Genomic DNA, 112615 nt, shown 5'->3' on the forward strand with positions numbered 1-112615 from the left:
GCCGGGCCCAAGTGCCGGCATTCCGGGCCTGATGATCCGGCTGGCGCGGGGCGGCTGCAATACGTTGGCGGAATGGGGCATTCGAACCTCCGGCGAGCATCGGCCGCCTAATCTGCATATTCTTATATATCCAAATTTTGGGATGGAACACAAAGAGAGACTTGACCCTCATGAAAAAAAATTCACTATGAGAAATAAGTGACGCGACCGCTTGAGACTGGGATCGATCAGGAGATGCTGTAAAAGCGCCCTGCCGAACAAAAGCGCCGCCACGATCCAACAAAAATACAAGGGAACGCGCATACCGCGCGACGCAAAAACTGGTCGAGGAGACTGCTATGGTAGCTTTCGTTGAAACCGAAGGGTCCGAAGCCGCGTCAAGCGGCGGGCTGATCCGATCCCTGGATTGGAAGGGCGCCTTCTGGGTTGCCGCCGGCGTCCCGCCGCTTGTGCTGTTCTCGATCGGCGGCATTGCCGGCACAACCGGAAAGCTGGCCTTTGTCGTCTGGATCATCTCCATGGTGATGGGCTTCCTGCAATCCTTCACCTACGCCGAAATCGCCGGCATGTTCGCCAACAAGTCCGGCGGCGCATCCGTTTATGGCGCCACCGCCTGGCTGCGTTATTCGAAGTTCATCGCGCCGCTATCCGTCTGGTGCAACTGGTTTGCCTGGTCGCCGGTGCTGTCGCTCGGCTGCGCCATTGCTGCGGGCTACATCCTCAATGCGCTCTTCCCGATCCCTGGCGCCGATTCGCAACTTGTCGTCTCCTGGATCGCCGCCCATGCCGGCAGTATCACGGCCGATAGCCCGAGAGTTGCCGAATGGCTGGCGACCAATACCGGTAAGACCCAGGCAGACGCGATTACCGCGCTGATGTCCGCCGATGGCATCGCTGCCTATACGCCATGGATCAGAAGCTGGTCGCTGGTGACTTTCAACATTCCGTTCCTCGCCAAGGCCAGCCTCAACGCCACCTTTGTCATCGGCGGCATTCTGATGCTGATCATCTTCGCCATCCAGCACCGCGGAATTCTTGGCACTGCCAGCGTTCAGAAGTGGCTGGCCATCATCGTTCTCCTCCCGCTGCTGATCATCGGCCTCTACCCGATCTTCAGCGGTCAGATCGACACGCTCAACGTCACCGGCCTGCTGCCGCCCACGGCTGCCTATTCCGGCGTCGATGGCACCTGGAGCAATGGCGGCTGGACACTGTTCCTTGGCGGTCTCTATATCGCCGCTTGGTCGACCTACGGCTTCGAGACCGCCGTCTGCTACACGCGCGAACTGAAAAACCCGAAGACAGATACGTTCAAGGCGATCTTCTACTCCGGCCTGCTCTGCTGCCTGTTCTTTTTCCTCATTCCATTCACCTTCCAGGCCGTACTTGGCCAGACCGGCATGCTGGCACCGGGGATTGTCGATGGAACGGGCGTCGGCGAGGCGCTTGGTGGGCTTGTGCATGGCGGCAAGATCGTCACGCAGTTACTGGTTATCCTGATGATCATGGCGCTCTTCCTGGCCATCATGACAGCAATGGCCGGCTCCTCGCGCACGCTCTATCAAGGCTCGAAGGACGGCTGGCTGCCGAAGTATCTCGATCACGTCAACGAGCACGGGGCACCAACACGCGCCATGTGGACGGATTTTGCCTTCAACCTGTTCCTGCTGGCGATCGCCTCTGACACGGCCGGGTACTTCTTCGTACTGGCGGTATCCAACGTCGGTTACATCATCTTCAATTTTCTCAATCTCAATGCCGGCTGGATCCACCGCATGGATAGCGGCCATATCGAGCGCCCCTGGAAGGCGCCGACATGGCTGATTGGCCTCAACACGATACTGGCGTTCGTCAACGCATTGTTTCTTGGTGCCGGCGCCAAGGTCTGGGGATATTCCAATGCGCTCTGGGTCGGCTTCATCTTTGCAGCCCTGATCCTGCCGGTCTTTGCCTACCGCCATTTCGTCAGGGACGGCGGAAAATTTCCGGAAGGCGCGATGGAGGACCTCGGTCTTGTTGGCCAGGACCTCGGTGTGAAGAAGGCCGGTATCCTGCCATATGTGGCGCTGGCGGCAGGGCTTGCGGTTGTCCTCGCAGCAAATGTTATCTTCCAGCTTCCGGCCTGAGCTTTGCAGACGATACGCGGCCTATGCCGCGTGTCTGAACTATCCGCATGCCTCACGCTGAGGTGAGACGTCCGCCCAGTTTCTCAAGGCCAGCACTAAAATGAACATACCTAAGGCTGTGATAACCCGGGTCGAGGATCGGCCAAGAGAGGAATGGGACGATCCCGTGCGCGGCAGCGTCGCCTTCTACACACTGCTCAGCAGCGACATCACCCCCCACCGACAGCATGTGCGCCGGCGTCGCCGAAATCGCGCCGGGCGGCGGTTCGAGGCAACTGCATCGCCACGCCGAACCGGAGATCTACTATATGCTCGAAGGCACTGGCGTCATGAGCATCGACGGGACCGAGACGGTCGTCGCTGCGGGTGATGTGATCTTTATTCCCGGCAATGCGGAGCACGGATTGCGGAATGAGACGGATGCGCCGGTCAGACTATTTTATGTATTCCCGACTGGACGTTTCGGTGACGTCGTCTATCGCTTTCCGGATTGATTGCCCGTCAGTAGTCGACGAAAATATCTGCATCCTTGGCTGCAGCAATGAAGGCTTCGCGTGACGCGCTGGTCGGCTTATCGTTGTCGAGCACTGCAAGACAGATGTTGATAGCCATGCGATGGGTATCTCCCTGTGGGCCTGGCCAGCAGGAATAGAGGCAGTCTACGGCATCGAGCGCGCTTCCAACGTGCCTGAATTCACCAGCTTTAGGAGCCTCGACGGTCACCATGACGTCCCAGATTTTCATATCCATACAACACAACGAATGAGTGATCGAAATGGTTGCATACAATTATTAATAGAATTAGAGAGTATGAAAATTCAACACAGGTAATATGCGCTCCTCGCGGGCATCAGGGACTCGAGGATCCGAACAGGTCACGCCAGGCTGGCTGTGCGCCGTCGAAGGGCAGGGCAGTTGCTTGATGGACGCCACGTGCAATAGCGCGTGCCATCACCGTCGTCGAGAGTTGGCAGAGTTCGAGAAAGTCGATCATGCCGTCCATCGGCCGGGCGCCGGTCGATGCTGCAAAGACTGTGTCGCCGTCGAATGGCAGATGGGCCGGCAACAGGGCACGAGCCAGTCCGTCCTGTGCCATGATCGACAACCGGTGTGCCTCCGCCTTGGTGACGATGGCATCCGTGATGACGACGCCGATGGTGGTTGCTGTGATATTGACCCCCTTCAACCGCGTCGTCCGGTCTGCCGTGGAAATGGCGGGAGGCATGCCAAGACCTCCGAATTCGTTGTTCTCCTCGAACGGCGCGGCCCAGAAATGCGGACCGTCTCCGATGGTAGGCGTGCCCAGCGCATTGACTGCGACCAGCGCGGCAATTCGGTGTCCGCTGCTTGTGACCGCGCTCGCCGAGCCAAGGCCTCCCTTGACCGTTGCCGTCGTCGCTCCCGTGCCGGCTCCAACGCTGCCGAGCGGGAATTCACCCTTGGCCGCTGCGAGGAACGCCTGATAGCCCATGTCCCGATAGGGGGAATGCAGGCCCCAGTCCTTGTCTCCTCCGTTCAGCAGATCCATCAGGATCGCCTGCGGCACGATCGGCACGCGGGTGGTGCCGACCTGCAATCCGCGTCCAATCTCGCGCAGCCCCGCCTGTACGCCGCCCGCCGCATCCAGCCCGAATGCCGAGCCTCCTGACAGCACGAGCGCATCCACTGCGCCCACCGACATTGACGGATCGAGCAGCGCCGTATCCCGTCCGCCGGGCGCGCCGCCCATCACCGTGCCGGAAGCTACGGCCGGTGCATCGAAGACGATGACGGTGACACCGGACCCGAGCTTGAGGTCGGTGCAGTGGCCGACGGAAACACCCTCTATGTCAGTCAGCAGATTGCGGGAAACGGTCACGGGAATATCCTGTCGCTATGGTCGGATGGCGATAGGATCGCAAGGCATTGGAAAAGACAAGACCGGCACGGCTTCCGCTGAACCGGTCTTGCTTGGCAGGTTTTGGGCGACGATGCCGGCTCTGGCCCGCAGCGGAGCCTATACGTGGATGGGCTTTGCAGGGCTGCGTGCCAAGAGGTCGCGAATGGCGAGCCTGACTTCGTCAGCGCTGCCGAAGCGGCGCTCATCCAGATCATGGACATGGTATTTCACGGCAATGAACCGCAATTGGTCGTCGTCAGGAACGACGATACCGACAGGCACGCCTGCATACTCGATAACTTGCTTCTTCATGCGATACTCCCACCGCGCTGTGCACGGTTATGGAAAAATGACGATGTTGTTCCGAAAGGGACGAACGTCACATTCGACAGCGCGGGCCGGAGCGGAAGCCCGAGCAGTCTTGGTCCAGCACAAGCTCCCAAGGCGGGCATGCGATAAGTGTGTCTTTTCTCATGTCACTTCCCTTGCGTTGGCGTTGCACTTTGGAGGTCCCCGCGATATCCGGGGCGCCGGAAGATGGAACCAAGTTTGTCTACTCAGTTAGTAGATTATAGCCTGGTTTCCACCGCAAACATATTCTTGTCGATGTCAAAAATTTGCCTGTCGTCGAAATATCGTTCCAGCTATCGAGCATATCTGCGAAAGATAATTCGTTCTTCCGTAGATGCCTGATGCCGGGATTCGCGTCTTCTCCGACGACCCAGAGATAGGAATTTGGGATCAGCCGGACAATCCCCCAACGGTTGAAAATCAGATTGGTCGCCAAATGACCCTAATGGTTAACGGCCAAACCCAGCTTCTCCGAAGCCTCGATGAGCGACTTTTCCAGGGCTTGCAGGAAAAACTCGGCGCTCTCCCTGCTGATGCAAAGTGGCGGCTTGATCTTCAACACGTTGAGGTGATCGCCGGTCGGCTGCACGATGACGCCGAGTTCCAGCAGCCTATCGCAGAGCGCCGCCGTCTCCATGGTTGCAGGCGCGAGCGAATCACGGTCGGTGATCAGTTCCAGGCCGAGATAGAGCCCCATGCCATGTACCGCGCCGATCAGGGGAAAGCGCTCCATCATCGACACCATCCGGGCCTTCAGATGTTCACCGACAACTCGAGCATTGTTCTGCAGCGCCTCGTCCTTCAGGATGTCGAGCACGGTCATGCCGACGACCGAGCTCACCGGACTTCCACCTGTCGATGAGAAGAAATAGCCTTGCCGTTCCAGCGCATCGGCAATCGGCCTGCTGGTGATGACGGCACCGAGAGGGTGGCCGTTGCCCATGCCCTTGGCGATCGTAATGATATCGGGGACCACGCCCTGCTGCTCGAACCCCCAGAAAAAATCCCCGAGCCGGCCATAGCCGATCTGCACCTCGTCGGCGATGCAGAGGCCACCGGCGTCGCGCACGAGCGCATAGATCTGGCTGAGGTAGCCGTCGGGCAGCACGATTCCGCCGGCATTGCCGCAGAGTGATTCTGCAATCACGCCAGCCAGGCCCTCGCCACTTTCACGGACGGCATCGATCAATGGCCTCGTTGCTTCGACATAGGCGTTGCCTGCGTCGGGTCCGCGAAACTGCCCACGAAAGCTGTTCGGCGCCGGTGCTGCATGCACCCAGTCTGGCCGCGTTGTCAGGGCTTGCGGGTTGTCGGCAAGCGAAGTCGAGACCGCGTCGCTGGCGACCGACCAGCCATGATAGCCCTCCTTAAGGCAGAGCATGTTGCGGGCGCCGGTATAGGCCCAGGCAAGCCGCAGGGCGAGGTCGTTCGCCTCTGAACCGCTGTTGACCAGGAACACGCAGTCGAGGCCCCTCGGCGCAAGTGCGGCCAGTCGCTCCGAAAAATCCGCGATTCCCGCATAGTGAAAACGCGAGTTGGTATTGAGCAGCGACCACTGCCGGCCAATCGCCGCGTTGAGGCGTGGATGGGCATGGCCGAGGATCGTGACGTTGTTGATCATGTCGAGATAGGTACGGCCTTCGACGTCGAAGAGATATTCGCGCCAGCCTCGCTCGATCTGCGGCGGGTTTGCGTAATAGTGCTTCTGCGAGGCCGCCAGATGGGTCATCCGGCGGGCCAGCCGTTCGCCGCTGCTTGCCTTGGGGGCGTCAACCGCGGGGCCAAGCAACGCCGACGGTGACGGGCAAAGCGCCGACCAGGCCGGGGCCGCATGGCGGGCACACAGCAGCGGCGGCACCAGCGCGGGACTGCGGCAAAGCTGCACCCGCAACCCGCCGACCGCGCCCTCTTCTCCGGCTATCGATCCGAGAGCGTGGCCGGCAGCAATCTCGGCACCGTCTTCCAGGCTGCAGGCGATGCCGTCGAGGTGCAGGCAGACATCCAGTCCTACCAGCACCAGATGCTGGGCGTCGTTGATGATGCTGCCGGCAAAGGGTGCGTTGACGATGGTGCCGGCGGGCAGGCAGACGTCGCAGTGCAGGGCAAAATTCTTTGGCGGCTGCAGGGCAAGCGGTTCTGTTAGCGACAGGCGGAACTCTCCGTACCGCGTCGCTGCCAATCCGGTTTCGCGGGCTGCTTTCGCCAGCAGTCGCCAATCGATATCAGGCTCCAGCCAGTTGCCATCGTCCAGCAGCGGGCTCGTTGTCGACAGGTCGAGTGAAAGAATATCCGCAGTGTCGATGCCTTCAAGCAGCGGCATCCACGCCGAGGTGTCGATCGGCGCCGGACCGATGCCGACCGCCCTCAGAATGGCAGCGTCCATGAAATCGGCATTGGTGGACGTCGCGACCTCGAAGATCTCGCGCTCGAGGATGATGTTGTCACGGACATAACTATTGTCGGGATCGATCGCCAGCTGCTGCTCGCTGCTCGCCACCAGGATCACGGCGCGCGCGACGATCAGCGGCCACAGAGCCTGTAACTCGACCCCGCTCAGCGGCATCACGGCATGGTAGGCCGCAATCGCCGGCAGGATAAACAGCGGATCGCCATCCGCATGATGCAGAAGCGAGGCGCATGTCACGGCGAGGTCGCCGACCACCCAGCCCTTGATGATGTCGCCGAAGTCGATCACCCCATCGGGAATGAGATTGCCATGACCATCCGGCCGCGCCACGACATTGTCGCCGGTGACGTCGTGGTGCACCGGCTGCACGCGCAGATGCGCCGCCAGCGGCTGGATACGCTTGACTGCCGTCACCATTGCCTTGGCGATGCGGTCGCGGGCCTCGTGATTTGTGATCGCAGACAGCAAATGCACCGCCACCGGGCCGGCCCGGCGCAGATCCCACTGCAGGGTACGGTCGAGCCCGTGATGGTCGAAACCGGAAAGCGACTTTGCCAATCCGGCGCAAAGGGACCCGAGAGCCGCCACCGTCTCTGTCGGCAGATGCTTGCTGCGCGTCAGGCCCTGGCCTTCGACATAGCTCAGGAGCCGGATCTGGAGGTCCTGGTCGTTGATACCCAAAGCGACGATCTCGGCACCGTCGATTGTCGGGATGATCTCCGGAACGCGCGGTGCCCCGTCCATCGCGCGAAGATAGCGAAGCGCGGCATTCTGTGCTTCGAGCTCGACGGTGGCATAGTCCGCGTGGCAAATTTTCAGCACATAGCGCGCCTCGCCGGTATCGAGCCGGAAGTTCCGGTCCTGCTGGCTGCCGAGTTCGATGAACTCGCCCGAGAGACCATAATGGGTCGCGGCAATTTCGGCAGCGTCTGCCGCCGTGACTTCGGGCCTCGGCAATTGCATGCGGTTGACGAGCGCTTGGTCGGTCATGACACCCCCCGGATCACTTACTGCAAGAAGCAGATACGGCAAATCCTGGCAGCCACAAGACAAAGATGCAATCCGGCGGGGCGCAAACGTAGCGAATGTCGATTTTGCTCGCCGTTATGTCCGGCTAACCCATGCGCTCCGAGGCATAGCTGCCGGGGCTCGCCGGGAAGACGACTGTTCTGTTGCCGTTGATGAAGGTCCGGTGATGGATATGGGCGTGGATGGCGCGGGCGAGCACCTGGCTCTCGACGTCGCGACCAATGGAGACATAGTCCTCGGCGCTCTGCGCGTGGGTAACCCGTGCGGTATCCTGCTCGATGATCGGGCCTTCGTCGAGATCGGCGGTAACATAATGCGCCGTTGCGCCGATCAGCTTGACGCCGCGCTCATAGGCTTGCTTGTAGGGATTGGCCCCTTTGAAGCTCGGCAGGAAGGAGTGGTGGATATTGATGATCCGCCCCGACATCTTGCGGCACATGTCATCCGACAGGATCTGCATATAGCGGGCAAGCACGATCAGCTCCGTGCCGGTCTGTTCGGCTACGTCCATGATCTCCGCTTCGGCCTTCACCTTGTTTTCCTTGGTCACCTTGATGTGGTGAAAGGGAATGTCATGGTTGACGACGACCTTCTGGTATTCGAAATGATTGGATACGACGCCAACGATGTCGATCGGCAGCGCGCCGATCTTCCAGCGATAGAGCAGGTCGTTGAGACAATGGCCGAAGCGCGACACCATCAGCAGTACTTTCATGCGCTTCGTCGCATCGTGGATTTCGGCATCCATCTTGAAGGTCTCGGCTATAGGCTTAAATCCCTCGACCAGCGCCTCCTGCGCGATGCCTTCCTCAGACATGAAGCTGACGCGCATGAAGAACTTGCCGGTATCGAGGTCGTCGAATTGCGACGAATCGACGATGTTGCAACCCTGGACGGCCAGATAGGTTGAAATGGCAGCAACGATCCCGCGCGTTGATTGGCAGGATACCGTCAGCACGTAGCTCTTCATGTCTGTTCCCTCATTCGCAGGTTTTGGACCTGCATAAATCAAAGCATGGGCGCCGGATAGCCGGATGCGCAGCGCAATCCGCAAAGCCAGGGCCTATTGGCGCGTAGATCGCCTTGCAGGCCCGCAGCCCATTCGCTTGCAGATTACGGCAGGCAAGCGAAAATCCCGTTCCCATTGCGTCGTCGGAACGCGTATCCCCGCCGTTGGCAGGGAAGTGCTTGCGCGGGATTTCGAAATGCCGCCGTCCTAGATGTCCAGCGTCGTATCGCGCTCCCACTGCGTGAAGTGCGAGGCATAGCTATTCCATTCCTGGTGCTTGAGCTTGACAAAGGCGGCGGAGAATTCGAGGCCCATCGCCTGCTTCAGTCCCTCGTCCTTGTCGTACTCGCGCAAGGCATCGAGAAGGTTCAGCGGCAGGCGCGGCGCGTCCTTCACGAGATGGCCTTCCGCATACATGTCGATGTCGTAATGCCGGCCGGGATCGGCATTGGTGTTCAGCCCATCGAGGCCGGCAGCGATGATTACCGCCTGCAGCAGGTACGGATTGACCGCGCCATCGGGCAGCCGCAGCTCGAAGCGGCCCGGCCCGGGTACGCGCACCATGTGGGTGCGGTTGTTGCCGGTCCATGTCACCGTGTTCGGCGACCAGGTGGCGCCGGAGGTCGTACGCGGCGCATTGATGCGCTTGTAGGAATTCACGGTCGGATTGGTGATCGCCGCCAGCGCCGAGGCATGCTTCATGATACCGCCGAGAAACTGGCGGCCCTCGGACGATAGCCCGAAATCCATGATCTTGTCGGCAAAGACGTTGGTCTTTCCGTCGGTATCCCAGACCGAGATGTGGCAATGGCAGCCGTTGCCGGTCAGGCCCTTGAAGGGCTTGGGCATGAACGTAGCGCGCAGCCCGTGCTTTTCAGCAACGGACTTGACCATGAACTTGAAGAAGGAATGCTTGTCGGCGGTGATAAGCGCGTCGTCGAACTCCCAGTTCATCTCGAACTGGCCGTTGGCATCCTCGTGGTCGTTCTGGTACGGGCCCCAGCCGAGCTCCAGCATGTAGTCGCAGATCTCGGTGATGACGTCATAGCGGCGCATGACCGCCTGCTGGTCGTAGCACGGCTTGTCGGCGGTGTCGTATTTATCGGAGATCTGTTCGCCGTCCCCGGTGATAAGGAAGAACTCGGCCTCGACACCCGTCTTGACGCGCTTGCCGAGCGCCTCGGCCTCGGCAATCAGCTTCTTCAGCACGTTGCGCGGCGCCTGCTCGACCAGCTTGCCCTCCATCACACAATCGGCTGCAACCCAGGCAACATCCTTCTTCCACGGCAGCTGGATGGCTGATGCGGCATCGGGCACTGCAAACAGATCCGGATGCGCCGGGGTCATGTCGAGCCAGGTGGCAAAGCCAGCGAAACCGGCACCATCGGCCTGCATGCCTGCAATCGCCTGGCTTGGTACGAGCTTTGCCCGCTGGCCGCCGAACAGGTCGGTGTAGCTGATCATGAAGTATTTGACGCCGCGTTCCTTCGCCCAAGTCTCGAGATTGATCGTCATCGTTCAGTTCCCCATTTGGTTTTTGCTGCGGCCTTTCCGGCCTGTCAGTCTACGGGTTCGCAGGACACCTCCGTGCGCACCGAATTCGCGATAAAGCATTCGTCATGGGCCAGGTGATGCAGTTCGGCAGCCGCCTTCGCGTTCGGACCATTGCCCTCCCAGACAATGCGCGGACGCAGCACGACTTTGGCGACCCACATGCGACCGCTCTCATTCTTTGCCATCACGCCTTCGGCGACATCTTCGTAGCGGTCGACCACGAAGCCGCGCTTGGCCACAAGGTAGAGAAACGTCAGCATATGGCAGGAAGAAAGGCTGGCAATAAAGGCTTCCTCCGGATCGATGCCGGATGGATCAGAGTAGCGCGGTACCACGTGCGGCGAGGATGAGGCGCGAACGCTGATACCGCCGTCGAACGACCAGGAATGTCCGCGACCATAGCGATTGTCGGTGAACGGCTCTGCCGCCCCCCGCTCCCACAAAATGGTCGCAGTATAGACGGCCATGTCAGAAGCCGCCCTTGCCGGGGATCCAGGAGGTACCGGCAAGCGGCACCTGCGCCATGGCTGACGCCTCGATCGTCAGCGCGCAAAGATCTTCCGGCTCCAGATTGTGCACATGGTTCTTGCCGCAGGCTCTGGCGATCGTCTGCGCCTCCAGCGTCATCACCTTCAGATAATTGGCAAGCCGGCGTCCGGCAGCAACCGGGTCGACGCGCTTCATCAGTTCCGGATCCTGGGTGGTGATCCCCGCCGGGTCCTTGCCTTCGTGCCAATCGTCATAGGCTTCGGCGGTCGTGCCGAGCGCTGCATATTCTGCTGCCCAGCGCGGATCGTTTTCGCCAATGGCAACCAGCGCTGCAGTACCGATCGACACGGCATCGGCGCCGAGCGCCAGAGCCTTGGCAACATCGGCGCCGTTGCGGATACCACCTGAAATGATCAGTTGCACCTTGCGATGCATGCGGAGATCCTGGAGCGCCTGTACTGCGGGGCGGATGCAGGCGAGCGTTGGCATACCGACATTCTCGATGAACACTTCCTGCGTCGCCGCCGTGCCGCCCTGCATGCCGTCGAGGACCACGACATCGGCGCCCGCTTTCACCGCAAGTGCCGTGTCATAGTAGGGACGGGCGCCGCCGACCTTCACATAGATCGGCTTTTCCCAGTTGGTGATTTCGCGCAACTCCATGATCTTGATCTCAAGATCGTCGGGCCCGGTCCAATCGGGGTGGCGCGAGGCAGAGCGCTGGTCGATGCCCTTCGGAAGGGTGCGCATGTCCGCGACCCGGTCCGATATCTTCTGGCCAAGCAGCATGCCGCCGCCACCGGGCTTGGCACCCTGGCCGATGACGATCTCGATAGCGTCGGCGCGGCGCAGGTCCTTGGGGTTCATGCCGTAGCGCGATGGCAGGTACTGGTAGACGAGGATCTGCGAATGGCCACGCTCCTCCTCCGTCATGCCGCCGTCGCCCGTGGTGGTCGAAGTACCGGCGATCGTCGCGCCACGTCCGAGCGCCTCCTTGGCCGGACCGGAGAGCGATCCGAAGCTCATGCCGGCAATGGTGATCGGGATCTTCAGTTCGATCGGCCTCTTGGCGAAGCGGCTGCCAAGCACGACATTGGTCTCGCACTTTTCACGGTAGCCTTCCAGCGGATAGCGCGAGATCGAAGCGCCGAGAAACAGGAGGTCGTCGAAATGCGGCAGCTTGCGCTTGGCGCCGCCGCCTCTGATATCATAGATGCCGGTTGCCGCAGCCCGGCGGATTTCCGACATCGTATATTCGTCGAAGGTTGCCGAGGAACGTGGCGTGGTCGGCGGGTTCTGGTAGCTCATGGCAGACCTCGATTGATCGCATTGTTTTTTTGTCGCAGCGGAAAGTCCCCGCTGACTGCCTTGGTCTGACGCTCAATAGGCGTCCGCATTGTCGACATTGAAAGTATAGAGCTTGCGCGCCGAGCCGTAGCGGTTGAATTCCTCCGGCTTGACGTCCGTGATGCCGGCCTTTTCGAGCAGTTCGGCCAGCAACCTCAGGTGTTCTGGCTTCATCTCCTTGGCGATGCAGTCCGCGCCCAGGCTTTTCACCGTACCGCGCACGAAAATCTTCGCTTCGTAGAGCGAGTCGCCCAAGGCATCGCCGGCATCGCCGAGCACCACCAGGTTACCCGCCTGCGCCATGAAGGCCGACATATGGCCGATGCTGCCGCGCACGACGATATCGACGCCCTTCATCGAGATGCCGCAGCGCGACGAGGCGTTACCCTCGATGACCAGCATGCCGCCGCAGGCCGTCGCGCCGGCATATTGCGAAGCGTCGCCTTTGACGACAATCGTCCCGGACATCATGTTTTCGCCGACACCGGGGCCGGCCGATCCGTGGATGGTGATGGTTGCGTCTTCGTTCATGCCGCCGCAATAATAGCCGACATTGCCCTGCACATCGATGGCAACCGGCGCATGCACGCCGCAAGCGACGGCATGGCTGCCGCGCGGGTTGATCACCTCGAAATGCAGATCGTTGGATCCCGGCGCAATGTCATGCAGGGCCTGATTGAGATCGCGGAGCGGCGTGATCGCCAGATCGAAGGTGGGCATGTTCTGTCCTGCAATTGGTAACTTGGAAGGGGATAGAAGCATCCGGCGTAGAGCCAGTTTAGTGCTCCCAGAAATAAACGGTCGCCGGCTCCGGCTCCCAGACACGCGCAGCCTCGATACCGGGCAGGCTAACCAGCGCGCGGTATTCCGAACCGAAGGCGACATACTGCTCGGTCTCGGCCATGACTGCAGGCTTGCAGGCGATGGCATCGCGCAGCACGCCGAAACCGGACTTGGTGCCGACGACAAATGTGAAGAAACCGTCGAGATCGTCGACAGCACCTTCCAGTGCTGCTCCGAGATTCTTGCCCTTGGCCATTTCAGCCGTCAGATAGGCGGCCGCGACTTCGGAATCGTTCTCTGTCTCGAAGCGCATGCCCTGATGCTTCAGCGAGCGGCGCAGGTTGTTGTGGTTGGAGAGCGAGCCGTTGTGCACCAGGCACTGATCCGAGCCTGTGGAAAACGGATGGGCGCCGAGCGTGGTGACCGCAGACTCCGTCGCCATGCGTGTGTGGCCGATGCCGTGCGTGCCGGACATGTCGGCGACGCCGAAGCGCGCCACGACATCGCGCGGCAGGCCGGTTTCCTTATAAATCTCGATCGAATCGCCGCTGCTCATGACGCGGATATCCGGGCGAATTTCGCCTAGCGCCGAGCGGGCATCATCCAGCTTGTCTTTCGGGAGCGTAATGACGGCATGGCTGCTTTTGATCTCGACCGCAATCGTCTGTCCCAGCGCCTCTTCCAGCTCTGCCTGAAGTCCGGCAAAATCCTTCGCAGGCGTCGCGGATTGCACGGTGATCTTGGCGTCGCGCCCTTGAGAGCCCCCATAGATCGCGATACCAGCCGAATCCGGCCCACGGTCGGTCATCGTCACCAGCATCGTGGACAGCATCGCGCCCAATTGGGGTTCCAGGCTTTTGTCCTTGAGGAACAGGCCGACAATGCCGCACATGATGAAATCCTCCGAATGATCGTTGCGAAAGAGGCCTAGCAAGAATCTTGGAGCACTTCAACTAGGAAGAAAATAAATTTCCCTTAAAGAAAGATTGTCTGATCGTGTCAATTTGTTTTACGGGCAGTTTTCGGAGGTCCGCCATAAGCCTGCCGATAGCAGCGAGAAAAATGTCCGGGGTTGGAGAAGCCGCAGGCAAAGGCGATTTCGGAGATGGATAGGCTGCTTTGCTGCAGCAGCTTTCGCGCATGGGCCAGCCTTATTCGGCGGTATTCTGCCAGGAATGTCGAGTTTAGCCTGGTTGCAAACAGCCGGTCGAGATGGCGTGGTGTGATCCGTGCGAAGATTGCCATCGCCTTGCGATCGAGCGGCTGCTCTATCGTCGTCTCCATCTTCTCGATCACCGCAAGCAGGATGGGATGGTGCGTGCCATGGCGCTCGGCCTCGGAAGCCCGCTGCGGCTCGGCGGCCGAACTCACATGCCGGTGCAGGTACCAGTCGCTGACCCGGCGGGCAAAATCCGCGCCCATGCGGGCCGCAATGATCGCGTGCAGCATGTCCAGTGGCGCAACGCCACCGCCGCAGGTGAGCCGCTTGCCGTCGATGATGTAGCGCGCCTGCAGCGGCGTCATGCCGGGAAAATCCTCGATCAGCGCCGGGGCATGTTCCCAATGGATAGTGAAGCGCTCGCCGGAGAGAAGGCCGGCTGCGGCCAGCAGGTATGGCCCGCCTGAGATGCCGCCGATGCGTACCCCGTCGCGATCGAGGGCCCGGAGCGCGCTATAGACGCCCGGCCAGTTCCATTCGTCCGGATGGCCGCCGGCAACCACGAAGACCGTGTGCAGCCGCTCACCGCGACCCGGCAAAGGTTCCGCGGGAACCTGCACGCCATTCGAGGCGACTGCGAATACACCTTGCGGTGAGAACACGCGAAAGCGATAGATTTCCCGACCGGCAAGGAGATTGGCCGCCCTCAGCGGCTCCACCGCCGAGGCGTAGCACATCAGCGCGAAGCCTGGGATCAGGATGAAGCCAATTTCCTGCACATTGCTGTTTTCGCTATCGCGCATCACGTTTGCCCCAAGCCGGTAGCCCATGGCGATGCGGAGTGGAAGCGCGGTCCCTGAAAGACAAGTCGTGGCCCTGCAGACCATCGCCGGTCTTTGCTCTCGCTTATTTTACGGTCGCGCTGCATGCTTTCGCCATACGCTGGTTCTTGGCCGCAGTTGCCAGCAGCGCCATCTGCGGCCGGTCCGGTGTCTTGCGCGGTTGCACGTTGAGCGGCTCGCTCTCCGGCCACCAGTCGCCCGCCGCCCAGTAGCTCCAGCCGAGCCAGACATCGCTGTTCTTGCCGAGGATGTCGAGCATACTCTGAAGCCCGTCGAGGCAGGGCTGATTGCCGGCGGCGCCGAACTCGCCCAGAAATCCCCGCTTGTGGTTCTGCCGCAGCCAGTTGGTGACGTCCGCAATACCGGTGCGTGCCTTGTCGGTGCCTTCGCAGAGAGCATGGGTTCCCGACCAGTCGGCATCGAGGTACTGGTGAAATTCATAGGCGTAGAAATCGAGCGGGTCTGTTACGCCAAGCATGATCTCGGCGTTCGAGCCGCCGCCGAGCCTGACCTCGCTCCATGAGTGGGCGCCGGTCCAGATCGTCCCGGGAACGAGGATGAGATTACGGGCACCGATCGCGCGGATCCTGCCGATCGCGGTATTCGCCGCTTTAAGCCAATCCGGTGCCTTGATATCGTTCGGCTCGTTCATCAGGCCGAAGACTGTGCTTGGCTGGTTGGCGAAGGCGCCGGCAAGCCGCGACCAGAAATCACCGAATGCATCGTCGGTGACCGGATCCTGCGAAATCGTCACCTTGTCGTAACGGGCGTAATTGTGCGGGTCGAGAACAACCGTCATGCCGTTTTTGTGGATCCGGTCGACGGCTGCCTTCAGGCGGGAAAGTTCTTCGTCATCGAGTTTCTCGTTCAGCTCGGGCTGCAGCCGCTCCCAGAGGAAGGGCAGGCGGACGACATTCATGCCCTTGCCGGCAAAGTAATGCACGGTTGCTTCCGTAGGGTAGATGTAGTCCGTACCTGCGACGCCATCGCGATCACCGTACTCAGCGCCCGAAAGATTGATCCCGCGATAGCAAAGCCCCGCTGCCTCGCCGCTGCCGGCGAAGGTCACGAGCCCTATGAGGGTCGTCGAAAGCATCGCAAACCTGCGCGCCATGCCAGCGATCGAGATTTTCATATCAGTCGCCCACGGGTTAGCGGTCTCGCCGCGTCTATACTCTCTGCATACAGACAGGTTCACGGCAGGTCCAGAGATAGGCAGCCGCAGATCTGCCACCCGTTTAAGGACTTGGGATTATCCCTTTCAAAACAATAATCGCGCCAGAGGTTTTCCTTTTGCCGCGAGTGGTGAATTTGCGCTATAGCGTTGCGAAAGACGCAGCGCGGCTGTCGCGCGCAATTGCCTTTTGCTGTCGGAAGCAGCAAGACATACTTGGTGTGCTGGAGACGGGCGAATACGCCCGAAAGAAATGCAATTGCGGACTGGGATGACCGGCGCCTGAGGAAATTGTTGATGGTACCTGCCGATCGGCTCGTTATGCCCTTTTTGGCTTTGCCGCGCGTGACAAAGCGCGCCTTTGCCCTCCTGGTCGATTCCAGCCTCTGTGTCCTCACGGTGTGGTTTGCCTATTGCCTGCGGCTCGACGGGTGGGTGATCCTCGAGGGTGTCGAATGGGTACCCGCCTTCGTTTCGCTCCTGCTCGCGATCCCGATCTTCATCGTGCTGGGGCTTTACCGCGCGATCTTCCGCTATGCCGGGCTCTCGGCGTTCATGACCGTGGTCAAGGCGGTGGCGATATACGGCCTGGCCTTCATGACGATCTTCACCGCGATCAGCATTCCAGGCGTGCCGCGCACCGTCGGCATATTGCAGCCGTTGCTGCTTCTGATCGCCGTCGGGCTGTCGCGCATGTGGACACGCTACTGGCTCGGCAACGCTTACCAGCGGCTTCTGAACCGCAATTCGCTGGCAAAAGTGTTGATCTATGGCGCTGGTGCTTCTGGAAGGCAGCTCGCCGCAGCTCTGTCTAATAGCTCTGAGTTGAATGTCGTAGGCTTTCTTGACGACGACAGGCACCTGCATGGCAGTATCATGGCCGGGCTGCCGATCTACGATCCCGCCGACCTGCCGGCACTCGTTGCTACCGGCGAAACACGCGACGTATTGCTGGCGCTGCCGAATGCCACAAGGCAACGCCGCAACGAAATCCTGGAGGCGATTCGCAAGGCCCGCGTCACCGTCCGCACCATGCCCGACCTGACCGCCTTGGCGCAGGGACGTGTGGCCGTGTCCGACTTGCGTGAACTCGATATCGAGGACCTACTTGGCCGCGATGTCATTGCGCCCGACCAGGCTTTGCTCGACCGCAACATCCGAGGAAAGGTCGTCATGGTGACCGGTGCCGGAGGCTCGATCGGCAGCGAGTTGTGCCGCCAGATCGTCAAGAACCGCCCCTCGAGCCTGCTGCTGGTGGAGCAGAACGAATTCGGCCTCTATCTTATCCTGGGCGAACTCGAGAAGGCGGCGCTGGCGATCCAGGATGCCGAGATCCGCATCATCCCTTTTCTTGCCTCCGTTCGCGACGGACCGCGTCTGGAGCAGATCATGACGGCATGGAAGCCGAGCACCGTCTACCACGCTGCCGCCTACAAGCACGTGCCGCTCGTCGAGTATAACCCCGCCGAAGGTATCAAGAACAACGTCACCGGGACCGTCGCCGCAGCCACGGCAGCGCAAAAGGCGGGCGTCGAGAATTTCGTCCTCATCAGCACGGACAAGGCGGTTCGCCCGACCAATATCATGGGCGCGAGCAAGCGACTTGCGGAGATGGTGCTGCAGGCCCTCGACGCCGATCGCGTCACCAGCGGCACGACCACGAGTTTTTCGATGGTCCGCTTCGGCAACGTGCTGGGCTCATCAGGTTCCGTTGTGCCGCTGTTTCGCCAGCAGATCCGTGACGGTGGCCCGGTTACGCTCACCCATCCGGAGATCACCCGCTATTTCATGACAATCCCGGAAGCCTCGCAGCTGGTCATCCAGGCCGGCGCCATGGCATCGGGCGGGGATGTCTTTCTGCTCGACATGGGAGAGCCGGTTCGCATCGTCGATCTCGCCCGCCGTATGGTTGAGCTATCCGGCTTCAGTGTTCTGGACGACGATAATCCCGAGGGCGATATCGAGTTGCGGATTACCGGCCTGCGTCCCGGCGAAAAACTCTTCGAGGAACTGCTGATCGGCGATAACCCGCAGCCGACGCCGCATCCGCGCATCATGCGGGCTCGCGAGGATTTTCTCAGGTGGCCGGAATTGTCCGAGCGCCTGGCGGCGCTGGAGAAGGCTTTGGATGAAAATGACATTCCGCTCGCCCAGAGCATCCTGAAGATGCTGGTCTCCGGCTATGCCCCGAATGGAAATGTGGTGGACCTGGTGTTTCGCGAACGCGAGGGAGAGGCCGCCGCTTAGACCGGCTCGCGGTCTTTTGTGTTTGAGCGCCTGAAAGCTTCTAGCGGCTGATCCGCTGGCATCCCCATGTCGCATAGAACCACCGTCGCAGTTGGTCGTGAGCACGGAACCAGTGGGTTGTCATGCGCAGCATGAAGTGTCGCTTGGCAGCCCTGTAATGCGACCTCTTGCCGATCGTCGTATCTCTTCGATGCGGACTGAATGTTACGAGATTGTCTTCTGTCGAAAACGTCTGGACACCAGTCGACCAGCCGCGTTCGAGAGCGACATCGTAGGGCAACAGAACCGTATTCAACCTCTTTACCAACTTCAACGCCGCTTCGCGCGTGACGATGTAGCATGCAGCCGAGCCCTGGGGACCGTGCAGGCAGCGGCCGACGACATCGCCGAGGGTGGTCATAGCGACGGGTCTGAAACCGACCTTTCGGTGATTTGCGAGCTTGATGACGCTGCCCTCGGTGCCAGGCACGGCCGCCACGGCCGCCATGGCCCGCGGGATAAGTGCCGCGTTGAGGTCGACATCATCCTCTATGATGATGGCCATCGCGTCGCCACTGGCAACGAAGGTTTCAAGAGCCACCAGGTGGCTTCGATAACAGCCGTATTCGCCGGCGAGGATCGTGCGGCCGTTGTGATAACTGAAGGAGCGGGGATGAAAGCCGACCCGCTCCTCCGCGAGCACAGATTGGCCGTCTACGGCTGCGACCCGAACGAGGTTCAGGCCGTGCTGGACAGCCTGGGTGCGGAGGCGATCCCAGCGCTCGATGCAGCGATCCAGATTGATAACGTAAATGAGGAGCGGAGACGCGGGGACTGCCCTGTTAATTCCGCGACAGGCATCCTTTCGCTCGACCCGTTCAAGCATTCACTCAACTCCCGACAGATCAGCACGACTTAAACGTCATAAAACCGGAAAAGATTGGACAGATGCAGTACAGCGATCGCAACTTTGTTCCCGCTCTAACTAATGCCATGTCGTCCGAGCGAGTTCAAGCGCGTCCGGGATCGCCATTTGTGACAGGCTGTTACGTTGGGACATCGGTTTCAGCAAGATGTGATGAGGCCACGCTGCCTTTTGCAAGCCGCTCAGGCTTTCCCTCGGTTCCTGTAATGACTATATGCGGATAGCACGGGGTGTTGCGTAATGCTCCGCCCAGCAGAAGGGTTGGCGTTCATGTGGATAATGAGAGTTGCTCTGGTCGGAGCCACGCTGCTTGCCCTGACACCCTACAACGGCTTTGCCGAAGGTGAGGGCAAACTCACATGGAATAAGCCGATCTATCCCTACAAGGATTTGCCAGGCGTCACGGCACCACAGGCATTTCAGGAAAAGTTTAAGTGCTGGACGCGCTTGGCCGACCTCGATTTCGGCTATCGCAGCTTCTACCGCGACTACCCGCGCCTGGTCTACGTTTGCGACCAGAACGGCGTCATTTCCGAAAGCACCCGCCCACCCAACTACAGTTACTGGCAATACAACAACCGTAATCGCTGACCCGTCCGACACCGCGTTTTCGCACAGCGTAACGACAGCAAAAGACACCCCCGAAGGGGCGTCCGCTAACAATATTATGAAAGCTAAGCTGTTGATCTGGCAGAGATCAAAAATGGAATGGTGCCCAGAAGAGGACTCGAACCTCCACACCCTTTCGGGTACCAGCACCTGAAGCTGGCGCGTCTACCAATTCCGCCATCTGGGCGACGGTCAGGCATGTAAGGGGGTCGTCCGCTACTGTCAACAGCGTTTTTGAAGTTTTGATGTCATTCCCCCAAAAAGCGACTTATTGCGCTGTTCGGGCAAAGGCGCGGACCAGATCAAGTCCTTGGACCAAAAGCGACTTTGCCTCGCTTTCGCTGGCCGCCTCGACATAGCAGCGCATTTCCGGGGCGTTGCCCGAGGGACGGAAATGGATCATCCGGCCGTCCTCCAGCATGACTTGCAAGCCGTCTATGTCGCTCGTTAAGGCTACCGATCCAACAGGTGCCAGAAACGCAGCCAGATTGCTTTCCGAGGCGCGCAGATGCGCCATCAGCGCGCCGCTGGTCTCGAGTGCAAAATTCTCCAGCCGGTCGGCTGCGGCAAAGGGCAGGCTGTAGCCGGCGGCGACCTTAGACAGGGTCTTCTTCGAAGCCGCTGCCGCATGGAGCGTCGCAAGGATCGGCAGAAAACTATCGCGCGTCGGCAGGGGCTGGATGGACGTGCCGTTGACGGTAAAGGCGCTTGCCGTCAACGTGCCGCCATTGGCCTCGAAACCCATGACGCCCGGCCGTCCGTCCGCAAGCGCGGCGTTCATGCCAGCGATCACATAGGGCGAGCCGACGCGGGTGCGGGTGACGCTGTAGCGGCCGGCGGTCTCGATGCCGGAATTGGAGGTGACAGGCGTAACGAGCACGCCGGCACCGAGGAAATTGGCGGCGATGAGACCGAGGAGGTCGCCGCGCAGCGGCTCGCCGTGTTCGTCCGAGACCAGTGGTCTGTCGCCGTCGCCATCGGCGGAGACGATGGCATCGAGCCGGTGTTCGTTCGTCCATCCGCGGAGCAGTTCGACGGTCTGGGCAGAAACGGCTTCGGTATCGACCGGGATGAAGCTGTCGGAGCGACCGAGCGGCACGACGCGGGCGCCGTAATGAGCTAGGACTTGCCCCAGCAGGTCGCGGGCGACCGTGCTGTGCTCGTACACGCCGACGGTCAGGCCCACAAGGCTGCCTGCTGGCAGGAGTGCGGCGTTGCGGCTCAAGAACTGTGCCTCAGCCTGCTCGCCGCGCTTCTCCGCGCTGGCAGGCGAGGCGTCGATGGCGCTGTCGCCGATGGTGGCCGCTTCCGTTGTAATGGCTTCTTCGTCCTGCTTGTCGATTTCGCCATCCGGGCGGTAGAATTTGATGCCGTTGCGATCGGCCGGAATATGAGAGCCGGTCACCATCAGGCTGGCGGCTCCGAGTTCCAGGCCATAGAGCGCCAGCGCTGGCGTGGCGATGGCGCCGCAATCGATCGGTACGAGGCCGGCGCGCCCCAGCGCCCCGATGCAGGTCGCAGCAACTGATGGGCTCGACTCGCGGAAATCGCGACCGACGAGAACGGGGTCGCCAGGTTTGGCATGGCCGCTCTTCAGGAGATGACGGGCAAACGCCGTTGAATAGAGAGCCGAGGCGCGGCCTTCGAGATCGACAGAAAGGCCGCGAAGGCCGCTCGTTCCAAATTTCAGACTGCTCACGCGATAACTCCCGACATTGATAAGGCTTTATGGCGCAGGACCGAAGATCGATCAACCGACGCAAACGGTCGGACGCACCAGGTTTGGCCCTGCGCACTTGGGCAGGACATGATGGTGACCTATATAGCCTACCATATGACGCGCGAAAGAAAGCGGCACGGGAAATGATGAAATTTACCGCAAGGAGCCCCGGCGCTCCATGGGGAGGTGGTGCCGCATGGTTTCGCAACCTCGTTCTGTTGGCTGTTGTAGTCATGGCTTCGCTGACTGCACTGTCAGCTCAAGCCTTGCCTCTCACAGCCGTCGCCAAGATAGAGCCTCCGGCAGCTTTGATCGAGATCTCGACGGTGTGCGATACGCGCGGTTGCTTCACATTTGGGCCGCGCCAGAGCTATCAGCGGCCAAACTATCGTCCGCTCGGCCAGACGGGACCCCGATATTATAGTCCCGGCGCACGGCCGCCTCGCTTTATCTTCCGACCCCAGCCCCCGAGGCTACCGGCGCAGGTCCGCGTGCCTGCCGCCGATCCGAGCTTTCACCGCCAAAGCTGCATGAACCGTTACCGCTCCTACGACCCGTTGACCGACAGCTACAAGGCGCCGGGCGGCAGGCCGGTGCGCTGCGTTCTGCCGGAGCGCCGCTGATCGCTTCAGCTCTCGCTGCGCTCCCGGTCGGTGTGGCCGAGATCGCGCTCGGGTTCGATGATGTCGCGGACCCGCTGCTTTAATTCCTTCGGGCCCGGAAAACCACCGTCGCGCTTGCGTTCCCAGATCAGCTCACCGTCCACCCGGATCTCGAAATTGCCGCCGGTGCCGGGCAGGAGGGCCACCTCGCCGAGACTGTCGCCAAATGTTTGGAGCAGTTCCTGCGCCATCCACGCGGCGCGCAGCAGCCAGTTGCACTGGGTGCAGTAGAGGATGCTGATGCGGGGTTTTGCGGTCATGTCGGCTTTTCCTGTGCGACCCGCAGTCTAGGGCTGACGGTTGCGCACAGAAATCCACTGTATGCACCATCGTTTGCCGATGCTGCGCATCATGATGGTGTGTTAACGTACTTTTTCGCGGTTAAGCGAAGACGCTCGCTATGGTCATAAATCTGATCCAGACTATCGATTATGATCCGCTCTTCGTTTTCGCCGTCGAATAACCCGATGTATTTTACTGCGCGATTGAACCACAGGCGCGCGAGCGGCTTACGATTGTTATTGTCCACCAAGACGCCACAATAGGTCTTTTGATCACGCATAATCACTCGTTTTGGAGCGATTGTGTCGCGAACAATTGCTTTCACTATCATATAGCCCTCGCGCTCCTCGTCCGTCGTAACAACTTCCGGATCTTCAGCTATTGGCTCATCGATCTTTTCAATGACCTCCTGCGTGTCAGCCAACGCGTTCGAAAGGCGACTCTTAACAGTATCCATGATCACTTCACGAAACGCAGCCCGCACGACAACGGTCAGCATTTCTCGAACTGCGGCCGTCCTGGTACCTTCGTAGAAGCCTGCAGATATCAGTTTTACAAACTCCTCAGATGGATCTTCGATAAGCTTGGAGATGACCTGCTTCGCGCCGGATGTGTATTTAAGCCGTTCGGCAGTCGCTAGAATAGCGTTTACATCAAACCCACCTTTCTCAAACTTTCGCAGTTCGGAAATGATGCCGGCGTTAAAATCAGTGACATCGAATATAAAGAACGGACGCATATCGAGCTTATTTACCGCGTCCAAATCGGTGTAAAAGTTGAAAGTACGTCCGTTCGTGAGAATGGCGAACTTTGCATTTGTGACACTGAAGTACCGATACAGTTGATCGAGATGCTTCTTTTCCAAAGCCACCGAGATCGGTTTGCACTCGATGAGAATCCGGATGTCGCCATCAATTTTGATCGCGTAGTCAACTTTCTCGCCCTTTTTCCCAACAGCGTCCGCCGTAAATTCGGGAATGACTTCGGAAGGGTCGAAAACGTCGTATCCCAAAGCGCGAAGGAATGGCAGAACCACCGCTGTCTTGACAGCCTCTTCCGTTATCATGGTGCTGGAATGCGACTTAACACGCTCGGAAATGGCGCGCAGGCTTTCTTCGATCGTATTCATGCTTCCCCCACTCGTTATGAGGGAAGCATTCACTAAGTACCCGTCTGCGTCAATGGGCCTGCTCGGTAGTCGAAAACACTGCGGAGCTATGGCGCCAGGCTTCCCCTCACTCGTCGCTCATCTTCAGCGCCGCAATAAACGCTTCCTGTGGAATGTCGACCTTGCCGAACTGGCGCATGCGCTTCTTGCCGGCCTTCTGCTTGTCGAGCAGCTTGCGCTTGCGGGAGGCGTCGCCGCCGTAGCACTTGGCGGTCACGTCCTTGCGCATTGCCGAGATCGTCTCGCGGGCAATGACGTTGCCACCGATAGCTGCCTGGATAGGGATCTTGAACATGTGCCGCGGGATCAGGTCCTTCAGCTTTTCGCACATGTCGCGGCCGCGCTTTTCGGCGGCGGTCCGGTGTACCAGCATCGACAGCGCGTCGACCGGCTCGCCGTTGACCATGATCGACATTTTCACAAGGTTGCCTTCTTTGTACCCGTCGAGATGGTAGTCGAAGGAGGCATAGCCCTTGGAAATCGATTTCAGCCGGTCGTAGAAGTCGAACACGACTTCGTTGAGCGGCAATTCGTAGGTCAGCATGGCGCGCTTGCCGACATAGGTAAGCTCGGTCTGGACGCCACGGCGATCCTGGCAGAGCTTGAGGATGCCACCGAGGTAGTCGTCCGGGGTCAGGATGGTCGCCTTGATCCACGGCTCGTGGATTTCCGAGATGCGCACGACATCCGGCATGTCGGCCGGATTGTGCAGCTCGCGTTCGCTGCCGTCGGTCATGTTGAGCTTGTAGACCACAGACGGCGCGGTGGCGATGAGGTCGAGATCGAACTCGCGCTCGAGGCGTTCCTGGATGATTTCGAGATGCAGCAACCCGAGGAAGCCGCAGCGGAAACCGAAGCCGAGAGCTGCGGACGATTCCATTTCGAACGAGAACGAGGCGTCGTTGAGGCGCAGCTTGCCCATGGCAGCGCGTAGATCCTCGAAGTCGGCCGCATCGACGGGAAACAGGCCGCAGAAGACGACCGGCTGGGCCGGTTTGAAGCCCGGCAGCGCCTTGGCCGTCGGCTTCTTGTCTTCGGTAATGGTGTCGCCGACGCGGGTGTCTGCCACTTCCTTGATCGAGCCGGTGAAGAAGCCGATCTCGCCCGGGCCGAGGCTGTCGACGGTCAGCATCTTTGGCGTCAGCACGCCGACGCGTTCGACCTGGTATTTTGCGTCGGTGCCCATCATGCGGATGGTCTGGCCTTTGGTCAGCACGCCGTCGAGGATACGCACCAGAACCATGACCCCGAGATAGGTGTCGTACCAGCTGTCGACCAAGAGCGCCTTCAGCGGGCCTTTTTCGCCCATCTCGCTTTTCGGCGCCGGCAGCTGGTGGACGATGGCTTCCAGAACCTCGGGGATGCCGAAGCCGGTCTTGGCCGAAATCAGCACGGCCTGGCTGGCGTCGATGCCGATGACTTCCTCGATCTGCTCGCGGATGCGGTCGGGTTCTGCAGCCGGAAGGTCGATCTTGTTGAGAACGGTGACGATCTCGTGATTGTTGTCGATGGCCTGGTAGACGTTGGCCAGGGTCTGGGCCTCGACTCCCTGTGACGCGTCGACCACCAGCAGCGATCCTTCGCAGGCCGAAAGCGAGCGCGACACTTCATAGGCGAAGTCGACATGGCCGGGTGTGTCGATCAGGTTGAGGACATATTTCTCACCATTGTTCGCCTGGTAGTGCAGGCGCACCGTCTGAGCCTTGATGGTGATGCCGCGTTCGCGCTCGATGTCCATGCTGTCGAGCACCTGCTCCGACATGTCGCGTTCGGCAAGGCCGCCCGTCGACTGGATCAGCCGGTCGGCAAGCGTCGATTTGCCATGGTCGATATGGGCGACAATGGAAAAGTTGCGGATATGGTCGAGTGGGATGCGGTTCGGATCGGTGCTCATGCGCGCCATATAGCAGCGCCGTCCTCAGCCGCAAAGCGGAAAACGGGTGCAGTGCAGGGCTTTGCGGCAATTCGCAAAGCACCTGAGGCGCCAAATCTCCGCGCATGACGGGGGTTGATTCCACGATATGACCACGATATTCTCTGATAGTAGAAAAAGAGAGTGTCATGGAACAGGAATTGGACATTGCAGTTGGCGCCCGGATCCGACAGTTGCGAATCGATAAGGCGCTGACGCTGGATGAGCTGGCCCGGTCCTCGGGCGTCAGCCGTGCCATGATCTCGCGGATCGAGCGCGCCGAGGCGAGCCCGACTGCGTCACTGCTGGCGCGCCTTTGCGCGGCTCTCGGTCTGTCTCTTTCCGCCTTTTTTGCCGACGAGGGCAGGGCTGCGTCGCCCTTGGCGAGGCGCGAGGAGCAGCCGGTCTGGCGGGATCCGGAGACGGGCTATGTCAGGCGCGCAGTCTCGCCGGCGCGCACCGCTTCGCCCGTCGAAATCGTCGAGATTTCGTTTCCGCCCGGCGCCCGCGTCAGTTTTCCACCGCATGCCGCCGGCCGTGGCATCACCCAACACTTCTGGCTGTTCGAGGGCGAGATGGAGGTGATTACCGCCGATTGTGTCCAGCGGCTACAGCCGGGCGATTGCCTGTTCATGCCCATTGGCGAGGGCCACGTCTTTCACAATCCGACCGAACGCCCCGCGCGCTATTGCATCGTGCTCGACCAGAGCGGCCGATGACCAACATCTGGAGAAAACAATGATCGATATCCGCATGCTCGATGCCGACCAGGCTCGCAGTGCAGGGCAGAAGCTTGCCGAAATCCTGGTGGATTGCGTCGAAGACGGCGCCTCCCTCGGTTTCATGCACCCCTTCGGCGTCTCGGATGCGCTGCCCTTCTGGGCTGGCGTCGCCGATGACGTGGCATCCGGCAAGACGCTTCTGTTTGTCGCCGAAATCGACGGTGAGATGGTCGGTACGGTGCAGATCGGCTTTGCCAGCATGCCAAACCAAGCCCATCGCGGCGACCTAAAGAAGCTGCTCGTCCACCGCTCGGCGCGGGGCAAGGGCGTATCCCGGCTGCTCACGGAAGCCGCCGAGCAGGAGGCGGCACGGCACGGTAAGAGCCTGCTGGTGCTCGATACCGCAACTGGCAGCCCGGCAGAAGCCATCTACCCCCGCCTCGGATGGAACAGGGTAGGCATCATTCCGGACTATGCCGCCTGGCCACAAGGTGGCCTCGGCGATGTGACGCTTTTCTACAAGCGGATAGGGCTTCCTGCTGCTTGACAGCGGTGGCCTCGTCCCCGTTCTATCCTCCCGGACGACAATCGGGGACCTCCAATGCGCATTTTCTATTCCGAAGACCACAAGCTGCGCGATGCAAAGACGGAACTCCATGGCGGCTTGCTGGTGACCCCGTTCGAGGGGCCGTTCCGCGCAGAGTGGATTCTGGCGGCGGTCCGGGACGCCGGCTTTTCCGACGTGGTATCGCCGCGACCGCAGGGGCTTGAAACGGCACTGAAAGTTCATGACGCCGGCTATCTCGATTTTCTGTCGAAGGTCTGGCGCCTGTGGAAGGCAAGCGGGGCGGAAGGTGAGGCGATCGCGACCTCGCTGCCGGTGCGCCGCTCCACCCTGCGCATTCCCAACGATATCGACGGCATGCTTGGTTATTACGCCAATGCGACGGAGACATCGATCACCGACGGCACCTACGAGGCTGCGCTTTCCGCCATGCATTGCGCCCTCGATGGCGCGGATTGGCTGAATGCCGGTAACCGCTTTGCCTTTGCGCTCTGCCGCCCGCCCGGTCATCATGCCGGTATCGATCTTTTCGGCGGCTATTGCTTCATCAACAACGCCGCCGTCGCCGCCGAGCGGCTGATCGAGCATGGCGCGAAAAAGGTCGCCATCCTCGACGTCGATTTTCACCACGGCAACGGCACGCAGGACATCACCTACCAGCGCAGCGATATCTTCTTTGCTTCGCTGCACGGCGAGCCGGCCAATGCCTTCCCCTATTTCTGGGGTTACGCCGACGAAATCGGGGCAGGCGCCGGCGAAGGGTGCAACGCCAATTATCCGCTGCCGCGCGACACTGCCTGGCCGGCCTGGTCTGCAGCGCTCGGCGACGCGCTCGCCCGCATCCAGGCGTCAGGCGCCGAGGCGATCGTTCTGTCGCTCGGCGTCGATACGTTCGAGCGCGACCCGATCTCCTTCTTCAGGCTGACCTCCGAGGATTTCAGCCGCATGGGGGCGATGATCGCGGCGGCCGGCCTGCCGGTGATCACCTGCATGGAGGGCGGCTACGGCGTTCCGGAAATCGGCCTCAACGTCGCCAATGTTCTGATGGGCCTGGAAGCCTGATCCGCAGCCATCGATTTTCCTGATGTCAGTATGACAATTTCGCGTTTGCCGCCATGCCCGCCGCCCGCTAGGAGCGGTGGCAAAGGGGGAGTGGCATGGATCAGAACGCAGCGACGATGGGAAGCGATGGCGGTGCGCCGTTGATGCCAGTACCGCACAAGGCGCCGCAGGGCGGCATGGCCGCAGGCGCGCTGATGTGCCTGCTGTCGATGACGTCGATCCAGTTCGGCGCGGCTTTTTCGTCGCCGGCCATCGGGCTCTATGGGGCAGCCGGCGCCAGCTGGCTGCGGCTTGGCTTTGCAGCCCTTATTCTTGTCGCCATCGTCCGCCCTCCGATCTTTCGCTACAGCCGCCGGCAATGGTTGGGCGCCTTGCTGCTGGGCACGGTAACGGCCTGTATGACGATGTCGTTCTTCGCGGCAATCCAGCGCATCCCGCTCGGGCTGCTCGTTGCGATCGACTTCCTGGGGCCGCTTTCCGTGGCAGCCTTCGGTTATGGCATCGGCTGGCGGCTGGCCTGGCCCCTGGTGGCGGGCATCGGCGTGTTGTTTCTGGCACGCGACGGACAGGGCTGGGTGGGCAACCTGCCGGGCGTCATGTTTGCGCTCGCCTCGGCCGTCGGATGGGCGATCTACATTATCCTCACAAAGAAAGTCGGCGCCGCCTTCAAGGGTTTCGAGGGTCTGGCAATGTCGCTGATGGTGGCGGCCCTGGTGGCCACACCCTTCGGCCTGCCGGCCTCGATCGGGTCTCTCTCGTGGGAAGGTCTAGGCGAAATGCTCGGCCTCGCCATCCTCGTGCCGCTGTTGCCCTATGCGTTGGAAATGGTGGCGCTGCGGCGCATGCCGACAGCCTCCTTCGGCATCCTGATGAGCCTGGAGCCAGCGCTGGGCGCGCTCGCAGGCTTCCTGGTGCTGTCTCAGCCGATGACACTGCTGCAGATGCTGGGCACGGCCTTTGTCGTCGCAGCCAGCGTCGGCGCCACTCTCGCGCCCTAGGCTGGAGGAGGACCGGCCGGGGCGTCGTTGGCCGGACTGTAGAAAAGCGCCAGGAACATGCTCTTGGCGATCCGCTCGGCCGTCGTCATGAACCAGTCGCGGGCCTCTGGCGTCGGTGCTATATCTTCGAGCGTCGCAGCAAATAGCCCCAGCCATTCCGGAAACATCTCCGGCACCAGCCCCTCCACCGATGCATGCGCCTGCATGGGCTTGCCGCCATAGGCGCCGGTCTTCAAGGCGATCGACGACCAGAAGCGCTTCATTTTTTCCATATGCTCCGGCCAGCGACCGGAAAGGCGTGTCTCGAAGACAGGCCCAAGTCTCGGGTGCACCTGAATCCGTTGGTAAAACGCTTCGACGAGCTGGTCTATGAATGCGGCATCGATGCCGATGCGAAGCATGTCCTCCTCGGCACGCTCGCGCATCGCGGCGATCTGGGCGGCGCGGCCCTGCAACTCGTTGGTCATTCGGTTTCGCTCCTGCCGCAGCCGCTCCTGCAGCCATGGGGGCCGCGTAAGAACAGCCGGTATAGCCGCGTTGCAGACGATACAGAAGGCCATGCTCGGCAGCTTTGCTCAAATTGCACGATTGCCCTTGCCAAGATATTGACCCGTGCCATATCGCACTTTAGATTTAGATTAATTCTAAAGTGGAGAAACCCATGCTGACCCGCCTGTTCCGATCGTCCAAGCGCCCGTTCAAGTCCCTGACGGAGCAGGAAGTCCTTGCCGTGGCAATCGCGGCCGAAGAGGACGATTCCCGCATCTACCTCGCCTATGCCGACACCCTGAGGCCGAAGTATCCCGCGTCTGCCAAGGTCTTCGAGGACATGGCCGAAGTCGAAAGCACGCACCGCAAGATGCTGATCGAGATGCATCGCAAGCGGTTCGGCGAGCGCATCCCGCTTATTCGCCGCGAACATGTACAGGGCTTCTACGAGCGCAAGCCGGATTGGCTGCGCAACACGCTGTCTCTGGAAGCCATGCGCCAAGAGGCTGAGACGATGGAGGGCCAGGCATATCGCTTCTATCTCCAGGCCGCCAAGCAGACCTCCGATGCCGGCACGCGTCAACTGCTCGACGATCTCGCCATGGCCGAGCAGGGCCACGAAGACGTCGCCGCAATGCTGAGCGAGAAGCATACGCCGGAGGACGTCAAGAAGAACGAAAATGCCGATGCCCGTCGGCAGATGGTGCTCACCTATGTACAGCCGGGACTGGCAGGCCTCATGGACGGCTCCGTCTCGACGCTGGCGCCGATTTTCGCCGCAGCGTTCGCCACCCAGGACACCTGGCAGACCTTCCTGGTTGGCCTTTCAGCGTCCGTCGGTGCCGGCATTTCGATGGGCTTCACAGAGGCTGCCCATGACGATGGCAAGATTTCTGGTCGTGGCTCGCCGATCAAGCGCGGTCTGGCCTGCGGCATCATGACGGCACTCGGTGGCCTCGGACATGCCTTGCCCTACCTTATCCCGGATTTCTGGACGGCCACCATCACCGCTGGCGTCGTTGTCTTCTTCGAGCTTTGGGCGATTGCCTTTATCCAGAACAAGTTCATGGAAACACCATTCCTGCGTGCCGCTTTCCAGGTCGTCCTCGGTGGCGGTCTCGTCCTGGCGGCAGGTATTCTGATCGGCAATGTCTGACGGATATTTCGCTCCGGCAGATCCTACCTGAACCAGCAATGCAAATGGGACCGAAGCCATTCGGCTTCGGTCCCATTTTTATATTCGGAAATCACCTGACGGCGGGCGGCGGGCTCAGTTTCCGCCGCGGCTGAACATGGGGCCGCGCGGCGAGTCCGGATTAGGCACGATGATCTGGTTGTTGTCGGGGCGGTCGCGGTTGTAGTCTCTTCTTGGGCCGTCGGGCCTGCCGTCACCGCGTCCTGGACCGCGGGGCCTGTCGTTATCCCGGCGACGATCTGCATAATCGCGCCTGTGATATCCGCCGTCGCGACGATAGCCCGGGTAACCGCGGTAGTAGCCGCCGTCACGGTAGCCACCATAATAGCCCCCACCGTAATAAGGCGCGTCGTAGGTGGTGACGTAGGCGCCGCTGTAGCCTCCGCCTTCCACGCAACCGGCAAGAGTGAGGGTCCCGAGACCCATAACGGCCGTTAACAGCAATGATCTGATTTTCATTTGTTTCTCCCCACACTCGGATCCGGGAATGAAAACAGGTTTTCCATTCGCAGCCGAGCCAATTTGTATTTCTGAACGTTCTAATGCAGCTGACCCGCCGAAGTTCCATCCGCGTGCACGGAATGCTTCGATGCGCTTGTGAGGCGGTATGAACAAACGGGTCATGGCGACGAAATATCTTGCCCGGCTCCGGTCGAGCCGCTGCATCCGCAAGCTTCCGGATGCAGTCCCGCCTTACTTCAAGGCGCCGACCAGTACGTCACGGCCATTCTCGATCGTCACCCAGCGGCCTGCATTATAGCTGGCCTGGCGTTTGATGTAGGAATAAGGCGTCTGGTACCAGATCTTCACTTCATCGGTGAGGTTGTCGAGCTCGTAATCGCCCTGGGCGGTGCGCAGCGTCAGAATCGCGTGACCTTCGCCATCCGGCTTGCGGACGACGGTCATGAGAAGGTTGGACGGAGAAAAGCCGCGCTGGATCAGGATACGGCGCTTCAGCAGTGCAAAGTCTTCGCAATCGCCAGCGGTGACCGGATAGGCCCAGTATTCTTCCTTGCCATAAACTTCCATGTCCGTGGCCGGGATGATGGTGGTGTTGACCTGCAGATTGATTTGCTTGACCGTTGCCCAGTTTGCATCGGTCATCTTGACGGGCATGAGATCCGAATTGGGGCCGCATTCGCTGCGATAGCGCTGGCAGAAATCATAATGGCCGATCGGCTGCGAGGTGGTGCCACCGACTACCATCGAAGGCCCACTCTGGGACGCCGGCATTGCCGATGTCGACATGGCAAATATCGCCACTAAGGCTAGAAAGATGCCCTTGAAATCCACGCCAGCAACCTCGTACCGTCCCTAATTCTTAACAAATTGTTAATGGACGCGAGGCCGCATGGTCAATCGTTACTTAAACGTTAACAGGGTGAACCGTGCAACATGGTTAAAATGCAACAGAAGTCGGCGGCGGCTCAAGGGCGGCCGATGAGCATCTAGAGCGTTGCGAACGCCGCGATCACCTCCAGCATCCTTTCAAGATCCTGCGGGCGGGAGAGGCGATGGTCGCCATCGCGGATGAGCGTCAGCACCACGTCGTCGGCAGGCAGGTGCTCCACCAGTTTCATCGCGTGGGCGTGGGGTACGTCCTGGTCCTGCATACCCTGCAAGATATGGACCGGGCAGCCAGTCTCGATCATGCCTGACAGCACCTGGTTCGCCCGGCCGTCCTCGATCAGCTTCCGCGTATAGATATTGGGGATAGGGCTGTAGGCAGACGGCTCCTCGAAAAACCCTTTCTCCGCCAGAGCCTGGCGCTCGACATCTTTCAGGTTTGGTTCGATCAGGTCGATCGTAAAGTCCGGTGCCGGGGCGATCAGCACCAGGCCCTTTATATCTGGCCCGCTCTTCCGGGCGCGCAACTCCTGGATCAGCCTTAGCGCGATCCAGCCGCCCATAGACGAGCCGACGATCACGAGGCGTTGCGGATTGGCGTGATCGACAACCGCCAGCGTTTCCTCCAGCCAACGCGAGATCGTGCCATCGCGAAATTCGCCGCCCGAGACGCCGTGACCGGAATAGTCGAACCGGATGCATCCAAGACCCAGCCGCTCGGCCAGCGCATCGACCTCGACTGCCTTGGAGCCCGCCATGTCGGAGCGATAGCCGGACAGCCAGAGAACTGTCGCCTGCTTTTCGGGGTTCGAGGTCTCGCGAAGTCGCATGGCAATCGGACGGGCACCATCGCCGCTGCCGACAGTGATGGTCTCGAGCGGAAGGGCATTTGCGGTTTCGGACATAGGCTGAGCTCCTGTTTGGCCGCTTTTAAAACAGATTCGCTTCCGGGCTGACAGGAGGTGATTTCTGCCATACACTGTGCTATTGACATCGCTGCCGCTTTGAGCACATTGCCGCCAACTGCGCCGACGGGAGCTTGGGGCCGCAAACACTTTAAACAATTCGTGGAGAATACGACCATTCGCAGACCTTTTAAAACCGACGCTCCCGTTAAGGACGGGCCGCGTTCAAACCGGGAAATTCGCATCCCGAAAGTCCAGCTCATCGGAGCGGACGGCGCAAACCTGGGCATTGTCCCGACAGACGAAGCAATGAAGATGGCGGAAGACTCAGGTCTCGACCTGGTGGAAATTTCCCCTAACGCAGAGCCGCCCGTCTGCAAGATTCTCGATCTCGGCAAGCTGAAATACGCCAACCAGAAGAAGGCGGCCGAAGCCCGCAAGAAGCAGAAGATCGTCGAAATCAAAGAAATCAAGATGCGTCCGAACATCGACACCCATGACTACGAGGTGAAGATGAAGGCCATGAGCCGCTTTTTCGATGAAGGCGACAAGGTCAAGGTTACCCTGAAGTTCCGCGGCCGCGAAATGGCCCACCAGGAACTCGGCATGAAGCTGCTGCAGCAGGTCAAGGTCGACACGATCGAGTTTGCCAAGGTCGAAGCCGAACCGAAGCTCGAAGGTCGCCAGATGATGATGGTGCTCGCGCCGAAGTAAGGTGCGGACCGTCACACTGGAAGTCGAAGCCGTCCGTCCGGGCGGCTTTTTCTTTTGTCAGGGCTGCGTTTGAAAGATTCAGCTGCGGCCCCGTTGCACTTTGGCGGGACTGCGGTTATAGGACCCCGTCCGAACTGACCGGCAGGGCATGCCGTGGCAGTTCAGAATGCTTGCAGAACGGTTCGTCACCGCACCTGCAGTTCAACAACCAAGCCACCCGCACTTTGTGCAAGCCCGGCATGCCGGACCTGCGAGAGGCGCCTTTTTCAAAAAGAGCGCGACCGGGGGCATAGAAGGAGTAGCAAAATGCCCAAGATGAAGACGAAGTCCTCTGCCAAGAAGCGGTTCAAGATCACCGCAACCGGCAAGGTAAAGGCCGCCGCTGCTGGCAAGCGCCACGGCATGATCAAGCGTAGCAACAAGTTCATTCGCGATGCACGCGGCACCATGGTTCTTTCCGAGCCAGATGGTCGCAAGGTCATCAAGAATTACTTGCCGAACGGTCGCTAAGACCCTTCGCCCGCTATTATTAAGGAGATCATGACATGGCACGTGTCAAAAGAGGCGTCACCTCGCACGCCAAGCATAAGAAGGTTCTGAAGCAGGCCAAGGGTTTCTACGGCCGCCGCAAGAACACAATCCGCGCCGCCAAGGCAGCGGTCGATCGCTCCAAGCAGTACGCTTACCGCGACCGCAAGGTAAACAAGCGCAATTTCCGCGCCCTCTGGATCCAGCGTATCAACGCTGCCGTCCGCGAGCACGGCCTGACCTACGGCCGCTTCATCGATGGCCTCACCAAGGCTGGCATCGAAGTCGACCGCAAGGTTCTGTCTGACATGGCGATCCATGAAGTCGAAGCATTCGGCGCCCTGGTTGCTGCCTCGAAGAAGGCGCTGGACTATCTGAAGGATGCCGGCACGAAGAACGAATTCGAAGCGGTCGTTAAATAACGGCGCGACGAACCCTTTGTGTTCCAGGTTGGAAACCCGCGCCGGCAAGCTGGCGCGGGTTTCGCGTTTTCGTCACCCCGTTTTTTCATCAACCCAGTCTCTGAGCGGCGCGCCAGGCCCGCAAGACAGGATCGCAAAGTGGAAGACCAGCAAGATTACCTGCGTTCTCTACCGGATCTGACCGCCAGCGACATCGAGACGCTGCTTGCGGTGCTGGTTTCTGGCAAGAAGCGCGTTCAGCGGGTCGTCCTGTCGAAGCGGACTGTCTGGATCAAGCGCTACGGCACGGAGAAGCCGACATGGTGGCGTCACCTGCAGGCTTTTGTCTCACGATTGATCCCCGTCGATTACCTCAGGCCCTCACCCTATCTGACACCACGAGAGATGGCAGAGCGCGAACAGCGGCGCATCCGGTTGTTTGCCGCAAGCGGCATCGCCGCTCCCCAGATCCTCTATGCCTCCAGGAGCGCCATCGTGCTGACCCATGTCGGCGAGACGGTGCAAGCGCGCCTGCGCAAGTCGGATGACGATGCGGTCCGCGACGGGCTGCTGGTTGCCTGCGCCGAGGAACTCGGGCGTCTCCATGCCGCCGGTCTCTGCCATGGAAGGCCTTACCCGCGCGACATGTTCTTTGCCGGCGACAGGCTCGGTTTCATGGATTTCGAGGAGGAGCCGCAAAGCGTAATGCCGCTTCCGGTTGCCCAGGCGCGCGACATATGGCTGCTGTTCCTGCAGATCGCTAGCACGGCCCGGCGCGGTACCGACACCTTCGACGCTGCCTACAACGCGTGGTCGGCGCGGGCGCCAGCGGCAGCGATTGCCGAATTGCGACGCATGACCGGCTTCCTCGGGCATTTTTTGTCCTTTGCCCGGTTGATTGGCCGCGTCCGCATGGGTAGTGATCTGCGGCGCTTCATTGTCGCCACGAGCTATCTGGCGACGGTGCCGTCCGATAGTCGCTCCAGCACGACCCACGAAGAACGCCCGCAAGGCAGGACACCATGACCGAACTCGATACATTGCAACAGCAGCTGCTTTCCGACGTCCATGCCGCATCCGACGAGGCGGCGATCGAAGCCGTCCGGCTTTCAGCGCTCGGCAAGAAGGGCTCGGTCTCGGAACTGCTGAAGACGCTGGGCGGAATGTCGCCGGAGGAACGCCAGACGCGCGGTGCCGCCATCAATGCGTTGAAAACCGTCGTGACCGAGGCCATCGTCAGCCGCAAGGCGGAGCTGAAGGACGCCGCGATCACGGAGAAGCTCAAGGCGGAGACCGTCGATGTCAGCCTGCCGGTGCGCTCCTCGCCGGCCGAGCGCGGTCGAATCCATCCGATCAGCCAGATCGTCGACGAGATCACGGCCATCTTCGGCGATATGGGCTTCTCGATTGCCGAAGGTCCCGACGTAGAGACCGATCATTACAATTTCACGGCGCTGAATTTCCCGGAAGGCCACCCGGCCCGCGAAATGCATGACACGTTCTTCTTCCAGCCGGACGAGAACGGCGAGCGGAAGGTGCTGCGCACTCACACCTCGCCGGTGCAGATCCGCACCATGGAAGCCCAGAAGCCGCCGATCCGCATCATCATTCCTGGCAAGACCTACCGCCAGGACTCGGATGCCACCCATTCGCCGATGTTCCATCAGGTCGAAGGCCTGGTGGTCGACAAAAAGGCGAATGTCGGCAACATGCGCTGGGTTCTCGAAGAGTTCTGCAAGGCCTTCTTCGAGGTCGACAGCGTCACCATGCGCTTCCGCCCGTCGTTCTTCCCGTTCACCGAGCCGTCCTTCGAAGTCGACATCCAGTGCGACCGCTCCGGCCCGAGCGTCAAGTTCGGCGAAGGCACCGACTGGATGGAGATTTTGGGCTGCGGCATGGTGCACCCGAACGTGCTGCGCCACGGCGGGCTCGATCCGGACGAATATCAGGGCTTTGCCTGGGGTATGGGCCTCGACCGCATCGCCATGCTGAAATACGGCATGCCGGACCTGCGTGACTTCTTCAACGCCGACGTCCGCTGGATCTCCCACTACGGTTTCCGCCCCCTCGACATGCCGACGCTGTTTGGGGGCTTGAGCGTTTAAGGCGATGCCGACGGTCCTCCGGAAATATGGCTTTCGTTTCCATTTCTACTCGGGCGACAGGCATGAGCCACCTCATATCCACGTGGACGGAAACGGCGGCGAAGCCAAGGTCTGGCTGACCGAGGTCAGATTGGCCGAGGCCGGGGGCTTTAGCCAAAGAGACCTTGCGCGTATATTGGAAGTCGTCGAGGAACACAGGCAGCAGATGCTGGAGGCGTGGCATGACTATTTCGCATGATGCATATCCGGAAGCCGACCGCCCAGTCGAAGCATGGTGCGACCTGCATGACGTTCATGTCCGCCTTGCCGATGGGCGGCATGTTTCGACACCATTGTGGTGGTACCCGCGCCTCCTGAACGCGACGCCGTCACAGCGCAACAATGTTCATCTCATGCTGGCGGGGGTTCATTGGCCGGATGTCGACGAGGACTTGTCGGTTCGGGGCATGCTTGCTGGATGGAAGGCGCCAGGTGCTGCGGCGCCGGAGAAGGCAGCGTAGATTATGGAGATTTGGCCAGCTATCGTAGCTCTAGTTTTTAGCGGAATGGCACTTTTTGTCTCCGCAATAACGGCTTGGCTGACATTCTTTCGTCGTGGGCGTCTAAAAATGACGAGACCTACGACGATTTACCTTGGTCCAGATGGCGAGCCGCATACAAACAGACCCAAGATCTACATGCCAAGCTTGCTGTACTCGACATCAAAAAAGGGGCAGCTAGTTGAAAATCTTTATGCTCGGCTCTCGCGAGGAGAGATGGCTCGCAACTTTTATGTCTGGGTGCATGGAGAAGGCAGGCCACTCAAAAGGGGAAGTGGGCTTTTTGTCGGGCCGGATGGAGTGGTGGCAAACCACCATTTTCTCCTCGCTCCCGATGAGATCGATTTTTCATTTAAAATGGGAACCTATCGGCTCGAAATCTTCGCAAACCTGATCGGCAGCGGCAATGCGACGAGGCTTTTTGAAACAGAGTTGGTTGTTGCCGCCTCAGACGAGTTATCTATGGATCAAGAAAAAATTGGTTTGTATTTCGACTGGGGCCCCGAAACGCGCACGTATTATACTTACATCGACAAAAGGCCTGAACGAACGTCTACAAAAGAATTGCCGCCAATGAATGCCCGCCCGGAAGCGGCAAGTACTGTTGAGGACCATAAATAATGAAATTCACGCTCTCCTGGCTGAAAGATCACCTCGACACCGAGGCGACGCTTGATGAGATCTGTACGCGCCTGACCGAGATCGGGCTTGAGGTCGATGCTGTCGACGACAAGGCGGCGTTCAAGCCCTTCGTCATCGCCAAGGTGCTGTCGGCTGAAAAGCATCCGCAGGCCGACCGGTTGAAGGTGCTGATGGTCGATACCGGCGCGGACAAGCCCGTGCAGGTCGTCTGTGGCGCGCCGAATGCTCGGGCCGGGATGATCGGCGCCTTCGCCCCCGCAGGCACCTATGTGCCCGGCATCGATGTGACGCTGACGGTCGGCAACATCCGCGGCGTCGAAAGCCATGGTATGATGTGCTCCGAGAAGGAGCTGCAGATTTCCGACAGCCATGACGGCATCATCGACTTGGCAGAAGATGCACCGGTCGGTTCGAGCTATGCCACTTACGCCGGCCTCGACGATGCCATGATCGACGTCAACCTGACGCCGAACCGGCCGGATTGCACCTCGATCTACGGCATTGCACGCGATCTCGCCGCTTCCGGTCTCGGTACGCTGAGGACCCGCCCGGCGCCTGTGTTCCCCATTGAGGGCGAAACGCCGGTGAAGGTGACGCTCGATCTCGATGACCCCAGGCTCTGCCCCGGCTTCGCGCTCCGCCTGGTGCGTGGCGTGAAGAACGGCCCGAGCCCGGCCTGGATGCAGCAGCGGCTGATGGCGATCGGCCTCAGGCCGATCAGCGCGCTGGTCGACATCACCAATTACATGACCTTCGACCAAGGCCGTCCGATGCACGTTTTCGACGCTGCCAAGGTCAAGGGCGACCTGACCGTGCGCCGTGCCCGCGACGGAGAATCCGTCCTCGCGCTGGATACCCGAGAATACAAGCTTTCCGGCAACAACGTCGTCATCGCTGACGACACCGGTATCGAGTCCATCGGTGGCATCATGGGCGGCGAGCACTCGGGCTGCGACGAGAACACCACCGACGTGCTGATCGAATCCGCACTGTGGGATGCCATGAACATCGCCAAGTCCGGCCGCAGCCTCGGCATCATCACCGATGCCCGCTATCGTTTCGAGCGCGGCGTCGATCCCGAATACATGCTGCCCGGTCTCGAGCGCACCACGGAACTGGTGCTGGATATCTGCGGCGGCACTGCTGCCAAGGCCAATGTCGTCGGCTACACGCCCTACGAGCCCAAGATCGTCGATTTCCCCTTCGCCGAAATCAAGCGGCTGACCGGCCTCGAGGTCTCCACCACCGAGAGCACCGAAATCCTGAAGCGCCTCGGCTTCAATGTCTCGGGCTCCGGCGAGCGCGTCTCGGTTGCCGTCCCCTCCTGGCGCCCGGATGTCGATGGCAAGGCTGATCTCGTCGAGGAGGTCATGCGTATCCACGGCGTCGATAATATCAAGCCAGCGCCTCTCGAAAGCCATGCCGCCGTCAACGGCAAGATCCTGACGACGCTGCAGATCCGCACCCGCACCGCCAAGCGTGCGCTAGCCTCGCGCGGCATGCTGGAAGCGGTCATGTGGTCGTTCATCTCGACGGACCAGGCGAAGCTTTTCGGTGGCGGTTCCGATACCCTGAGGCTCGCTAATCCTATTGCCGCCGATATGTCCGACATGCGCCCGTCGCTGTTGCCGGGCCTGCTGAGTGCTGCTCAGAGAAATGCCGACAAGGGCTACGGCGACGTTGCGCTGTTCGAAGTCTCCGGCACCTACGAGAACGACCGGCCGGAAGGCCAGCGGCGGGTCGCCGGCGGCATCCGTCGCGGCACGGCGACGCTTTCTGGCGCCGGTCGCCTTTGGTCCAACGCTACCAAGGGCGGTGGCAAGGCGGTCGATGTGTTCGATGCCAAGGCCGATGCCCTGGCAGTCATCGAGGCTTGCGGGCTGCCGATGGGCAATATCCAGATCGAGCATGGCGGGCCGGAGTGGTATCACCCTGGTCGCTCCGGTACGATCAAGATGGGCCCTAAGGTCGTGCTCGGTTATTTCGGCGAGTTCCATCCGAAGACGCTGGAGGCACTCGATGTCTCGGGAGCGCTCTGTGGCTTCGAGGTGTTCCTCGACGTCATGCCCGAGCCGAAGCGCAAGCCGACGCGGACCAAGCCGGCACTTGAGCTTTCGCCCTTGCAGGTGGTCAAGCGTGACTTCGCCTTTGTCGTTGACAAGACGGTGGAAGCTGGAGCGATCATCCGGGCGGCATCCGGCGCAGATCGCAAGCTGGTAACGTCGGTCAACGTCTTCGACGTGTTCGAAGGGGCTTCGCTCGGCGATGGCAAGAAATCCGTTGCCATCGAAGTGCAGATTCAGCCGGCTGAGCGCACGTTGACCGATCAGGATTTCGACGCGCTGACCCAGAAGATCGTCGCCAACGTCACCAAGACGACCGGTGGCGTCTTGCGCGGCTGATACAGTCAACCCGCAAGCACCTCACCCGCCAGCACGTTCTGACGGCGGGTGAGGGCGCGTTTGGTGCATTGCATCATATTTTTGCGATGCACCAAACCTCGACCCCTTGTCCATGAGCGCATTTGCGCATAGCGAGGAATGGTGCTGGCCATCACGGCCGCTCGAGGGCAGCGAAGTGTCGAAGCGCAGTTTTTCCTTCCCCAGTGCCGAGATTCGCGCAAAGGCGATCGGTGAGATCCATTCGAGGCCCTATACGCTGCTCGCACTTCCGCGCGTTGTCTTCCAGATTGCCTTCCTGACGGAAGCAAATTTTACCGCAGACCATGCCATTCTCACGGACCTGTCGCTGGGGCAGGGTGTTCCGGCTCCGGCTGCCGATTCCAGCCATCATACGATGACCTGGGGTGGCGGCACGTTGCGCTGGGAGCGTCATACGGAATTCTCGACCTATTTCTGGGACACCCCGGCTCCCGCGAAATTCGGCGGCGATATCCCGATCAATCCCTTTGGATCCCGCTTTGTCGCGCCGGGTCCGTTCATCTCCGGTGTCCGCATCGAGATCCGGCCTGCCACAGAAGTATCGGTTGATGTGATCGAGAATTTCGACCTGACCAGTCTCTGCCAGAGCACCGTGGCGGACGGCAAGGCGACGATAGTGACCGACTTCCGCCAGGATGGTGATGGCCTCACCAAGTTCCTGATCCTCGACCGCGGCATGACGGATGCCGCCCGTGGCATGCTCACCCAGCGTATCCTCGATATCGAGACCTATCGCACGCTGGCGATGATGGGTTTGCCGCTTGCGCAGACGCTTTCCCCCGAGATCCGCCAGATCGAGAACAGCTTCACCGCCATCACCCAGGGCATGAAGCAGCACGCGCGTGACGAAGCCGATGCGATGCTCGCCGAGATCACCCGCCTTGCTGCCGAACTGGAGGCAAATGCGGCGCTGAGCCTCTATCGATTCGGCGCCAGCCGCGCCTATTACGACATCGTCCTTGATCGTGTCGCCATGCTGGCGGAAAAGGGATTGCCCGGCAACGAGACGCTCGGCGCTTTCCTGCAGCGGCGCCTGGCGCCGGCCATGCGAACATGCCAGTCCGTTGAAGTGCGGCAGGCCAACCTCTCGAGCAAACTGGCGCGCGCTAGCGGCCTGCTGCGCAGCTGGATCGACGTCGACCTGCAGAAGTTCAACACCGAAATTCTGGCATCGATGGACAAGCGGGCGCATCTGCAGCTGCGCTTGCAGCAAACTGTGGAGGGACTGTCGGTAGCTGCCATTTCCTATTATGTCATCGGCCTGGTCGGCTATCTCGCCAAGGTCATCCACGCCATCGGTCTCGACATTTCGTCCGATACGCTGACGGGTGCCTCGGTGCCGTTCGTGATTGTCGGTGTCTGGCTTACGGTCCGGCGCATCCGGAGCCGGCATAGCGATGACCCGGTGCGTGCATCAAACAAACCCCGCTCCATCAACTGAAGACACTCATTCTGGCGTTACTGCAGGAGCTGAATTTTCGATGCCGATGACCGGATCCGCAATGGAAAAGGCGGCGTCTGCTCTCGCTGACGTCGCCTCGTTGTATCGCGCTTTTCCATTGTATGCAGCGAACTGCTTCAGTGTTGTTTTTGCATCCGGCTCTTGATCTCGTCGATACGCTTGGACGCCTCCGCCTTGGAAAGGTTCTCGGAAAAAGCATCCGGCTCGTGCGCCTGCTCCGTCAACGTTTTCAAATAGGATTTCTGCGCTCCGGTCATCGGTTCGTCACCGGTCACCCAGTCGTCCGGATCCTTCTCCGTGTTGGAGGAAGGGTCCGGATCGGTCTTTGGATTGTGCTCGTCTATCATTGCTAGCCTCCTTGTTTGTTCTCTTAACGTTCTTGTAGAGGCCAGGTTCCGTCAGCGCTTTGCATTCCAGGCCGCAGGTTTGCCATAGCGCGCCCCGGCGATCTTGTCGGGCGAGAGCATGTCGTCCAGTCTCGTCACGTCGTCCGCCGTCAGAACGAGATCGGCGGCAGCCGCGTTCTGCTCGAGATGGGTGATCTTGCGGGCGCCGGGAATGGGCACGATGAAATCGCCCTTGGCCAGAACCCAGGCGAGCGCCAGCTGCGCGGCAGTGGCTCCCTTTTCAGCCGCCATCTCCTCCACGAGCTTCACGAGCGCCAGGTTGGCAGCCATGTTCTCGGCTTCGAAGCGCGGCAGGTTCTTGCGGAAGTCGCCTTCCCCGAACTCGGAGGTGTTTTGGATCTTGCCTGTCAGGAAGCCGCGTCCAAGCGGGCTGAACGGTACGAAACCGATGTTGAGTTCGCGGCACGTATCGAGGATCTCCCCTTCCGGATCGCGGGTCCAGAGCGAATACTCGCTCTGCAGCGCTGCGACCGGCTGCACGGCATGGGCGCGGCGAATATGCTCGGCGCTCGCTTCCGAAAGGCCGAAGGCGCGCACCTTGCCGGCCTTGATGAGATCGGCCACGGCACCGGCGGTGTCCTCGATCGGCACTTCCGGGTCGGGGCGGTGCTGGTAGAACAGATCGATCACTTCGACGCCGAGGCGCTTCAACGAAGCCTCCGCCACCTCGCGCACATGCTCCGGCCGGCTGTCGAGTCCGGACATGGCCTGCGAATCTGTCTTCGCCGGATCGATCCTGAAGCCGAATTTGGTGGCGATGGTCACCTTGTCGCGGAAGCTCTTCAGGCCTTTGCCAACGAGGATTTCGTTGGCAAAGGGGCCATAGACCTCGGCCGTGTCGAAAAAGGTGACGCCGATGTCGACGGCGCGATGCAGGGTGCGGATGGCATCTTGCTCGTCCTGACCACCATAGGCGTGGCTCATGCCCATGCAGCCGAGGCCGATGGCCGAGACGGTGAGTTCGGTTCCGAGTTTGCGGGTCTTCATGAAATCTCTCCTTGGGAACGGTCAGCCCTGCAGGCGACACGATGCAACCTGCAAAATAGGGCAACCCAGCGCTTTTGAATATGGGTGCAAAAGGTAATGTGCTGTTCTATCATTTAGACCAATGAACAGGACTCAGCTTTCGCAATTGGCAGTTCTTGCTGCCGTCGCCGCGCACCGCAGCTTCCGGGCTGCGGCCAAGGAGCTGGCGATCGCGCCATCGGCTGTCAGCCATGCCATATCGAGCCTGGAGGCGAGCCTCGGCGTCCGCCTGCTGGCCCGCACCACCCGCAGCGTCGCGCCGACGGAGGAGGGGCAACGCCTGCTGGAACGTCTGCGGCCGGCGCTCGACGAGATCGGCATTGCGCTGGAGGCGGCCATCGACGCGCGCGACCGGCCCGCCGGCAACCTGCGCATCACCGCGCCCCGGTTCGCCTCGGACATCCTGCTTGGACCCCGCATCGGCGATTTCCTCAATGCCTATCCCGATATCACGCTGGAAATCGCCAACGAGGACGGCTTCATCGACATCGTCGACCAGGGCTATGACGCGGGCATCCGGATGGAGGAAAGCCTCGATGCCGACATGATCGCTGTGCGCATCTCGCCTGAGATGCGCACAGTCATCGCCGCCTCGCCCGGTTATTTCGCAAAGCATCCGATCCCCGTCCATCCCCGCGACCTCGTCGCACACCGCTGCATCAAGCGCCGCTTTTCGAACGGCTCGATCTATCGCTGGGAGTTCGACAAGGACGGCGAGTCTCTCGTGGTCTCGGTCGACGGGCCGCTCATCGTCGGCGAGGACAGGCTGGCGCTGCTGGCAGCTCTGAACGGTGCCGGTCTGGCCTATCTCTTCAATATCCGCGTCGAGGACGAGGTGGCCGGCGGGCGGCTGGTCAGAGTGCTGGAGGACTGGTGCCAGCCCTATCCCGGTCCCTTCCTTTATTACCCGAGCCGCCGGCAGCTGCGTCCGGCGTTGCGCGCCTTCATCGATTTCTTCAAGGTCGGCGGCTGAGATGCAGCATTTCGGGTGGCCGGCATGAAAATGCTGCTTACCCTGGCGGGGAGGAGAGCGGCATGAAGAAACCGGCATCGATGCGCGGATTGGAAGATCTCGGCCGGGTGCGGCTGTCCGAAAACTTCTTCCTTCGCGACTTCCTGTATTCCGAAATAGGCAGCCTTTACGGCATCCCCAATATCCCTGATGACCCCGCCCTTGCCATCGCGGCCGGCAGTCGGCTTTGCGCCGACCTGCTGGAGCCCCTGCAGGCGACCTTCGGAAGGCTACATCTTCGCTCCGGCTACCGCTCGCAGGCGCTTAACCGGTTCGGAAACGACAACAATCTGAATTGCGCTCGCAATGACGCCGCCGGCCATGTCTGGGACCTCAGGGATGCCGATGGCTATATGGGCGCGACGGCCTGCGTCGTCGTCCCCTGGGTGTGGGATCGCTATCAGGCACCGGGCGACTGGCAAAAGCTGGCATGGTGGATCCACGACCATCTGCCATACGCCTCCTTGCAATTTTTCCCGAAGCTCTGGGCCGTCAACATTTCCTGGCATGAGCGCCCGAAGCGATCGATCAGCAGCTATGCCGAGCCGCGCGGCATCCTGACCCGAGAGGGTATGGCCAACTGGGCGGACGATCATTCGCGGTCGTATGAAGGCTTTCCGCGGCTCAGAGTGTGATGCGATAGCGTATGTGGCCGTCGCTCTGGACGAAGCGGTCGTATAGCTTGCGCGCAGTGCTGTTGGTCTCGTCCGTGTGCCAATAGAGCCTCGTCCAGCCGCTGGCTTTGGAAAGTGCCACGAGGTCGTCGAGCAGTGCCTGACCTAAGCCCCTGCCACGCACTTCCGCGTCGACGAACAGGTCTTCGAGGTAGCAATCGAGACCTGAGGTCCACGTACCTTCGTGGGTCAGGCAAAGGGCGAAGCCCATCACCACGTCATCGACAACGGCCACTCGCATGAAGATCGCCGACGCCGGGTCGAAAACCCGGCGCCAAGTGAGATCGGTGATGTCGTCCGAGATGCCAACGCCATAGAAAGCGAGGTAGTCGGCCCAGAGTGCGCGCCAGCGGGCCTCGTCGTCACGTCTGGCTTCTCGGATCGTCACCGTCATTTCGTCGTCCTCGTTATGCGCCTGCCTTGTCGAGGAGGGCCATCGCCTCAGGCGACAATGTCAGCTGCGCAGACTTCACCAAAGCCTCCAGCTGCGCAAGGCTGGTCGCTGAAGCAATCGGCGCCGTCACGGCCTTTTTCTGCTGCAGCCAGGCGAGCGAAATCTCGGCGGGAGCTGCCCCTGTCTCCTTGGCGACGGTATCGAGTGCCGACAGGATTCGAAGTCCCTTGTCGTCCAGATACTTCGCCACCCTGTCCTGGCGTGCCTTGCCCTCGGTGTCGGCCTTGCTGCGGTATTTGCCGGAGAGGAAGCCCGACGCCAGGCTGAAATAGGTGATGACGCCAATGTCTTCACGCATGCAGAGGTCGGCAAGCGGGCCTTCGAAACTCCCGCGATCATAGAGATTGTATTCCGGCTGCAGCACGTCGTAGCGCTGGACGCCGGCCTTTTCTGCGGCATCCAGCGAGGCCTGCAATTGCGCCGCGTCGAGATTGGAGCAGCCGACCGCGCCGATCTTGCCCTGCTGGCGCAGCTTGGCATAGGCACCCAGAGTTTCCTCGTACGGCGTCTCCGGGTCGGCCCAATGGGATAGATAGAGATCGATGTAGTCGGTCTGCAGCCGCCTCAGCGAATCTTCCACCGCCTTCAGGATGTAGCTTTCCTTCAGGCCCTTTTTGCCGGGGCCCATTTCTGAGCCCACCTTGGTGATGATGATCGCCTTGTCGCGCGCCACATGCCCCTGTTTGAGCCACTTGCCGATGATCTCTTCAGAATCGCCACCTTTGTTGGTGGGCACCCAGCGTGAATAGACGTCGGCCGTATCGATGGTGTTGAAGCCGGCGCCGAAGAAGGCGTCGAGAATATCGAAGGACGTCTTCTCATCGGCAGTCCAGCCGAAGACATTGCCGCCGAAGACGATTGGCGAAATTGAAAGTCCTGTTTTACCGAGTGGGCGCATCTGCATGCCGCTCTCCTGAATGAAGTGGGACGCTGAAAAATTGGCGCAGCGCTAAGCCGCCCTGTCTATGTAGGGCCCGGACCTCGTTAAGGAAACCGGACGTCGGTGAATTGCCCCGCCGGCGTTGCGCGCTACCTCAACGCTGCCTATGATCAGGCAAAAGAGGATGAGGAGATATCGATGTTGCGTTTTGGAATTCTGTCGACGGCCAAGATCGGTCGCGAACTCGTGGTGCCGGCCATTCAGGATGCGGAGAACTGCGTGGTCACCGCTGTTGCCAGCCGCGAACTCGCCCGCGCGCGCGAAATGGCGGACCGCTTCTCCATTCCGCACGCCTTCGGCTCCTACGAGGAGATGCTCGCCTCCGACAAGATTGACGCCGTCTACATTCCGCTTCCGACATCGCAGCATGTCGAGTGGTCGATCAAGGCCGCCGATGCCGGCAAGCACGTGCTCTGCGAAAAGCCGATCGCCCTGAAGGCCGCCGAGATCGACAGCCTGATAGCCGCCCGCGATCGCAACAAGGTGCTGGTCAGCGAAGCTTACATGGTCGTCTACACGCCGGTCTGGAAGAAGGTGCGGGAACTGCTTGCCGAGGGCGCTATCGGCCGCCTGCGGCATGTGCAGGGCGCTTTCACCTATTTCAACCGCGATGCCGGCAACATGCGCAACATTCCAGCACTCGGCGGCGGCGGCCTCCCTGATATCGGCGTCTACCCGTCTATCACCACCCGCTTTGCCACGGGCAAGGAGCCACAGCGCATCCAGGCGGTCACCGAGCGCGATCCCGAGTTCGGCACTGACATGTACTCCAGCGTCAAGGCCGATTTCGGCGACTTCGAGATGAGCTTCTACATCTCGACGCAGATGGCCAGCCGGCAGATCATGGTCTTCCACGGCACGGACGGGTTCATCGAGGTGAAATCGCCGTTCAATGCTGACCGCTACGGCGCTGAAGAGGTCGAGCTTGCCAATCGCAGCCACGGTCAGTCGCAGATCTTCCGCTTTCCCGACAGCCGCCAGTACAAGCTGGAGGCAGAGGCCTTTGCCGACGCTGCTACCGGTGGGGCTTCAGAGGTGGTGACGCTGGAAAGCTCGAAGAAGAACCAGGCGATGATCGACGCGATCTACCGCGCCAGCGAAAGAGACGGGTGGGAAACAGTCTGATCCATCGGTAGCTCAGCGGCGGAAGACGAAGCGGGAATAGCCGAAAAAGCTGAACGCCGTCGCCGCCGCCGAGGCCATTACCAGGGCAAATGTCGGACGCAGTATCGGGATCGTGATCAGCAGCCCGGAATAGATGCCGTAATTGATCAGCGCCGAAACAACTCCTACCGAGCCGTACCTAAACCCCTCGACGGCCAGCGACTGGCTGGATTTTTCGAAGGTAAAGCTGTGGTTGAAGAACCAGGTCGCCAGCATCGCCGACGGAATGCTGATGGCACGGGCGCCAAAAGGCCCAATCGGGGTGAAATGCAGGAGCAGCATCAGCAGGCCACCATCGACGACGAAGCCGATACTGCCGGCGATGGCAAACCAAAACAGTTTTTTCATGCTGCACCGCTGCAGCTGAAATCGGGTGCCGGGCGAGGGTTGGTGATATCGGTGGTCAACGGCTGGAGCATCGGCTTGGTCGCTCATTCATAACGTCGTTGGTGCGGTGGCCGATACAAAGCGTCTCGGCAACCAGTGTCTCCCCTGACCATCCCACCAATTTGTCAATATTTCCTGACGGATGATGGCCGGCAACTTTACGCTTTCTTGAGGCTGGAACGGTAGTTTCGTCTCTGCAGCAAGTAAGGGTACGGGATCACGACATGACTGGTGTGACGGATATGCGGCCGATCGAAGGCATCGACGGAAAAACAGCAACCGCGTCGCTCTGGTCGAGCGCCTGGTTCGTGACGCTGGCCTACAGTCTGGTGGTTATTCTCGTCCTGCTGTTCCTCAACCGCAATGCCGTCGATTATATCGGTGCCGACAACGACGATGCCATGCGCCTCGTCGAAGTCCGCGACCTGCTTGGCGGCCAGGGCTGGTTCGACATGATGCAATACCGGCTAGGCCTCGACGGTGGGACGCTGATGCACTGGTCCCGCTTCATAGACTTGCCGATTGCGAGCCTGATCGTTTTATTCCGTCTGTTTGTATCCCCGGAGCGGGCAGAGGTGCTCGCCGTCACTGTCTGGCCGTTGTTCCTTGTGTTGCCGTTCATGGGCAGCATGGCGCTTCTCGGGCGTCGGCTGGGCGGACTGCCAGGCCTGCACGTCACGCTCGTCCAGACCGCATTTTTGATCATCACCTCCGTTCGCTACCTGCCGGGGTCGATCGATCACGACAACGTCCAACTTGGCCTTGTCGCACTGATCGTCGCCATGCTGGTCGACGAGCGGTTTCGAGCCTCGAGCTTCGCCATTGCTGCCCTGGCCTCAGCCCTCGCCATCGGCATAGGCGCCGAAACGACGCCTTTCGTTGCCGTCGCCTGCATCGTGGTCGCAACGCTCTGGGCCTGGGAGGGAAAGGTTTTCGCACCGGCCGCCGCAGCCTTTGCGCTGACCCTGACCGTCGCCATCAGCGCTGCGTTCTTTGCAACGGTGCCACCGCATTTCTATTCCATGGTCACCTGCGACAATCTTTCGCTCGGCTTTTACGGCATTACTGCTGTCGGCGGGGTGGGTCTGCTGCTCTCAGCGCTCTTTGCCAGCCACCTGCCACGCCGGGCACGGTTTGCAGTTTTGGTTGCGAACGGTGTTGCCGTCGCGGTCGCCGCAGTGCTGCTTGCCCCGCAGTGCCTGGGCAACCCGCTGGGTGGCCTCGATCCGATGCTGGTTGAACTCTGGCTCAACAGCGTCAGCGAGGCACAGTCCATCGTGTCGCTCAGCGTCACGGAACCGACAGCGCTTGGCGCGTTCTATGCCGTTGGACTGCTCGCAATCGCGGTCTGCGTCCTGCGAATTGTCCGCCATGAGAGGCCGCAACTGCACGCTGTTTTGCTGGCGCTGCTCGCGGTCAACTGGATCATTGCGCTGGTGCAGGTGCGCGGCGCAGTCTTTGCCAATCTGCTCGCCATTCCGCCGCTGACGCTTTTCGTCCTCGACCTCAGGCGCGTCTCCAATGCCGATTCCGAGGACATTCGCGCAGCATTCTTTTACGTAGTCGGAGTGTTGATCTCCGTACCTGCGGTCTGGGCGGTCGGCGGTGGCCTTGCCGATAGCAATGTCGGCAACATCTTCTCGAAGACGCCGGCCATTGCCGATGTCGAAGCCGACCAGAGCAAGTGCTCCTCGAAGGACGCCCTCGCTCCGCTCGCAGCGCTCGATCCGGGCGTGGTCGTCGCGGCCTCCAACCTGGGCTCACCGATCCTGCGCTTTACGCGGCATCGTACCCTGTCGGGTCCCTACCATCGGGACGCCGATGGGATGCTGGCGGAAATGAAGATCGGCCTTGCCACGCCGAAGGATGCGCAGGCCCTGTTGCAGCAGGCCGGTGTGACGCTGCTTGCCTATTGCGCAATTGATCCGCAAGTCGAAAAGCTGTCGCAGCGGAGCCCGGACGGCCTCTATGCGCAACTCGCAAAGGGTAACGTGCCCGCCTATCTGGAGCCAATCTCGGTAAAACAGGGTCCGGACATAAAGTTCTTTCGCGTCAGGCAGCCCTGAAGTCCGGTTTTCCGATGGCGTCTTCCCGGCCTAGGCGACGCGGGGCTTCTGCAGCAGAAGAAGCAGGGCAACCTGCCCTGCAAAGGCTGAATTGAAGCCTGCAATCGCCAGCAACAGTGAAACAACGGAAGCTCCCGCCGGAGACAGCAATGCCGCGGCAGCGAAGGCGAAGCCGATGAGGGCGGCCGAAAGCACTATGCTTGCAACGGACCGCGTCAGGGACACGGCAACGCCGATTGCCAAGGCAACCACGAAGACCATCTGGGAAACTCCTGTAGAAGATAGTCCCGGATATACCCGGATCTCACTAAGAAACGCTGAAACAGCTCGTTCAAAGTGTTTGCAACGGCTGAAAACTGCGTCGTTCTATAACAGGACAAACTCAATCTTCTGATCTTGTTAATGGCTTGCCGGATGGCTGAAAACTGCGGGTGAAGGCGGTCGGATGGCTGATCTTGGCGCACAGTTGCGCTAAAAGAATGCATGAGCAGCTTATTCGAAAATGATTCGCCATCGAACCTCGCGGAATATTCGGTCTCCGAATTGTCCGGCTCGATCAAGCGCACGGTCGAAAATGCCTTCGACCAGGTGCGGGTTCGCGGCGAGATCTCCGGCTATCGCGGTCCACATTCTTCCGGACACGCCTATTTTTCGCTGAAGGACGACCGTTCACGCATAGACGCGGTCATCTGGAAGGGAAGCTTCTCCAAACTCAAGTTCCGCCCGGAAGAGGGTATGGAAGTCATTGCCACCGGCAAGGTCACCACCTTCCCAGGATCCTCGAAATACCAGATCGTCATCGAGACCCTGGAGCCGGCCGGCGCCGGCGCCCTGATGGCGCTGATCGAGGAACGCAAGCGCAAGCTCGGCGCCGAAGGCCTCTTCGACGCCGATCGCAAGAAGCCGGTACCTTTCATGCCGAAGGTGATCGGCGTTGTCACCTCGCCGACCGGCGCTGTCATCCGCGATATTCTGCACCGCATCGCCGATCGCTTTCCGGTGCGTGTGCTCGTCTGGCCTGTAAAGGTCCAGGGCGAGGGATCCGGGTCTGAAGTCGCCAACGCCATCCGTGGGTTCAATGCGTTTGAGCGCGGCGGCGACATGCCGCGTCCGGATGTGTTGATCGTTGCGCGGGGCGGAGGCAGCCTCGAGGATCTCTGGAGTTTCAACGACGAGATGGTCGTGCGCGCCGCAGCTGAAAGCATCATCCCGCTAATCTCCGCTGTCGGCCACGAGACCGACTGGACGTTGATCGACTATGCGGCCGATGTGCGGGCGCCGACCCCGACAGGCGCTGCCGAGATGGCTGTTCCGGTGAAAGCCGACCTCGAGGCGCAGGCAGCAGGCCTTTCCGCCCGCCTGCAGACCGGCATCCGTCGCCATATGGATCATCACGGCCAGGCGGTGCGGGCGCTGGTGCGCGCGTTGCCGTCGCTCGATCAGCTGCTGGCATTGCCGCGCCGCCGCTTCGACGAGACGGCCGCAGGCCTTGGACGCGGTCTCGAACTGAATACCCTCAACAAACGCCGTAGTTTCGAGCGCGCCGCCGCGCACCTGCGCCCCGAGGTTTTGTCGACCCGGATTGCCGAGAAGCGCCAGAAGCTCAACGAGCGGATGGTGCGCGCCGAGCGTCGCGTCGAGCGCCTTCTCCTCGACGGCCACAAGCGTATTTCCAACGCCGACGTTGCGATGCGCGGCGTGCCGGCGCGGTTGACCGCCCAGAGCCGCAGCTTTCGCGACCGTCTGTCCAATCTCGGCCGGTACTCCGATACAGCGATCTTGCACAGGCTCAGCATGGCCAAGGGTGCCATCGCCGCTCAGGACCGCATGCTGCAGTCGCTGTCCTACAAGAATGTCCTGAAGCGCGGCTATGCTGTCGTGCGCGATGAGGAGGATCGCCCGCTCTCGTCGGCAGCGCTTATCTCGGCCGGCCAGGCGATCTCACTGGAGTTTGCAGACGGCCGTGTGGCTGCCACCGCAGGGGAGGGGATGGATACGATGCCGCCGCACGCCGCGCCTGTTCCTCCGACGAAGAAGCGCGCCGCAAAACCGGCGGCGATACCTGCCGATGGTGAGAAACAGGGTACCTTGTTCTGAGATTTGCGTCGCTACTCCACAGCGGCCCTTTCGAAATGCGCGAGATAGCGAGCAAGAAGTCCGTCCAGCGCTGCAAACTCCTCCGCGCTAAGGCATGCGGTGATCCTCTGCTGGTTCGCCACATGCGCCGTCACGGCATCCTCGATTACCGACAGTCCCTTGTCCGTCAGGCCTATCAGCACGCTTCGGCCGTCCTGCGGGTTGGAAAGGCGAGCGACAAGCCCCTGTTTCTCCAGCTGGTCGATGCGGTTGGTCATGGTTCCTGAGGTCACCATGGTGGCGGCGATCAGGTCTCCCGGAGAAAGACGATAGGGCGCACCGGTTCTCCTGAGCGTTGCCATCACGTCGAAGCTCGCAGGTGTCAGCCCATGTTCGGCAAGGGTCGTCTCGACCTCGCGCATGAGATGGGTGTGAAGGCGACCGAGCCTGCCGAGCAGGCCCATGGGCGCGGTGTCCAGATCCGGCCGCTCTCGGCTCCACTGCTCCAGAATTCTATCGACATGATCCATGCAGCCACTATGGCAAAATTTATCTTGACGTCAAGATTTAGGGATCTATCTTGAAGTCAAGATAAATGGAGATATGCAGTGTCCCGCCTCCGCGATATTGGCCTGACGGCGCTTGCTCCCGCCATCTGGGGCTCGACCTACATCGTCACGACTCAACTGCTGCCGGCAGGCGTGCCGCTGACGGTGGCGACGCTGCGTGCCTTGCCGGCAGGGCTTCTGCTGCTGGTAATGGTGAGGGAATTGCCGCAGGGCGCATGGTGGTGGAAAAACCTCGTGCTCGGTCTGCTCAATTTCTCGCTGTTCTGGGCTTTTCTCTTCGTCTCCGCCTACCGCTTGCCCGGCGGCGTGGCCGCGACCGTGGGAGCGGTGCAGCCATTGATCGTCATTGCCCTCTCGCGCGTCGTCATGGGCACCTCGGTGCGCCCTTTTGCTGTCGTGGCCGGCATGGCGGGACTTTGCGGCGTCGCACTGCTGGTGCTACGCCCGGGTGCGTCGCTCGATCCTATCGGCATTGCTGCGGGACTTGCCGGCGCTCTCTCAATGGCTTTCGGCACGGTCCTCAGTCGCCACTGGAAGCCGCCTGTATCACCGCTGACCTTCACGGCCTGGCAACTCACGGCTGGCGGTCTGATGCTGGCACCTGCAGCACTTCTGCTGGAGCCGGGTTTGCCGCCGCTGACGATCGCAAATCTTGCCGGGTTTCTCTATCTCGGGCTGGTCGGCGCGGCCTTCACTTATATCCTGTGGTTTCGCGGCCTCCGCCTGATCGGCGCGCCGGCGGCATCAGCGCTAGGCTTCCTGAGCCCTCTCGTTGCAGTCCTTCTCGGCTGGAGCCTGCTGGGACAAGCACTCGATGCGGTGCAACTGGCCGGCGTTGCCGTCGTGCTGGCCAGCGTCTGGGCAAGCCAGCGCGCGTCTCTTGCCCAAAGGCCGAATTGACGCGCGCAACGCTCTTAAATCAGGCCCATTCGCCCTTGCGCATCACTGGTACGCGCGTGCCGTCCGGCTTCACCCCGTCGATATCGACCTTGTCCGAGCCGATCATCCAGTCGATGTGGATCAGGCTGGAATTTCCGCCCTGCGCCTTGATCTGTTCCTGCGTCAGCGACGCGCCGTCGAGGAAGCATTTCGAGTAGCACTGGCCAAGCGCGATATGGCAGGACGCGTTCTCGTCGAACAGCGTGTTGTAGAATAGGATGCCGCTGGCAGAAATCGGCGACGAATGCGGCACAAGCGCCACTTCACCCAGCCGTCGCGCGCCGTCGTCGGTGTCGAGCACTTTATTGAGCACTTCCTCGCCGCGACTGGCCTTGGCCTCGATGATCCGGCCCGCTTCGAATTTCACCTGGATATTGTCGATCAGCGTGCCGCCATGCGACAGCGGCTTGGTGCTCGAGACGTAGCCGTCCACTCGCAGGGCATGCGGCGTGGTGAAAACCTCTTCCGTCGGGATGTTCGGGTTGCACGTTACGCCGTTCTTCGCCGTCGAGGCGCCGCCATGCCATTCATGGCCGTCGGCAAGGCCGATGGTGACATCGGTGCCCGGGCCAACGAAATGCAGGCTTGCAAAGCGCTGGTCGTTCAGCCAGCTGGAGCGGACGCGCAAATTGGCGTTGTGCTCCGCCCACGCGGCAATCGGATCCTCGACATCGACGCGCGAGGCGGCAAAGATCGCCCGCGCGAGCTTGGCAACCGCGATCGGCTCGGGATCATTCGGGAACACCAGTCGTGCCCAGGATGGGTTCGGGTAGGACACGATGTTCCAGTTGATGTCAAAATTGGAGATCTTCTCCAGCGCCGGCTTGTACGCCGTCGAATTGGCGCGGTTCGCACGGGCCACCTTGGCCGGGTCTTGGCCGGAAAGCAGCATCGGGTTGTCGCCGGAGACGGCGAGCCGGGCTGCACCGTTGGCGAAGGCATTGGCCATGCCGTCGTAGAGCCAGCCGGCGGCGCGGTCGAAGCTTTCGTCGCTGCCGTTTTCATAGCGGGCAAGTGTTGCTTCCTCGTCGGCATAGAAGGATGTCACCAGACCGGCGCCTTCGATATAGGCGTGCCGCGTGATGCGGCGGACCAGCGGCATAGCGGCGACCGGCGCGGTGATGACCAGATCCTGGCCCTTCTGCAGCTGCAACCCGACCTTGATGGCCACTTCGGCAAGCTTGTCGAGCTTGACGGGATCGATGGTGTGAGTGCTCTGGGAAACGGATGTCATGGGAACCTGCCTGCTGGGTAATGCGAAGGAAGAAGACTTAAACCCCATTGCGGCGAAAATGAAGCTTGCTAGCAGCCAAATCGCCAGCGGTATCGGCGGAACGAAATCAGGCGACTAGCGGCACCGCGACTGCTTTCAAAACCGCGAGAGCGTCTTTCGGATCGAGCCGAACTTGCAGTCCGCGTTGTCCGCCGTTCATGAAAACATAGGCCTCGTCCATGGCACTGACTTCGATGGCCGTCGGCACGACCTTCTTCTGGCCGAAAGGGCTTATCCCGCCGACATGGTAGCCAGTCAGCCGCTCCGCATCGACAGGCTTCATCATATGGGCCGACTTGCCGCCAAAAGCGGCGGCCAGCTTCTTCATGCTGACTTCGTGATCCGAGGGCACGACAACGCAAACCGGCTTGCCATCGACTTCCGCCATCAGCGTCTTCAGAACCCGATGCGGCTCCTCACCCAAGGCCTCTGCCGCCTGCAGTCCGATACGCTCGGCGTTCGGATCGTAGTCGTAAACATGGGTGGTAAAAACGATCTTTGCCTGGCTAAGGATCTGCGTCGCGCGGGTGGTTTTCGACATGCATCAAACTTTGAAAAGGGCTTCGTATTCGGCAGGCTTGAATCCCACCAGCAATTTGCCCTCAGCTTCCAGCACCGGCCGCTTGATCATCGAGGGCTTGGCCAGCATCAGCGCAGTGGCTCTTTCGGCGTCGAGATTAGTCCTGTCGGCCTCGTCGAGCTTGCGAAAGGTGGTACCGGCGCGGTTGAGCACCGTCTCCCAGCCCGCTTGCCCGATCCACCCTTGCAGGTGCTCGCGGTCGATGCCTTCCGCCTTATAGTCGTGAAAACGGTACGGGATGCTGTGGGCGTCCAGCCAACTGCGCGCCTTCTTCATCGTGTCGCAGTTCTTGATGCCGTAGATCGTGACGCTCACGCTCAGTCCTCCAGTGTGCCGGGCTTGCGAACGACGCTGCTCGGAGCGTCGCAGCCGATCTTCATCAGGTCCGCGCCGCGCCGCACCAGGCGGTCGGAGGCGCGGGTGACGATCAGCCCGGCCTGCGGCGCGACGATATCCAGCGTGCTGTCGGGCATGCCGGGTGCAGTGATGATCGTCGCGATAATGTCTCCCTTTTCGACGCGTTCGCCGATATTGCGGTGGAAAAGCACGGTGCCAGCGACAGGGGTTCGGATCATCTCGATATTGTCGAGCGGAACGGCCGGCCCTGTAAACGCGGAAAGACGGAGATCGTCGTCGCGGACTATGCCGCGGGCGGCAAGGAAATTCCACAGGCCATCGGCGTCTTTTCTCGCCATCCCGGGATAGACGTCTCGGGTACCGCGCAGCTCCACGGTCACCGACAGTTTGCCTGGCAGCCGCTGCTTCTTTTCGCCTGGAACCTCGTACTTCCAGGCATAGCTGACAGCCTCCTCGAAGGCGGAGCTCTCCCCGTCGGACAAAAGCACCGCCTCCATCTCGAGCGCTGCGGCAAGGTCTGAAGCCTCCGGCCAGAAGGCGCTGTCGATGTAGGCGTATTGCAGCGATTCATCGTCGCAATGAAGATCGATGACCAGGTGCGCGCCGAGCGCCATGTGGATAAGCTGGCGCTTCAGACGCACCACAGCCGGCAGGCGATCGAGGTTTTCCAGCAACTTGTGCCGGTCCCCAAGTGCGATAAGCGGGAAGTCACGGTTGAAATTGGTGCGCGAGCCGAGCTCGAAGCGCCCTTCCATGCCGCCGAAGAGCGATTGTGCCGCACCGATGGGATTGGCATGCGGGACGACGACGATGTCGCTCTGGATACCGCCACTGGCCTCCGCCGCCCGCAGTTTCTCGCAGAGAAAATGCAACAGCGCGGTTCCTGGCAATTCGCCAGCATGCAGCGCCGCCTGGATGTAGACCTTTGGCGCCGAAGCATCGGAGCCTGCAAAAAGCAGCACAGGCAGCTTCCAGGCGATGCCCGGCGTATCGCCGTCGATGACGATCTCGGTAACGTCCATAGATGCGGCTCCCTCATTGATGACGAGAGGTTCCATAGCAATCAGGCTCCCCCGCCGACAAGCGCTTTCGCTATGAATCGGGCAGGTGGGGTGAGGTAGCGCTGCCGAACTGGAATAAATATGAGCGCGTAACTCTTGTTTTTATCCCGGCGGAATGGTTATACCGCGCAGACAATCTCACATTGCCGCAGGGCCAAGAGCAGGATGTTTTCCGTGACCGTATTCAGATCTTTTCTGACCGCCATTGGCGTTTGCCTCGTGCAGGTTTTCGTGAGCCAAGCTGCACTCGCCGCGGCAACGAAATATCCGCTTACGATCGACAATTGCGGTGCAAAGATCACAATCAGCAAAGCCCCGCAGCGTGCTATCGGGCTCGGGCAGAACAGCGCCGAGATCATGCTGTTGCTCGGCCTGCAGGACAGGATGGCAGCTACCGCGTTCTGGCCGAGCAAGGTCCTTCCCCAGCTTGCCGAGGCCAACGCCAAGGTGAAACTCCTGACGGTGGAGTTCCCGACCTTTGAAACAATCCTCGCCGAAAATCCCGATTTTGTCGCTGCCGCCCTGCCGAGCCTCGTCGGACCGAGCAGCAAGGTTGCCAAGCGCGAGGATTTCGACAAGGTTGGCGTCCCCACATACCTCTCGCCGAGCACCTGCCTCAGCACCGAGAAGATCAAGAACGAATATGGCAGCCGCGACCAACTGTGGAACATGGATCAGCTCTACAAGGAGATCGACGAGCTCTCCCAGATCTTCGATGTCGCAGATCGTGGCCAGGCGCTGATTGCCGATCTAAAGACGCGTGAAGCAGCCCTGCGCGCCAGCGTTTCAAAGGACGGAAAAAAGCTGTCCTATGTCTTCTGGTTCTCCAGCCCCAGCCCGTCGGCAGATGCCTATGTCGGCGGCAAGAACAGCGCATCCGGCTTCATTGCCGATGCGCTGGGCGGCCGAAACGCAATCGAGGCGGAAGCCGAATGGCCAACGCTTGGCTGGGAGAGCATCATCGCTGCCAACCCGGACGTCATCGTCGTTGCCAATCTCGACCGTAATCGCTGGGAACTCGACAAGCCGGAAGCGAAGATCAAGTTCCTCACCACCGACCCTGCCGTCAGCCAGATCGCAGCCGTCAGGAACAAGGCCATCGTTGTCATGGACGGTCAGGCGATGAACCCGACAATCCGCACCATCTATGGTGCCGAACAGGTGGCGACCCAGCTGAAAGCCGTCGGCCTGCTGAAGTGACCGTGACGCGCCGGTCTCTAAGACAACTGGCGACGGTCAGCATGGTGGTGATTGCGTCGCTTGCTGCAATCGGTCTGGTGGTCGGCATCAGCGTCGGCATTGGCGACCTGCCGATCCCGCTCGCGACGACGTTTGCCGCTGTCACCAACCGCCTCGGCCTGACGGCGATCGAACTGAACCGCATCCATGAAACCGTGATCTGGGATTACCGCCTCAGCCGGGCGCTGGTGGCGGCATTCTGCGGTGCGGGGCTGGCTCTGTCAGGGGCCATCATGCAGTCGCTGCTGCGCAATCCGCTGGCAGAACCTTATGTGCTCGGGATTTCGGCCGGCGCCTCCACAGGCGCGGTTGCCATCGTCATTCTCGGCATCGGATCGGGCGCGGTGTCGCTTTCTTCGGGTGCCTTTGCCGGCGCTTTCGCGGCATTCCTGTTCGTGGCGCTTCTATCGAACGGCGCGCGCGGCGGCGCCGACCGGACTATCCTTGCAGGCGTCGCTGCATCGCAGCTTTTCAATGCCACCACCTCCTACATCGTCACCACCTCGGGCAATGCGCAGCAGGCGCGCGACGTGATGTTCTGGTTGCTGGGCAGTTTCGGCGGAGTGCGCTGGCCGGAACTGACGCTGGTCTCGATCGTCATCGGCATCTCGCTAGTTGCCTGCCTTGCCTATGCGCGCGTGCTGGATGCCTTCGCCTTCGGCGACGAGACAGCCTCATCGTTGGGAGTGAACGTCGGTCGCGCCCGGATCGTCCTGTTTGCCCTGACGGCGGTCATGACGGCAACGATCGTCAGCATGGTCGGCTCGATCGGTTTCGTCGGCCTCGTGGTGCCCCACGCTGCGCGCTTCATAGTCGGGCCGCTGCATATCCGGCTGCTGCCAGCCTGCGCCATCTTCGGTGCGATTTTCATGGTGCTGGCGGATATCGCTTCGCGTGTGCTGATCCCCCATCAGGTGCTACCGATCGGCGTCGTCACCGCGCTCGTCGGCGTGCCCGTATTTTCCTTCATTCTCTACCGGTTCCAGCGGGCATCATGAGCATTGCAGCTGAAAATCTCATCTGGAGCATTGGCAGGAAGACGATCCTGGACGGGATCTCTTTCAGTGCCCGATCAGGCAAGATGCTCGGCCTGCTCGGCCCCAACGGCTCCGGCAAGACATCCCTCCTGCGCCTGCTGGCGGGCCTCAAGAAACCGGATACGGGGCAAGTCACACTCGGCGGGCAGGACATCGGCACGGTCAGCCGTCGCAACATCGCCCAGCGCGTCGCCTTCGTGGAGCAGCATGCCACCACCAATGCCGGTCTTCGGGTCATCGATGTGGTCAAGCTCGGCCGCTTTCCCCACCGGTCGATGTTTTCGGGCTGGTCGATCGCAGACGAGGAGGCGGTCGAAGCGGCCCTAGCGCGCACAGGCATGGGGGAGAAGCGCCAGGACCGTTGGCATAGCCTCTCCGGCGGTGAACGGCAGCGCACCCAGATCGCCAGGGCGCTGGCACAATCGCCGAAAGAACTCATCCTCGACGAGCCGACGAACCACCTGGATATCCAGCACCAGATCGGCCTGCTCAGGCTCGTCTCCAGCCTGCCGATGACCAGCATCATCGCACTCCACGACTTGAACCACGCCGCCATGTTCTGCGACGAACTGATCGTCTTGGAGCGCGGAAAGGTCGTGGCCTCAGGCACTCCCGAGGAGGTGCTGACGGAGACGCTGCTGCGCGACGTATTCTCCGTCGATGCCAGGGTGGAACTGTCGTCGCACACCCAGAGGCCGCACATCCACTATCTCGGGTAGAGATCTCTCGATGGTGGCCATCCAACGACTTTTGCAAATTCGCCCGAAGGATCTTGTTGGTAATGTATATTTGCATTACAATAAGGCTGATACGATAATAGAGAATGTAGTGATGGCATCGGTGTCGCAGGCGGTCACGATAAAAGGTCAGGTCACCCTGAAACGGGACTTGCTGAACCATCTCGGCATTAAGCCGGGTGAGCGGGTCGATTTCGAAAAATTGCCAGGCGGCGAACTGCGGGTGCGGGCTGCGCGCCCGTCTGGCACGATCGACGACTTCCTTCATTCGCTCGACGGCAAACTAAAGCTGAAGAAGCCGATTTCGATTGAGGAAATGAATGAGATTGCGGCGGCGGGTTGGGCCGGCCAACTAGACAAAAAATGAAGATCACGGCCGATACCAACGTCCTTGCGCGTGCGATCCTGCGCGACGATCCAGCCCAAGCCGATACGGCCCGCAAGCTGCTCAGAGAGGCGACGTTGATCGCGGTTTCGGTGCCGTCGCTGTGCGAACTGGTTTGGATACTGCGGCAGGGAGCCAAATTGCCGAAAGAGGATGTTGCGGCCGCGATCCGGGCGCTAATGGACGCCGATAATGTTGTGCTGAACCGCCCCGCCGTTGAAGCAGGCCTTGCGCTGCTTCAGGCCGGCGGCGACTTCGCCGATGGAATCATGGCGCACGAAGGCAAATGGCTTGGCGGTGAAACCTTCGTGTCGTTCGACAAGCAAGCGGTTGCCCTGCTTTCCAAGCAAGGCGACGCCGTACAACTTCTCACTTGAGGGCAGGGCGACTATTTTATGCGCGATCAAGCCGGCATCCGCGTCCAGTCACTGCTCGAGGCATGAACAGGGGTCGAACGAGTTGTAGAAGCGACCGGCGGCGAACAAAATTAGCCAGATAGGCTTGCGCGTATTTGCACCGCTCTGCTTGCCCGATCCCATGATGGGACCGGCATTTTTTCAATTGTACGCCATCCAACTACCATAAAAAGTCCAATTGATGACGCGGGTAAAATAGTTCAAGATTCTTATTTAAATCAATAAAATCAATGGGTATTTGTTGATTTTATTCCCACTCGATGGTCCCGGGTGGCTTGCTGGTCACGTCATAGACGACGCGGTTGATGCCGCGGACTTCGTTGATGATGCGGGTGGCGGCGCGGGCGAGGAATTCCATGTCGTAGTGGTAAAAATCGGCAGTCATGCCGTCGACAGAGGTGACGGCGCGTAGCGCGCAGACAAATTCGTAGGTGCGGCCATCGCCCATGACGCCGACGGTCTGTACCGGCAGCAGCACGGCAAAGGCCTGCCAGATGGCGTCGTAGAGGCTGGCCTTGCGGATCTCGTCGAGGTAGATTGCGTCGGCTTCCCGCAGGATTTCGAGCTTTTCGCGTGTGATGCCACCGGGGCAGCGGATCGCGAGACCGGGGCCGGGGAAGGGGTGACGGCCAATGAAACTGTCGGGAAGGCCGAGCTCCTTGCCGAGCACCCGGACTTCGTCCTTGAACAGTTCGCGCAGCGGTTCGACCAACTGCATGTTCATCCGGGCGGGCAATCCGCCGACATTGTGGTGAGACTTGATGGTGACCGATGGGCCGCCAGAGAAGGAGACGCTCTCGATGACATCAGGATAAAGCGTGCCTTGGGCGAGGAAATCGGCGCCACCGAGCTTCTTTGCCTCGGCCTCGAAGACGTCGATGAACAGCCGGCCAATCGTCTTGCGCTTGGTCTCCGGGTCGCTTTCGCCCTCCAGCGCGTCGATAAACATGTCGGACGCATCCACATGCACCAGGTGCAGGTTATAGTGCTCCTTGAACATGGCGACGACATCGGCCGCCTCGTTCTTGCGCATCAGGCCGTGGTCGACGAGGATGCAGGTCAGCTGGTCGCCGACGGCCTCGTGGATCAGCAGCGCCGCAACCGATGAGTCGACGCCGCCGGAGAGACCGCAGATTACCTTGCTGCTGCCGACCTGGGCGCGGATCGCCTCGACCGCCTTGGCGCGGTAGGCCGACATCGTCCAGTCGCCCTTGAGGCCGGCAATGTTGTGGATGAAGTTGGCGATGAGCTTGGCGCCATCTGGCGTGTGGACCACTTCCGGATGGAACTGCACACCGTAATATTTGCGCTTCTCGTCGGCGATGAAAGCATAAGGCGCGTTCGACGATGTGGCGATGACCTCGAAGCCTTCCGGCAGCGCCGTTACGCGGTCGCCGTGGCTCATCCAGACCTGGTGGCGCGAGCCGGAAGACCAGAGGCCTTCGAACAGCTTGCAATCCTGGTTTACCTCAAGGAAGGCGCGGCCGAATTCGCGGTGATGGCCGCTCTCTACCATGCCGCCGAGCTGCATGCACATCACCTGCTGGCCGTAGCAGATACCGAAGACCGGAAGGCCGCTGTCGAAAATAATCTGCGGTGCCCGAGGCGAGCCTTCGTCGACCGTCGATGCCGGGCTGCCGGACAGGATGACCGCCTTCGGGTTCAGCCGGTGAAAGGCTGCTTCGGCGGACTGGAAAGGGGCGATCTCGCAATAGACGCCGGTTTCGCGGACGCGCCGAGCGATTAGCTGGGTTACCTGGCTGCCGAAATCGACGATGAGAACGGTATCTGGATGAACTGTCTGGGTCATGGCGAGCCTTTAGAGAAAAGCCTTGCTTCATGCAATCGGGCAATGCCGGCAAGCGTTAAAAATATTGTCCCGATTGTCCTTGGCAGCAGGGCTTTCAGAACCAGAAGACACCGTCCTCAAGCGCCGCAAACAGGCTGTCGACGGCATAGGAAAGTTTGCGGTCGACGATGTGCAGGTATTCCGTCCAGCCGCTGATATGCTGCAGCTCGACTATGCCGTCCGATATGCCGCGCAGCCCGATGAGCGGCAGGCTGTAGGTCTGGCAGGCGCGCAGCACCGCGAAGGTCTCCATGTCGACCATATCGGTGCCGATGGCGGCATAGGCTTCCGCCCCGGAAATGACGTTGCCGCCGGTCGAAAGGCTGGCCGTCGGCACTGCCGGGATACGCAGCGGCAGTTCGACTGAGGCAGGCAGATCGAGGAATGGCGTGCGTCCGCGCTCGAAGCCGAGTGGCGAGGCATCCATGTCGCGGTAGGAAACGGAGCTGACCTGGTAGACCTCGGTCTGTTCCAGCGTTGCAGAGCCGGCTGAGCCAAGCGAGACGACGAGATCTGGCAGTTCGTCGCGGGCGTCGAGCTGCGTAAGCGTCCGGGTGAGCGCAATCGCTGCCTCGACCGGACCGACGCCGGTCATCAGCGGCTCGATGCGGGAGCGCAGGAACGGCCCGTATTCCGCTTCTGCCGCCATCACGAACAGGATCGTCTTGCCGGAAACGGATTTCAGTTCGAAGCTCATCCCGAAATTCCTTCCCTGCCACGGATCACCATCATCGTGCCGGTCATCGAGGCGATCAGCTTGGCCGGTCCGTCGCCGATGGCGTAGCCCCGACCGTCAGCGACGATAATCGTCGTGCCCGGCTTGGTGACTTCGCCGCGAAAAAGGAAGCGCTCGCCGCGGCCCGGCGACATCAGGTTGACCTTAAATTCGATGGTCAGGATGGAAGCCTCCGGATCGATGACGCTGTAGGCGGCAAACCCACAGGCCGAATCCAAGGCCGCAGAGATGATGCCGGCGTGCAGTATGCCGTGCTGCTGCGTCAACTTGATGTCGAAGGGTAGCTCGATCTCGACCATGCCGTGCTGGACACGCGTGAGCTCGGCACCGATGGTTTCCATCGCTGCCTGCTTTTCGAAGCTGTCGCGGATTCGCTGCCTGAAATCGCCGCTGCTGCCATCGTTCATGCCATGCCCTCGTTGGTCACGGGAAAGTGGCATGGCTGCCGGTGCCAGACAAGCGGCGACAGGGCAATTTCAGTTGAGATAGGCGATGGAAGCGTTCAGCACCATCGCAAAGGCAACCCAGGCGGCATAGGGGATGAACAGCAGCGCCGCAATCCTGTCGCGCTGCCAGCGGTTGGCGATGAAGGCGAGGATGACGATCAGCATCCCGAGGATGATGACGAGCGCGATCAGCGGCTTCTCCAGACCGAAGAAAAATGGCGACCAGAGAAAGTTGAGCGCCATCTGGACGAACCAGAGCTTCATGCCTTCCGTCTTTGGCCCCATGAGCCATGTGCGTGCACCGGCAATGCCGATGAGGACGTAAAGCGTGGTCCAGGCAGGGCCGAACAACCAGTTCGGCGGATTGAACGGCGGCTTGACCAATGACTGGTACCAGACGCCGGGCAGATTGAATAAACCGATCGCCAGTCCTATCCCAAGGACGGCGACGATGAAGACGATATAGGTCGATGCTTTGTTCATGGTGACCAACATAAGGTAGCGCCGCTTGTCCGCCAAGCGTCATCCCTTGCCAGTATGCATTCCCGGCTGCACGGTTGCGTGTGGCTCCGAAAATTGACCGACGTTAGAATGGAAAGTGTGATGGCTAGCATCTTGCAGTCGACTGAATCCTACGAGACGTGGCTGCGGACGGCGCTGCCGGGAGAAATTGTGGAGGCCGATCTCGCCCTGAAGCACCAGAAGATGAAGAGCGGCAGCTTCGCGTTCCTTCGCGCCACCTACTGGCGCTGGGCTGAAACCATCCTCGACCTCTGCCCCGAACTGGCGTCGGCGCCCGAGGTGCTGGCGATCGGCGATACCCATCTTGAAAACTTCGGAACGTGGCGCGATTGCGAGGGCCGGTTGGTATGGGGAGCCAACGATTTCGATGATGCAGCGACCATGCCCTATGTGCTCGATCTCGTTCGCTTGACGACGAGTGCCATTCTTGCCCGCAAAGCAAGCTCGCCCTCTACCACGGCCATTGCCGCCGCTATCCTTGCCGGCTACCGACGCGGACTGGGTAGGCCGATGCCCGTTATCCTCGAGCGGGACTACAAGTGGCTGCGAAAGGCCGTCATGTTGTCCAATGGCGAGCGTAAGGATTTCTGGGAGAAATTCACAGAATTGCCGGCCTGCACCGCACCGCCGCGGCAAAAGTACCTTGAAGTGCTCCGTGGTTCGCTGCCGGAGCATACGCGTGACTTTGTTATCAAGCCCCGCACTGCCGGCACGGGAAGCCTTGGCCGTCCACGCTTCGTGGCGATGGTGGATTACTGGCGCGGTGGCCCGGTCCTCAGGGAAGTCAAGGCGCTCGCCATGTCCGCCTGGTCGCTGCGCCACGACCCCGCCAACACCGCCATTCATGCCGGAATTATCGCTGACGGCCGGGCCCGTTCTCCCGATCCGCAATACAGGATCACCGGAGACCTCCTTGTTCGCCGCCTTTCGCCGAACAGCCGCAAGATCGAGGTCGATGGCGATCTCGACACGCTGCTTTCGCCGGACATGCTCGACCTCATGGGTTTCGAGATCGCCAATTGCCATTCGAACGACGCGTCCGTTATCCCGGCCATCCTCGCCGATCTCGATGCGCGTGGCGACGCGTGGCTGCGTGCGGCGGCGAAGACGGCGGCAGCCGCAGTTGCTGCAGAGCAGGCCGAGTATGCGGCAGCTGGCTGAGTTTGGGGCAACTCGTTTGCCCGGGGCAACGGCTACACCGGCTGGCCGATCCCCACGATATGCTGGTCCCAGGCAACATCGCTACGGGCAACACCGAAAGTGCCGTCGTAGGAGGAGACTGCAAAGCCATCCGCCCCGGGCGCAATACCGGCGGCGTTGTCGATGCTTTCGACTTTCAATACGGCACCCGTGCGGCCATCGAGTGTGACAGCCGTGCCTTTGACCGGCGAGGTGACGCCGACCAGATGTTCGTGCCGGTTGACGGCAATGGCGCCGACATAGTTGCCGAGTGCCCGCGTCGTGTCGTCGGGCAGCGTCACGAATGTCAGATCCTCGCCCTTTGCGAAGTGACCGACGAGAGGCGGCAGCGAATTGCGCGGGCCCTCGTACTGGCAGGCAAACCAGATCCTGCCACTGGCATCTATATCCACGTGACGCGTCGATACCTGGGCATATTCCGCCGGCAGGCCGTGTTTTTCGACCAATGCTCCGGTGGCCGCGTCAATCAGCGTCAGCGACGGTTCCATGTGGTCGAGATTGAGCTTCGTGCGGCCAAATTCCGGATGGGTCTCGATTCCGCCGTTGGCGACGACGATGAGACGGCCGTCGTCCGACACCGTCATGTCGTGCGGCCCGGTGCCGAAGGTCTGGTATTCGCTAATGCGGGAGAACCGATTGTGGGCGTCGTAGAGGCCGATGACGCCGCGATTGTTGTCGAAGTCGTTCTCGCTGGCATAGAGCAACCGGCCGTCCGGAGAAAATGTCCCATGGCCGTAGAAATGGCGCCCCTGAGCTGCGGCGATGACGATCGGCTCGGTCTTGCCGAAAGGATCGAAAATCATCGCATAGGTGCCGGGGCGGCGGGCGAAGGCAACGGTATGGCCGGTCGCATTCGAAAAGGCCATGCCGTGGGCGCGGGCGGGAAGCGCCACGCGATCGACGATCTCGCCGCGCTCGGTCACGGTCGCCACGGCAAAGGAGCCGTCGGCCGCGCGGATGCCCGATGCATAGACCGCATCGGCCCGCTCCAGTGCCATCAGCGCGCCCGGTCGCAGGCAGGCGAGGAAACCGATTCCGGCAGCCTTGACGAAGTTTCGGCGATCGATGAGCGCGCTGCGCAAGGCCTCAGTCTCCGTCAGCAAACGAAAAGCCGGCCGACAGACCGATGTCCACGCCATAGCCGTCGGAGAGATCGGTCGCCAGCAAGCGGGCTTCGGCAAGCAGAGTATCGATCTTGCCGCGCTCGGAGGGGTCGGCGATGGCGGCTTCGATATCCGGATTGATCGAGCCTGCGGTGGCGATCAACTGGCTCAGTCTCGTGTCTATCTTCGCTGCGATATCGTGTTTGCCCGGCGGCAGGAGGTCGGTCATGCCAGCTTTCTGCCACAGAGCCTGCAAGCCTTCGAGGTTGGCCTTCACCGAGGGCCAGGTGTTTCGGGAGCGCCAGTAGATGGCCATGTGCGGTCGGGCCGCCGCAGGGTCGCCCTTGTAGAATGTCTCCAGCCGCTGGTCGCGGACGTTCTCAGCCCCGTGGACAAGGATGCCGAGCAGCGCGGTGATGGCTTCCTTGTTGTCCATGAAATCGTCGCTGGTCTTGCCGGGTGTCTTCCAGGAGGCCTGTACGCCCTTCGGGTCGTCCCATTCGGCTGAAATATCGCCGGAGACCTCCGCGATATTGCCGGCGATGGCCGCGCCATAGCGGCATCGGAAGCCGTTTTTATCGGTGGCAAGCGTCTCGGAGCCATTGCCATACAACACGTATTCCAGCGCCGTCAGGCTCTGCAGCGCAACGCTCTTGGCGGCAACATCGGCAACTGTGGTGTCCTTCTCTTCGGCCTTGGCGATGAGCGCTTGCACCTGCTTCATGCCGATGCCCTTGCGGTCGGGGTAAAACAGGATGTGCTCGAAGCGGTTCTTGTCGAGAACCGGGCCAACCTGGACAATCTCGATCATGGACCAGGCTGTGATGGTGTCGGTGAAGGCAGCTTTGGCGCTCGTCTCCGCCTGCGCCGAGGGATTTTTGCAAAGACCTGTCATCGCGATCGAAAGCGCCTCTGCGGACGCGTGCATCCTGGCATAGCCGGGGCGGATGACATCATCCACCGCCTTCTGCATGACGCCGGGGACAGCCGCGTCGTTCATGGGACCAGGCGCCGGCGTCTCCGCAAGGGCCGGCATAGCAGCGCTTGTCAACAGCAGGGCAGCAGCTAGAAATTTCCAGGGGTGCATCACAGGGACTCCACAAAGGTGATCAGGGCTTGCCTATCGTCTTTCGACAGGGATGCAAATGCGTCGCGCGCTTTTGTCGCCTCGCCGCCATGCCAGAGTATGGCTTCGGTCAGGCTGCGCGCACGGCCGTCGTGCAGGAAGAAGGTATGGCCGCTGACGGTTTTCGTCAGGCCGATGCCCCACAGCGGAGGGGTGCGCCAGTCCTTGCCGCTCGCCACGCCGACCGGTTGGCCGTCGGCGAGACCGTCGCCCATGTCGTGGAGGAGGAAATCGGAATAGGGCCAGATAAGTTGAAAGGACTGCGCCTCGGTGCCGGCATCGCTGCGGGTGACGAATTTCGGCGTGTGGCAGGCAATGCAGCCGGACTCGTAGAACATCTCCTTGCCGTGCAGCACGGTCGGATCGCTGGGCTTGCGGCGCGCCGGCACGGCGAGGTTCTCGGAATAGAACGTCATGAGATCGAGCACTGCCTCCGGGGCTTCCGTCGGGCCGAGGCGCTTCTGCACGCCATCAGGCATGGCCAGACATTGCGGCTCCCGGGCGGTACAATCGCCATAGGCGTTCGGCCTGTCGGGGTTGGAGATGCCGATATCGCCTTCGAGGGCAGCCGAGGACTGGTCGCGCACCGTGGCATTCTGCGCCTTCCAGCCGAAGCGTCCGAGCGCAAGCTTGCCGGTCCTGTTGTCGCGCACGATCGCAGCCTTGCCAGCAATGCCATCATGGTCGCGGTCGTCGGGGTCGGCATGCTCTAGGATATCGGCATCCGGAATGGCCTCGATCAGCCCAAGCCCGAGCATGGCCGGGGCGACGCGCGCCGAAAGCGTTGTGTCCGGCCCGAGCGGGCCATAGGCGAGATCGGTGGCGGAATAGCGCGGCTGGCGGAGCGATACCGTCTCGCCACCTGCAAGGGTGACGGCATGTTCGGTGTAGTCGACAGCGACCTGACCCTCGCCTGCAAGCCCCGGCACTGCCGTGTCCTGAAGCTGGGTGCCATAGGTTGCGTCCGGAAAATTGACGACACGGGCGTCCGCCAAGGCCTGGCGCTCCTCGGCTGTTCTTGCCGGCCGCGCCAGCCGGAGGAACATGGTGGCAGCTCTGCCCGAAGTCTCCGGCGGGTGGCCGCGGCCGTCATTGATGTGACAGCTTTGGCAGGAGCGGGCATTGAACAGCGGCCCGAGGCCATCGGTCGCCTGCGTCGATGACGGCGAGGAGACCCAGAGCTGGCGGAACAGCGCGTTGCCGAGATGAAAGTCGAGCGCGCGTGCCGGATCGAGATTGGTCGGAGGCTGGGAGAAGGCCTGATCGTTGACGGCAGCAGTCGACGTCCCGGCGCCGCTTTCCATCGTCTCATAGGTCTCCGCCCGGGAGAAGTCCGTCGTCGGGCGGGTCACGGCCTGCACGCGCTTCAATTGCGCCGGCGTCAGGTCGGTGCGGACCGCAGGTGCATCGATCCCGTCGGCAGCCACCGGCAATCCGCTGCAGCCAAGCGCAGCAGCCAGCAGTGCGAGGGTGAAAATGCGACGGCCAGGATGGTCTGTCATATTGGACGAAAGGGCGGCGGCATCGTGCCACCGCCCTTCTTCATCACTTCTTGAAGACGGAGCCGGGGTTGTCGAGGCTGTCAGAACCTTCAAGCTTGACCGTTCCGACGTCGAGCGCAGCGATAACCCGCTGGATGCTTTTGGTCTGGTCCAGCAACCCGTCGATGACGCTCTGGACAACGGCGTTGCCCTTGGAGTTGCCTTCGCCGATCATCTGGTCGTACTTCTCGACGGTCTCGCCACGCTTGACCATGGCATCGGCCGCCTTCTGGGTGAGGGCGAACTTGGCCATCATTTCCTTATCGACGGCCTTGTCCTTCTCGGCCACCAGCTCGTGTAGCGAGGGACCCTTCATCTTGGTGCCGTCGATGCGCGTGTAGTTGCCGGTGTAGGCCGACTGGATGCCGACGATGTCGTTGTTATAGGTGTTGTAGGTATTGTCCGAGAAGCAATCATGCTCCTGCTCCGGATCGTGTAGCAGCAGGCCGAGCTTCATGCGTTCGCCAGCCAGCTCGCCATAGGAGAGCGAGCCCATGCCGGTCAGGATGGCAACGATACCGGCTTTCGGGTCCTTCTCGTCTTCCTTGGTGGCAGCACCATCGGGCGCCCAGTCGTCGGTCATGGTCTGGAGATCGGCAACCAGCTTGGTCGATGCCGACTTCAGATACTCGGCGCGGCGATCGCAATTGCCGCCGGTGCAGTTCTTCACGTCGTAGTCCGTGGCTGGACGTTCGCCGGCACCCGGGCCGGTGCCGTGCAGGTCCTGGCCCCACAGCAGAAATTCGATGGCGTGGTAGCCGGTGCCGACATTCGCGTCGACCTTGCCTGCGCTGTTCAGCGAGGTGATGAACTCAGGCGTCAGATGCGACGCGTCGACGTCCTTGCCATCGATCTTGATCGTCTTGTTGGCGATGACGTTGGCGACATAAAGGGCATTTTCGTCGCTTTCCGTGCCGTAGGACTTGTCGACATAGTCGATCAGACCTTCGTCCAGCGGCCAGGAGTTCACGTCGCCTTCCCAGTCGTCAACGATCTTGTTGCCGAAGCGGTAGACTTCCGACTGCGAATACGGAACGCGGGCCTTGATCCATGCGGCGCGGGCAGCGTCGAGCGTCTTCTTGCTCGGCGTCGCGATCAGCGCATCGATGGCCTTGTCGAGCGCCTTTGCGAGCGTCAGCGAATCCTCGTACTTCGCATGGGCGACGTCTGCATAATGCTTGACGATGGCAGCCTCATCGACGGCAGCGCGGGCCGGAAGAGCGTAGGCGGTCATGGAGGTAGCGGCGAGCGCCAAGGCGGCGTAAAATCTGATTTTCAATATCGTAATCCTCTACAGCGACTGTCTGCGCCATCGGAAACTGGGGCGATGGCTTCATGGCCGAAAAATAAAGTGGTGTCAAACACTCTAGTTTGGAATGAATTTAAGCGCGGCCTGTCCCTGGGATGCCCAAAATGCGAAACGCCTTTGCTTGCAAAGCAGGGCGTTGCGGCGCAAAACGCTGTTCAAACCGAAACTTTAGAAGTTCGCCATGATCCATCGCCATTTAAGACACTTCATTCACCGCCACGAGCCCACGGGCCACTGGCACGGGCAGTTAAAGGCCGGTATCGGCGCCTGCGTCGGCATGCTTGCCGTCGGGGCGTTGGCGATCATGACGGGAATTCCGCTGCTGATCGCACCGTTCGGCGCCACGGCCGTGCTGATATTCGGACAGCCGAAGAGCCCGCTGGCACAGCCTGCCAATGTGTTCGGCGGCTATCTCATTGCCGCCGCCATCGGCAGCCTCGCCATGGCCGTTGCGCCCGGCCTCTGGTGGACGGCGGCCATCGCTGTGGGCGTAGCGATCGGAGCCATGCAATTGCTGCGCGTTACCCATCCGCCGGCCGGCGCGGTGCCGTTGGTGACCTTCGCCTCCCACCTTTCGGCGGGTCTGTTATTCACCGTCGTCGTGGTCGGCGCGCTGGCATTGATCGCCATTGCCGTTCTGCATCATGCCATCCCGCCGAAACATCAATATCCGCTGCGGGTGGATTGAATTACGGATTGCGACGCATCCGGCAGAAGAAGAAGCCGTCTGTATCGGTGGAGGCGGGCGTCAGCGTGATCGTCTTGCCATCCGACGAGCGCGGCTGCTGTGCGTCCGCACCGAACAGCGCTGTCCACGAACTCAGCGACTCGATGATCTCAAATTGCGGGTTGTCGGTGGTAAAACGCTGAACTTGAGCCTCGTTTTCTTCCGGAAGTACGGAGCAGGTCACATAAATAAGAATACCGCCCGGCCTGACATATTCGGATGCCTGCAGTAGGGCGTCGTGCTGCTGGCCGATCCGCTCATCGAGGTTCTTTTGCGTCAACCGCCATTTGGTGTCCGGCCGCCGCCGCCAGGTGCCGGTTCCGGTGCAGGGAGCATCGACCAATACCTTGTCGAAGCGACCGACGAGCGCGGCTAGGCTGGTCTTGTCGTCGTGGACCTGAACGTTGCGGGTGCCTGCGCGCTTGAGACGCTCGATGATGGGCGCCAGTCGCTTCCGATCGGAATCGTAGGCATGCACCTGGCCCTTGTTGTTCATCGCCGCAGCCATAGCGAGCGTCTTGCCGCCTCCGCCGGCGCAATAGTCGAGAACTTGATCGCCTTCCGCCGGCATGACCAGATCTGCAACGATTTGCGAGCCTTCGTCCTGGACTTCGAACCAACCTTTTTGGAACGAAAGCTCAGCCGTGACGTTAGGGAGACGGGAAGCACCTTCGCCTGCGGCAATTCGGATGCCGTATCGGGCGATCTTCGCGGGGTGAGCGCCCACCCGTTCAAGCGCCTTGGCAGCCTTTTCCCGGGAAGACTTGAGTGCATTGGCGCGAAGATCGAGCGTGGGACGCTCGGCCAGCGATTTTGCCTCGGCCAGCCAGTCGGAACCAAATGCCGTTTCGAAAGACGCCTGCGTCCATTCCGGGATGTCGCCCTGGATATAGCCTTCGGCATCGGCGAGTGAGCGGCTTGCAAATGCGGCAACCGAGGCATCGCTCAGCGGTTCGGGCGCAAAGCGGTCGCCCTCCGTATCTGACGCCAGGCTTTCGGGCGTAACGCCCCATTGGCGAAACAAAACGGCATGGGCAAGAGCGGCAGGGCCGTCATCGTCCATGAGGTAGGCATGGGATAGACGCATGCGAAGTGCGTCGTAGACGATATTTCCGATTGCAGCCCGATCGCCCGATCCGGCGAAACGGTGACCCAATCCCCAGTCCTTTAGCGCGTCGGCGACAGGTCGCTTGCGGGCCTCGATATCGGCAAGGATCTCAATGGCCCCTTGAAGCCTGCCGCCCAGACGCATGTACTCTTCTCCCGGATATCTTTAGGTCCCCGTGACGTACTCGACCAACGTCGGGTTGCCAGCAAGGGGCTGTCTCAAGCGGCTAGGTAGCCGCGATTGACGCGGAGAGCAAGCTTTGGAGCAGACATGTGGCTCAGGTGACGACCGAATAGCAGATGCTGGCGGTGCCTGAAGCAACCATGCCGATGTCCTGTGCGGCAGCGCGGGAGAGGTCGAGAACGCGTCCGCGGATGAATGGACCGCGATCGTTGACGCGGACGACAACCGTCTTGCCGTTGTTCTTGTTGGTAACGCGGATACGGGTCCCGAAGGCCAGCGAGCGATGGGCAGCGGTCAGCGTCGAAGCATTCATGCGTTCGCCGGAAGCGGTCTTGGAATGTGCTGCATACCAGGATGCGCCTCCACAGCCCGTTGCTGCCGATGCTGTAATAGGATTGATAACAACGCAAGCTGATATAGTTGCGGTGATCGCTAGAATGCGGGAGATAATATTCAAAACAGATTTACCCTCGACGTTGTTGAGCGCCGTGCTTGAACGACGAGGGGCTTAAATCCGGCGAAAAATGGCGAAAAAGTGCTGCACTCGATCACGGAATATTACAGTCAGTAATATTCGTTGTGAAGCCGACAAAAGAAGATGTGAATCAAATTGTCTGTTTTTTGGAAAAAAATGAATGGAATCAGCGAGAAATCAGATGATTATTCTGCCGGCTCAGGCGCGGGCCGGGAGTTCACGATATTTCTGAAATTTCTTTTGCGCGAGCGTCATATTCATTGCCTTAGTTGCGCAAATTTAGAGGCCGTTAACCTTTGCTGTCAGCACTTTTCATCCAGAAAAGCTTCTAAGTAGGAAAATTCAACCCTTTGATCGCATGCGATCCATGGCTTTTCCAGCGATGTCGAGTGCGGTGCGCTTGGGAGAAAATGCGGGTCTCGTCAATCATGACGCGAAAAAATGCATTCGCTCACCCATGGACGAACACGATTTCAGCCGCGCCAGCGACCGGATGACCAGAGTTCGGCAAGCGATGCGCGGTACTCGGGATGGCTGAAATGGAAGCCCAGCGCCTTCAGCCGGCTATTCGATACACGCTTGTTCTCCCCATAGAAGGATCTCGCCATCGGGGATAGTTCGGCCGTCTCGAACGGTGTTTCCGGCGGCGGGGCAATGCCCATGAGCTTTGCCGCTTCCGCCACGATGTCCTGCGGTGGGGCGGGTTCGTCGTCGGTGACATTGAAGATGCCGCCAATGGCGCGATCTGCGAGGAAACGGCTGGCGGCGCCGATGTCTTCAACGCGAATGCGATTGAATACCTGGCCCGGTTTCACGAGCCTGCGTGCCGTACCCTTTTCGAGATTACAGAAGGCGTTGCGGCGCGGACCATAGATACCGGAGAGCCGCAGCACGGCTGTCGGCACCCCGAGTTTGTCGCCGATGGACATCCATCCGTCCTCTGCGGCCACCCGCTCGACGGATCGGTCGGAAACGGGCCTTATCGATGTATCCTCGTCGATCCATGCACCCTTGTGGTCACCATAGACGCCGACGGTCGAAAGGTAGCCGATCCATTGCAACTCGGGCATCAGCGTCGCGATGCGCTCGCCCGCCAGCCGGATCAGTGGATCCCCCGCCTGCCCGGGAGCAATCGACTGCACGAGGTGGGTTGTCTTCCGCATTTCGTCGAGAAGGCGCGGATCCAGCGTTTCGCCGTCGAACAACAGTCCCAAAACTCCTTGCCGTTCAAGCGCCAAACGCTTTTCCTCGGCGCGGGTCGTACCCACGACGGTGTTTTGCGGGCCCGAAAAACTTTTGGCGATGGCTGTGCCGGAATAGCCGCAGCCGAAAATCATTGTGTGCATGACATCATCCTTGCAGCGCGCCACTCCTCGCGCACCTCTTCGTCGAGATCGTCCGGCCTTTCTGCAGCAAATAGCGCAAACTCGCCAGCCGTCATCAGTCGACCCAGGGCCCAGGCCGCCATGCCGCGCACGATGGGCGCGCTGTCGTCGGCAAGCCGCCGGCATGGCTCGATCAATGTCCCGTCGCGCGAATTGCCGGCAGCGATCAGGACGTTACGCGTAAACCTGTCGCGGCCGATACGCTTGATGGGCGAGCCGCTGAAAAAGCTGCGGAAGCTTGCGTCGTCAAGGCCGAGCAGGAGGGCGATCGACGGCTCCCGCAGATCCTCCCGTGCCACCAGCTTCATCTCGGAGGCGCTTGCTGCAAACTTGTTCCAGGGGCAGGCGGCGAGGCAATCGTCGCAGCCGTAGATGCGGTTGCCGATGAGTGGCCGCAGTTGTCGGTCGATCGGCCCCTTGTGCTCGATCGTCAGGTAGGAAATGCAGCGGCGCGCATCGAGTTGGTAGGGAGCTGGAAAGGCATCGGTGGGGCAAGCCGTAAGACAGGCGGTACAGGAACCGCAATGGTCGCTCTCCGGCTCGTCGCTGCCAAGGTCTGCCGTGGTGAACATTGACCCTAGAAACAGCCAGGAGCCATGCGTGCGACTGACGAGGTTGGTGTGTTTTCCCTGCCAGCCCAGCCCGGCTGCGGCCGCCAGCGGCTTTTCCATGACCGGTGCGGTGTCGACGAAGACCTTGACGTCTTCCTTCGAGCGCGCCGCGAAACGGGTGGCAATCTCCTTCAGCCGCCCCTTGATGACATCGTGATAATCGCGGTTGCGGGCATAGACCGAAATCGCAGCCTTGTCCGGCTTGCCAAGGATGCCGCGTGGATCTTCGTCCGGCCCGTAGTTCAGCCCGAATACGACGACCGAGCGCACGTCTGACCAGAGGGCAACCGGACTGGCGCGACGCTCCCGTGTCTCCGCCATCCAGTCCATCGTTCCGTGGAAACCCTCGTCGAGGTAAATACCGAGCCGCGGGCCGGCCTCCTGAATGGAGTCCGGACCGGTAATCCGACAGAGATCGAAGCCCAGTCGCAGGGCTTCCTGCTGGAGGAATGTCTTCAGGCTCCGGCTTCGGGCCGCCGCCTTGTCGGGCCTTGTCGTTGGATCTTCGGTCGCCTCAGGCATGGCGCGCCCCGTTAGAAATCCAGGTCGGTATAATGGGAGACCGGCGACAGGCCACGGACGCGCTCGGTGAGCAGAGGCCGGAAGGAAGGCCGCGATTTCAGGCGTTGATACCAGTCCTTGACGATCGGCACCTCGGCCCAGGCGATCTCGCCCATGTAATCGAGCACGGAGATCGAAGACGCCGCCGCAAGGTCGGCGTAGCTCATCCGCTCGCCGGCCAGCCACTGGCGCGAACCGGCAAGCCAGGTCACGTATTTCAGATGCTGGCGAATATTGGCGCGGGCTGTGCGCATCATCTTCGAATCGGGAGCGCCGCCGCCCTGGGCAGCCGTCATCTGCAGTTTGTAGACCCGTTCGCGCGCGAGAGGCCGTGTTACGTCCTGCTCCATCTTCAGGAGGAACCATTCAGTCAGCCGGCGGATCTCGGCGCGCTGGAAAGGATCTTCGGCAAGCAGGCGCCGATCGCGTTTCAGCACACCATGCGTCTCGTCGAGATATTCCGAAATGACAGTAGCGCCGCACAATGCCCGCATGCTGTCGTCGACATAGACCGGCAGTGTCCCGGCCGGGTTGAGCGCCAGGAAATCATGACGCTTTTCCCAGGTCTGTTCTTCGATCAGATCGGCGTGGAACCCGTATTCCGACAGGATCAGTCGTACGAAGCGAGACGCGGATGACATGGAATGATGATAGAGAGTCGGCATGTAAACTCTGAACTATGGGATTGATGAAGGGCTTGGGCGTGGCTTGTCGTGTGGCTGCCCTAGTCATGACCTGTTTGTTGCAGCTATAGAAGTTTGGTCCCGGCAACACAAGCCAATCGGACCACCCGCCCTTTGACATAGGACACAAGATGGCTGAAGAAACTATCAAGGGCCGATAGGCGGCCCTATCGACAGCGCATCATATCGATAAAAACGGATCCCGTTTTTGCCCCCGCCCACCCCTCCAATCGAGCGAATCCCAACTGGAGACTATTCATGGACTACATCAATGCTGCGCTTCTTGGCATTATAGAGGGTATCACCGAGTTTCTGCCGATCTCGAGCACCGGCCACCTGATCATCGCCGAGCAATGGCTCGGCGCCCGGTCGGAACTTTTCAATATCGTCATCCAGGCTGGCGCCATTCTCGCCGTGACCTTCATCTACTGGCGCCGGTTGATGGATCTGGTGCTCGGTTGGCGGGATCCACGCAACCGATCCTATGCCGCCAAGCTGATCGTCGCCTTCCTGATCACTGCGGTGCTCGGGCTGATCGTCAAGAAGCTGGGCTTCGAATTGCCTGAAACAGTTACGCCAATCGCCTGGGCGCTGATCGTCGGCGGCATCTGGATGATCTTTGCCGAGTGGGCTGCAGCCCGTCGGCCACAATACAAGAGCATCACCTGGTATGTGGCGATCCTCGTCGGCATCGCCCAGATCGTCGCTGGCATCTTTCCCGGCACGTCGCGCTCGGGTGCAACGATCTTCGTTGCCATGCTGGCCGGTACCGGCAATCGTGCCGCCGCGACCGAATTCGCCTTCCTGGTCGGTATTCCGACGATGTATGCGGCCAGTGGCTATGAGTTGCTGAAGACATTCAAGGACGGCGGAGCGGCAGGCGAGGACTGGGGCGCTCTGGCGATTGCCTTCATCGTCTCGACGGTCGTTGCCTTTGTCGCCGTCAAGTGGTTGCTCTCCTATATCCAGAGCAACCGGTTCACGGTGTTTGCCGTGTATCGCATCATTCTCGGCGCGATCCTGCTCGGTCTGGTGGCAGGTGGCATCGTTCGCTGATCAAAGACTTCCAGCATTCGCGCCTGATGGCGCGGATGCGATAGGGCGATTGCTTTGATTTAGCTATTTCCGGGGGGTAGAAGTCAGGAAGCCGGTGGTCATGCGCCGGCTTCTTTTCGTTATCAGTGGGCGATCGATGCGGAATCGATGGAGCCGGTGCTGCATGGATCGACGCCATAAGCAGGCGAGCACTCCCCCTTGAGTGCGGCAACACTGTTCGGTGCCATGAATGAACCGGCAACGATAACCAGAGCCGCACAGACGAAGAGAAGTGCGATTGACTTGCCCATCTAAAAATACCTTTCCGCAATGAATAGCGCGCGTTGAGACCCTTGGGGACGTCGTCCGTCGCGCGGTTTTGTTAATCAGTGGAATGGAAATTAGCAATAAAGGTTCCTGCTGAATTTCCCGTTAATTCGAGTATTCCGGCGCTGCGTCTTTTGGGCAACGCTGCGCGGTGGACAACCGCTCGAAAAGCCCGAAAGAGGCCGTTTTCCGGCCACAAACTAAAGGCGCCGTCTGCGAAATCGCAAACGGCGTCGAGGGCATTTAAAATTTATTTTATGAACCTCAGGCGGCTTTGCCTGTTCCGGAGAACTGCCCGTGAGGACGAAAGCGCACCAGATAGGAGGGGAGCACCGAGGTCAGCATGGTCGGGCGGATGCCCATTGCAGCCAATGTCCGGCCTTCAGCCTCTGCCTCCGGCGACACGATATTGTCGACCTTCAGCAGCGTCACCTGGTCCGGTGTGATCGGTGGCGTGATCAACGGTATCATCGAGGCGACGCTGCCGATCATCGAGGCGACGCCGAACGGGATCGACACAAGCGGCCGCTTGCGGTTTACGACCTTGAGGATGGTCTCGAGACATTCGCGGAAGCTCAGCACTTCGGGACCGCCCAGTTCGTAGATCGTACCCGGTGTCAGCTTGCCATCGACCGCGCGGCCGACGGCCTCGGCAACATCCTCGACATAGACCGGCTGGAACTTCGTCTTGCCGCCGCCAATAAGGGGCAGGGCAGGAGCCAGGCGCGACATATCGGCAAACTTGTTGAAGAAGCCGTCTTCCGGTCCGAAGACGATCGACGGCCGAAGGATGATCGCATCCGGCACGATCGACAGCACTGCGGCTTCCGCCTTGCCCTTGGTACGACCATAGGAGGAGGCCGAGCCACCGTTGGCTCCGATCGCCGAGATATGGGTGAGCTTGGCACCGACTGCGCGGGTGGCCTCGGCAATCGCCCGGCCGCCGAATTCCTGCACGGCGTCGAAGGTGTTGCGACCGCTCTCCGACAGGATGCCAACGCAGTTGACGACGAACTGCGCGCCTTCGACGGCGCGGTCGACAGAGTCGCGATAGCGCAGGTTGGCCTGTACGGCAGAAATCTGTCCGACATTGCCGGCAGTCAGCAGGAAGCCTGCAAGATCCGGCCGCCTGACGGCGACGCGGATGCGATAACCGCGTTTCGCCAACACCCGCACGACATGCCGTCCGACGAAACCGGACCCTCCGAACACGGTGACAAGCGGCGGCAGGTTGGACAGTGTCATGGCAAATTCCTCGAAAGGCTATGGTGCTGATCGCAAAGGTCTTAGCCGAATCGCCACGCGAGGTGAAGGGCCTGCCGTGCCATCAGCGCTGCTGTTTTCTACCCGATGTCGACGGCAAGGCCCTCAACAAGGCTTGGTGACTCACGGGTGAGGCACGAGAGGCTTCAGGTCGCCGTGAGCGCCAGCCATTCAGCGCCCGCATGTGGCCTCCACCGATACCGATCTTTGCCTAACCCGGCGACCCGACCGCGCTTATGCCAAAAGGCGGCAACTCTACGTTTCCGGTACCCGCTTCGACCGTCTGGACGTACGGCGTGAGGTTTGCAATCCATAACAGCCTCTTGCCATCTGGGGCACTGACGTCAAGCCCTAGGACCTTGTCCGGTGCGCTTGAAATGCATTGGATCCAGCGGCTGCCAAAGAGCGCCGCCAGGCCCTGTACGACCCTGTGCAGCGGTCGCATGCCGCCCTCGGCAACAGGTTCGCCCCGGCCGGCGATCAGCCCGAATGGACCTGTCAGCGCCGAAAGGGTCAGGCACTCGAGCCCGGCTTCCACCACCCGCGCCGCATATCCAAGCGCAAAAGCCGCAGCGAAATCGGCATTGTGGCGCGGGTCGCTGTTGGCCATCGCCATCCGGGCGCCAGATGGATTATCCATCGTCCGGCTTCCATAGGGGTTCTGGCGCATGGGAATGGTCGACGGGCCGATACGGTATGGTTTGTCCCCATAGATCGCCCGAACCGACCGGGTGATGAAGGGCAGCGCTTCGAGCGTCTGCATGACGCTGAGATCGTCTGCGGCATGAACGATCGGATTGGTGCAATGCGTGATGAAGTCGAGTTGTTCGGCCGGTACACGCTTGCGGTTGAGTTCTGTGAAATAGCTGAGCATGCCTCCGCCAAGACGGACTCCGGGAAACTCGGCGCGGGCGGCGCTGTAAACCGCCTCCAGCGGCGGGCAAGCCGGCCAAGGGCTTCCCGGAGGCGTCGACTGCCGGTCGATGGAGGGCGAGACGACGACGGCGTCCGGCGAAAAGCCGGCATCGCGCATCCATCCCGCAATCTCTGACAGCTCGTCTGACACGGCCGCACGGCAAGGAGCCGCGATCTCCAGCGTAGTCCGGCCGTGGTGCAGGTTTGTAATGTCGGCAAAATCTGCAAACGCGCCTCTGCCGTGACCTGCGAGCGGATCGAAGTGGAACAGCAACTCCTGCGCTCCGACAGCATTGAGTTGTACGCCCGCCCCGAGCGTCGCAGCCGCTTCCTCGGGCGTCACGACCAGTCCGACGGCAGGCATTTTGCCGAACGCAGGACCGGAAATCAGTCGGATGACGGCAGCCGGTGATACGCTTTTGACCGGAGCCGCTTTTCTGAGATCCGTGACCGTCAGCACGACGCGCTGATGCACCGGGTCGCCGGCCTCGATCCGGTACGGCCATGGCAGCGCAAGCGGCCGCACATAGGTCTTATACGAGGCGTCCGACCAGTTGCGCTGGTCTTCCATCTCGAATGTGTCGCCTTCCATCCGGCATTCAGCGGTCACATCTGGCATAACCTCATGAGTGATGGCGCGCATTTCCAGGAAGGGTTGCCAGGGCTCGATGAGGTCGGGAAAGGTCGACGTCTCCATGCTGCCGTCGACATGGGTGACAGTCACCGGTCGACCGGCAAGGCCGACAATGGGATGGAGGATGCAGAAGCCGCAGCGGCAGGTCTCGAAGCCGCTCTTCGAGACAGCCTCGGCATCAAATCGTAGCTGTCCGCCGGCATTGGCTGAGATGGTCACGAGAATGCGGAGGTCGGTATCATCAGGACCGTCGCATGTGGCTAAATAGCTGACTGAAAAACCGTCGGTTTGCTGATCGATGACGAGGTTGTCGATACGGGGATCGTAGGTCCCCCAGTCGCGGTCGCGCACCAGGAAGGCGACACCCCTGAGCACTTCTACGCCGTCGTAGCGGACTGCGCGAAGATTGCCGCTGGCCAGATCCACCGTCAGACGCCCGGCCAATAGGCGAACGGGCGGAGCCTCACTCCGGTCGGTGCCGTAGAGGGCAAAGGCATCGTCCTGCCTCCTGTCGCCGGTCATTTCAGCATCGCTCCGACATCGACGGTCCTGCCGCTGGCGGCGCTTTCATAGGCAGCTTCGACGAGCGCGAAAGTCTTCAGATTGTCGGCTCCCGAGGTAGATGTCTCCTCGCCTGTCGCCAGTTGCGCGACCCAGTGCTGTTGGAGAGCCAGCACGCTTTCCTGGATATTGTGCCAGGGCCGCGATGCCCAGGAGAGCAGGTTCGGCGAGACATCGCTGACCTCTGTGCCATCGGCGCCGGTGACTTCGAGCCGGTAGCCCTGCAAAAGCCTCAGAGAACCCGCGCTGCCGTCTATCTCGACCAGCGTTTCCGGGAACGGCTCGACTGACTGCTTCGTCGCATAGCTGACGTCGACGATCGAGGTGACGCCGCTTTCGTGGTCGAGCAGCATGGTGGCGACATCCTCCCCCCTGATCGCGGGATTGACGCGCTGCGTGCGCGCCGTCATCGCCTTGACGTCGCCCAGCAGGAAGCGGGCAATATCGAGCGTGTGGATGCCGAGATCCTCGATAATGAAACGCTCGCCTTCTGCCAGGTAGGGCTGCCCGGAAAAGACGTCATAGCCGGATCGAAACGAAAGTCGTCCCCAGAACGGCGTGCCGATCACGCCCGTATCGAGCACCTTGCGCACCGCCTGGATAGGTGTCTGCCAGCGAAAGTTCTCGTGCACCATTAGCGGGACGCCGGCCCGTCCGCAGGCTGCGACCATAGCCTTGGCATCGTCGAGTGTTTTAGCAAACGGCTTCTGGCAGATCGCCGGCACCCTGTGGCTTGCCGCCATTTCCACCAGCGCCCGGTGGCTGGACACGGTAGTGGCGATATCGACGAAATCGAAACCGCCATCGGCAAACAATGCAGCCGCATCGCTATAGCGCCGCGAAATGCCAAACTGGTCACCGACAACTCGGAGCCGCTCCGGATCGCGGTCGCAGATGGTTACGATACGGGCACCGGCCACATCACCCCAGGCATGCATCTGGTTCACCGCGAAGAAGCCGCAACCGATCAGGGCACCGCGCAATTCCGTCATCTCTCAGCCCGCCTTTGCCATCTGCATCAGGGTCACCCGCTGCTGCAATTTCCGCTGCGCCTGGTCGACGACCACGGCGATGATGATGACCAGCCCCTTGATGACCATCTGCCAGAAGGACGAAACGCCCATCATCACCAGGCCGTCAGAAAGGATACCGATGACAAAGGCACCAACAATGGTGCCGCCGATCGTGCCCCGTCCGCCCGACATCGACGTCCCGCCCAGAACCGCCGCTGCAATGGCATTCAACTCGAAGCTCTCGCCGGTCGCCGGATGCGCCGCCATCAGCTCCGACGATATGACGATACCGACGATAGCGGCGCAGAGGCCGGAAAACATGTAAACGAAGATCTTGACGAGATCGACCCGCACACCGGACATCCGAGCGGCGCGCTCGTTGCCGCCGACTGCGAAGATGTGGCGTCCGATGGGCGTCGAGCGCGAGACGTAGGCAGCTGCCAGTGCCAGCACGATCAGGATCCAGATCGAGACAGGCAGGCCGAGAATACGACCGGCGCCGAAAAAGTCGAAGCCGGTGGTGGCGTATTCAGGTCGACCAGTGAGGTTCGGAAATGTCTGGCCATCAGACGAGAGCAGCGCCAGTCCGCGGGCAACATAGAGTGTGCCAAGCGTGGCGATGAACGGCGCGACATTCAGCTTGGTGATCAGCAATCCGTTAATCAGGCCGATGCCGATGCCGACGGCAAGCGTGATCAGCACGATCTCGAACAGGTTGAAATAGACGGTGTAGCCCATCGGCAGGTCGACGCCATTGAGGATCAGCGCACCTGCCACCATCCCGCAGAGCCCGACGATGGAACCAACCGACAGGTCGATGCCGCCCGTGATGATGACGAAGGTCATCCCCATCGCCAGGAAGGCGTTGAGGGCCACATGCTTCGACATCAGGATCATGTTGGCGGTGGATGTGAAATTCGGGGCCGCGAAGGCGAAGAAGATCAACACTGCAAACAGCGCGATGAAGGTGCGCAGTTTCATGATTGTCAGCAGAGCCGAGCCGCTCGAGCGCTTGACAGCCGGTGTAGAAGAGGAGGTGTCCGCTGTCATGATGCGAGTTCCCTTGTATGTCCGTGTCCCTTGGCCGAAGCGGCGATGATGGCCTCTTCCGTTGCGTCGTCACGATTGAAGATTGCAACCAGCTTGCCGTTGCTGAGCACTGCAATGCGGTCGGAAAGCGCCATGACCTCTTCGAGGTCGGAGGTCGAAAACAGGATGGCCAGCCCTTCGCCAGCCAGCCGCCGCATGGTGCGGAAGACGTCCGCCTTGGCGCCGACATCGATGCCGCGGCTCGGCTCGTCCATCAGCAGCACTTTCGGGTTGGTCATCAGCGCCTTGCCGATCACCACCTTCTGCTGGTTCCCGCCTGACATCGAGGTCACCTCGAAATCCGGATTGGGTGCCTTTATCGAAAGCTCCCGGATGCTTTCGCGGATCGCCCGCTTCTCTGCACTGGCATTGATATGGAAGAATTTTGAGAAACGCCCGAGGCTTGCCAGTGTCAGGTTGCTGGCTATCGACAGTATCTGGACCAGGCCCTCGCGCTGCCGGTCCTCCGGGATCAGCGCCAGTCCGCGCCGGATACGTCGCGTGGTGTCGCGCTCGCGCACTTCGTTGCCATCAATATGGATCCTGCCGGTCGATTGCGGGTGGCGCCCCATGATGCATTCGAAGAACTCGCTGCGGCCGGCCCCCATCAGCCCGTAGATGCCCAGAATTTCGCCGGCCTGGACGCTGAGCGAAACATTGTCGACGGCAAGTCCACCGGTGGCGCGTGGCATGGTGATGCCGTCGGCGCGAAACATCTCCTTGCCCATCGCGTGGCCATCGGCCTTGGCAAAGTCCTTTGCGTCCGAACCGATCATCGACCGGACGATCCATTTGGTGTCGATGTCCTTCACCATCGCCTGGCCGGTAATCTGGCCGTCGCGCAGCACGGTGATGTAATCGCCGATGCGCATCAGTTCTTCCAGCCGATGGGAGATATAGACGATGGCCACGCCCTCTGCCTTCAGTTCGGCGATGACCTTGAACAGGATATCGACTTCAGCCGCAGACAGCGCCGAGGTTGGCTCATCCATGATCAGGATGCGGGCATTGAGCGAGATCGCCTTGGCGATTTCCACCAGCTGCTGCTGGCCGATCGGCAAGTCCTCGACCATCGTTTCCGCATCGATCCCGGCGTCCAGCTTCTTCAGGTACTGGTTGGCCTTGGCGACCTGCGCCTTGTGGTCGATGCCGAAGATGCCGCGGGTGATCTCGCGCGTGGCAAAGATGTTTTCGGCGACCGTGAGGTTGGCAAAAAGATTGAGTTCCTGGAAGATCATCCCGATGCCGTTCGCCTGGGCATCGGCCGGACTGTCGAAATGGATCGCCTTGCCGTCCAGGATGATGCGGCCGATGGTCGGCTTCTCGACGCCGGCGATGATCTTCATCAGCGTCGATTTGCCGGCGCCGTTCTCTCCAACCAGCACATTAACGGCGCCGCGCCTGAGTTCCAGGTTGGCGCGCTTGACGGCAACGATGCCGGAATAGACCTTCGTCACATCGTCAAGCCGCAGGATGATATCGTCCGGGGTGAGCGCTTCCATGCTATTGGCCGATAGCAAGTGTTGCGGGTGTCACCAGCGGCAGCTGGCCCGACGTCGGCAGCGGGAAGGCGCCGGTGACCTTCACGGTCTTGCCGGGTAGAGCATCGCGCGGCAGCGCCGAGAGAACGGTAGCATTGACCTTTTCATTGAACGACTTGCCGAACTGCGCCCATTTGATCTGGTTCTTGAACTCGTTGAAATTAACGATGTCGAGACTGTCGCGCAGCGCGGTGCCGCGGATGGCCGGGCCGATCTGTACCTTGAGATCCGCCTTGCCGTCGCCATCGATGTCGACATCGATCGTGGCTGCCCGAGATGTGGTTTCGGCCGCGCTGATCTTGCCTTCGAACTTGACCACGTAGGTCCAGGGCGCATTGCCTTCCTTCTCGCGGTGACCGAACTTGACACCGGCGTCGTCCGGGTTGGCGGCCATAAGTGTCATCACCTGCTTGAAGTCGCCGGCCCGCTTCTCGATGGAGGGCAGGGCCTTGCTCTGCCAGATCGCCTCGACCCTGTCGCCAGGATTGAAGTCGGTCTTCGCAGCTTCGGCAGCTTTTTCAGCGGCTGTCTGCGTCTTGACGATCTTGCAGCCCGGCAAGGCTGCCGCAGCCAGCATCGCCATCAGCAACGCGCCCTTGATCCTCACCATTGGCATGCACTCCACCCGCATCGAATACTGTCTATCAAGGTGACGGAGAGCGGCGCTCGTCGCTCTCCGTCGATGTCAGTCCTGTGAGATCAGTTTTCCAGCGCGAAGGTTTCGAGCTTGTCGGCATTTGCAGCGTTGATCAGCACGCAGTCCATCAACTGCTTTTCTTCTTTTGGCGCCGTCTTGTCCTTGATGTAGGCTGCGGCCTGATCGACGGCCATCTGGGCCTGCGCGTAAGCCGGCTGCATGACGGTTGCCTTGATGCCGCCTGCCTTGATGGAGTCGCGCACGTCATTAGAGCCGTCAAAGCCGACGACGATGACGTCCTTGCGGCCGGCAGCCTGCAGCGCTGCGATCGCGCCCATGGCCATCGTATCGTTGCCGGCGATGACGCCCTGGATTTTCGGATTGGCCTGCAGGATGGTTTCCATCTTGGAATAGCCTTCCGTCTGGCTCCAGTTGGCCGACTGCTGGGCGACCATCTTCATGTCCGGATAATCGTCGATGACATCGTGGTAGCCTTTGGAGCGGATGCCGGCGTTGAGATCGGCTTCACGGCCGAGCAGTTCGACATAGCTGCCCTTTTCGCCCATCAGCTTGACGAACTCTTCGGCACCGAGCTGCGCGCCCTGATAGTTGTTGGAGACGATCTGCGACACGGCAATGCCCGTGGCGTTGATTTCGCGGTCGATCAGGAAGGAGGGAATACCGGCGTCCTTGGCCTTCTTGACGGCAGCGATCGAGGCTTCGGAGCCGGCATTGTCGAGGATGATCGCCTTGGCGCCGCGGCCGATGGCGGTATCGATCAGCTGCGACTGCTTGTTGGCGTCGTCGTCGTGGCTGAGGACCAGCGTGTCGAAGCCGAGCTCCTTGGCGCGGGCTTCTGCACCGACGGATTCTGCCTTGAAGAACGGGTTGTCGAAGGCCGGCGTGATGATGGCGATGAGGTCTGCCGAAAACGCGGGTAAGGCTGTGCCGAGTGCCAGAGCGCCGGCAAAGCCCGCGATGATGAGCTTACGTGTCAGTTTCATGATTATCCTCCCAGATGTGAAAATCAGCCCCGTTTCCCGGACAGGGCTGTCGAAGAAGGGAGAGCGGGTGCTCTCCCTGGTATCAGGTGATGCGCTGAATGCTGTCAGCGATCTCCTTGGGTTCGAAAACCTTCTTCCAGTCGTCGCGCATCAGCGCCGGAATGCCAAACTCGATGGCCTTGTTGCAGGCATCGGAGAACACGCCCTGCACTTCGCCGAAGATCACAGCGCCGAGCACGTTGAGGTGGCCAAGCAGGAAGTCGCGGGCCGCTTCTTCCGGAACGCCGCGCTTGACGCATTCGTCCATCGCCTGCTTCATGACGACGAGCAGCGAAGCTGCCACCGTTTCCGACAGGCCCGGCTCCAGCATTGCCATCTGGTCGACGGTGACGCGGTGCGAGCGCATGACGGGCGCCCAGATCGTCTTGGCGATTTCCTCGCCGAGGCCATAGGCTTCGTCCGGACCCTGCATCAGGGCGGAGACAATGTGCTGCTTTGCGAAAAGGCCGCCGAAGTGATCTTTCTTTGCCTGCATCTCAGTCTCGTCGTTGAAGATCGGCGGATGGCAGGGGTGGGTGACGAAATAGGTGAGATCCGGCCGCTCGGGGAAGTGACCGGCGAAAGGCGCTGCAGCGTCGAGCGCAACCACCATCGTACCAGGCTTCAGCTTGTCTGCGATGCCGGCGGCAACCTTGCCGATATGCGTGTCCGGAACCGCCAGGATGACGACATCTGCGCCATCGAGGGCGGCGTCGACATCAAGGCAGGTGAGGCCGAGATCATCCTTCAGCCGCGCCTTGCCGGCGTCGCTGATCTCGACGTGACGCACGTCGAACCGCGAACCTTTGAGATTTTTGGCCAGCCGGTAACCCATTTTGCCGCCGGCGCCGAAGAGTGCAATCGAAGTCATGTTTTTCACCCAATCTGTTTGGTGAGGCGACTATATCCAACTGGTATAATGAGTCAATGAGTATATCAGTGGGTGAGCGATATGGCGGCAGATCAGGCCGCGAGCCCATCGCGGATCTGGGCGAAGTAACCGTCAGAACCAACCTGGCCACCCTTAAGCGCGATCTGCAGGCCGTTTGTCGCCGTGTCGTTGCCATGCGCCACACAAAGTGGAGAACCCGGGGTCTGCGGCAGAGGAAGCAGCGTCGTCAGCGCGTCCACATGTAGCTCCTTCAGCGCGTGGCTCGACGTGTCGCCTCCGGCGATTACGGCCCGACCGAGTTTTTCCTCGGTGACCAGCCGATGCAGGATGCCGCCGAGGATGCGTCCGAGCCGATGGCGGCTTCCGGCAATCCGGTCGATATCGCCGCCACGATCGGCCGATGGTCCGAGGGCGGTGTTGAGAATGACACTGTGGCCGCTCTTCAGGCTGGCTAGACCGCTCTGTACCGCGCGCTCGATGGCGCCACTGCCACCTTCGCCGAGCAATTCCAGTGGGTCCAGGTCGATCCCGTCAAAACCGTTGGCCGTTGCATGGCGGATTTGCCGCTCCGTCGTCGGAGAAACGCTACCGGAGACGACTGCGAGCCGGTCAGCTGTGCCGGGAAGCGGAAAGACGCTCGTCCCTGTCGTCAGACCCGTCTTTTTCCAGGCGGCGAGCAACGCGTATTCGATGCCCGAGGAACCGGCGACGAACCAGCCTCCGTCCCTTTTGATCCGCCAAAGCTGGTTCCCGGCCTGCGCCTGGCTCTCGGCGCTGTCGACGTCGAACAGCAGCATGCCGCTGCAATCGCTGGCGAGCGTATCGATCCGGCGGTCGGCATCGACCGACGATAGCACTGCAAGATCGGCTAGCGCTGTTGAAAGCTTCGTTTGAGCCTTGAGATGAATCTGGAGATCAGCCTCCCGCATCGGCGTCACCGGATGCCGGCTCATGACAGGATGGCGGTCTATGCGGAACACCTCGCCTTGGTAGGCGGCAAACAGGTTGCCGAACGCGGTAAACCGCTTCAACTGCGGTGCGCCGACGACAAGGGGAACGAAGGGCTGATCGAAGACTGATTTGCCGATTTCGACCGCCCTGCCAATGCTACCGACTTGGGGGCTGGAATCGAAGGTCGAGCAGACCTTGTAGTGGCAAATGGCGGCATCGAGGCTTTTCAGCCACCTGAATGCAGGCGTCAGATGAGCCTCCATCCATTCCGGCGTCTCGCTGCGGCTGGTGCCGGCAAGGCCGATGGCACGGCAATGACTGAATCGGGAAAGCAACGCCTCGTCGGGCTGGTCCATGAACAGCACCGTATCGACACCGTTGGAAGCCAGCGCTTCCATGACGTCGGTCGAGCCTGTCAGGTCGTCGCCATAGTAGGAGAGCAGCAGATCGCTTCGAGCAGGCACGGTCATTCCCCTTCGCCCCCGAATTTCTTCAGCGAGGCGGCAAGTTCCGGATGGCCCGTGGCATAGGTCGCAAGCGGGATATCGCGGACTGCTGCCTGCCATGCCTGCTGAACGGCCCGCACGCCGGCCGCCGGGCCGCCGGGGTGGCTGACGATTCCACCGCCGCAAAGATACATGAGGTCAGTGGTGCGCCCAGTGCGCTGATAGGTTTCAGGCGCCTGGCCACCCCACTGGCCGGAGCCGGCGACGGGAAGCGCGCAATCGACCTCTGAAAACATCGGCGTGGTCACGGCCGCAAAGGATTCGACGAAGCTCTCGTCCGGCTCCCAGTATTTGACCTTGATGCCGTTGATCTGGAACTGGTCGACGCCGAGCAGCCGCCAGAATTTCTGCCACACCTTGAAATCCAGGCCGATGCCCGGGTGGCGGGTCAGCACGTCCCAGCCGTTGCGATGGGCGTGTAGCACGAGGCCGGAGCGCTTGCGCAGGAACAGCATGCCGCCCATGCCGATCGAATTGATGTTGATGACGGCGCAATTGCCCCCGGCTTCAAGAACCATGTCGTGATTGCGCATCATCTCGTCAGGGTCGGTGTGCGAGATGCCAAAGGCGTACATCACTTTCTTGCCGGTCTTCTGCTCGTGATCGAGGATTAGCGGCATGATGGCCGCGACCCGCTCCTTCAGCGGCGAGTAGGCCGGGCTCATCAGCTTCTCGTCATCCTTGATGAAGTCGACGCCGGATTCGATCAGCTCGCCGACCAAGGCTGCGGTCTCCATCGGACGAAGGCCCAGCGCCGGCTTGACGATGGTGCCGATGATCGGCCTGTCGTAAACGCCGGTGAGCCGGCGGCTGCCGGCCACGCCGAACTGCGGGCCGGGATAGGCATCCCGATAGGGCTCCGGCAGATCGACATCGACGACCCGCAGGCCGGTCATCCCGCGTATCGAAAAGATGCCGCCGATGGCAATGGTCATCAGCGCCGAGAGGTCGGTGCCGACAGCGTCCAGCGGAAATGCGATGTCGACATCGGCGCGGCGGATCGGGCCATGTCCGGCAGCCGCTTCCGGCCAGCTAGGAAACGCGGCATCCTCGAGCGGCCGGATGGCCAGCACGCGGGCAGCAACGCGCGCCTTCAGCTCTTCGGTTTCGCCGGGAACAGCAACAAACGTGCCTGTCGATTGGTCGCTGGCGATCTTTTCCGCCATGGCTTCGATGCTGCCCGGCGTTTCGATGCGGTAGGTGACTTTTATCTGCATGAAATCTCGGTTGCTCCTCTCGCCAATCCCGGAAAAGACTGACGTCAACCGCTCAACTGGTATAATGAGTATTCCATTGAGGCAACAGAAACTTTTGTGAGCGGTCGGGATGAACGCCTATGCATTCCGCGATTGACGTTTTCCCAAACGATGGGAAATGTGCATAAGGGAGGGTCTTGATGAGCCGGAAAGAATCCATGGACCAACCGAACGAACCCATCGTCCGCCGCAAGCTGTCCGACGAGGTCTTTGCCCGTCTGGAAAGGATGATCACCAGTGGTGAACTGGCTCCCGGCGACGAAATGCCGTCGGAGCGCGATCTGATGGAGCGCTTTGGCGTCGGCCGGCCGGCTATCCGCGAGGCCATGCAGTCGCTGGCGAGCATGGGACTTGTGGTGATTTCGCACGGCGAACGGGCCCGCGTGCTGCAATTGACGGCAAAGACGATCTTCAAGCAGGTCGATTTGACCGCCAAGATCATGCTGTCGCAATCATCGGCGACGCTCGAATATCTGAAAAGCGCCCGCATCTTCTTCGAGCGCGGAATGGCTCGCCAGGCCGCGACCGAGGCGACGCCGGAGGATATTGCCGATCTTCAGGCCATTATCGATCGCCAGCGCGCCAGCCTCGGCAATGCCGATGCCTTCATCGCGGCCGATATGGAGTTTCATACGCGGATCGCCCGCATCTCGGCCAATCCGATCTTCGTGGCTGTGAGCGAGGCCATGCTCGCATGGCTGAAGGAATATCACACCGACATGCTGATCTGGACCGGCAAGGAGAAATTCACCCTCGTCGAGCACGAGGAAATCCTCCAGTGTCTCGCCGCCAACGATGCCGACGCGGCCGAAACCTCGGTGCTGAAGCATCTGGAGCGGTCGCGTGGCCTTTATCTGAACAACGGCCAGCGCGATGCGCCGGACCATCGGTAACTGCAAGGCATCGAAGTTCTGTGCCGCGCAATCAATTCGTCAGATTGCGAGGGCACGCCTTTTCGCCCAAGCCTTGGCTGGCTAAACGCCTTCGACCACGACCATCTCTGCGGTGGCAATTTCCTGGCGGATCTTGGCTGCGACCTGATACTCCGGTGAGTTGTAGCAATCGACCGCGTGCTGCAGCGATGGAAATTCGATGACCACGTTGCGACCGCGTGCCGTCCCCTCCAATTCGACGAATTTTCCGCCGCGCGCTATGAAATTCGCCTCGTAACGCTCAAACGCCGGCTTTGCGGCCGCAATGTATTCGCCGTAGCGCTCCGGCGTATGGACGTCGACGCGGGCGATCCAATATCCCTTGGCCATGGTTTTCCTCCTCGTTGAAATCTCAGTGGTTGGCGGGCCAGAGCGCCGTCAGCATCTCGTCGAGAATGGCGCGGGCCGCAGCCTTCGGATCGGGCGCCTTGACGATTGGCCGGCCGACGACGAGATGGCTGGAGCCGGCGCGTATTGCATCGGCGGGCGTCATCACCCGCTTCTGGTCGCCGGCGTCGCTGCCTATGGGGCGAATGCCAGGGGTTACCAGCGCCATGTCCGGTCCGATGATGGCGCGAACTGCAGTGGATTCCTCGGCCGAGCAGACAATACCGCCCATGCCAGCATCACGGGCCTGTTCGGCGCGCCGCATCACCAGCGCATGCGGATCGGACGAATAGCCGGCCTCCAGCATGTCGTCGCCATCCATCGAGGTCAGGACGGTAACGCCGAGCAGGCAGAGGCCTGAGCCTTCCGCAGCCTTGACAGCCGCCCGCATTGCCTTCGGATAGGCGTGCAGCGTCAACATCGACATGCCCATTTTGGCGATGTTCTCGACGCCGGATGCAACGGTGTTGTCGATGTCGAGCAGCTTCATGTCGAGAAAAATCTTCTTGCCGCTCTGTGCGAGCTCGCGCGCAAACTCGAGGCCGCCGGCAAATACCAGCTGATAGCCGATCTTGTAGAACAGGATGTCGTCGCCGAGCGTCGAGACCAGCGCCTCGGCCTCTTTCAGGTTCGGTACATCCAGACCGACGATCAGCCGGTCGCGCGCTGTTTCCGTTGTCATCGTCCCACCCATCCCTGCCAGTCTTCCATTGGCGTCCAGTCGCATGCGACAGACCTGTTCGCAAGATCGAAGGCGAAAAGATTACCTCCACCTGCCGGCTGGTCGCCGTCACGGCCGATTGCCCGGCCCATCAGATGGCACTTCAGCAGGGTTCCCACCCCGCCATGGCCGACGAACGCAATCGGCGTGCTGGGATCGTGAGCGTCAAGCACCGCATCGACTGCCCCGACAATCCTTGCCTGCGCATCGGTAGCCCGTTCCCAGCCGCGAAAACTCTCATCCGGATGGGCGAAGAACCAGTCGGCCGCTTCCTCGAAAGCCTTCGGTGGCAGGAAGCCGGTGGCAGACCGGTCGTTCTCGTGCATGCCGCCGACGATCTCGACCGTGAGACTGGCCGCGGTTGCCAGCAGGTCTGCGGTTTCTATGGCCTTGGTTTCATCGCTGGACACCATGCGCCCGAGCGTTGCTGCCCATGGTTGGCCAGCCGCTTGCCCGGTACGCGCACGACCAAGATCCGAAAGTCCCCATTGCGGCACCGGAACATCGGGGTCTATCTGCACCTGCGGATGCGTAATGTAGAGACCAAACATCTGACGCTCCCGGGATCAGCCGCGGCTATAGATCCAGAGCTGCGCCGGCGGAATGTTTCGGACGATGAAATCGAAATGCTTGATGTGGTAGCGGTCGGGCCGGGCTATGATCGGCGAGACGGCACCATAGGAGATTTGTACCACCGGTCGGCCCGGCGGCATCCTGTCGAGCAGGCTCTCCAGTAGCGCAACGCGCGCCTGCATCGGGAAATTCAGCAACGGGATACCGGAAACGACGCAATCGAACGTCTGTCCGTTGAGCACTCCGAGCGTCTTGTCGAGATCGAAGGCGTCGCCGTTGATGAAATGCACGCCGGCGTAGCGCTTGACCAGATGGTTGAAGAAGTCGGTCGAGTATTCGATCGCGATCAGTTTTTCGGGCTCGACGCCGCGCGCCAGAATTGCCTTGGTGATGGCACCGGTGCCAGGTCCCAGTTCGAGAACGGGCAGCCCGGAGTGCGGATTGATGACGCTTGCCATCTTGCGGGCGGTGATCGTCGAGGTCGGGGCGATCGAGCCGACGGTTCGCGGCCCCTGCATCATTCCCTTGAAGAAACGGATTTCCTCGTCGAATTTCTTTCCCAGACGTTCCTTCAGGCGTAGCGCCATAGGTATTCTCCACGAGCATTTAAAAGCGGAGAGGGGCACTCTGCCCGCCTCGATCTCGTAGACCCGTCACGAAAAGGGGGGGCGAAGCATCGCTCGGCCCATCCTCGCGCCGGTGCCTGCTTGCCTAGACCCGCATCGGCATCAGGACATAGATCGCATCGTCACCGGCCGTATCGCGAATAAGGGTAGGCGAGCCTGCATCCGCCAGCAGGAAGATCGCTTCGTCGCCGGAGAGCTGCGCGGTGATGTCGAGCAGGTATTTGGCATTGAAGCCGATTTCCATCGGTTCCGTTTCATAGCCGACGGCAACTTCTTCGGTGGCGCTGCCGGAATCCGGGTTGTTGACGGTGAGCAGCAGCTGCCCCTCCGTCAGCGCCAGCTTCACGGCGCGGCCGCGTTCGGAAGAGATCGTCGAGACGCGGTCTACAGCCTGTGCGAAGGTCTGGCAATCGACGCGCATTTCCTTGTCGTTGTTGGCCGGAATGACGCGCTGGTAATCGGGAAAGGTGCCGTCGATCAGCTTCGACGTCATCACGATGTTGCCGACCGACAGGCGGATCTTGGCGTCGGACACTTCCAGCGTGACGATCACGTCGGGATTGTCCATCAACTTCTGGAGTTCGCCGACCGTCTTTCGGGGAATGATGATGCCGGGCATACCCTCGGAGCCGGAAGGCGCATCGACATCGGCCCTCGCCAGGCGGTGACCGTCGGTCGCAACGGCGCGCAGCTTCAGCCCACCGCCGCTTTCGATGGTGTGGAAGAAGATGCCGTTCAGGTAATAGCGGGTTTCTTCGGTGGAGATTGCAAATTGCGTCCGGTCGATCAGCATCTTGAGTTCTGCCGCCTTCAGCGGAAACTTGTGGCTGAACGTGCCGGCAGTCAGGTCCGGAAAGTCCGATTGCGGCAGGCACTGCAGGGTGAACTTCGAGCGTCCGGAGGCGACCGTCATGGACCCGCCATCGGCATTGGTCGACAACGATACCTCGGAGCCGTCGGAAAGCTTGCGGACGATGTCGTAGAGAAGGTGCGCGGGAACGGTCGTCGCGCCGGGCTGCTCGACATTGGCTGGCGTCGCCTCGGTGATTTCGAGATCGAGGTCGGTCGCCTTCATGTCCAGCGTCGAGCCTTCTGCCTTCAAAAGCACGTTCGACAGGATCGGAATAGTGTTGCGGCGCTCCACCACGCGATGGACGTGGTTCAGCGATTTCAAAAGGTGGGACCGCTCAATAGTAATACGCATGGATGCTACCGCTTTCGACCGTGACTGTCCGGGCGTCGAGACGATGCCCAAAAAATTCTCGCCCGGGTCCGGCCCGGAGGAGTGGACCGGCAAAGTGGCAGAAATCCGCATGTGAAAGCAAGAGGTATAGCGCCGACGCCGGGTTCATTTCCCCCATTTCGTCTTCAAAGCACACAGGATTCCACGCTCCCTTGCCGAAGCCGTGCGCCTCGCCCATAAAGACCCAACTTCAGGAAGGGCATATCAGGGCATGGACGACGAGATTTCGAGCGAAGTCGCCAAGGGGCGTAGTTTCAGGTTGCACAACGTGACCGTGCCGGCCCGCCCGCTCGAGCCAATGCTTTATCTCGTCGCCACGCCGATCGGCAATCTCGGCGATATCACGCTGCGGGCGCTGGAAACGCTGGCCGGAGCCGACGTGCTCGCCTGCGAGGATACCCGCGTCACCCGGGTGCTGCTCGATCGCTACGGTATCCACAATCGCCCCTACGCGTACCATGAATACAATGCCGATGAGGCGGGTCCGAAATTGCTGGCAGCACTGGCCGGCGGTCGGTCCGTGGCGCTGGTGTCGGATGCCGGTACGCCGCTGGTCTCCGATCCCGGCTACCGGCTGGCGCTGCAGGCGATCGATGCCGGCTACCGCGTCGTGCCTATTCCGGGCGCCTCGGCCCCCCTCGCGGCCCTGGTTGGCTCCGGTCTTCCGAACGACGCCTTCTTCTTTGCGGGCTTCCTGCCGGTCAAGGACAAGGCCCGCCGTGACCGGTTGGCAGCACTCTCCTCGGTTCCGGCTACTCTGCTGTTCTTCGAATCTCCCCATCGCATCGCCGCAACCCTGACTGCTGCCGCCGATGTGCTAGGTGTCGACCGCAAAGCCTCTGTCTGCCGCGAACTGACAAAGACCTTCGAGGAATTTCGTCGCGGCACGCTCTCCGAACTGGCAGCGCATTATCATTCCGTTGACAACGTCAAGGGCGAGATCGTCCTGGTGATCGGGCCGCCGCCGGAGATCGCCACGCCGGAGGCCGATGTCGAGGCAATCCTTCTCGATCTCTCCCGTGAGATGCCGACCGCCAAGGCGGCCGCCGAAGCGGCCCGGATCACCGGCCTTCCGCGCCGGGATCTCTACCGGAGGCTGCTCGCCATGAAGGCGAGGGTCGATGGACGATAGCGGCGAGCGCCGGAAACGGCGCAAGGCCTGGCGCCGGGGGCATCTCTCGGAATACCTCGCCGCGCTCTATCTCGCCTGCAAAGGCTACAGCATCGTCGCCATCCGCCACAAGACAGTCCTTGGCGAAATCGATATCGTTGCCCGTAAGGGCGATCTTGCTGTGTTCGTGGAGGTCAAGGCAAGGCACGGCGAACAGGCGGCGATCGACGCCGTCTCATTTTCCTCTCAGCGCCGCATCCGTGCCGCCAGCGACCTGTGGCTTGCCCAGCAGCCGGATTTCGGGCGCCTGTCGCAGCGCTACGATATTGTTGCGATCCTGCCCGGCCGCTGGCCGAGGCATTTCCGCGACGCTTTCTGAACCCGGCCCATCATGCAACTGTCATATATTGCCTCTAAGGCGCGGCGACCCCCACCATGCGCCGAGGACAGCCCGATCATGATCCGCACTACCGTTTCCGCCTTCGAGGTACCGTCCGAAGAGCAGCGTCAGCACTTTCTGACACTGCAGAAGACGCCGGCAGTTTGCGAGGCGACGATCGCATCGCTGCCCTGCATGAACGCTGCGCGCACCGGCGGAAAGAGCCCGGCTGCGCCATTGGCTTTTCCGTTTACGGTCGCGGCATGGAACATGGAGCGCTGCCTCTTCCCGCAGGCCTCCGCCGAGAAACTGAAGGCGCTGGGGGCACCGCTGGTCCTGTTATCGGAGATGGACGATGGCATGGCTCGCACCGCGCAGGCCGATCCGACTGCGCTGATTGCGACCGAACTCGGCATGGCCTATGCCTACGGTCTCGAATTTCTGGAACTCAGTCTCGGTTCCGAGATCGAGCGCTCCTATTGCACCGACAGCACCAACGCGAGAGGCTTTCACGGCAACGCAATCCTGGGTGCCACGCCGCTTCGGGATGTTTTCGTCTTTCGGCTGCCCGGGAAATCGCTCTGGTTTTCCGATGCGAAGGAGCAGCCGCGTATCGGCGAGCGCTGCGCAGTCGGCGCGACGATCGATACGGAGGTCGGGCCCTTCGTCGCCGTTTCGGTTCATCTCGAAAGTGTCGGAGACGGTGCCTATCGCGAACGCCAGGTGGCGGCGCTGATCGATGCCGTCGAGGCCTATGCGCCTGGCCTGCCGATCCTCATCGGCGGCGACCTGAACACCGGCAACCACACTGGCGGTAACTTCGAGACCGACACGCTGTTTGCCATGGCAGCGGCCCGTGGCTTCGAGCGCCATGGCGGCCCGCTCGACCAGGCCAGCACCCGGCCAAGCCTCATCACCCGTTTTCCCGACCGGGCTATGAAACTCGACTGGTTCCTCAGCCGCGGTCTTGCAATATCCGGCAGCCGGCTGGTGACGTCGCTCGATGCTGACGGCAAGCCGCTTTCCGACCACGACATCATCGCCTGTGACATATCAGGTTTTCTCTGGAGCTGCCGATGAGGCGGACGCTGAGACGGATGCGTGGTCCGACGGCTGCCTGATTAGCCGTTGCCTTCGAAAGCCCGCCGACTTACATCTGTCGGGAAATCGAGCAAGGAATAGCGATAGTGACGATCAGGAATGTGGCGGTCCAGATGGACCACGTGTCGGGCATCAACATTGCAGGCGACAGCACCTTCGCCATGAGCCTCGAGGCGCAGGCGCGCGGCTACAAGCTGTTCCACTACACGCCGGAGCGCATGAGCATGCGCGACGGCAAGGTCTACGCAACAGCGGAGCCGATGGTGCTGCGCGACATCAAGGGCGACCATTTCGACCTCGGCGCGCCCGAGCGCATCGATCTCTCGACGATGGACGTGGTGCTGCTGCGCCAGGATCCGCCCTTCGACATGGGTTATATCACCTCCACACACATGCTGGAGCGCATCCATCCGAAGACCCTCGTGGTCAACGATCCCGCCTGGGTCCGCAATTCGCCGGAAAAAATCTTCGTCACCGAATTCGAAGATCTGATGCCGAAGACGCTGATCACCCGCGATGCCGATGAAATCCGGCGCTTCCGCGAAGAAATGGGCGACATTATCTTGAAACCGCTCTACGGAAACGGCGGCGCCGGCGTCTTCCACTCGACCCGCGACGACCGCAACCTGTCTTCGCTGCTGGAAATGTTCGGCCAGTTGTTCCGCGAGCCCTTCATCGCCCAGCAATATCTGCCTGATGTCCGCAAGGGCGACAAGCGCATCATCCTCGTCGACGGTGAGCCGGTGGGCGCCATCAACCGTGTGCCTGCCGAGCACGACAGCCGCTCCAACATGCATGCCGGCGGCCGCGCCGAGGCGACCGATCTGACCAGGCGCGAAGAAGAGATCTGCGCCCGCATCGGCCCGGCCCTGAAAGCCCGCGGCTTCCTGCTCGTCGGCATCGACGTCATCGGCGACTACATGACGGAGATCAACGTCACCTCGCCGACCGGCATTCGTGAGGTCAAGCGTTTCGGCGGTGCCGATATCGCCAGCCTCCTCTGGGACGCCATCGAGCGCAAGCGCGCTTAAAACACGCCCGGCTTTCAATCGCCAGCCGTAATATGTTCTGCCCCCACAACCCGCTGCAACCTGACTGCAGCGGGAGGCTGTGCTTGTTCATTAATTGTTCTTGTTTCATTCCGTCTTCTATGCCAGATTGCATTTAGCCTGCTGCAATCGCTGCGGGTCTTTACGAAAAGACTGCGGCATAGGGGATTGCGCATGATAGCGCGGGTCAGCACGGTTGCATTTCAGGGCATAGAAGGGATTCCGGTCGAGGTCCAGGTGATGATCGCGCCGGGCAAGATCGGCATCAACATTGTCGGGCTGCCGGACAAGGCGGTTGCAGAGAGCCGCGAGCGCGTTCAGGCGGCCCTGCATGCCTCGGGCTTGGCGCTGCCGCCGAAAAAGGTGACGGTCAACCTTGCTCCGGCGGATTTGCCAAAAGAGGGGTCGCATTTCGATCTGGCCATCGCGCTCGGTCTGATGGCGGCACTGGGAGCCATTCCCGGCGATGCGCTGGCGGACTTCATGGTGATCGGCGAGCTCAATCTCGACGGCACGATTGCGGCGGTATCCGGGGCATTGCCGGCGGCTATCAGCGCCAATGCCATGGGCAAGGGGCTGATCTGCCCTGCCGACAGCGGCCCGGAGGCGGCGTGGGCGGGCGCCGACATCGAACTGCTGGCGCCCCGCAGCCTCATTGCCCTCGCCAATCATTTTCGCGGTACGCAGATCCTGTCGCGCCCCGAACCTGCCATCCGCGCCGCCCCGGCCAATCTCGGCGACCTTGCCGAGATCAAGGGGCAGGAGAGCGCCAAGCGTGCTCTCGAGGTGGTGGCTGCCGGCGGCCATAACTTGCTCATAGTGAATACAAAAGACCCATCATTTTTCTATAGGTCGGCCCAATGTTTTCCAAGCGGTGTCTTGCCCTCTACCGCGTGGGGGGTACGAACATCCAATCGAAAGACCGCAAGTCAGCAGCGCGGTCCCAATGGAGGGCGCATATCCTCCCGAAGGCGTTCGCCTCAAAGAACACAGAGCCAAAGGATAATTCAATTTCGAGGCGGCGTGTTTTGATGAGCATTTGCTAGTCCCCGTGCGACACCTGCATGATTGCGGTGGTCACACGCTGCTAAGTGCTTCGCGGTTCAAGGGCAAGTGAAAATACCGTTGTAAATCAAATATTTAGTTGCACTACTGCAAGCTTCCCACTATCGGGAATATCATGCGCAGTTGGGAGTGCGGTCAGAGGGTCAGAGCGGCGTACCTCAAGCCTAGCTCGCTTTTTTTGTTCAGGCCTCCCCGCCGACGGTCAAATTGTGACAGCCACTGCAGAGCTACTCGGCAATCGATACGCAACTCAAAAGTATATCGATAATTGCCTGAGCCTTCGCCTTCTCAGCGGATAGTCGATCCACCCTGCGCGTCATCATTTCAACGACCTTCAAGATCAATTCGTCATCCGTCGGGTTACTGGTGCTGACAGCCTCCGCGGCGGCAATCGATACCTGGGCAGTCTTGATTACTGGCATCACAACCCGACTGATCCAGTTAAGTAATGGCTTTGCCTCTGGGCTGCTTGAACGCCTAAGTATTTTGTACAGGCTGTCTTTCGAGATAAGTGTAGCTGATTGAGATTTCGAGTTTGAGAACAACTCTGGATCAGACTTACGAAACACCGGCTTTTTTTTGATGGGCCCGTGTCCCAGAAGCCAACGACCGGAGCCGGAACCTGTAGGCAAACCCAGCGCTGCGCATAGGTCGCCTGCGATGAACCACGGTTCACTGTCGATCATCATAGTTCTTATCTCGTGGCCTTTGAAGCCGAAGACCGACGTCTCGTTGTTCATGCAACTGTCTTTCGCGCCAAATGGGAGGAGGGAGATGATTGTTGTCGAGATGAGATAGTGAAGGCGGGGCCACCTGAGCCCCACCCTCGATATCGTCAGTCTTCAGAGAGACCGTGTTGTTGTCTGCGATCCACCTTGGGCTGCATCGGCCCGTGATCAATGCGTTGAAGTTGCGACGTGCTAAATCATCTGACGACTAGGCCATTGCGGCCCCTCACCAACCTCTTAACGGGCTTGTCATCTGCCGTAGGCGTGGGGCGCTTGATACCATCTCCAGCATACCCAGGCTTCGCTGATGCTGCCTTTGCGGCAAGCGTAGCGGCGGCACGGGCCTTAGCCTTCTGAAGTCGGTCGCTCAGTGTGTCGGCAGCGTCGGCGGCGTCGGTAGCCTCTGTGGTGGCTGGTTGTGCGGGTGCGGGTTTTGGTGCTGCACCGGGCCGTTTGATGCCGTCACCAGCGTAGCCTGATGCCGTCACCGGGGTTGCGGTAGGTGTTGGTCGCTTGACGCCGTCTCCGGCATAGCCAGCCTTCGATGGGACTGGTGTCGCAGCCTTGCTAGTCTTGCTTTCTGTGGTTGACGAGGTGGCACTCGGGGCGACGGAAGGTTTACGGTCTGAAGGCCGGGGCGTTGGCATAGGACCCATCTTGGGTGTCTTGGCTGCGCTGTTGACCTCGGACTTCAGCTTTGTAGTGTAGGACTTGCCGTTGAAGGTGAAGGTCTTCGCGCCAGAATTGCGGGCGGCTCTGAATGCATTGCCAAAGTTGGACATGGTATCTCTTTCGATTTTGGGATTGCGAAGTGGGGCGAAGGCGCGACGAGTTGTCCGCTCAGGCCCCTTGGCTAGAACGTTGAAGTTGGGTTGGAGATGGTGATGGTTGTGGCCTCGCTACGGGCCGTTTTGATCGAGATTGACATCGTTGGGGATGCTTCCGCGTTGCTTCCCGTGGAAAAGCGCCCACCGAACTTGAGGCACAGCTTTCTCCATCGCCGTGGCAAGCTGCTCGATAGTTCTGAAGTTGCCGGTAGCCAGCAGGCCCTGTATTTCTAGAATGCGTGCTGCGAGGGTCCTTTCTCTTGCTATGGCTGCATTCAGCTGGCGGTCTGCAGCGTTATGGACGACGTCGGCGCGGCGGTTGGCCTTGGTGGGTGTCTGCTTAGTGGCCTCCTCCTTCATCATCTTGCGGAGGTCGGCAGCTCGCTTTGTCAATAGTTGTAGCTCTGTTGGCATCGGTCTCCTTTAGTCGCGTCTTCCGGGGTTCGAGGGTATGCTCATCGTGATTTCAGGCGATATTCCGTATTCCCAGCTAGTAAGAAAGGAATAGGGAATAGGGTTGTGAGTGTAGCGGAGGGGCTAGAGCCTCCCCCGCAGTGCCACCCGAGGTATCCCTAAAAGTCGTTGGCGGCTTCCTTGGTTACTAAGGTGTCCTCTTGTTCCGCCGGGTCCTGAGCCCCACCAGACAGCGAGCGTGCATTGATGAACAGTCTGTCGATCTCATCCTGCTTCGCCGTGTTAAGAATGACGCAACGCTTCAGTGCCTTCGACACAGAGCCCTGAGACATGCCGAGCGCCTTCGCCACTTGAAGCTGATTGACGAACTTCAGTGACTTCACGGCATTTAGAACGCGCTCGTCGTTGCTACCCGTGTCGTCCTGAACGTCCCATCCGGCCTCCCTGAGGGTCCACACTCGCGGCCTGATGCTGTCGTTCCCCCGGCCTCGGAACTTGCCGAACTGCGTGATGAACGATGCTTCCCCGGGTTTTTCCACGGGAGGCCTTTCGAGACCCAACTTGACTTCGAAGGTTGCCTCAAGTGCCGTCGAGCCACGAGCATCCTTGCCGGACTTGTTGGCGTGGTGGACGACAATGGCGGTCTTTCCCGCCTGCTTCATCATCAGCAAGAACCCCATGATGGACCTGAAAGCCGTGGCGTCGTTTTCGTCTGCGAGGCCGTCAGCACAGGTGGTGAGATTGTCGATGATGATGACCTCCGCCCCACTGTTTTCCATCTCAGCAAGAATACGCTCCTGAGACGCGGCGTCGGTAATGTCGTAGAACTGAGCGCGAGGGTCTTGGAATTGGCGCGGCATCAGCAGAAGGTTCGCCCCCATTGCCTGTCGATCCAAGCCATCAACCGCGCCGCTGCCTATGAGGTGATTGATACGCTCTTGTAGGTCTTGCACGTTCATCTCGCCGTCGAGGATCAACACCTTGCGCGGCTTAGGGGCTGCCCATTCCCACACACGGCCACCCCCGGCCATCGCTAGTGCCAAGGAAAGGGTAAGCCATGTTTTCCCCACTCCAGTCGCGGCCCAGATCAAGGCGCTCTCACCTGTCCGCAGCCAAGGGTCGATAGCAAACTCCCTTGGTGGAAAGTTCCTCTGGAGCAACTGTGCTGCCGTGATGCCCTTCAATGGGGGCTTCGGTACGCCCTCGGAAACCAGTGCCCCACTCATGCTGCACCTCCGGTCAACTCTGGTCCAAGGATGGCGTCCCGCTCTGCACGGACCTTGCTTCTGGCTGCATCAAGGGCCTTTGCCTTCCGTCTGGCGATCTCCGCCCCGTAGGACACCAGTTTGGTGGCATCGATAATCGACCAGAGTGCCTCAGTCGTCCTCGGTGGGACCTCCTTGAAGGTGCTGCGGGTCATGGTATTGCCAGACCACTTGTAGACCGCCTCGCGTGGGTTGAGGCGTAGCAGCATGCGCACGGTCTGGAACCGGAAACCGTCGTCATGTTTCCAGTGGCGCTTGTCGTCCTCGTACCAGAAGCCCATGGCCATCACCAGTTTCACGATGGTGACGCTATCGACCTCCTCAGACAACGAGACGATTGCCCCGGATGCCTGGAGCCGCTGCACGTTGAACGGAACGCCCCGGTTTGCCGCCGCGATGTCGGCCTGTGCTGCTGCGACGGTGCGGTTCCAGATGTCATTCATGCTGTCGTGGGCGGTGTCTGCTGAAACGGTGTTCAGGTAGCTCTCGACTTCTCGAATGTAGGGTTTAATGTCGGTCTTCTTGACGCCAACCTGAAGGGGATGACCATGGCGGGCCTTGGCCCTCTTGTGGCGTTCGCATAGGGAGCTATAGCCATCGACCGGCTTGGTGCATCCGTCAGCCTTGCATGTTCTCATGTATATTTGGGTGCTCTTATGTTGGATTGGTCAAGGCGAGGAGCATGGCTCCCCGTTCATGCAGTACACGCTGCACGGCCACTCCGTACCGGGACCCTGAGGCACGGGGGCAGGACGTATTTGAGTAGTCTTATGTTCTAATGTGTGGTGCCCGTAGGCTCTATGCTGGTCTCGTAACGCTGGTGACGGCAGGTGCCGCTTTTGTGGAATGATGGTGATCTATGGGGCGCTGTGGTTCATCTTAGGGGGCTCGGGTTCCTCCCGGCCAATCCCTACACCGCTCTGTTCAACGTCCGGGCCACTGCCGTCCGCCTTGCCACTGCTTACGGCCTCGACCGTTCCAGATTTGGTGTCTTTGGTTCCGCTGTACGGGGCCGCTGTCCGCTTCCCCTGCGCCGTGGGTGTGTCCACAGACCTGTCAGGCGGGGTCCATATGACGGCACAATATGTACCCGTCAACAAGGAAATTCAACGAAATCATGCACTTGGTAGACACGTAGGATTGTAGTTCTGGTGTGGCGTGAGGAGGTTCAAGGGGTTGAGTAGAGCTTGGGAAAAACAATTGTCGCAGAATGGGATAATCTTTTTTGGGATTGAAACTTCGAGACGAGAGGGGTGATTGCCACTGCTTTGCGCTCGCTTGGAATTGCAGCGCGGCGCGAAAAATGTATGGCTGGTCACCTATAGACGGAAGGCGATAGGAAGCTGCTGAGGCCTTCAGGGAAAACGACGATTTTGTGAAGGTAGCTGATGGACTGCTATCGTTCCTCAAGCCTCGTCAATAGGCCAGACATGCTGGCTGTGGGTGATGACAGACGAAGCTTAATCCCAGGCTCAGCCAGCAATCGCCTTGTTGACAGCTCTCAGAGGGAAATAGAGTGGTATGATCAGCGAGAGAGCGACCCAATCACTGTCTGTATAGTATACAATTGGGATGCAGAATACCATGTACACCACAGTCCATAGCACTGCCCACTTGGCCTTCTTCACGTTTTCTTTTCGTGAGGAAGCTCGATCTGATTTCAATTCATGCACCTGTTGCAATTGAACGCATTAATTTCGAAAACCATACAACCCGCTTCATTTCCCGTCTATCCCAATTCAGTCCACCAGAAGGTAGGCGTGGGTTGAAGCCGCTGGGTTGCTATAGCAGGCCCTCCCTAATCCTCTTGGCCACCTTAGCCACCGTCATGCGACTAACGCCCGTCAAGGTCTGCACGTCGGTCCAGCTCTTGCCACCCTTCAGCAACTCCGCGACGTGGGCGTTTCGTCGGGTGTCCTCAGCCTTGTCCCTGAAGTTGACGGCCTTCTCAGCGGGGTCTGCACATGATCTTGGCGATGCCTTGAGCCTGCCTCTTGCGCCTGTTCTAAGCCATGGCTCAATCGCTAACTCCGCTCTGGGTATCTCTTCTCTAGCAATTCCCCTGCTCTGATCCTCTTCGTGGCGGTTTTTTTTAAGGTGTCTGTCCTCGGGCTGTTCAATCATAGATGACGAGAAACACGTCCCCGACATCTCAGCTAAATCTGCGCATGGAAATGCACACGGCAGCGCTCAAGCCGGTCTTCCCCGTGAGGAGCAGGTTCGACAGACGAGCGCTAGCGTGTGGATTTCGGAGCAGAATTAAGAGATGTGTCGGCGGTCGGGGATCAAAACCTGCTTGGTAGTGCTATTGGTGGACCAATTCCCACGAGGAAGGAAACGCCAGACGTTAAGCCTCGTTATCTCAAGCCACCAAGAGCTTATGCCTTAGCCGGGGTAAGGTAGGTGACAAACGCCGAGCAGACGCCGAGCATGAATAGAGCATCCTGCTCGGTGACGTTACTATCTCCCTTGTCAAGCAGGGGGTGCCGGATACCTTGCTCGTCTGAGCTATAGCCATAGAGATTGAGCAGCGCCTGCCTGAAGGAGCCGTGGAGGTTACGGTCAGCCGCAATCTGGGAAACAGCGGTAGCGAACTTCGACTGACCGGTAAGGTTTCTTACGAAAGCCTCAACGCTGTGTATGCTCTCCCTCACGCTGTCCGCGAAATGGCCTTGAGATACGTGGGACGCAGCATCTAGAAGGTGTTTTCGTGCTCCTGGCTGCATTGCATTTTCCAAGGTTCCAAGCGCCTGCCGGAAGGTTGCAGCTTCTTCTTCGCTAGAAACTGGCATAATCGTATCGCCATCTACTAATCGATAGGCACAGCGCGTCTCTACTAGCACGCGTTCTACAGCTTCGCCGATATTGGTGCGCCCATTGTCAGCCCTCACTAGCCACTCAGTGAAACCTAAGGTTTCGCCATATGTGGCCTCCTCCCGAAAATAGAATTTCCACGATAGCAGTACATCCTTAGGCGTATCCTTGAATTCGTCGATGTAACCGTTCTGCTCCGTGACGAAGTGCCTCTTAGCAATTGCTGCCAGCTGATCTCCTAGATAATGGCCCCCGTAATCGCCTCGGAAGCTGCAAGCTTCGATGAAGTCGGCGACTACGAACCATAGTCCGGCCTTAACGGCTCGGTCCACCTCACCGAGTGCAAGTTGCCTTGGTAGTTCGACAAGACCCTCACGCTGTTCGAAAGATAATTGGGTGATGGACATAGCCGCTTTCTCCTGCTTGTTCGCATCAAATAGCACGGCGTCTTTGTCGGCAGCAAAAAAATGCGATTATCCGACGCACTTTGGTATTCTACCATGCGGCTTTCCGGCGTTTCTTGCCTTCGATACGCATATCTTCGGCTCGTTTCCATGAGGCAACCTGCTCTGCGGCCTTGGCGGGATCGGCACGGATACGGATGACTGTCTGTCTCACCAGACCCGTCTGCCTAGCGATCTCGCTGTTGCTGGTCTCCATACCCGCTAACCGCATGACCTCGTCCAACTGCTTGGCATCAAAGGTCGGCTTGCGGCCTAAGAACTTCTCTGGTTCCTTGGCCTGTGCGTGGGCTATCCCTGCCGTTTGGGCATCCTTGGTGGCCTCTAGCTGAGCCTGGGCCATACCTGCCATGAAGGTCATCATAGCATCTCTGAGGGCCATTCCCATGGGATCGGTGCGAGATCCATCGAACTCCATGTCGTTGATCATGGTCTTGACGATGATACCTTGCCGCATGAATGCCCTGAGGTTGTCGTTCACGTCGTTGTAGTCACGACCAAGCCGGTCAATCCACCGGACCACCAGCGTGTCACCACGGCGAAGGATATCGAACAAGCGCTTGCCTTCCTTACGGTCCTTCAGGGGCAGCGTCCCCGAAACGCCTTCGTCCACCACGATAGCATCGAAGGTATATCCCTTGGCCTCCGCGGTGATCTGCTGGTGGGCTACGGTTTGGTCAGTAGTCGATACACGGGCATAAAGAACGGTCTTGGTCATCACTCTTCCTGTCCATAAGGGCTATGTAAACGAAACTAGGGTGTCCACAAAGTCAAGTCAACCCTAGTGGACAGAAAAAGGCCACAGAATGTGAGTGTCCACTATCCTATACCCTTGCGGACAGCTTACTTCACCGGCTTTATGCGGCAGCAGCTAATCGTCTGCTAGCATAATGTATCTACAAGAGCTTGGAAGGTACTGCCACGCTACGCTCAAATAGGTATCTAGCCGCCAAGATCGAGTTTCTTGGGACTTAGCGGGGTAACCCTCTCACAGCTGTAGTGTCGCGCCCCCCAAACCTTGATTTGGATGGGGCGAGAACATATCTTCCAGCCACCACCGGAGGATGTTGTTTGAACGAACGGATTGAAGTGCCGATTGCGAACTTAAGCAACATTGCGATCTTCCCCGAATATCCCGGGCAGGACGTACTTGAAGAAATCAGGCAGCACATCAGGGATACCAGCTGTCCCCATACGTGGCGAGGGCACTCGCATACCAAACCTCCTCCGGGCGGGACGCCACCACAATACTGTGATGAATATGATGTACCGGCTCCCGACAGGGTGGCGAAAATTGCGCCTTGTCCCTGCTGCAACCCATTTCATCGCCAATACAAGAAGAAAGGGAAAGTTGCTTGGTTCCCAGATGAGAGTGTCATCCGCCTCATCGGACCTGTGTGCTACGCTAAAATCAATCCGACTGGCCACGAGAGTGCGTTGATTGATCTCCGAAGGAACCTTCTGGTTAGGGAGCAGCTTGCTACTATCAAACTGCACGCTCCACACATCGAAAATCTCATTGCGGTGATTGATAGCCTGTCCCCTATCGCGAGCGCTCTCGATGCGCTCAAGACGAACCTCCACCAAGCCCTTGAGAATGACTTGGCTCTGTTCTGGTCTAGGACTGTAAGGGGAGGGGTACTCACCACTGAAGAAAGCAGGCAGGTTTCCATCCAGAAGTCCGATGGGACCTATGGGTCAAAACGCGAAACAACTATTGTCACTTTCGCTACAATCAGCGGGCATGCAATGATTGACCACTCGGGGCAGATATCTGCTGGGAAGAAGTTGTTGGCGCTCCGGTCAGGGCTGACTACCATAGCCAAACGTTTACAAGATGTGGGCGATCTTACAGAGCTGAGTGAAGCGGAACGAAGAACTTTCCATGAGAACCTACCAGCAGCGCGGAAACAGGTCAGCGCGGTACTGGAAGATGCCCGCCGCAGGCAGCTGTTCCTGACCTCTGATGCTCTCGATACCTTGGCGCGTTGGGGCAAGCATCAGAACCAACCCCGCCCCTTCAACATCCAACGTAAGACCGGCGTGATTGTTTTGACTTCCGGTGGCCAGAAGCAGCCGCCGCCTGTGATTGTTGACATCCCCTCCAATGCGTCAAACGCACTGCCTGACCTCCCTGTAATTGGAGAAATGTAGGATCGTTTGAACCTAAACACTGGAAGTTTCCACATGCCCCTAGTGGTTTCGACGGGGGGCACCGGGGGTTTGGCGCGTGATCCACTATCATTATGCCGCCTGAGAGATTTTCACCATGAAAATAGCCGGTTTCCACCAGCGCAACAATCGTCCCGCCTCGGGCCCCTGTGGTGGTAGAGCCGCCGCAACCTGAGGAAAGCGGTCCGGGCTTCTTGGGCGGGGTGGTGGCCATTCTCGGTGTCCGGGGGGCGACTTGTTCAAGCTCCCCGCCCGCAACCGCAAGTGATGACCTAGCGCGTCGGTAGATGGTCCTTCAGCTTCCACACGGCGCTTTCGACGTCGTTAATTCTATAGCCAGTCTTTTCAAGTTGGTTGGTCAGGGTGTGAAAGTGTTCGTCCAGAAGCTCTTTCGTCTGCCTCTGGATGTCCGTACGCATCCGAGCTGAACCGCATTGCGGATTTGAGTGATCGTGTGGATGCTCTGTCTATATAGACGGCAATATAGACGGTGCTTTCATGGACATCACAAGCGATCACTCGGGGCGTTTCAGCCGGATGGAGATTGTCGATAGCGGGCGTCGGCGGCGTTTCACGGATGAAGCGAAGCTGGCGATCGTGGCTGAGAGTTATGCTGGCCCGCGGCAGGTAACAGTTACGGCGCAGCGTCACGGGATCACGCGTTGGCAGTTGAATGCCTGGCGCAGGGCCGTGCGGGAAGGACGCCTTGTCCACCGCTCGACGAACGAGTTTGTTCCGGCGATTGTCGTTGCTGCCGAGCCTGTTTTTGCGAGCACGCCTCCTGCGGAAACTGTCGCGGTGCCGTCTCCCATCACCGACCGGGGTCGCATAGAGGTGGTGAGTGCGAACGGCCGGCGTGTGATCATGGGCCAGGATATCGATGTGGACGTTTTGCTACGGATCATGCGTGGTTTGGAGACATTGCGATGAATCCGTTTCCGATGGGGGCGGAGATCAAGGTGTGGCTGTCGACCGGACATACCGACATGCGGTGTGGCTTTCCATCCTTGGCCCTTCGGGTGCAGGAAGTTTTAAAGCATGATCCGCTGGGCGGTCATTTGTTCTGCTTCAGGGGCCGCCGCGGTGACCTGATAAAGTTGATCTGGCATGATGGCCAGGGCGCATGGCTGTTCACGAAAAAATTAGAACGCGGCCGGTTTATCTGGCCGAATGTGCAGGGTGGCGCGGTGGCGATCACACCGGCGCAGCTTTCCTATTTGCTCTCTGGAATTGACTGGCGAGCTCCTCAGGAAACTTGGCGTCCAACACGCGTTTGAGTTTCTTCATCATTGAATTTGTTGAAGAAATATGCTCTTATTCTGGCATGTCGTTACCACCGCTTTCCTTTCCTGACGATCTTGCCAGCGCCCACGCCGCGCTGCTGATAGAACGCGAGTCACGGTTGCGGGCCGAGGCGGAAGCCACCAGCGCCAAGGCAAAACTTTCCAGCATCGAGGCGCTCAACGCCCATCTGCAATTGCTGATCGCCAAGCTGGAACGCGACAAACATGGTCCAAGCCGGGAGCGCACCCAGCGGCTGATCGACCAGATGGAATTGCAGCTCGAGGAGCTGGTTGCCGATGCCACCGAGGACGAGCTCGCTTCAGAAGCGGCGGCGGCCAGAACCCAAGTCGTGCGTGCCTTCACCCGCAAGCGGCCAGTGCGCAAGCCTTGGCCAGAGACTATCGAGCGCGAGCGCGTCGTCATCGACGCGCCCAGTGCCTGCGATCACTGCGGCAGCGAACGCCTGTCGAAGCTCGGTGAGGACACCACCGAGACGCTGGAGGAGATCCCGCGCCGCTTCAAGGTCATCGAGACCGTGCGGGAGAAGTTCACGTGCCGGGACTGCGGCTGCATCAGCCAATCGCCCGCACCCTTCCATGCAACGCCACGTGGCTTTCTCGGCCCCAAGCTACTCGCCACCATCGTCTTCGACAAATTCTCTGAGCATCAGCCGCTCAACCGCCAGAGCCGTCGCTTTCGCAGTGAAGGGATCGATCTGTCCACCCAGACGCTTGCCGACCAGGTTGGCTACGTCAGCGCCGCCGTCACACCGCTGTTCGATCTCATTGAGACCCATGTGTTTGCGGCCGAGCGGTTGCACGGCGACGACACCACCATCCCGATCCTCGCCAAGGGCCAGTGCACGACGGGGCGCATATGGACCTACGTTTGCGACGACAGGCCGTTTGGTGGGCTATCACCGCCGGCGGCCGTCTTCTACGCCTCCAGTGATAGGCGGGGTGAGCATCCGCAACGACACCTGGCCGAGTTCACCGGTATCCTGCAGGCTGATTGCTACAATGGCTTCAATCCGCTCTTCGATCGGACCAAGAAACAGATCCCGGTGACGCCGGCCTTCTGTTTTGCCCACGCGCGCCGAAAGTTCTTCGAGTTGGCAGATGTCTCGCGAAGTGCCCGGCGGGGCAAAGGGGCAAAGCCTGTCTCTGCGACGGCGTTGGAGGCGGTCAAGCGTATCGATGCGCTGTTTGACATCGAGCGCGACATTAACGGCCAGAGCGCCGGTGAGCGACTTGCCGTGCGCCAGGAAATGAGCAAACCGCTGCTCGAAGAGCTGGAGACCTGGTTGCGGCAGGAGCGCGAAGGTTTGTCGCGATCCTCACCGGTGCTTGAGCCGATCAACTACATGCTGTCGCGCTGGCAGGACTTTGCCAGATACGCCGATGACGGCAGGATCTGCATGACGAACAACGCGGCGGAAAGAGCTCTGCGCGGCGTGGCTTGCGGAAGGAAAAACTGGAACTTCGCCGGGTCCGATCGCGGCGCAGACCGGGCTGCCATCATGCTGACCCTTATCACCACGGCCCGTCTCAACGATATCGATCCGAAGGCCTGGCTGGCGGACGTGCTGGCTCGCATCGCCGATCTGCCCGTCTCCCACCTGCACGAATTGTTGCCATGGGAATGGAAGAGGATCAAGGCGGCGGAGATTGCGGTTGCTGCGTAAATAACTGCCGGAAAAGCTCTTCCGATCGGCGTAGACCCTCATCCGTCAGCACCAGCGACTTCGACTTGTTCACCGGATCGCCAATCAAGCCTTTCTGATGCAACCGATCCGTCGTAGCCCAGTCAAAACCCTTCCAGGCGCAACGCTCGTTGTGAAGCGTCAGCCATAGCAGCGCCAGCACAGCATCGTCGATTTTGCCTTCGTCGATCTCCATCCCGCCAATTTACCACGAGCAAAAGCAAAAATCCTGCGGTTCACCTCGGATGGATACGGATGTCCCTCTGTAATTGCTCACCAGTTCGAAAGCTCAGCTTCTGTAGCTGTGCCCAGAACAGCAGTGCCAAGTAGGCCAATACCACTGTCATTCCCACGACTATCAGCCCCGAGGGTGTTTGGTACAACCAAACAAGTCCGCTCATATTGATCTGTAGGGCTAGCAAAAAAACGAACCCGAAGGTGCCTATTACTGTGTAGGCCATCAATATCGATAGAAACATTTATTCCCTCCCCCACGATTGCATTACAAAGGAGCCACTGTTGACACCATACGAAGGCCAAATCCAACTTGAAATCGAGATGATTGGCCTCGGTAAAGAACGTTTCCTCAGTCACCGTATCCGTACTGCTCCATGACCTTAGAAACGGCCTGATACCAGAGGGCCTTTGCGGTCAACCAGCAACTGAGGCCGGTATCCGCCCATTCGTCGGCAACGAATTGTCTTGCGTCTTCGGAGGTAGCGTTGTCGAAATCGAATTTGATCTGATCAACGATCTCGCGCACCTTAGGTTGGACCTCGGTCATCCTATAGAAGGCCTTCGCGGCTAGACGGCGCTCTCGTTGTTCTGGGGTCTCGCTGGCATAGTACTCTGCCCACTTAAGTTGCTTCTTGGCCGACCATTTAGCCTTTTGTGCCGCTGAAGGTTCGGGACGGACGTAGCTCTCTCGGTAGTCCTGCTGCCGCTGCCGACGCTCCTCCTCAGTCAATTTAGGCTTCAATGGTCCGTTTAGCCGCACGTATCGCGCCCGATGGTAGGCGCTTCGATCCTCTAGCCATTTCTGATCCTGCTTTTGTCGCTCGTACCAGCGACGCTGTGCCGCCTTCAGCGCCGCCTTTCTTTCCTCTTCCGGGGCCAGGGCCTTACGGGGGGCCTTGCCAGCGGCCTCCTGTCGCTTACGATAGGCTTTTTTCTGTAGAGCCTGCTTGTGCGCTTTGAGTTCTTCGGGTGTCAGTAGGGTTCGTTTGATGTTTGCCATTTCACTCCGTTGTTATGGTTCTCGGCATGGTAATCCCTGTGGCGCATAGGTCCGGACGTCCGGTAGCCTAGACTATCGTGTAGAAGACTTTCACCTCGGCATCATCAGCATGTCGCCAGTGCATACGCAGGAAGCCGGTCTTGTAATCGACAACAACGTCGTTGAAGAGTTGCCGTAGGATAGCGTTGACCCGAGCTAGGTCAGGGGGGTCGGTCTCATTCGCTGTGGCTCTGCAGAACTCCTCTACAGTGTTTCCAATCCGGTTCGTGATCAGCGCCGCAGCGCGTTGTGCAAGCTCGGCTTCCTCCCGTCGTAACTTGACGAGGAGGGCTTCCCGTGAGGCAATAGCGCTTAGGACGGCCTTCGGTGGCTCACCAAGCGCCAGGGTGCTAACAAGCCGCTGTACCTCATCCTCAACCAGTTCCACTTGCTCCCTCGCAGCTTGATACTTGTCCTCGTATTCGGCGTCAGGGGAGGGGGTCAGATCATGGAGGTAGGTGCCAAGCGATAAGACGGCACGTTCTATCCATTCCAGCTTGACCTGTCTGTAATCGCAACCCGCCCCTGCCTTTGCCTTAGTACAGACCAAGTGCGGTTTTCCCCCCTTACGGCCCTTGTTCACTCGGGTCATTGTCGCCCCGCACGTCGGGCACTTCGCGAGGCCAGCTAGGATGTTTGCCGGACCTGATGTTTGCGATGGGGCTACGCCGGTCAACGTGAGGCCACGTT

The 112615-nt window shown here is 60.4% G+C and carries 116 protein-coding genes, 1 tRNA gene and 1 pseudogene (2 of these 118 only partly in view); 44 read left to right on the forward strand and 74 right to left on the reverse strand.

Annotation, left to right across the window (positions count from 1 at the left end; translation table 11 throughout):
- Window positions 1–81: the 5' end (the start) of a DUF1989 domain-containing protein gene (locus J5289_RS03040; RefSeq protein ID WP_209182428.1), read on the reverse strand. Its footprint begins 2280 nt before the window's first position; 81 of the gene's 2361 nt are visible here — the first part of the coding sequence; the start codon lies at window positions 79–81; its stop codon lies off the left edge, out of view.
- A gap of 257 nt (window positions 82–338) precedes the next feature.
- On the opposite strand from J5289_RS03040, the gene J5289_RS03045 reads away from it, so the two are divergent.
- The gene (locus J5289_RS03045; protein WP_209182429.1) at window positions 339–2126 is read left to right on the forward strand and encodes an APC family permease; all 1788 of its coding nucleotides are present in this window, start codon (window positions 339–341) and stop codon (window positions 2124–2126) included.
- A gap of 227 nt (window positions 2127–2353) precedes the next feature.
- Entirely contained in the window at window positions 2354–2620 is a 267-nt protein-coding gene (locus tag J5289_RS03050; RefSeq protein WP_247748944.1) for a cupin domain-containing protein, read from the forward strand.
- Between the two features lie 7 nt (window positions 2621–2627).
- On the opposite strand, the gene J5289_RS03055 is transcribed toward J5289_RS03050, so the two are convergent.
- The 12 genes from J5289_RS03055 to J5289_RS03110 all read right to left on the reverse strand — a co-directional run bounded on the left by J5289_RS03055 (window position 2628) and on the right by J5289_RS03110 (window position 16110).
- On the reverse strand, window positions 2628–2876 hold the full coding sequence (locus J5289_RS03055) for a DUF982 domain-containing protein (protein ID WP_142830214.1): 249 nt from the start codon (window positions 2874–2876) through the stop codon (window positions 2628–2630).
- A gap of 100 nt (window positions 2877–2976) precedes the next feature.
- Window positions 2977–3984, reverse strand: coding sequence for a P1 family peptidase (locus tag J5289_RS03060; protein ID WP_209182430.1), 1008 nt, complete (start codon window positions 3982–3984; stop codon window positions 2977–2979).
- 138 nt (window positions 3985–4122) lie between these two features.
- Complete coding sequence (locus J5289_RS03065) at window positions 4123–4317, reverse strand: hypothetical protein (RefSeq protein ID WP_209182431.1); 195 nt, start codon at window positions 4315–4317, stop codon at window positions 4123–4125.
- A gap of 481 nt (window positions 4318–4798) precedes the next feature.
- A complete protein-coding gene (locus tag J5289_RS03070; protein ID WP_209182432.1) occupies window positions 4799–7753 on the reverse strand; it encodes an aminotransferase in 2955 nt (984 codons plus the stop codon).
- A 124-nt stretch (window positions 7754–7877) separates the two neighbouring features.
- Window positions 7878–8762, reverse strand: a complete 885-nt coding sequence (purU, locus tag J5289_RS03075; RefSeq protein ID WP_209182433.1) for a formyltetrahydrofolate deformylase — start codon at window positions 8760–8762, stop codon at window positions 7878–7880.
- A 246-nt stretch (window positions 8763–9008) separates the two neighbouring features.
- The gene (gene glnT / locus J5289_RS03080) at window positions 9009–10316 is read right to left on the reverse strand and encodes a type III glutamate--ammonia ligase (protein ID WP_209182434.1); all 1308 of its coding nucleotides are present in this window, start codon (window positions 10314–10316) and stop codon (window positions 9009–9011) included.
- A 44-nt stretch (window positions 10317–10360) separates the two neighbouring features.
- Window positions 10361–10822 (reverse strand): OsmC family protein, encoded by a 462-nt coding sequence (locus J5289_RS03085; protein WP_209187295.1) that lies wholly within the window; start codon window positions 10820–10822, stop codon window positions 10361–10363.
- Window position 10823: 1 nt separating this feature from the next.
- Window positions 10824–12152: an FMN-binding glutamate synthase family protein gene (locus J5289_RS03090; protein WP_209182436.1), complete on the reverse strand. Its 1329-nt coding sequence runs from the start codon at window positions 12150–12152 to the stop codon at window positions 10824–10826.
- Between the two features lie 72 nt (window positions 12153–12224).
- Window positions 12225–12911, reverse strand: a complete 687-nt coding sequence (locus tag J5289_RS03095) for a GXGXG domain-containing protein (RefSeq protein WP_142830230.1) — start codon at window positions 12909–12911, stop codon at window positions 12225–12227.
- Window positions 12912–12969: 58 nt separating this feature from the next.
- Entirely contained in the window at window positions 12970–13866 is an 897-nt protein-coding gene (locus J5289_RS03100) for a glutamine amidotransferase family protein (protein WP_209182437.1), read from the reverse strand.
- A 107-nt stretch (window positions 13867–13973) separates the two neighbouring features.
- Window positions 13974–14936, reverse strand: coding sequence for a GlxA family transcriptional regulator (locus J5289_RS03105; protein WP_209182438.1), 963 nt, complete (start codon window positions 14934–14936; stop codon window positions 13974–13976).
- Between the two features lie 103 nt (window positions 14937–15039).
- The gene (locus J5289_RS03110) at window positions 15040–16110 is read right to left on the reverse strand and encodes a glycoside hydrolase family 5 protein (protein ID WP_209182439.1); all 1071 of its coding nucleotides are present in this window, start codon (window positions 16108–16110) and stop codon (window positions 15040–15042) included.
- A 336-nt stretch (window positions 16111–16446) separates the two neighbouring features.
- On the opposite strand from J5289_RS03110, the gene J5289_RS03115 reads away from it, so the two are divergent.
- Entirely contained in the window at window positions 16447–18396 is a 1950-nt protein-coding gene (locus J5289_RS03115) for a nucleoside-diphosphate sugar epimerase/dehydratase (protein WP_219258293.1), read from the forward strand.
- A gap of 40 nt (window positions 18397–18436) precedes the next feature.
- Here J5289_RS03115 and J5289_RS03120 read toward each other — a convergent pair whose 3' ends face one another.
- Window positions 18437–19261, reverse strand: coding sequence for a glycosyltransferase family 25 protein (locus tag J5289_RS03120; RefSeq protein ID WP_209182481.1), 825 nt, complete (start codon window positions 19259–19261; stop codon window positions 18437–18439).
- 318 nt (window positions 19262–19579) lie between these two features.
- Here J5289_RS03120 and J5289_RS03125 point away from each other — a divergent pair, with 318 nt between their 5' ends.
- Window positions 19580–19891 (forward strand): hypothetical protein, encoded by a 312-nt coding sequence (locus J5289_RS03125; protein ID WP_219276563.1) that lies wholly within the window; start codon window positions 19580–19582, stop codon window positions 19889–19891.
- 118 nt (window positions 19892–20009) lie between these two features.
- Here J5289_RS03125 and J5289_RS03130 read toward each other — a convergent pair.
- Together J5289_RS03130 and J5289_RS03135 are read right to left on the reverse strand one after the other, a co-directional pair.
- Window positions 20010–20096, reverse strand: a tRNA-Leu gene (locus J5289_RS03130).
- 81 nt (window positions 20097–20177) lie between these two features.
- Entirely contained in the window at window positions 20178–21599 is a 1422-nt protein-coding gene (locus J5289_RS03135; protein ID WP_209206833.1) for a phosphomannomutase, read from the reverse strand.
- Window positions 21600–21862: 263 nt separating this feature from the next.
- Here J5289_RS03135 and J5289_RS03140 point away from each other — a divergent pair, with 263 nt between their 5' ends.
- Window positions 21863–22252, forward strand: a complete 390-nt coding sequence (locus J5289_RS03140; RefSeq protein WP_209182830.1) for a BA14K family protein — start codon at window positions 21863–21865, stop codon at window positions 22250–22252.
- A 5-nt stretch (window positions 22253–22257) separates the two neighbouring features.
- Here the strand turns inward: J5289_RS03140 and J5289_RS03145 are convergent, their stop codons facing one another.
- The 3 genes from J5289_RS03145 to lepA form a co-directional block, all read right to left on the reverse strand.
- Complete coding sequence (locus J5289_RS03145) at window positions 22258–22551, reverse strand: SelT/SelW/SelH family protein (RefSeq protein ID WP_209182482.1); 294 nt, start codon at window positions 22549–22551, stop codon at window positions 22258–22260.
- An 89-nt stretch (window positions 22552–22640) separates the two neighbouring features.
- On the reverse strand, window positions 22641–23702 hold the full coding sequence (locus J5289_RS03150) for a type I restriction endonuclease (RefSeq protein WP_209182483.1): 1062 nt from the start codon (window positions 23700–23702) through the stop codon (window positions 22641–22643).
- A 106-nt stretch (window positions 23703–23808) separates the two neighbouring features.
- The gene (gene lepA, locus J5289_RS03155) at window positions 23809–25644 is read right to left on the reverse strand and encodes a translation elongation factor 4 (protein WP_111216083.1); all 1836 of its coding nucleotides are present in this window, start codon (window positions 25642–25644) and stop codon (window positions 23809–23811) included.
- Window positions 25645–25802: 158 nt separating this feature from the next.
- Between lepA and J5289_RS03160 the strand changes: the two genes are divergently transcribed.
- From J5289_RS03160 to J5289_RS03175, 4 genes are all read left to right on the forward strand, one after another.
- Window positions 25803–26372: an XRE family transcriptional regulator gene (locus J5289_RS03160; protein ID WP_209182484.1), complete on the forward strand. Its 570-nt coding sequence runs from the start codon at window positions 25803–25805 to the stop codon at window positions 26370–26372.
- 19 nt (window positions 26373–26391) lie between these two features.
- Window positions 26392–26922 (forward strand): GNAT family N-acetyltransferase, encoded by a 531-nt coding sequence (locus J5289_RS03165; RefSeq protein WP_209182485.1) that lies wholly within the window; start codon window positions 26392–26394, stop codon window positions 26920–26922.
- A gap of 54 nt (window positions 26923–26976) precedes the next feature.
- A complete protein-coding gene (locus tag J5289_RS03170) occupies window positions 26977–28002 on the forward strand; it encodes a histone deacetylase family protein (RefSeq protein WP_209182486.1) in 1026 nt (341 codons plus the stop codon).
- 116 nt (window positions 28003–28118) lie between these two features.
- Window positions 28119–29000 carry a DMT family transporter gene (locus J5289_RS03175; protein WP_247748970.1) on the forward strand — a complete coding sequence of 294 codons (882 nt, stop codon included), beginning with the start codon at window positions 28119–28121 and terminating at the stop codon, window positions 28998–29000.
- On the opposite strand, the gene J5289_RS03180 is transcribed toward J5289_RS03175, so the two are convergent.
- Entirely contained in the window at window positions 28997–29467 is a 471-nt protein-coding gene (locus tag J5289_RS03180; protein ID WP_209182488.1) for a group III truncated hemoglobin, read from the reverse strand. The genes J5289_RS03175 and J5289_RS03180 overlap by 4 nt on opposite strands.
- Before the next feature lie 194 nt (window positions 29468–29661).
- On the opposite strand from J5289_RS03180, the gene mbfA reads away from it, so the two are divergent.
- Window positions 29662–30645, forward strand: a complete 984-nt coding sequence (gene mbfA, locus J5289_RS03185) for an iron exporter MbfA (protein WP_142823635.1) — start codon at window positions 29662–29664, stop codon at window positions 30643–30645.
- A gap of 114 nt (window positions 30646–30759) precedes the next feature.
- Here mbfA and J5289_RS03190 read toward each other — a convergent pair whose 3' ends face one another.
- The 3 genes from J5289_RS03190 to J5289_RS03200 form a co-directional block, all read right to left on the reverse strand.
- Window positions 30760–31143: a hypothetical protein gene (locus tag J5289_RS03190; protein ID WP_209182489.1), complete on the reverse strand. Its 384-nt coding sequence runs from the start codon at window positions 31141–31143 to the stop codon at window positions 30760–30762.
- A 234-nt stretch (window positions 31144–31377) separates the two neighbouring features.
- The gene (locus J5289_RS03195; protein ID WP_209182490.1) at window positions 31378–31977 is read right to left on the reverse strand and encodes a transglutaminase-like cysteine peptidase; all 600 of its coding nucleotides are present in this window, start codon (window positions 31975–31977) and stop codon (window positions 31378–31380) included.
- A gap of 155 nt (window positions 31978–32132) precedes the next feature.
- Window positions 32133–32936, reverse strand: a complete 804-nt coding sequence (locus J5289_RS03200; RefSeq protein WP_209182491.1) for a carboxylesterase — start codon at window positions 32934–32936, stop codon at window positions 32133–32135.
- 177 nt (window positions 32937–33113) lie between these two features.
- Between J5289_RS03200 and infC the strand changes: the two genes are divergently transcribed.
- From infC to J5289_RS03250, 10 genes are all read left to right on the forward strand, one after another.
- Window positions 33114–33650 (forward strand): translation initiation factor IF-3, encoded by a 537-nt coding sequence (infC, locus tag J5289_RS03205; RefSeq protein WP_202617140.1) that lies wholly within the window; start codon window positions 33114–33116, stop codon window positions 33648–33650.
- Between the two features lie 306 nt (window positions 33651–33956).
- A complete protein-coding gene (rpmI, locus tag J5289_RS03210) occupies window positions 33957–34160 on the forward strand; it encodes a 50S ribosomal protein L35 (protein ID WP_111216101.1) in 204 nt (67 codons plus the stop codon).
- 35 nt (window positions 34161–34195) lie between these two features.
- Window positions 34196–34600 (forward strand): 50S ribosomal protein L20, encoded by a 405-nt coding sequence (rplT, locus tag J5289_RS03215; protein WP_111216103.1) that lies wholly within the window; start codon window positions 34196–34198, stop codon window positions 34598–34600.
- Window positions 34601–34738: 138 nt separating this feature from the next.
- Window positions 34739–35605, forward strand: coding sequence for a serine/threonine protein phosphatase (locus J5289_RS03220; protein ID WP_209182492.1), 867 nt, complete (start codon window positions 34739–34741; stop codon window positions 35603–35605).
- Window positions 35602–36684, forward strand: a complete 1083-nt coding sequence (pheS, locus tag J5289_RS03225) for a phenylalanine--tRNA ligase subunit alpha (protein ID WP_142823638.1) — start codon at window positions 35602–35604, stop codon at window positions 36682–36684. The genes J5289_RS03220 and pheS overlap by 4 nt, the downstream gene beginning before the upstream one ends.
- A gap of 4 nt (window positions 36685–36688) precedes the next feature.
- Window positions 36689–36922, forward strand: coding sequence for a DUF4160 domain-containing protein (locus J5289_RS03230; RefSeq protein ID WP_209182493.1), 234 nt, complete (start codon window positions 36689–36691; stop codon window positions 36920–36922).
- Window positions 36906–37184, forward strand: coding sequence for a DUF2442 domain-containing protein (locus J5289_RS03235; protein WP_209182494.1), 279 nt, complete (start codon window positions 36906–36908; stop codon window positions 37182–37184). Before J5289_RS03230 ends, J5289_RS03235 begins: the two co-directional genes overlap by 17 nt.
- Window positions 37185–37292: 108 nt before the next feature.
- Complete coding sequence (locus tag J5289_RS03240; RefSeq protein ID WP_209182495.1) at window positions 37293–37844, forward strand: hypothetical protein; 552 nt, start codon at window positions 37293–37295, stop codon at window positions 37842–37844.
- Window positions 37844–40267 (forward strand): phenylalanine--tRNA ligase subunit beta, encoded by a 2424-nt coding sequence (pheT, locus tag J5289_RS03245; protein ID WP_209182496.1) that lies wholly within the window; start codon window positions 37844–37846, stop codon window positions 40265–40267. The genes J5289_RS03240 and pheT overlap by 1 nt, the downstream gene beginning before the upstream one ends.
- A 175-nt stretch (window positions 40268–40442) precedes the next feature.
- Entirely contained in the window at window positions 40443–41747 is a 1305-nt protein-coding gene (locus tag J5289_RS03250; protein WP_209182831.1) for a DUF3422 family protein, read from the forward strand.
- Window positions 41748–41884: 137 nt separating this feature from the next.
- Here the strand turns inward: J5289_RS03250 and J5289_RS03255 are convergent, their stop codons facing one another.
- Window positions 41885–42115: a DUF3072 domain-containing protein gene (locus tag J5289_RS03255; protein ID WP_209187299.1), complete on the reverse strand. Its 231-nt coding sequence runs from the start codon at window positions 42113–42115 to the stop codon at window positions 41885–41887.
- Window positions 42116–42166: 51 nt separating this feature from the next.
- The gene (locus tag J5289_RS03260; RefSeq protein WP_209182498.1) at window positions 42167–43162 is read right to left on the reverse strand and encodes an aldo/keto reductase; all 996 of its coding nucleotides are present in this window, start codon (window positions 43160–43162) and stop codon (window positions 42167–42169) included.
- Window positions 43163–43283: 121 nt separating this feature from the next.
- Between J5289_RS03260 and J5289_RS03265 the strand changes: the two genes are divergently transcribed.
- Both J5289_RS03265 and J5289_RS03270 read left to right on the forward strand, forming a co-directional pair.
- Window positions 43284–44174, forward strand: a complete 891-nt coding sequence (locus J5289_RS03265; protein WP_209182499.1) for a LysR family transcriptional regulator — start codon at window positions 43284–43286, stop codon at window positions 44172–44174.
- Window positions 44175–44236: 62 nt separating this feature from the next.
- On the forward strand, window positions 44237–44848 hold the full coding sequence (locus tag J5289_RS03270) for a hypothetical protein (RefSeq protein ID WP_209182500.1): 612 nt from the start codon (window positions 44237–44239) through the stop codon (window positions 44846–44848).
- On the opposite strand, the gene J5289_RS03275 is transcribed toward J5289_RS03270, so the two are convergent.
- Both J5289_RS03275 and J5289_RS03280 read right to left on the reverse strand, forming a co-directional pair.
- Window positions 44838–45281: a GNAT family N-acetyltransferase gene (locus tag J5289_RS03275; RefSeq protein WP_209182501.1), complete on the reverse strand. Its 444-nt coding sequence runs from the start codon at window positions 45279–45281 to the stop codon at window positions 44838–44840. The genes J5289_RS03270 and J5289_RS03275 overlap by 11 nt on opposite strands.
- 13 nt (window positions 45282–45294) lie before the next feature.
- Window positions 45295–46245, reverse strand: a complete 951-nt coding sequence (locus tag J5289_RS03280; RefSeq protein WP_209182502.1) for an aldo/keto reductase — start codon at window positions 46243–46245, stop codon at window positions 45295–45297.
- Window positions 46246–46419: 174 nt separating this feature from the next.
- Here J5289_RS03280 and J5289_RS03285 point away from each other — a divergent pair, with 174 nt between their 5' ends.
- Complete coding sequence (locus tag J5289_RS03285) at window positions 46420–47406, forward strand: Gfo/Idh/MocA family protein (protein WP_209182503.1); 987 nt, start codon at window positions 46420–46422, stop codon at window positions 47404–47406.
- Window positions 47407–47418: 12 nt separating this feature from the next.
- Here J5289_RS03285 and J5289_RS03290 read toward each other — a convergent pair whose 3' ends face one another.
- The gene (locus tag J5289_RS03290) at window positions 47419–47793 is read right to left on the reverse strand and encodes a GtrA family protein (protein ID WP_142823649.1); all 375 of its coding nucleotides are present in this window, start codon (window positions 47791–47793) and stop codon (window positions 47419–47421) included.
- Window positions 47794–48056: 263 nt separating this feature from the next.
- On the opposite strand from J5289_RS03290, the gene J5289_RS03295 reads away from it, so the two are divergent.
- Entirely contained in the window at window positions 48057–49898 is a 1842-nt protein-coding gene (locus tag J5289_RS03295; protein ID WP_209187300.1) for a hypothetical protein, read from the forward strand.
- A gap of 30 nt (window positions 49899–49928) precedes the next feature.
- On the opposite strand, the gene J5289_RS03300 is transcribed toward J5289_RS03295, so the two are convergent.
- Window positions 49929–50159: a hypothetical protein gene (locus J5289_RS03300; protein WP_209187301.1), complete on the reverse strand. Its 231-nt coding sequence runs from the start codon at window positions 50157–50159 to the stop codon at window positions 49929–49931.
- Window positions 50160–50381: 222 nt separating this feature from the next.
- On the opposite strand from J5289_RS03300, the gene xseA reads away from it, so the two are divergent.
- Window positions 50382–51995, forward strand: coding sequence for an exodeoxyribonuclease VII large subunit (gene xseA, locus J5289_RS03305; RefSeq protein ID WP_209206829.1), 1614 nt, complete (start codon window positions 50382–50384; stop codon window positions 51993–51995).
- An 11-nt stretch (window positions 51996–52006) separates the two neighbouring features.
- On the opposite strand, the gene J5289_RS03310 is transcribed toward xseA, so the two are convergent.
- A complete protein-coding gene (locus J5289_RS03310) occupies window positions 52007–52504 on the reverse strand; it encodes a MarR family winged helix-turn-helix transcriptional regulator (RefSeq protein WP_209182507.1) in 498 nt (165 codons plus the stop codon).
- 78 nt (window positions 52505–52582) lie between these two features.
- Here J5289_RS03310 and J5289_RS03315 point away from each other — a divergent pair, with 78 nt between their 5' ends.
- Entirely contained in the window at window positions 52583–53443 is an 861-nt protein-coding gene (locus J5289_RS03315; protein ID WP_209182508.1) for an EamA family transporter, read from the forward strand.
- A 19-nt stretch (window positions 53444–53462) separates the two neighbouring features.
- Here the strand turns inward: J5289_RS03315 and J5289_RS03320 are convergent, their stop codons facing one another.
- The 4 genes from J5289_RS03320 to J5289_RS03335 all read right to left on the reverse strand — a co-directional run bounded on the left by J5289_RS03320 (window position 53463) and on the right by J5289_RS03335 (window position 56714).
- Window positions 53463–54716, reverse strand: coding sequence for an aminopeptidase (locus J5289_RS03320; protein WP_209182509.1), 1254 nt, complete (start codon window positions 54714–54716; stop codon window positions 53463–53465).
- A gap of 106 nt (window positions 54717–54822) precedes the next feature.
- A complete protein-coding gene (gene ybaK / locus J5289_RS03325; RefSeq protein ID WP_209182510.1) occupies window positions 54823–55296 on the reverse strand; it encodes a Cys-tRNA(Pro) deacylase in 474 nt (157 codons plus the stop codon).
- Window positions 55297–55299: 3 nt separating this feature from the next.
- Window positions 55300–55650, reverse strand: a complete 351-nt coding sequence (locus tag J5289_RS03330) for an ArsC family reductase (protein ID WP_209182511.1) — start codon at window positions 55648–55650, stop codon at window positions 55300–55302.
- 2 nt (window positions 55651–55652) lie between these two features.
- The gene (locus J5289_RS03335; RefSeq protein ID WP_209182832.1) at window positions 55653–56714 is read right to left on the reverse strand and encodes a succinylglutamate desuccinylase/aspartoacylase family protein; all 1062 of its coding nucleotides are present in this window, start codon (window positions 56712–56714) and stop codon (window positions 55653–55655) included.
- 213 nt (window positions 56715–56927) lie between these two features.
- Here J5289_RS03335 and J5289_RS03340 point away from each other — a divergent pair, with 213 nt between their 5' ends.
- From J5289_RS03340 to J5289_RS03360, 5 genes are all read left to right on the forward strand, one after another.
- On the forward strand, window positions 56928–57953 hold the full coding sequence (locus tag J5289_RS03340; protein WP_257623377.1) for an ABC transporter substrate-binding protein: 1026 nt from the start codon (window positions 56928–56930) through the stop codon (window positions 57951–57953).
- Window positions 57954–57994: 41 nt separating this feature from the next.
- Complete coding sequence (locus J5289_RS03345) at window positions 57995–58990, forward strand: iron ABC transporter permease (protein ID WP_209182833.1); 996 nt, start codon at window positions 57995–57997, stop codon at window positions 58988–58990.
- Window positions 58987–59748 carry an ABC transporter ATP-binding protein gene (locus J5289_RS03350; RefSeq protein WP_209182513.1) on the forward strand — a complete coding sequence of 254 codons (762 nt, stop codon included), beginning with the start codon at window positions 58987–58989 and terminating at the stop codon, window positions 59746–59748. Before J5289_RS03345 ends, J5289_RS03350 begins: the two co-directional genes overlap by 4 nt.
- 112 nt (window positions 59749–59860) lie before the next feature.
- A complete protein-coding gene (locus J5289_RS03355; protein WP_209182834.1) occupies window positions 59861–60133 on the forward strand; it encodes an AbrB/MazE/SpoVT family DNA-binding domain-containing protein in 273 nt (90 codons plus the stop codon).
- Window positions 60130–60528: a type II toxin-antitoxin system VapC family toxin gene (locus J5289_RS03360; protein WP_209182514.1), complete on the forward strand. Its 399-nt coding sequence runs from the start codon at window positions 60130–60132 to the stop codon at window positions 60526–60528. The genes J5289_RS03355 and J5289_RS03360 overlap by 4 nt, the downstream gene beginning before the upstream one ends.
- 286 nt (window positions 60529–60814) lie before the next feature.
- Here J5289_RS03360 and guaA read toward each other — a convergent pair whose 3' ends face one another.
- The 4 genes from guaA to J5289_RS03380 all read right to left on the reverse strand — a co-directional run bounded on the left by guaA (window position 60815) and on the right by J5289_RS03380 (window position 64081).
- A complete protein-coding gene (guaA, locus tag J5289_RS03365) occupies window positions 60815–62377 on the reverse strand; it encodes a glutamine-hydrolyzing GMP synthase (protein ID WP_209206827.1) in 1563 nt (520 codons plus the stop codon).
- A gap of 94 nt (window positions 62378–62471) precedes the next feature.
- A complete protein-coding gene (locus J5289_RS03370) occupies window positions 62472–63113 on the reverse strand; it encodes a 5'-methylthioadenosine/S-adenosylhomocysteine nucleosidase (RefSeq protein WP_209182516.1) in 642 nt (213 codons plus the stop codon).
- Window positions 63110–63559 carry a PaaI family thioesterase gene (locus J5289_RS03375; RefSeq protein ID WP_111216155.1) on the reverse strand — a complete coding sequence of 150 codons (450 nt, stop codon included), beginning with the start codon at window positions 63557–63559 and terminating at the stop codon, window positions 63110–63112. The genes J5289_RS03370 and J5289_RS03375 overlap by 4 nt, the downstream gene beginning before the upstream one ends.
- A gap of 69 nt (window positions 63560–63628) precedes the next feature.
- Entirely contained in the window at window positions 63629–64081 is a 453-nt protein-coding gene (locus J5289_RS03380) for a TspO/MBR family protein (protein ID WP_209206825.1), read from the reverse strand.
- Between the two features lie 120 nt (window positions 64082–64201).
- Here J5289_RS03380 and J5289_RS03385 point away from each other — a divergent pair, with 120 nt between their 5' ends.
- Window positions 64202–65281: a DUF2252 family protein gene (locus tag J5289_RS03385; protein WP_209182518.1), complete on the forward strand. Its 1080-nt coding sequence runs from the start codon at window positions 64202–64204 to the stop codon at window positions 65279–65281.
- A 32-nt stretch (window positions 65282–65313) separates the two neighbouring features.
- Here J5289_RS03385 and J5289_RS03390 read toward each other — a convergent pair whose 3' ends face one another.
- Genes J5289_RS03390 through J5289_RS03405 form a run of 4 tightly spaced genes read right to left on the reverse strand, consistent with a single transcriptional unit; the run spans window position 65314 to window position 70324 of the window.
- Entirely contained in the window at window positions 65314–66459 is a 1146-nt protein-coding gene (locus J5289_RS03390; protein WP_209206823.1) for a DUF1513 domain-containing protein, read from the reverse strand.
- On the reverse strand, window positions 66407–67510 hold the full coding sequence (locus tag J5289_RS03395) for an imelysin family protein (protein WP_209206821.1): 1104 nt from the start codon (window positions 67508–67510) through the stop codon (window positions 66407–66409). The genes J5289_RS03390 and J5289_RS03395 overlap by 53 nt, the downstream gene beginning before the upstream one ends.
- Complete coding sequence (locus tag J5289_RS03400; protein ID WP_209182835.1) at window positions 67510–69051, reverse strand: di-heme oxidoredictase family protein; 1542 nt, start codon at window positions 69049–69051, stop codon at window positions 67510–67512. Before J5289_RS03400 ends, J5289_RS03395 begins: the two co-directional genes overlap by 1 nt.
- A gap of 43 nt (window positions 69052–69094) precedes the next feature.
- A complete protein-coding gene (locus J5289_RS03405; RefSeq protein ID WP_209182836.1) occupies window positions 69095–70324 on the reverse strand; it encodes an imelysin family protein in 1230 nt (409 codons plus the stop codon).
- A 259-nt stretch (window positions 70325–70583) separates the two neighbouring features.
- Here J5289_RS03405 and J5289_RS03410 point away from each other — a divergent pair, with 259 nt between their 5' ends.
- The gene (locus tag J5289_RS03410; RefSeq protein WP_209206831.1) at window positions 70584–71087 is read left to right on the forward strand and encodes an HPP family protein; all 504 of its coding nucleotides are present in this window, start codon (window positions 70584–70586) and stop codon (window positions 71085–71087) included.
- A gap of 1 nt (window position 71088) precedes the next feature.
- Here J5289_RS03410 and J5289_RS03415 read toward each other — a convergent pair whose 3' ends face one another.
- From J5289_RS03415 to J5289_RS03435, 5 genes are all read right to left on the reverse strand, one after another.
- Window positions 71089–72378, reverse strand: a complete 1290-nt coding sequence (locus J5289_RS03415) for an RsmB/NOP family class I SAM-dependent RNA methyltransferase (RefSeq protein WP_209182521.1) — start codon at window positions 72376–72378, stop codon at window positions 71089–71091.
- Window positions 72379–72511: 133 nt separating this feature from the next.
- Window positions 72512–72874 (reverse strand): septal ring lytic transglycosylase RlpA family protein, encoded by a 363-nt coding sequence (locus tag J5289_RS03420; RefSeq protein WP_142823718.1) that lies wholly within the window; start codon window positions 72872–72874, stop codon window positions 72512–72514.
- A gap of 491 nt (window positions 72875–73365) precedes the next feature.
- A complete protein-coding gene (locus J5289_RS03425) occupies window positions 73366–74238 on the reverse strand; it encodes an SDR family oxidoreductase (protein WP_209182522.1) in 873 nt (290 codons plus the stop codon).
- Entirely contained in the window at window positions 74226–75410 is a 1185-nt protein-coding gene (gene queG / locus J5289_RS03430) for a tRNA epoxyqueuosine(34) reductase QueG (RefSeq protein ID WP_209182523.1), read from the reverse strand. Before queG ends, J5289_RS03425 begins: the two co-directional genes overlap by 13 nt.
- 11 nt (window positions 75411–75421) lie before the next feature.
- Complete coding sequence (locus J5289_RS03435) at window positions 75422–76114, reverse strand: glutathione S-transferase family protein (RefSeq protein WP_111216170.1); 693 nt, start codon at window positions 76112–76114, stop codon at window positions 75422–75424.
- Between the two features lie 276 nt (window positions 76115–76390).
- Here J5289_RS03435 and J5289_RS03440 point away from each other — a divergent pair, with 276 nt between their 5' ends.
- Complete coding sequence (locus tag J5289_RS03440) at window positions 76391–77188, forward strand: undecaprenyl-diphosphate phosphatase (RefSeq protein ID WP_111216172.1); 798 nt, start codon at window positions 76391–76393, stop codon at window positions 77186–77188.
- A gap of 122 nt (window positions 77189–77310) precedes the next feature.
- Here J5289_RS03440 and J5289_RS03445 read toward each other — a convergent pair whose 3' ends face one another.
- The 11 genes from J5289_RS03445 to oiaX form a co-directional block, all read right to left on the reverse strand.
- Window positions 77311–77478 carry a hypothetical protein gene (locus J5289_RS03445; RefSeq protein WP_162854759.1) on the reverse strand — a complete coding sequence of 56 codons (168 nt, stop codon included), beginning with the start codon at window positions 77476–77478 and terminating at the stop codon, window positions 77311–77313.
- Between the two features lie 280 nt (window positions 77479–77758).
- Window positions 77759–78739, reverse strand: coding sequence for a complex I NDUFA9 subunit family protein (locus tag J5289_RS03450; protein WP_209182524.1), 981 nt, complete (start codon window positions 78737–78739; stop codon window positions 77759–77761).
- A gap of 229 nt (window positions 78740–78968) precedes the next feature.
- Window positions 78969–80828, reverse strand: a complete 1860-nt coding sequence (locus J5289_RS03455) for a hypothetical protein (protein WP_209206820.1) — start codon at window positions 80826–80828, stop codon at window positions 78969–78971.
- A complete protein-coding gene (locus J5289_RS03460) occupies window positions 80825–81859 on the reverse strand; it encodes a Gfo/Idh/MocA family protein (protein ID WP_209206818.1) in 1035 nt (344 codons plus the stop codon). The genes J5289_RS03455 and J5289_RS03460 overlap by 4 nt, the downstream gene beginning before the upstream one ends.
- A gap of 3 nt (window positions 81860–81862) precedes the next feature.
- Complete coding sequence (locus J5289_RS03465; protein ID WP_209182527.1) at window positions 81863–82930, reverse strand: ABC transporter permease; 1068 nt, start codon at window positions 82928–82930, stop codon at window positions 81863–81865.
- Complete coding sequence (locus tag J5289_RS03470) at window positions 82927–84471, reverse strand: sugar ABC transporter ATP-binding protein (RefSeq protein ID WP_209182528.1); 1545 nt, start codon at window positions 84469–84471, stop codon at window positions 82927–82929. Before J5289_RS03470 ends, J5289_RS03465 begins: the two co-directional genes overlap by 4 nt.
- A gap of 1 nt (window position 84472) precedes the next feature.
- The gene (locus J5289_RS03475; RefSeq protein WP_209206816.1) at window positions 84473–85120 is read right to left on the reverse strand and encodes a DUF2291 family protein; all 648 of its coding nucleotides are present in this window, start codon (window positions 85118–85120) and stop codon (window positions 84473–84475) included.
- Window positions 85121–85209: 89 nt separating this feature from the next.
- Entirely contained in the window at window positions 85210–86151 is a 942-nt protein-coding gene (locus J5289_RS03480) for a D-ribose ABC transporter substrate-binding protein (RefSeq protein WP_209182530.1), read from the reverse strand.
- An 82-nt stretch (window positions 86152–86233) separates the two neighbouring features.
- Window positions 86234–87061 carry a phosphogluconate dehydrogenase C-terminal domain-containing protein gene (locus tag J5289_RS03485; RefSeq protein WP_209182531.1) on the reverse strand — a complete coding sequence of 276 codons (828 nt, stop codon included), beginning with the start codon at window positions 87059–87061 and terminating at the stop codon, window positions 86234–86236.
- Window positions 87062–87153: 92 nt separating this feature from the next.
- Window positions 87154–88431, reverse strand: coding sequence for a four-carbon acid sugar kinase family protein (locus J5289_RS03490; protein ID WP_247748975.1), 1278 nt, complete (start codon window positions 88429–88431; stop codon window positions 87154–87156).
- Window positions 88432–88499: 68 nt separating this feature from the next.
- The gene (gene oiaX / locus J5289_RS03495) at window positions 88500–89756 is read right to left on the reverse strand and encodes a 3-oxo-isoapionate-4-phosphate decarboxylase OiaX (protein ID WP_209182533.1); all 1257 of its coding nucleotides are present in this window, start codon (window positions 89754–89756) and stop codon (window positions 88500–88502) included.
- 197 nt (window positions 89757–89953) lie between these two features.
- Between oiaX and J5289_RS03500 the strand changes: the two genes are divergently transcribed.
- Entirely contained in the window at window positions 89954–90688 is a 735-nt protein-coding gene (locus J5289_RS03500) for a transcriptional regulator NanR (protein ID WP_142824431.1), read from the forward strand.
- An 81-nt stretch (window positions 90689–90769) separates the two neighbouring features.
- Here J5289_RS03500 and J5289_RS03505 read toward each other — a convergent pair whose 3' ends face one another.
- The 5 genes from J5289_RS03505 to dnaN all read right to left on the reverse strand — a co-directional run bounded on the left by J5289_RS03505 (window position 90770) and on the right by dnaN (window position 94349).
- Complete coding sequence (locus J5289_RS03505) at window positions 90770–91057, reverse strand: DUF1330 domain-containing protein (RefSeq protein ID WP_142823732.1); 288 nt, start codon at window positions 91055–91057, stop codon at window positions 90770–90772.
- A gap of 22 nt (window positions 91058–91079) precedes the next feature.
- Window positions 91080–91796, reverse strand: coding sequence for an orotidine-5'-phosphate decarboxylase (gene pyrF, locus J5289_RS03510; RefSeq protein ID WP_209182534.1), 717 nt, complete (start codon window positions 91794–91796; stop codon window positions 91080–91082).
- Window positions 91793–92386 carry a histidine phosphatase family protein gene (locus J5289_RS03515; protein ID WP_209182535.1) on the reverse strand — a complete coding sequence of 198 codons (594 nt, stop codon included), beginning with the start codon at window positions 92384–92386 and terminating at the stop codon, window positions 91793–91795. The genes pyrF and J5289_RS03515 overlap by 4 nt, the downstream gene beginning before the upstream one ends.
- Before the next feature lie 15 nt (window positions 92387–92401).
- Window positions 92402–92995: a phospholipid N-methyltransferase PmtA gene (pmtA, locus tag J5289_RS03520; RefSeq protein ID WP_209182536.1), complete on the reverse strand. Its 594-nt coding sequence runs from the start codon at window positions 92993–92995 to the stop codon at window positions 92402–92404.
- Window positions 92996–93119: 124 nt separating this feature from the next.
- Window positions 93120–94349, reverse strand: a complete 1230-nt coding sequence (dnaN, locus tag J5289_RS03525; protein ID WP_374108245.1) for a DNA polymerase III subunit beta — start codon at window positions 94347–94349, stop codon at window positions 93120–93122.
- A gap of 139 nt (window positions 94350–94488) precedes the next feature.
- Between dnaN and rsmI the strand changes: the two genes are divergently transcribed.
- The 5 genes and pseudogenes from rsmI to J5289_RS03550 all read left to right on the forward strand — a co-directional run.
- Window positions 94489–95409, forward strand: coding sequence for a 16S rRNA (cytidine(1402)-2'-O)-methyltransferase (rsmI, locus tag J5289_RS03530; protein WP_209206814.1), 921 nt, complete (start codon window positions 94489–94491; stop codon window positions 95407–95409).
- Complete coding sequence (locus J5289_RS03535) at window positions 95399–95767, forward strand: YraN family protein (protein ID WP_142823736.1); 369 nt, start codon at window positions 95399–95401, stop codon at window positions 95765–95767. Before rsmI ends, J5289_RS03535 begins: the two co-directional genes overlap by 11 nt.
- A gap of 78 nt (window positions 95768–95845) precedes the next feature.
- On the forward strand, window positions 95846–96847 hold the full coding sequence (locus J5289_RS03540; RefSeq protein ID WP_209182537.1) for an endonuclease: 1002 nt from the start codon (window positions 95846–95848) through the stop codon (window positions 96845–96847).
- A gap of 104 nt (window positions 96848–96951) precedes the next feature.
- A complete protein-coding gene (gshB, locus tag J5289_RS03545; RefSeq protein ID WP_209182838.1) occupies window positions 96952–97899 on the forward strand; it encodes a glutathione synthase in 948 nt (315 codons plus the stop codon).
- 192 nt (window positions 97900–98091) lie between these two features.
- A pseudogene (locus J5289_RS03550) lies at window positions 98092–98740 on the forward strand (magnesium chelatase domain-containing protein); the annotation flags it as partial.
- Between the two features lie 469 nt (window positions 98741–99209).
- On the opposite strand, the gene J5289_RS03555 reads toward J5289_RS03550, so the two are convergent.
- The 8 genes from J5289_RS03555 to J5289_RS03590 form a co-directional block, all read right to left on the reverse strand.
- Window positions 99210–99722 (reverse strand): BRO family protein, encoded by a 513-nt coding sequence (locus J5289_RS03555; RefSeq protein WP_209206812.1) that lies wholly within the window; start codon window positions 99720–99722, stop codon window positions 99210–99212.
- Window positions 99723–99907: 185 nt separating this feature from the next.
- The gene (locus tag J5289_RS03560) at window positions 99908–100492 is read right to left on the reverse strand and encodes a hypothetical protein (protein WP_209206810.1); all 585 of its coding nucleotides are present in this window, start codon (window positions 100490–100492) and stop codon (window positions 99908–99910) included.
- A 117-nt stretch (window positions 100493–100609) separates the two neighbouring features.
- Entirely contained in the window at window positions 100610–100951 is a 342-nt protein-coding gene (locus J5289_RS03565) for a hypothetical protein (RefSeq protein ID WP_209206808.1), read from the reverse strand.
- Between the two features lie 158 nt (window positions 100952–101109).
- Complete coding sequence (locus J5289_RS03570; protein ID WP_209206806.1) at window positions 101110–102177, reverse strand: AAA family ATPase; 1068 nt, start codon at window positions 102175–102177, stop codon at window positions 101110–101112.
- Window positions 102174–102854, reverse strand: coding sequence for a hypothetical protein (locus J5289_RS03575; RefSeq protein WP_209206804.1), 681 nt, complete (start codon window positions 102852–102854; stop codon window positions 102174–102176). The genes J5289_RS03570 and J5289_RS03575 overlap by 4 nt, the downstream gene beginning before the upstream one ends.
- Window positions 102855–103998: 1144 nt before the next feature.
- Window positions 103999–104340, reverse strand: coding sequence for a hypothetical protein (locus J5289_RS03580; RefSeq protein ID WP_209206802.1), 342 nt, complete (start codon window positions 104338–104340; stop codon window positions 103999–104001).
- Between the two features lie 254 nt (window positions 104341–104594).
- A complete protein-coding gene (locus J5289_RS03585; protein WP_209206800.1) occupies window positions 104595–105437 on the reverse strand; it encodes an AbiJ-NTD4 domain-containing protein in 843 nt (280 codons plus the stop codon).
- Between the two features lie 88 nt (window positions 105438–105525).
- Window positions 105526–106209 carry a recombinase family protein gene (locus tag J5289_RS03590; protein WP_209206798.1) on the reverse strand — a complete coding sequence of 228 codons (684 nt, stop codon included), beginning with the start codon at window positions 106207–106209 and terminating at the stop codon, window positions 105526–105528.
- A gap of 353 nt (window positions 106210–106562) precedes the next feature.
- Here J5289_RS03590 and J5289_RS03595 point away from each other — a divergent pair, with 353 nt between their 5' ends.
- The 4 genes from J5289_RS03595 (at window position 106563) to J5289_RS03610 (ending at window position 110631) form a co-directional block, all read left to right on the forward strand.
- Entirely contained in the window at window positions 106563–107645 is a 1083-nt protein-coding gene (locus tag J5289_RS03595) for a hypothetical protein (protein ID WP_209206797.1), read from the forward strand.
- 516 nt (window positions 107646–108161) lie between these two features.
- Window positions 108162–108593, forward strand: coding sequence for a transposase (locus J5289_RS03600; RefSeq protein ID WP_142832636.1), 432 nt, complete (start codon window positions 108162–108164; stop codon window positions 108591–108593).
- Window positions 108590–108940: an IS66 family insertion sequence element accessory protein TnpB gene (gene tnpB, locus J5289_RS03605; protein ID WP_219276557.1), complete on the forward strand. Its 351-nt coding sequence runs from the start codon at window positions 108590–108592 to the stop codon at window positions 108938–108940. The genes J5289_RS03600 and tnpB overlap by 4 nt, the downstream gene beginning before the upstream one ends.
- 47 nt (window positions 108941–108987) lie before the next feature.
- Window positions 108988–110631 carry an IS66 family transposase gene (locus J5289_RS03610; protein ID WP_219276556.1) on the forward strand — a complete coding sequence of 548 codons (1644 nt, stop codon included), beginning with the start codon at window positions 108988–108990 and terminating at the stop codon, window positions 110629–110631.
- On the opposite strand, the gene J5289_RS03615 is transcribed toward J5289_RS03610, so the two are convergent.
- The 3 genes from J5289_RS03615 to J5289_RS03625 form a co-directional block, all read right to left on the reverse strand.
- Window positions 110600–110845: a DUF6429 family protein gene (locus J5289_RS03615; protein ID WP_142832635.1), complete on the reverse strand. Its 246-nt coding sequence runs from the start codon at window positions 110843–110845 to the stop codon at window positions 110600–110602. The two genes, J5289_RS03610 and J5289_RS03615, sit on opposite strands and share 32 nt — an antisense overlap.
- Before the next feature lie 390 nt (window positions 110846–111235).
- On the reverse strand, window positions 111236–111886 hold the full coding sequence (locus tag J5289_RS03620) for a hypothetical protein (protein ID WP_209206792.1): 651 nt from the start codon (window positions 111884–111886) through the stop codon (window positions 111236–111238).
- Window positions 111887–111953: 67 nt separating this feature from the next.
- A protein-coding gene (locus J5289_RS03625; RefSeq protein ID WP_209206791.1) for a recombinase family protein crosses the window boundary here: on the reverse strand, window positions 111954–112615 show its 3' portion. Its footprint extends 883 nt past the window's final position; only the last 662 of its 1545 coding nucleotides appear in the window; its start codon lies beyond the right edge, outside the window — the gene reads right to left on this strand; the stop codon is at window positions 111954–111956.

The sequence above is a fragment of the Rhizobium sp. B230/85 genome, from assembly GCF_019355735.1.
Taxonomy (GTDB): Bacteria; Pseudomonadota; Alphaproteobacteria; order Rhizobiales; family Rhizobiaceae; genus Rhizobium; species Rhizobium rhododendri.

Coding starts and splice junctions, on each gene's coding strand:
- guaA (WP_209206827.1), bottom strand. CDS start 62,377: ATGACCCAGACAGTTCATCCAGATACCGTTCTCATCGTCGATTTCGGC.
- dnaN (WP_374108245.1), bottom strand. CDS start 94,349: ATGCGGATTTCTGCCACTTTGCCGGTCCACTCCTCCGGGCCGGACCCG.
- J5289_RS03565 (WP_209206808.1), bottom strand. CDS start 100,951: ATGCCAACAGAGCTACAACTATTGACAAAGCGAGCTGCCGACCTCCGC.
- J5289_RS03070 (WP_209182432.1), bottom strand. CDS start 7,753: ATGACCGACCAAGCGCTCGTCAACCGCATGCAATTGCCGAGGCCCGAA.
- J5289_RS03255 (WP_209187299.1), bottom strand. CDS start 42,115: ATGATAGACGAGCACAATCCAAAGACCGATCCGGACCCTTCCTCCAAC.
- J5289_RS03555 (WP_209206812.1), bottom strand. CDS start 99,722: ATGAACAACGAGACGTCGGTCTTCGGCTTCAAAGGCCACGAGATAAGA.
- J5289_RS03045 (WP_209182429.1), top strand. CDS start 339: ATGGTAGCTTTCGTTGAAACCGAAGGGTCCGAAGCCGCGTCAAGCGGC.
- J5289_RS03580 (WP_209206802.1), bottom strand. CDS start 104,340: ATGATTGAACAGCCCGAGGACAGACACCTTAAAAAAAACCGCCACGAA.
- J5289_RS03320 (WP_209182509.1), bottom strand. CDS start 54,716: ATGACATCCGTTTCCCAGAGCACTCACACCATCGATCCCGTCAAGCTC.
- oiaX (WP_209182533.1), bottom strand. CDS start 89,756: ATGCAGATAAAAGTCACCTACCGCATCGAAACGCCGGGCAGCATCGAA.
- J5289_RS03300 (WP_209187301.1), bottom strand. CDS start 50,159: ATGGTCTTCGTGGTTGCCTTGGCAATCGGCGTTGCCGTGTCCCTGACG.
- J5289_RS03435 (WP_111216170.1), bottom strand. CDS start 76,114: ATGCCGACTCTCTATCATCATTCCATGTCATCCGCGTCTCGCTTCGTA.
- J5289_RS03190 (WP_209182489.1), bottom strand. CDS start 31,143: ATGAAAATCAGATCATTGCTGTTAACGGCCGTTATGGGTCTCGGGACC.
- J5289_RS03260 (WP_209182498.1), bottom strand. CDS start 43,162: ATGAAGACCCGCAAACTCGGAACCGAACTCACCGTCTCGGCCATCGGC.
- J5289_RS03050 (WP_247748944.1), top strand. CDS start 2,354: ATGTGCGCCGGCGTCGCCGAAATCGCGCCGGGCGGCGGTTCGAGGCAA.
- J5289_RS03600 (WP_142832636.1), top strand. CDS start 108,162: ATGGACATCACAAGCGATCACTCGGGGCGTTTCAGCCGGATGGAGATT.
- pheT (WP_209182496.1), top strand. CDS start 37,844: ATGAAATTCACGCTCTCCTGGCTGAAAGATCACCTCGACACCGAGGCG.
- J5289_RS03150 (WP_209182483.1), bottom strand. CDS start 23,702: ATGAATACGATCGAAGAAAGCCTGCGCGCCATTTCCGAGCGTGTTAAG.
- J5289_RS03390 (WP_209206823.1), bottom strand. CDS start 66,459: ATGGCGTGGACATCGGTCTGTCGGCCGGCTTTTCGTTTGCTGACGGAG.
- J5289_RS03500 (WP_142824431.1), top strand. CDS start 89,954: ATGGACCAACCGAACGAACCCATCGTCCGCCGCAAGCTGTCCGACGAG.
- J5289_RS03100 (WP_209182437.1), bottom strand. CDS start 13,866: ATGTGCGGCATTGTCGGCCTGTTCCTCAAGGACAAAAGCCTGGAACCC.
- J5289_RS03065 (WP_209182431.1), bottom strand. CDS start 4,317: ATGAAGAAGCAAGTTATCGAGTATGCAGGCGTGCCTGTCGGTATCGTC.
- rpmI (WP_111216101.1), top strand. CDS start 33,957: ATGCCCAAGATGAAGACGAAGTCCTCTGCCAAGAAGCGGTTCAAGATC.
- J5289_RS03175 (WP_247748970.1), top strand. CDS start 28,119: ATGGGAAGCGATGGCGGTGCGCCGTTGATGCCAGTACCGCACAAGGCG.
- J5289_RS03395 (WP_209206821.1), bottom strand. CDS start 67,510: ATGCACCCCTGGAAATTTCTAGCTGCTGCCCTGCTGTTGACAAGCGCT.
- lepA (WP_111216083.1), bottom strand. CDS start 25,644: ATGGCGCGCATGAGCACCGATCCGAACCGCATCCCACTCGACCATATC.
- J5289_RS03120 (WP_209182481.1), bottom strand. CDS start 19,261: ATGCTTGAACGGGTCGAGCGAAAGGATGCCTGTCGCGGAATTAACAGG.
- J5289_RS03095 (WP_142830230.1), bottom strand. CDS start 12,911: ATGCCCACCTTCGATCTGGCGATCACGCCGCTCCGCGATCTCAATCAG.
- J5289_RS03355 (WP_209182834.1), top strand. CDS start 59,861: ATGGCATCGGTGTCGCAGGCGGTCACGATAAAAGGTCAGGTCACCCTG.
- J5289_RS03450 (WP_209182524.1), bottom strand. CDS start 78,739: ATGACACTGTCCAACCTGCCGCCGCTTGTCACCGTGTTCGGAGGGTCC.
- J5289_RS03085 (WP_209187295.1), bottom strand. CDS start 10,822: ATGGCCGTCTATACTGCGACCATTTTGTGGGAGCGGGGGGCGGCAGAG.
- mbfA (WP_142823635.1), top strand. CDS start 29,662: ATGCTGACCCGCCTGTTCCGATCGTCCAAGCGCCCGTTCAAGTCCCTG.
- ybaK (WP_209182510.1), bottom strand. CDS start 55,296: ATGTCGAAAACCACCCGCGCGACGCAGATCCTTAGCCAGGCAAAGATC.
- J5289_RS03540 (WP_209182537.1), top strand. CDS start 95,846: ATGATCCGCACTACCGTTTCCGCCTTCGAGGTACCGTCCGAAGAGCAG.
- J5289_RS03570 (WP_209206806.1), bottom strand. CDS start 102,177: ATGAGTGGGGCACTGGTTTCCGAGGGCGTACCGAAGCCCCCATTGAAG.
- pyrF (WP_209182534.1), bottom strand. CDS start 91,796: ATGACAACGGAAACAGCGCGCGACCGGCTGATCGTCGGTCTGGATGTA.
- J5289_RS03240 (WP_209182495.1), top strand. CDS start 37,293: ATGACGAGACCTACGACGATTTACCTTGGTCCAGATGGCGAGCCGCAT.
- J5289_RS03165 (WP_209182485.1), top strand. CDS start 26,392: ATGATCGATATCCGCATGCTCGATGCCGACCAGGCTCGCAGTGCAGGG.
- J5289_RS03160 (WP_209182484.1), top strand. CDS start 25,803: ATGGAACAGGAATTGGACATTGCAGTTGGCGCCCGGATCCGACAGTTG.
- pheS (WP_142823638.1), top strand. CDS start 35,602: ATGACCGAACTCGATACATTGCAACAGCAGCTGCTTTCCGACGTCCAT.
- J5289_RS03280 (WP_209182502.1), bottom strand. CDS start 46,245: ATGCAGATGCGCCCACTCGGTAAAACAGGACTTTCAATTTCGCCAATC.
- glnT (WP_209182434.1), bottom strand. CDS start 10,316: ATGACGATCAATCTCGAGACTTGGGCGAAGGAACGCGGCGTCAAATAC.
- J5289_RS03445 (WP_162854759.1), bottom strand. CDS start 77,478: ATGGGCAAGTCAATCGCACTTCTCTTCGTCTGTGCGGCTCTGGTTATC.
- J5289_RS03400 (WP_209182835.1), bottom strand. CDS start 69,051: ATGACAGACCATCCTGGCCGTCGCATTTTCACCCTCGCACTGCTGGCT.
- J5289_RS03615 (WP_142832635.1), bottom strand. CDS start 110,845: ATGGAGATCGACGAAGGCAAAATCGACGATGCTGTGCTGGCGCTGCTA.
- J5289_RS03200 (WP_209182491.1), bottom strand. CDS start 32,936: ATGTCCGAAACCGCAAATGCCCTTCCGCTCGAGACCATCACTGTCGGC.
- J5289_RS03295 (WP_209187300.1), top strand. CDS start 48,057: ATGACTGGTGTGACGGATATGCGGCCGATCGAAGGCATCGACGGAAAA.
- J5289_RS03140 (WP_209182830.1), top strand. CDS start 21,863: ATGGCTTCGCTGACTGCACTGTCAGCTCAAGCCTTGCCTCTCACAGCC.
- J5289_RS03455 (WP_209206820.1), bottom strand. CDS start 80,828: ATGACCGGCGACAGGAGGCAGGACGATGCCTTTGCCCTCTACGGCACC.
- J5289_RS03115 (WP_219258293.1), top strand. CDS start 16,447: ATGGTACCTGCCGATCGGCTCGTTATGCCCTTTTTGGCTTTGCCGCGC.
- J5289_RS03380 (WP_209206825.1), bottom strand. CDS start 64,081: ATGAACAAAGCATCGACCTATATCGTCTTCATCGTCGCCGTCCTTGGG.
- tnpB (WP_219276557.1), top strand. CDS start 108,590: ATGAATCCGTTTCCGATGGGGGCGGAGATCAAGGTGTGGCTGTCGACC.
- J5289_RS03110 (WP_209182439.1), bottom strand. CDS start 16,110: ATGAAAATCTCGATCGCTGGCATGGCGCGCAGGTTTGCGATGCTTTCG.
- J5289_RS03385 (WP_209182518.1), top strand. CDS start 64,202: ATGGCTAGCATCTTGCAGTCGACTGAATCCTACGAGACGTGGCTGCGG.
- pmtA (WP_209182536.1), bottom strand. CDS start 92,995: ATGGCGCTACGCCTGAAGGAACGTCTGGGAAAGAAATTCGACGAGGAA.
- J5289_RS03535 (WP_142823736.1), top strand. CDS start 95,399: ATGGACGATAGCGGCGAGCGCCGGAAACGGCGCAAGGCCTGGCGCCGG.
- J5289_RS03585 (WP_209206800.1), bottom strand. CDS start 105,437: ATGTCCATCACCCAATTATCTTTCGAACAGCGTGAGGGTCTTGTCGAA.
- purU (WP_209182433.1), bottom strand. CDS start 8,762: ATGAAGAGCTACGTGCTGACGGTATCCTGCCAATCAACGCGCGGGATC.
- J5289_RS03480 (WP_209182530.1), bottom strand. CDS start 86,151: ATGAAACTGACACGTAAGCTCATCATCGCGGGCTTTGCCGGCGCTCTG.
- J5289_RS03270 (WP_209182500.1), top strand. CDS start 44,237: ATGAAGAAACCGGCATCGATGCGCGGATTGGAAGATCTCGGCCGGGTG.
- J5289_RS03505 (WP_142823732.1), bottom strand. CDS start 91,057: ATGGCCAAGGGATATTGGATCGCCCGCGTCGACGTCCATACGCCGGAG.
- J5289_RS03290 (WP_142823649.1), bottom strand. CDS start 47,793: ATGAAAAAACTGTTTTGGTTTGCCATCGCCGGCAGTATCGGCTTCGTC.
- J5289_RS03405 (WP_209182836.1), bottom strand. CDS start 70,324: ATGACCGCCTACGCTCTTCCGGCCCGCGCTGCCGTCGATGAGGCTGCC.
- J5289_RS03125 (WP_219276563.1), top strand. CDS start 19,580: ATGAGAGTTGCTCTGGTCGGAGCCACGCTGCTTGCCCTGACACCCTAC.
- J5289_RS03375 (WP_111216155.1), bottom strand. CDS start 63,559: ATGAACGATGGCAGCAGCGGCGATTTCAGGCAGCGAATCCGCGACAGC.
- J5289_RS03090 (WP_209182436.1), bottom strand. CDS start 12,152: ATGAGCTACCAGAACCCGCCGACCACGCCACGTTCCTCGGCAACCTTC.
- J5289_RS03485 (WP_209182531.1), bottom strand. CDS start 87,061: ATGACTTCGATTGCACTCTTCGGCGCCGGCGGCAAAATGGGTTACCGG.
- J5289_RS03475 (WP_209206816.1), bottom strand. CDS start 85,120: ATGGTGAGGATCAAGGGCGCGTTGCTGATGGCGATGCTGGCTGCGGCA.
- J5289_RS03180 (WP_209182488.1), bottom strand. CDS start 29,467: ATGACCAACGAGTTGCAGGGCCGCGCCGCCCAGATCGCCGCGATGCGC.
- J5289_RS03470 (WP_209182528.1), bottom strand. CDS start 84,471: ATGGAAGCGCTCACCCCGGACGATATCATCCTGCGGCTTGACGATGTG.
- J5289_RS03265 (WP_209182499.1), top strand. CDS start 43,284: ATGAACAGGACTCAGCTTTCGCAATTGGCAGTTCTTGCTGCCGTCGCC.
- J5289_RS03145 (WP_209182482.1), bottom strand. CDS start 22,551: ATGACCGCAAAACCCCGCATCAGCATCCTCTACTGCACCCAGTGCAAC.
- J5289_RS03460 (WP_209206818.1), bottom strand. CDS start 81,859: ATGACGGAATTGCGCGGTGCCCTGATCGGTTGCGGCTTCTTCGCGGTG.
- J5289_RS03350 (WP_209182513.1), top strand. CDS start 58,987: ATGAGCATTGCAGCTGAAAATCTCATCTGGAGCATTGGCAGGAAGACG.
- J5289_RS03490 (WP_247748975.1), bottom strand. CDS start 88,431: ATGGAAGCGCTGGCTTCCAACGGTGTCGATACGGTGCTGTTCATGGAC.
- J5289_RS03055 (WP_142830214.1), bottom strand. CDS start 2,876: ATGGATATGAAAATCTGGGACGTCATGGTGACCGTCGAGGCTCCTAAA.
- J5289_RS03235 (WP_209182494.1), top strand. CDS start 36,906: ATGACTATTTCGCATGATGCATATCCGGAAGCCGACCGCCCAGTCGAA.
- J5289_RS03425 (WP_209182522.1), bottom strand. CDS start 74,238: ATGCACACAATGATTTTCGGCTGCGGCTATTCCGGCACAGCCATCGCC.
- queG (WP_209182523.1), bottom strand. CDS start 75,410: ATGCCTGAGGCGACCGAAGATCCAACGACAAGGCCCGACAAGGCGGCG.
- rplT (WP_111216103.1), top strand. CDS start 34,196: ATGGCACGTGTCAAAAGAGGCGTCACCTCGCACGCCAAGCATAAGAAG.
- J5289_RS03310 (WP_209182507.1), bottom strand. CDS start 52,504: ATGGATCATGTCGATAGAATTCTGGAGCAGTGGAGCCGAGAGCGGCCG.
- J5289_RS03440 (WP_111216172.1), top strand. CDS start 76,391: ATGGACTACATCAATGCTGCGCTTCTTGGCATTATAGAGGGTATCACC.
- J5289_RS03415 (WP_209182521.1), bottom strand. CDS start 72,378: ATGCGTCTGGGCGGCAGGCTTCAAGGGGCCATTGAGATCCTTGCCGAT.
- rsmI (WP_209206814.1), top strand. CDS start 94,489: ATGGACGACGAGATTTCGAGCGAAGTCGCCAAGGGGCGTAGTTTCAGG.
- J5289_RS03170 (WP_209182486.1), top strand. CDS start 26,977: ATGCGCATTTTCTATTCCGAAGACCACAAGCTGCGCGATGCAAAGACG.
- J5289_RS03360 (WP_209182514.1), top strand. CDS start 60,130: ATGAAGATCACGGCCGATACCAACGTCCTTGCGCGTGCGATCCTGCGC.
- J5289_RS03345 (WP_209182833.1), top strand. CDS start 57,995: ATGGTGGTGATTGCGTCGCTTGCTGCAATCGGTCTGGTGGTCGGCATC.
- J5289_RS03275 (WP_209182501.1), bottom strand. CDS start 45,281: ATGACGGTGACGATCCGAGAAGCCAGACGTGACGACGAGGCCCGCTGG.
- J5289_RS03285 (WP_209182503.1), top strand. CDS start 46,420: ATGTTGCGTTTTGGAATTCTGTCGACGGCCAAGATCGGTCGCGAACTC.
- J5289_RS03465 (WP_209182527.1), bottom strand. CDS start 82,930: ATGACAGCGGACACCTCCTCTTCTACACCGGCTGTCAAGCGCTCGAGC.
- J5289_RS03575 (WP_209206804.1), bottom strand. CDS start 102,854: ATGAGAACATGCAAGGCTGACGGATGCACCAAGCCGGTCGATGGCTAT.
- J5289_RS03610 (WP_219276556.1), top strand. CDS start 108,988: ATGTCGTTACCACCGCTTTCCTTTCCTGACGATCTTGCCAGCGCCCAC.
- xseA (WP_209206829.1), top strand. CDS start 50,382: ATGAGCAGCTTATTCGAAAATGATTCGCCATCGAACCTCGCGGAATAT.
- J5289_RS03620 (WP_209206792.1), bottom strand. CDS start 111,886: ATGGCAAACATCAAACGAACCCTACTGACACCCGAAGAACTCAAAGCG.
- J5289_RS03230 (WP_209182493.1), top strand. CDS start 36,689: ATGCCGACGGTCCTCCGGAAATATGGCTTTCGTTTCCATTTCTACTCG.
- J5289_RS03560 (WP_209206810.1), bottom strand. CDS start 100,492: ATGTCCAACTTTGGCAATGCATTCAGAGCCGCCCGCAATTCTGGCGCG.
- J5289_RS03515 (WP_209182535.1), bottom strand. CDS start 92,386: ATGTTTGGTCTCTACATTACGCATCCGCAGGTGCAGATAGACCCCGAT.
- J5289_RS03590 (WP_209206798.1), bottom strand. CDS start 106,209: ATGACCAAGACCGTTCTTTATGCCCGTGTATCGACTACTGACCAAACC.
- J5289_RS03105 (WP_209182438.1), bottom strand. CDS start 14,936: ATGCGCGATAGCGAAAACAGCAATGTGCAGGAAATTGGCTTCATCCTG.
- J5289_RS03335 (WP_209182832.1), bottom strand. CDS start 56,714: ATGGACGTTACCGAGATCGTCATCGACGGCGATACGCCGGGCATCGCC.
- J5289_RS03370 (WP_209182516.1), bottom strand. CDS start 63,113: ATGAGCTTCGAACTGAAATCCGTTTCCGGCAAGACGATCCTGTTCGTG.